Source organism: Pseudacidovorax intermedius, assembly GCF_003350475.1.
GTDB lineage: Bacteria > Pseudomonadota > Gammaproteobacteria > Burkholderiales > Burkholderiaceae_C > Xenophilus > Xenophilus intermedius.
Genome location: NZ_QQAV01000005.1, coordinates 1 through 111454 on the forward strand (window position 1 = coordinate 1; position 111454 = coordinate 111454).

The window sequence follows — 111454 nt, forward strand, 5'->3', positions numbered from 1 at the left end:
TCATGACCTCAAGCGCTCGAACCGCCCGGTGCGGACCCGCATGCCGGGTGGTGTGGGAGGGGCTCCGTCGACAATGACGGACCCCTATCCCGATTGCGTCCCCGCCAAGCCCGACTGCAACGCTCATGCCTCTTCGCATGCCGGGCCACGAAGAGCGCATCCATCTCCCAGCGACTGCCGCATTTCTCCTCCCCCGCTCGCAGGGAGAGGCCTGGGAGAGCGCGAATGCACCCCACCAGTGCAGTCCGTGCTTGCCCTGAGTGCATCGGCATTGCTTGAGGACTAAATTAACTGGGCTGCAGCGGCGCCCATGCGGTGGCGCCGAACTTGCTATCGATCAAGCCATCGCTGCATCGATCGCAGCGCGTCGAAACCCGCCGGCCACCGGCAACGCGCGACACGAGGCCCGCCATGAACCCCACTGCCAGTGCCTTCTTCACCCGCCCGCCGTCGGCACCCCTGCCGGCGACGCGGCCGCTGCGGCCCTTCTTCGCCTCGGCCGATCTCGAAGAGACGCGGCTGCGCGTGGGCAGCGTGATGAAGCCGCACCGGCTGGACGTGGCCGGCCGCGCCCAGCGCCTGGACGCGCGCATGCACCACGCCAGCTTCGGCGACGTCTCGCTGAGTTTGTTGGCTTACGGCGCCGAGGTGGAGATCCAGCCCGGTCCGCTGGAAGACTTCTTCCTGGTACAGATGCCGCTGGCCGGCCGTGCACAGGTCGACAGCGGTGGCCAGCACAGCGACTCCGGCCCGCACGAGGCCACGGTGCTCAGCCCCAGCGAGGACACGGTGATGCGCTGGTCGGCCGACAACCAGCAACTGATGGTGCGCGTATCGCGCGCGCTGGTGGAGCGCACGCTGGCGCTGCAACTGGGCCGTGCGCTCGACGCGCCGGTGCGCTTCCAGCTGGGCTTCGGCTGGCGCGACAACGCCATGTGGATGCACCTGCTGGGCTACCTGCAGGAGATGATGGCGCAGGACATCGACGTGTCGCAGCACCGACTGGTGAGCCAGCAGGTCGGGCAACTGGTGGCGGCCACGCTGCTGGCGGTGCAGCCGCACAACCACAGCCATGCGGCGCCTGCACGTTGCAATACCGTGCTGCCGCGCCATGTGCGCCGCGTACAGGACCACATCCAGGCCCATGCGCACGAGCCCCTGTGTGCGGAGCAGCTGGCCGAGGTGGCCGGTGTGAGCGTGCGCAGCCTATATGCCGGCTTCAAGGAATTCCTGGGCGTGAGCCCCATGCAGTACCTCAAGGACCTGCGGCTGGAGCGGGCCCGCGCCGAACTGCTGGGCGGCAGCACCCATGTGGCCGGCGTCGCGCTGCGCTGGGGCTTCGGCCACCTGGGACGCTTCAGCGCCGACTACCGCGCGCGCTTCGGCGAGTACCCCAGCGAGACGGTGCGGCGGCATTGAATCTTGGCGCTCACTGCATCGTCTGCAAATCGTGGCGGGGCTGCGCAGACACCTGCGCGGGCGCCTTCGGGAACATCAGTCCTCAGGCGGTGACCGGTTCCGCCGGGCCGATCAGGGACTGTGCAGGAATGCCCAGGTTCATCAGGCGCCGGATCATCGGCATCGTCAACGGGCGCTTGCGATTGAGCACCTCGTAAACCCGGTGGCGAGGGCCGATGTAGGGCACCAGATCTGCCACCGTGAGGCCGGCCTGCTCCATGCGGAACTTGATGGCATCCACCGGGTCGGGCGGGTCCATCGGGAAATGCTTGCGTTCGTACGCTTCGATCAGCGTGATCAGCGCCTCGAAATAAGCGCCTTCCGGACTGTCGGGCCGAGGCTCCTCCGGCACGTCGAAGAAGGCTTCCGCCGCCTTCAACGCCGAGTGGTAATCCGCCTCGCTGCGGATGGGGTGCAGTTGCAGGTTCATCATTCAGGCTCCACGTTGTGCACGTCGTTGAGGTCGTACTCCGCATGTGTGCCAACAAACTTGATGTAGACGGCGCCGAAGGCATAGGCTACGGCCACCACCAGCCGGTGGTCGTTGCCCTTGATGTTGAACACCACCCGCCGGCCGGGCAGGATGCTTGCGTTACGGAAACTTGCCTTCACGTCAGCCGGCGTGCGCCATTGCGCGGCCTGTACCTCTTCGACCCACGCCAGCAGTGGCCTCTTGGCATCGGGATGCGATGACCAGTAGTCCCGCAGGGCGCTGACGGCGATGATCCGCATCGCGCAAGTTTAGTCCCAAATTGGGACTGTCGGCCATCGCATCGGTCGGCTCAAGCCGCCAACCCGGTGAACCGCCCCCCATGGAACACCAGCGGCGCCGTCTCGCTGCGCGCCACGCGAAGCACGCGGCCCACGAGCAGATGATGGTCGCCCGTCTCGCGGTGATGATCGCTGGCGCACACCAGCGTGGCGGCCGCGCCGGCGATGGCGGGCACGCCCTCGGGGGCTTCCGCGATGGCGATGCCCTCGAACTTGTCGGGGACCGCCGGATTGGCGAAGTGCCGCGCCAGGGCTTCCTGTTCGCAGCCCAGCACGCTGATCGTGAAGTGCGTGCAGTCCCGGAAGGCCTGCAGGCTGGGCGAACGGTTCACCAGGCTCCACAGCACCAGAGGAGGTTCCAGCGACAGCGAGGCGAAGGAATTGATGGTGAGGCCCACCGGCCGGCCGTCGGCCGTGCGAGTGGCCACGATGGCCACGCCGGTGGGGTAGCAGCCGAGCACGGTGCGCAGCAGGCGCGGGTGCAGGACCTCGTCGATCCAGGGCGCCAGCGTGGAGGCGCCGGGCTCCGCATCGTTGGCTGCCATGGGGGTGGCATGGACGACCGCGCTCATTCGGCCAGCCTCGGAATGGCCGGCACGGCCTGTTCGGGGCCCATGGCCGAATAGCCGCCGTCCACCGCGTAGTCGGCGCCGGTGACGAAGCTGGCACCTTCCGACAGCAGAAAGGCCACCACGTTGCCGATTTCCGCCGGGTCGCCCACGCGGCCAAGCAGGTGGTAGGCCGCCGCCACACGGTCGGTCTTGGCGCGGTCGCCCTGGGTCAGCTCGTCCATCACGCGCGACCAGGTCCAGCCCGGCGATACGGAATTGACACGGATCCGGTCGGCCGCAAAGTCCATCGCCATGTTGCGCGTGACCTGCACCAGCGCAGCCTTCGACACCGGATACAGCCAGCGCCCCGTCTGCGCCACCTTGGCCGAGATGCTGGTGAAGTTGACGATGGCCCCGCCGCCGGCCTGGAGCAGGTGCGGGCGCACCGCGCGGGCCGCCATGACGGCGCTGACCACGTTCACGTCCAGGGCGGTGAGCCAATCCTGCCGGCCCGATTCGGCGCCTGCATCCAGGTAGGTGCAGGCCAGGTTGACCAGTCCGTCGATGCGGCCGAAATGCGTGGCGACCTCGGCCACGGCCTGGGTCAGGGCGTCGTCCCGGGTCACGTCCACCGGCCAGAAGCGGGCGCGGTCCTCCTGGCCGGCCACGGCGCGCGCGCCGCCGGTCTCATCGATGTCGAACACCGCCACCCGTGCGCCGGCCTGCAGGAGCACGTGGGCCACGCCCGCGCCGATGAGGGTGGCGCCGCCGGTCAGTACGATGACCTTTCCGTCCAAGCGATGCATGTGAGTTGCCTTTCATCCGTGATGTCGTCGCCGCAGGTCGGGCTCTGCGAGCCCGGCCCGGCGCGTGGATGAATGGTGCGGCGCCCGTTCTCGCGGGCCTAGCCGCGCACGGCGCCGGCTATCCGCGGAGTGCGGACACTTGGTTGGGGCTTGGACATTCCGGCCTTCGAAGGGCATGGAGCCAGCCGGCTGCCGGGTGACTGGCCAAACCGCCGCTCAAACGCAGAAAGCCGGCATGCTTTCGCATACCGGCTTTCGAAGGTGCCCGAAGGCAAGTGCCGCGCGCCCGCCCGCTGACAACGGGCGCCGCGCTCGGCGGCAGCGGTCTGATTACAGGCCGGCCTTGCGGTAGACCGACAGGCTGCCCTGGGTGTACTGCGTGGGGATCGTGCTGTTCACGAAGGCCTTGGAATCCAGGTTGGCGGTCGGGTTGTGGGCGGCAGCCACGGCTTCGGCCTGCACGGCGGCGCGGCTGCGGGGAGCGGCCGGGGCCACTGCGACCTGCTGGCCGACGTATTCCAGGTTCTGCTCGGCGCGAGCGGCCTGCACGCCCTGGGCGTTCACTTCGGCGCGGCTGAAGGCCGACACGGGGGCGACGACGCCCTGGTATTCCTCGGCGCTGGCGCCGGCAACGGCGGCGAACGACAGGGCGGCGAGGGCGATGATCTTCGAGGTCTTGGTCATGATTTTTCTCCTGTAGGCAGGCATTGCGTTGAACAGAGCTGGCAAGGCACCTGCCTCACCGGCTTCGGGTCTGCGTTCAATCGCTGGCCCGTGGGATGAATTGTGGACCTCTCATCTAGGGAAAACCCTTGTCTTTGACGAACGTCACGTTCACGCCAGCGAAACAATCGCGGCGTGATGACCTACGTCGTTGCATCCGTGGAACTCTGCGCCGCGCTCTGGGAGCCGCGGTCTGTGGCGCTGTGGCGCTGTGGCGCTGTGGCGCGTCGTCTCAGACGTGGGCGAGCGCGAGCCCGCCGATCACGAGCCCCAGCCCAGCGACCCCGAACATGCCCCACTCCAGCCAGCGCTTGCGGGTGAGCAGCGCGATCGCCGCCAGGGCGATGGAAACCTGTAGCGCGGTGGTCGCCTGGGCCCAGCGATGGTGTTCGTGCAGGGCGGCGTCGGAGCGGTGGTCCCAGTCGTCGGCCTCCTTGTCCAGCTTCTGGGCGGCCAGCTGGATTTCGGCCTTCTCCTTGTCGTAGCGGGCCGCCTTTTCCTGCATGGCCGGCTTGCGGTCGTCGGGTGACAGGTCGCGTGCGAACTCGGCCAGCGCCTGCTTGGTGCTCTTGGCCTGGTAGTAATTCCACTGGTTGGCGGCTTCGGTGCGTTTCATGCCGGCGTTGTTCTTGTAGAGGCCGGCATTGGCCTGCGTCAGCCCGCCCATGTAGGCAAAGATGGCACCGACCGTGGCGATCACGGCGGTGAAGACGGCCACCTCGTTGGTGATGCTGCGCTGTTTTTTGGCGGCGGCGGCATGCTCGGCCTCGTGTTCGGCGGCATGCTGGAGTTCGTGGTCGTGCGGACCGTGGACGTGGAAACCGGAAGAGGACATGGCGGAAGGCGTGCGTTCTTGGAGGTGTTGGACGCCGCCGGATGGCAGCGGCCGGGATGATCCCAGCCTTCGATGAACGCACGCCGTACGGCCGGCGCCGACCCCGCCTAGAGCGGGATGCGGAAAGCCTGGGCCGCCCCGAGGTCGGGCTGCACGCCCAGGCCCGGTTTCATCCCCAGGTGCACGGCGCCTTCTTCCAGCGCGAACACCGGTGTGGCCAGCAGGTCGCGAAGCGGGTTGGAGTTGGCATCCACCTCCACATAGCCCGGCCCGCCCACAGCCGCCTTGAGGTGGAAGGAGGCCGTGAGGCCGATGCCGGCCCCCAGCCAGTGCGGACAGAAGCGTTTGCCTTGCGCCAGCGTGCGCCGTCCCACGGCCAGGCAGCCGCTGAAGCCGCCCCATTTGCCCAGGTCCGGCTGGATGATCGACAGGCCCTCGGCGCCGATGTGGGCGTCGAAGGCGGCCAGGCCGGCCAGGTTCTCGCCACCGGCCAGCGGCAGTGGCTGCTCGCGCGCCAGCCGGGCCCAGTCGGCCAGCGGCGTGTCGGCGCGCACGGGCTCCTCCAGCCAGCCGAGGTCGTGGCGGGCCATACGGCGGCCGGCGGCGATGGCCTCGTCCAGGTCCCAGGCCTGGTTGGCGTCGACCATCAGCGGCGCCGCGGGGCCGATCACCTCGCGCAGGGCGGCCAGGTTGGCCTCGTCGCGCTCGGCGCCGAAGCCGACCTTGAGCTTGAAGGCGCGGTAGCCCTCCGCGCGCTTGGCCGCTGCCAGCTTCTCGGGCGCGGTCGGGTTGAGGCCCGAGGCATAGAGCGGCACCGGCGCGGGCGCGGCCAGATCAGGCGCGAGCAGCTTCCACACTGGCAGGCCGTGGCGGCGGCCCAGCAGGTCCCACAGCGCGATGTCCAGGCCGGCCACGATCTGTGCCAGGGGGCCGGGCTCGCCGCACTGGATGGCCAGCACGGCCAGCTTCTCCGTCAACGCCTCGAAGCAGACCTGGGGGCTCGCCCACTGCGGCCCGCAGGCCAGCGGCGGCAGGTAGGTCAGCGCCATGCGGGCGCGGTGCTCCGCACCCACGGTCGGGAAGTTGCACCAGACCTCACCCCAGCCTTCGGCACCATCGTCGGCGATGGCACGCAGCAGCAGGGCCGGCCGGTCGCGCATGATGCCGAAGGAGGTCTGCACCGGCGGGTCCGCCGGCGCGCGGAAGACGAAGACCTCGATACGTTCGAGGCGCAGGTCGGTCGCCGCTGCCGTCATCACGCGTAGGCCAGGCAGAACTCGCCCTCGGCCTTGAGCGTGTCGAAGGCGCTGTAGTCGGCCTGCCAGGCGTTGCCGGCGCGCTCGGTGAGGGCGGCCAGTTCGGCCAGCGTGGCGGTGCCTTCGCGGCGCAGCTGGGCCTCGAAGCCGGCCAGGTCGGGGAACTGTTGCAGTGCTTCCCACCACACGGCGCGGCCGGCCAGGAAGCCATGGGCGCCCGCCGCGTAGGCGTACTCCATCACGCGCAGGAACTGCTGGGGCGTGACACCGGCCGACAGCATCACCCACGGGATGCCGGCATCGCGGCAGATGCCGCCCATCTGGTCGAACAGGGCCTGGGCCTGGCGCGACTCGGCGCTGTCGCCATGCGCGGGCAGGCTGGCGCCGGGCAGCGGGCTTTCGAGCTTGAACAGGTCCACGCCGTAATGCGGCTTGGCGAACTCGCGCACGCTGTCGAGCACCAGCTCGGGCAGCTTCTCGGGCGACTCCACATAGTCGGTCGTGTGCCGCTCGCTCTTGGGGAAGGGATAGACCAGCAGTTCCAGCACCAGCGGGATGTCGTGGACGCGGCACTGCTCGCCGATCTCGGCCACGTAGCGCTGCTGGTGGGCCACGATGTCGGCGTCGGCATCGGGCCGGTACCAGGCCAGCACCTTGACGCCGTCGCCGCCGGCACGCTTGATCTTCTCGACGCTCCAGTCCTTGATCGAATGCGACAGGCGGCCGCCGGGCTGGTCGCGGAAGCGGTGGTCCTCCAGCGTCACCACCAGGCCGGTGTGGGCCGGCAGCTTCTTCAGGCCCGCCGGGAAGGCGTAGTTGGGATCGAACAGCATGGCGCTGGCATGCGGGCCCAGCACGTCGACCAGCACGCGCTTGACGGCGACCATGTCGGCGAAGGCCACGTCGGCCGGGGCGATGCCCTGCTTCCTGGCGATGAGGCTGGCGATGGGCGGGCGCTGGTCGAGCGCCACCATCGTGAAGTGCCCGGCGGGCGTGGCCATGCGACGCAGGCCCCATTGCTTGCCCAGACGGAGGTTGTTCGCCATGTTCAGTGCTCCTGGATCTCTTGAAGGAAGGTGAGTGCATCGCCCAGCCGGGGCGCGCCCGAGCGGCCCCCGGCCTGCCGGCACTTGAGTGCCGCGGCTGCGGCGGACAGACGGAAGGCCTGCGCCGGCGCCAGTCCGGCACCGAGGGCGAAGGCGAGGGCTCCGTGGAAAACATCGCCGGCCCCGGTGGTGTCCACCGCGTCGACGGCAAAGGCGGGCAGGGTCTGCAGGGCGCCGGCGTCGTCCAGCCAGGCGACGCCGCGCTCGCCCAGCGTGACGGCGGCCAGCCGGCAGCCGCGTGCGCGGGCCACGCCCAGCTGCACCTGCAGGGCGCCGCCGCCGCTGTAGGCGGCCAGTGCGGGCTCCGAGAAGGCGGCGACGTCGGTATGTGGCAGCAACTGGTCGAAGACCCAGGGCTCGGCCATGTCGCCGTCGAGCACCGAGGGCACGCCATGCCGGCGCGCGGCCTGGAAGAGGGCGAGCGCGCCCTCGGGCCAGCGCGGATCGGCCAGCACCGCCTGTGCGTCGGCCACGGCGTCGAGCGGCAGCCAGGCGGGATCGGCCGGCAGGCCGTCGCCGCGGAAGTTGACGATCATGCGTTCGCCGCGGCCGTCGACCACGATGCCCGAGACCGAGGACCGTGCCCCTTCGAAGAGCCGGAACTGCGCCACGTCCACGCCGGCCTGGGCCAGCTCGTCGCGCATGGCGCGGCCGGCGCTGTCGTCGCCGGCACGGCCCCAGAAGCGCGCGTCGGCGCCCAGCCGGGCGGCGGCCACGGCGGCATTGGCGGCCATGCCGCCGCCGCCTTCGCGGAAGTCGGCGGCGCGGGTCTTGCCGCCGCCCGCGGGCAGGGCGTCCACGCCCCAGGTCAGGTCGAAGGCCGACAGCCCCAGGCAGATCACCACGGGCCGCGCCTCGCGCAGCGAATCGGGCAAAAGGGGCAGCGCGTTCACCGCAGCACGTCCCCGGATCCGGCATCGAACAGGTGTACCTTGGCCGCATCGAAGCCCAGCGCGATGGACGCGCCCGCGTTCACCGCCAACTCGGGCGCGACACGCGCCACGTGGCGCTTGCCGTCGAAGTCGAAGTACACCAGCGTGTCCGAGCCCAGCGGTTCGACCACGCTCACGGTGGTGCGCAGCGGGCCGTCGGCCTGCGCCAGCAGGTGCTCGGGCCGGATGCCCAGCACGGCCCTGGCGCGGCCGGCCGCGGTCAGCGGGTGCAGGCGGTCGGCCGGCATCGCGAGCAGGGTGCCATCGGCCAGGCGCAGGCCGCCGGCTTCTACGCCCACGTCGAAGAAGTTCATGGTGGGCGAGCCGATGAAGCCGGCCACGAACTGGTTGGCCGGCTGGCGGTACACCTCGTCGGGCGTGCCGAACTGCTGCACCACGCCGGCCTTGAGCACCACGATGCGGTCGGCCATGGTCATGGCCTCCACCTGGTCGTGGGTGACGAAGATCATGGTGGTCTTGAGCTGCTGCGACAGCGCCTTGATCTCGGTGCGCACCTCGCCGCGCAGCTTGGCGTCCAGGTTGGACAGCGGCTCGTCGAAGAGGAAGACCTTGGGGTTGCGCACCATCGCACGGCCCATGGCCACGCGCTGGCGCTGCCCGCCCGACAGCGCCTTGGGCTTGCGCTGCAGGAAGGGCTCGATGTGCAGCAGGCCGGCCGCGCGCTGCACGCGCCGGTCGATCTCGGCCTTGTCCATGCCGCGCATCTCCAGGCCGAAGGCCATGTTCTGGTAGACGCTCATGTGCGGATAGAGCGCATAGTCCTGGAAAACCATGGCGATGTCGCGCTGCGCCGGCGGCACGTCGTTGACGCAGGTGTCGCCGATGTAGAGCTCGCCGCCGTCGATGGGCTCCAGCCCCGCGATCACGCGCAGCAGGGTGGACTTGCCGCAGCCCGAGGGGCCGACGAAGACGACGAATTCCTGGTCCCGGATCTCCAGGTCGATGGCGGGCACCACGGTGATGTCGCCGTAGCGCTTGGTGAGGCCCCGCAGATGGATCGCTGCCATGCGCGCCGCCTCAGGAAAAAGCCAGCAGCGGCTTGACCAGCTCGCCTGCCACGAAGCGGCCGAACATCTCGGGCAGCTGCTCGATGCCGAACTGCGCGTCCACCAGCTGGCGGTAGCGCGCCTTCTCCTTGCGCAGCAGCTCCACGTTGAGCGCGAAGTCCGACTTGGGGAAGTAGAAGGTGCGCACCATGTAGAAGTCCTTGCGGCGGATGGCCGGCGTTTCCTGCACGGGCCAGGGCGCGTCGCTCTCGCCGATGAGGATCAGCACGCCGCGCGGCAGCACGATGTTCATGCCCAGCGAGCGCGCCGCATGCGAGCCGCTGCACTCGACGATGAGCTTGAAGCGCCTGGTGTTGTCGCCCACCGGATGCCGGCGCGCGCCGAAGGATTCGGCCAGCTGCAGCCGCTCCTCCTTCAGGTCGGACACGTAGACCTCGGTGTAGCCCAGGTTGAGCAGTGCCACGATGGCGCCCATGCCCACCGGGCCTGCGCCCGTGACCAGCACCGGGCCGGCGCCCTGCGGCGGCACCAGGTTCTGCACGAAGCGGATGCCGTGCGCGGCGGTGCCGATGGTGTCCAGCAGCAGCGGCGCGAGTTCGTCCTCGATGTCGTCGGGCACGGGCAGCAGGCACTGCTCCGGCACCGCGAGGTACTCGGCATAGCCACCGGGGCGGTTCCAGCCCACCAGCACCGATTCGTTCAGGCACATCTGCGTGTCGCCGCGGCGGCAGCTTTCGCAGTGGCCGCAATGCACCGGGATGTAGACCAGGCAGCGGCGGCCGTCGAGCGCATGGCCCGGCTGCTCGACCACGCCGAAGATCTCGTGGCCGGGCGTGAAGGTGGCGCCCTTGATCCAGAGCTTGGTGTCGGACCCGCACAGCGCCGTGCGGCGCACGCGCAGGAGCACCTCGCCGGCGGCGGGCACGGGACGTTCGATGTCGGCGACCGTGATGGTCTTGTCGCCATGGAAGACAGCGGCTTGCATGAGATTGGCTCCTAGCCCTTGACGGCGCCGAGCGCGAGGCCCGACACCAGACGGCGTTGCACGAAGAAGGCGAGCACCAGCGGCGGCAGCGCGATGAGCGTGGCCGCGGCCATGAGGGCGCCCCAGTTGGAGGCCCCCTCGCCGATGAAGTTGAACGAGGCGGCGATCAGCGTCTTGGTGTCGCCGTTGGACAGCACCAGCGCGAAGAGGAAGTAGTTCCAGGAGAAGACGAAGGCCAGGATGGCTGACACCACCAGCCCCGGCATCACCAGCGGCAGGGCGATGCGCCACAGGATGCGCGGCACGCTGCAGCCGTCCACCTGCGCGCTTTCCAACACGCTGCGCGGGATGTTGTCGAAAAAGGGCAGCAGCACCCAGATGACGATGGGCATGGTGATGACGGCGTGCGTGACCACCAGCGCCGTGTAGGTGCCGATCAGGTTCAGCTCGCGAAACATCACATACCACGGCAGCAGGAAGAGCGTGCCCGGCGCCATGCGCGCCAGCAGCGTGACCGTGGCCGGCCAGGTGATGCGCGTCCACGAGACCGCGAAGGCCGCCGGCACGCCCAGCACGATGCCGATCACGGTCGAGCCGATGGTGATGACCAGGCTGTTCCAGGTGTAGTGCCCGAAGGGCGTGGTGCCGAAGAGCTGGCGGTAGTTGTCCAGCGTGGGCGTGAAGAACAGCTTGGGCGGGTAGGCTGTGACCTCGGCGGAGGGCTTGAAGGAGGCCAGCACCATCCAGGCGATGGGCGCCAGGATGATCAGGCCCACCATCGCGATCTGCAGCGCGTTCAGGCGGCGGATGAGGGCGTCGTCGTGCATGCGTGTCTCCTCACCAGGCCACGCGCTTGCGCGCCTGGGTCAGCACCACCACGGCGCCCAGCACCAGCGTCGAGAGCGTGATCATCAGCGCGCTCGCATAGCCGATCTCGAAGAACTCGAAGCCCTTGCGGAAGCCGTAGATGTTGAGCGTGTTCGAGGCATTGCCCGGCCCGCCCTGGGTGGTGATGTAGATGATGTCGAAGAAGCGCAGCAGGTCGACGCTGCGCAGGATGGCGGCCGTGACGATGGTGGGCATCAGCAGCGGCAGCGTGATGCGCCAGAAGGTCTTCCACCGCGAGGCGCCGTCGATCTGCGCCGCCTCGTACACGTTGGGCGGCAGCGACTGCAGGCCGCCCAGCACGATCAGCGCCACGTAGGGCGTCCATTGCCAGGTGTCGATGAAGGCGACGGTGGGGATCACCCACTGGGGCGAGGCCAGCCAGTCCGAGCGCGGCAGGCCCACGCTCTCCAGCAGCCAGTTGGCCGCGCCGATGGACGGGTCCAGCACCACCAGCCACATCATGCCCACCACCACCGGCGGCAGCACGAAGGGCGAGATCATGAGCGTGCGCACGATGCCCGAGAGCTTCTTGGACGAATGCAGCAGCAGCGCGACGTAGGTGCCCAGCACCAGTTGCAGCACCAGCGACAGCACGTACAGCACCAGCGTGATCTTCAGGCCGTTCCAGAACTCGCCGTCCTGCAGCATGAGCAGGTAGTTCCGGCCGTAGTTGAGCGTGGCGCTGCCGCCGAAGCTGAACTCGTGCAGGCTCAGCCAGATCGTGTAGGCGAAGGGAAAGGCGATCAGCGCCAGCGTGAAGATCACGGCCGGCGTGGACAGCATGTTCAGCTGCCGGCGGGTTCCGATGGATTGGCTCATGCGGGGCTCCTCATCCGGCCAGGAAGCCGCCGTCCACCGCCAGCACGGTGCCGGTCATGTAATGGGCGGCCGGCGAGGCCAGGAAGAGCGCGCTGCCCGCGATGTCGGTGGGCTGGGCCCAGCGGCCCTGCGGGATGCGCGCGCGGATGCGTTCGTAGTGGGCTGCGTCCTGGCGGCCTTCGGCGTTGATCGGCGTCTCGACGTAGCCGGGCGCCACCGCGTTGACGCGGATGCCCTCGGCGGCCCAGGCCAGCGCCAGCGACTTGGTGAGCATCACCACGCCGCCCTTGCTGGCGCAGTAGGCCGGAATCCACGGCAGCGCCGCGAAGGCGTTCATCGAGGCGATGTTGACGATGCTGCCGCCGCCGGCATCGCCATGCGCCGCGAGCATCGGCTTGCACGCCGTGCACAGGCGGAAGGTGCCGGTGAGGTTGACGTCCAGCACGCGCTGGAAGGTGGCGACCTCGAACTCCTTGAAGCGCGCCAGGATGCCGGCGCAGTTGACCAGCGTGTGCAGGCCGTCCAGTTCGCCCACCAACCGCGCCACGTCGTCGTCGCGGGTCACGTCCAGCGTGGCCAGGCGCAGGTGCGCGGCCGGCTTCAACGCGGAGGCTGCCAGGGCGGCTTCGTCCACGCCGGTGGCCACCACCTCGCAGCCCGCGTCGACGAAGGCCTGCGCGATGGCGCTGCCGATGCCGCCCGCGCCGCCCACCACCAGCACGCGGTGGCCCGGGGCGAAGGCGAAGGGGCTCCCGGCCGCCCGCGGGCGGCTGTCTTCGGCGATCACGTCCATCAGTCCTTCGCGATCAGCGCGTCGAGCTGCTTGTCGGCGTCCGCGCAGGCCTGCGCCACCGTCTTCTGGCCCAGCAGCAGTTCGTTGACGGCCTGGCCCACGTACTCGCGCGAGGCCGGGTTGGCCACGATGGGGTAGCCCACCTCGGACGTGCCGGTCTTGCCCAGCTCGCTGACGGTGGCGGCCCATTCGCGGCGCACCGGCTCACCGTCCATCCAGGCCTTGTAGTCGGCGCCGTTGGCCACCGATGCGCGCGGCGGCGCCACGCCGTCCAGCGCCAGCTTCTCCTGCACGGCGCGGCTGGTGGCCCACTGCACGAAGTACCAGGCGGCTTCCTTCTTCTTGCTGTACGCCGAAACGGACATGGTCCAGCCGATCACCGTGGGCCGCGAACCGCCGGGGCCCGCGGGCAGCACGGCGATCGCGGTGTCCTTGAGGCGGGCGCCGCCTTCCATCACGCTGCGCAGCTCGTTGGAGGACTCGAAGGCCATCGCCGCCTTGCCCTCGCGGTACAGGCTGCTGATCTGATAGAAGCTGTAGTTCACCACGCCGGGCGGGCCGTAGTCCTTGAGCAGCTTGGCGTAGAGGCCCAGCGACTCCTGGCCCGGCTTGCTGCACAACTGCGACTTGCCGTCCTTCATGTAGTCGCCGCCGAAGTTGTGCAGGAATACGCTGTAGGTGAAGGGCAGCGCGGGCTTGAGGCCGCGCGAGACGAAGGGCGTCACGCCCGGCTCGCAGCTCTTGAGCTTGGCGGCCACGCCTTCGAGCTCGGGCAGGCTCTTGGGCAGCTGCACGCCGCACTTCTGGAACAGGTCCTTGCGGTAGTACAGCACCGGGCCTTCGATGTTGAGCGGCACGCCCATCACGCGGCCGTTGTAGCTGGCGTCCTTCACCAGGCCGGGGCTGAGGTCGGCGAAGTCGTAGTCGGGCGCGGCGGCGGTCTTGATGAGGTCGGTCAGGTCGGCATACCAGCCGGCCTTGGCGAACTGCAGGCCTTCGCGCGAGGGCAGGGACATGAACAGGTCCACCTCGTCGCTGCGCGAGTTCATCACGGTGACCATGCGCTGGCGCATCTGCTGCTCCTGGTAGCTGTCCACCTTGAGCGTCATGCCGGTCTGCTTCTCGAAGTCCGCCTTGTGCTTGAGCAGCGCCGCCGCCACCGGGTTGTTGTTGGCCAGGAAGGTGAGCGTGGTGCCCTGGTACTTCTTCCAGTTGAACTCCTGGGCACCCGCCGTGAGCGACAGCGTGGCCAGGGCGACCGTGCCGAGCACGGCGATGGGACGGTGGATGGAACGCATGGATGTCTCCTTGTTCTGTCGGCCATGCCGACGGGTCGAAGCGATGTAACCGTTTACAGAATTGTGGGTGATTGACGAGTGGCGATCAACCGCGATGCTGGCGGAATGGGGGTGTTTTTTATTGGGGTTTGCCCTTGAAAACGGTGCTTCAGCCGATGTACCTGTTTTATGTAAACTGTTTCATCGATGAAGAACAAATCCGTCGGCATCCGTGAAGTGGCGCAGCACGCGGGCGTGTCCACCGCCTCGATCTCGCGGGCGCTGAACAGCCCCGAATCGGTGAGCCCAGCCCTGCGCCTGAAGGTGGACGCGGCCATCGCTGCGCTCGGCTACATCCCCGACGCGGCGGCGCGGGCGCTGTCGTCGCGGCGCACGCGCACCATCGGCGCCATCATCCCGACGGTGGACAACGCCATGTTCGCGCGCGGCATCGAGGCGCTGCAGCGCTACCTGTCGCTGCAGGGCTACCTGCTGCTGCTGGCCACCAGCGGCTACGACCCCGAGGTCGAGTTCCGCCAGGCGCAGAACATGGTCAGCCGCGGCGTCGACGGCCTGATCCTGCGCGGCGACATGCACACCGAGGGTCTGCGGCGGCTGCTGGCCACCCAGCGCATGCCCTTCGTGAACGTGGGCGTCTACCACCCCGACAAGCCCTATGCCTCCATCGGCGCCAACAACGAGGACGCCGCCTGGCGCGCCACGCGCTACCTGATCGGGCTCGGCCACACGCGCATCGCCATGGTGGCGGCCATGTCGGCCCACAACGACCGTGCCTCGGCCCGCGTGGCCGGCGTGCGGCGCGCGCTGAAGGAGCAGGGCCTGCCGCTGCCCGCCGACTGGTACTACGAGGTGCACTACCGCCTGGACGATGCCCGCCAGGCCGCGCGGGCGCTCATGGCCTGCCCCGAGCGTCCGACGGCGGTGGTCTGCGGCAACGACGTGCTGGCGTACGGCGTGCTGCTGGAGGTCGAGCGCCACGGCCTGCAGGTGCCCGGCGACATCTCGGTGATGGGCTTCGACGACCTGGAGTGGAGCCGCCACCTGCGGCCCAGCCTCACGACCATGCACCTGCCCACCGACGAGGTGTGGACGCGGGCCGGCGAGCACCTGGTCAAGCAGCTCAGCGGCCAGCCCTGCGTGATGCACCACGAGGTGGATGCGACGCTGGTCGTGCGCGAATCGACCGCGCCGCCGCGCGCCAGTGCCTGAGGGTCGTCGTCGCGCAGGCCGTCTCAGTGGGCGTGCAGCGCCGCAAGTGCGAGCGAACCGCCCGTGGCCACCAGCAGCGCTGCCACGCCCCAGCGCAGCGCCGCGGCCGGCACGTGCGGCTGCAGGCGCAACGCCAGCCGCGTGAGCACCTGCACCAGCGGCAGCGCGATGGCCGACAGCAGCACCGCCCGCAGCGAGAAGCCACCCGTGGGCACGTTCAGCGCGATGCGGGTCAGCGCATTGGCCGCGAACATCAGCAGCAGGCCGCGCCGCACCACGTCCAGCGCCAGCGGCTGGCGGTAGAGGTGGTAGACGATGGGCGGCCCCGAGGTGCCGAAGAGTCCGCCCATCAGCCCCGACACCAGCCCCGCCGCCGCGAACTGCCGCGGCGGCGCCAGCGTGGCACGCACCGCGCCGCGGCGCAGCAGCACCAGCGCGCACAGCACGATCACCACGCCCAGCAACAGCTTGAGCGCCGTGGTGGCCCCGGCGCTCAGCCAGTGCAGCAGCACCAGGCCCCCGCCCACGCCGACGCAGCTCGTGAGGATGGCCGGCTTCATCAGCGGCCAGGGCACTGGCTGTCGGTGGGCGCGGAAATAGGCCCAGGCATTGGCCAGCGTGAGCACCGTCGCCACGTTGGCCGCATCCGCCACCGAGGCCAGGTCGAAGCTGGCCACCAGGCTCAGGAAGACCAGCCCGAAGGCGAAGCCCGAGAGCGTCTGGGCGAAGGTGGCGATGGCGACGCACAGCAGGTACAGGGCCAGCGAGGCGGGCGAACCGAGAAGGGCGGCGAGCGAGGTGAGCGAGGGCGGCATGCGGGAGAGGAGGTCGGCCCGGCGGCCGGCACAGGAGCCTCGACGGCTGAGCCCGCTTCGGCCGACGCCGAAAGGCTCAGGGGCTCAGTCCTTGTCGGCGAGGCCCAGGTCGCGGATGAGTTTTCCGTAGGCCTCGGATTGTTGCGCGGCGAAGGTCGCGAAGCGCTGGCCATCCATGTAGGCGGGCGGCGTCTCCAGGCGTTGGGCCTCGGTCTTGTACGCCTCGCCGGCCAGCGCGGCCTGACAGGCCGACTCCAGCTTGGCCAGTATGGGCGCTGGCAGGCCCTTGGGCGCGATCACGCCGCCCCAGATCGAGGCCGTGATGGGCCAGCCCGCCTCGGCCATGGTCGGCACGTCCGGGTAGCCGGGCAGGCGCTGCTCGGCGAACACGGCCAGCGGCCGCAGGCCGTACTGTTTGGAGACGGTGGGCGTCTCGCTGAACAGCATCACCTGCTTGCCCAGCAGGCCGGTGACCATCTCGCCCGAGCTCTTGTAGGGCACGTGCAGGCCCTTGGCCTGCGCCTTGTCGAGCAGCATCTCCATGGCCAGGTGCAGCAGCGTGCCGCGGCCGGAGGAGCCGTAGGTGAGCGTGCCGGGGTTCTTGCGCGCGAAGGCCAGCACGTCGGCCACGCTCTGGAAGGGCGAGTCCTTGGGCACCATCATCATCAGCGGCACGGCATAGGTGCGACAGACGTGGTCGAAGTTCTGGTGGCTGTAGCCGGTCTTGCGGATGGCGGGCTGCAGCACCTCGGGGCCGATCACCGACAGGCCCACGGTGTAACCGTCGGGCCGGGCCCGCATGAGCTGCAGCATGCCGATGGCGCCGCCCGCGCCGGCCTTGTTGTCCACCACCATGGCCTGGCCGAGCTGCTCGCCCATGTGGCGCTCCAGGATGCGGGCCATGATGTCCGAGGTGCCGCCGGGCCCGAAGGGCACGACCATGGTCACGGGCTTGTCGGGATAGGCGGGCTGAGCCTGTGCGGGCAGGGCGGCGGCACAGGCCAGGGCGGCCCACAGCAGGCCGCGCACGGCGGCCGGTCGGATCTTCATCGTTGTCTCCTTGATTGGTGTCGGTCGCGCGTCAATACACGCTGCTCTCGAAGCCCTTGGCGAGCGACGGACGGATCGCCTCGATGAAGGCCGTGGCCTGGCGCATCATCATTCCCATGTCCGAGGCCACGGCCACGAAGTCGTAGCCGAGCTGCACGAAGCTGCCCACCATCTGCGGCGTGGGCCCCACGATGCCGCAGGGCTTGCCCACCGCGCGGCAGCGCCGGGCCACGTCGGCGATGACGGCCTGCACCTCCGGATGGGCGATGTTGCCGATGTGGCCCATGTTGGCCGACAGGTCGCCGGGGCCGAGGAAGAGCGCATCCACGCCGGGGACGGCGGCGATCTCCTCCAGTGCAGCGACCGCCTGCGGCGTCTCGAGCTGGATGATGGTGAACACCGAATCGTTGGCGCGCTGGCCGTAGTCGCGCGCGGTGCCGTAGCCCGAGGCACGGTGGACGGCCGCGAAGCCGCGCACGCCCTGCGGCGGGTACTTGGCGTACGAGACGGCACGCCGCGCCGCCTCGGCGCTGTCGACGAAGGGCACCATCACTGTCTGCGCGCCGAGGTCCAGCGCGCGCTTGAAGAGCACGGCGTCGTTGGCCGCCAGGCGGGCCACCGCGCAGGCGTCGGTGCCGGCGATGGCCTGGAGCACGGCGAGCGTGTCCTTCTCGTCCATGGGCACATGTTCCAGGTCCACCAGCAGCCAGTCGAAGCCGGCGCGGCCCATGGCCTCGGCGGTGCTGGCCGCGCCGGCCATGAGCCAGGTGCCGAGCGGCGCGCCGGGTTGGCCCAGGCGGCGGCGGAAGGGGTTGTCGAGCAGGTCGGAATAGGCAGGCATGCGCGGTGTCAGTAGATGGGGGGTTCGGGGGTGGCGGCGTTGCCGGCGAGCACGTCGAAGTCGCAGCCCAGGTGGGCCTGGGTGACTTCGCGCTGGTAGATGCGGGTGAAGCCGCGCACGTAGGGTTGGGGTGGCGGCGTCCAGTCGCGCCGGCGGGCGGCGAGTTCCTCGTCGGGCACCAGCAACTCCAGGCGGCGCTCGCCGATGTCGATACGGATCAGGTCGCCGGTGCGCACCAGCGCCAGCGGGCCGCCGACGGCGGACTCGGGCGAGATGTGCAGCACGCAGGTGCCGTAATGCGTGCCGCTCATGCGTGAATCGGACAGACGCAGGATGTCGCGCACGCCGCGCTGCAGCAGCTTCTTGGGCACGGGCAGGTTGCCCCACTCGGGCATGCCGGGGCCGCCCACCGGGCCGCCGTTGCGCAGCACCAGCACGCTGTCCTCGGTGACGTCGAGCGCCGGGTCGTTGATGGCGGCCAGCATGTCGGCGTTGGAGTCGAACACCAGCGCCGGCCCGGTGTGGCGCAGCAGGCGCGGGCTGGCGGCCGAGGGCTTGATCACCGCGCCTTCGGGCGCCAGGTTGCCGCGCAGCACGGCCAGGGCCAGTCCGGCCTCGGGGCAGTCGGCAGGGGCGGCCACCACGGGCTGGTCGAGTGGGCGGATCACGGCGTCGTCCAGCGGCACGGCGCCGGCGATGTTCTCGCCCAGCGTGCGACCGGTGCAGGTCTGCGCGTCCAGGTCCAGCGCGCCGGCGATGCGCTGCAGCAGGGCGGGCAGGCCGCCAGCGTAGTAGAAGTCCTCCATCAGCCGGTCGCCGGCCGGGAAGAGGTTGGCCAGCACCGGAACCCGGCATGCCATGGCGTCGAAGTCGTCCAGCCCGAGCGGGATGCCGGTGCGTCCCGCCATGGCCGGCAGGTGCACCGCCGCGTTGGTCGAGCCGCCCAGCGCCATCCATGTCGCCACGCCGTTGAGGAAGGACGCGCGGGTGATGAAGCGCGAGGGCTTGAGGTCGTCCCACACCATCTCGACGATGCGCTGGCCGCAGGCCCAGGCCATGCGGGTGTGGCTGGCGTCCATCGCCGGGATGCTGCTGGCGCCGGGCAGCGCGAGGCCCATGGCCTCGACGATGGCCGTCATGGTGCTGGCCGTGCCCATGGTGTTGCAGGTGCCGGGCGCGCGCGTCATGCGGGCCTCCAGCGCGATCCACTCGGCCTGGTCGATCTCGCCGACGGTGTACTTCTCCCAGTACTTCTTGGTGTGGGTGCCGGCGCCCACGCTCTGGCCCTGGTAGCGGTCGTTGAGCATGGGCCCGGCCGGGCAGAAGAGGGCGGGCACGTCCATCGACAGGGCGCCCATCACCAGTCCGGGCGTGGTCTTGTCGCAGCCGCCCAGCAGCACCACGCCGTCCAGCGGCAGGCTGCGGATCAGCTCCTCGGCCTCCATGGCCAGGAAGTTGCGGTAGAGCATGGTGGTGGGCTTGACCATCACCTCGCCCAGGCTCATGGCGGGCAGCTCCAGCGGATAGCCGCCGGCCTGCAGCACGCCGCGCTTGATGGCCTGCGCGCGCTCGCGCAGGTGGGCATGGCAGGGCGAGAGGTCGCTCCAGGTGTTGAGGATGCCCACGATGGGCCGGCCCATGAATTCCTCGCGCGCCAGGCCCTGCTGTTGCATGCGCTGGCGGTGGGCGAAGCCGCGGATGTCGTTGCTGGCGAACCAGCGCTGGCTTCGCAATTGATCGATGCTGCGTCGCAAGGGTCGTCCTTTCAATCCATCTTCACGCCGGCGTCCTTGACCAGGGCGCGCATGGCGGTGCCGTCCTTGCGGATCAGCGCTTCGAACTCGTCGGGGGTGGAGTTCAGTACCTCGTAGCCCTGGGCCTCCAGCGGCTGGCGGAAGGCCGGCTGCTGCAGCACGGCCACCGATTCGCGGTTCAGCCGCTGCACGATGTCGGCCGGCGTGCCGCGTCGCACCAGGATGCCGTTCCACACCACCGAGACCACGCCCGGCACGCCTGCCTCCGCAAAGGTGGGCACGTCGGGCATCACGGCCGAGCGCTTGGTGTCGGCCACCGCCAGCACCCGCACCTTGCCGGCCTGCCTGTGGCCGGTGACAGCCGGCAGGTTGTTGAACATCATGGGGATCTGCCCGCCCAGCACATCGGTGAGGGCCGGCGGGCCGCCCTTGTAGGGCGCGTGCACCAGCTGCGTGCCGCTGTTCTTCTCGAACAGCACGCCCGCCAGGTGCATGGTGTTGCCATTGCCCGCCGAGCCGAAGACCAGCTTGCCCGGCTGCGCCTTGGCCGCGGCCACCACGTCGGCCACGCTGCGGTAGGGCGTCTGCGCGCCCACCAGCAGCACGTTGGGCATCTGGTGGGTGAGGGTGATGGGCTGCAGGTCCTTCTGCGGCTCGTAGCCCATGCTGGCGTAGATCTGCGGGTTGATGGCCAGCGTGCTGAGCGAGCCGAGCAGCAGCGTGTAGCCGTCCGCCGGCTGGTTGCGCGCCACGTAGGCCGAGCCGATGTTGCCGTTGGCGCCGGCGCGGTTGTCGATGACCACCGGCTCGCCGAGCCGCTCGGACAGCCCCTGCGCGAAGCTGCGCGCGAACTGGTCGGCCACGCCGCCGGCCGGGTAGGGCACCACCAGCGTCAGTGGCCGCGTGGGGTAGGCCGCGGACTCTGCCGCGGCGGCCAGCCCCAGGGCGCAGGCAGCGCAGGCGGCCAGGCCCAGCTGGGCGAACAGGCGGCGGTCGAGCGGCATGGGAGTCTCCTGATTGGGGATGTCAGCGGTAACTGTTACCGCTAACATACTGTTAGTCTAGGCGCCTGGGCCACTTGCCGGCCATCGGTGCTAACCATGAAGCCTGCTTCCTCGTCGTCTTCCTCCTCCGCTTCCCGCGCGCCGCGCCGCAAGGCGGGCACGCACACCATCCACGACGTGGCTGCCCTGGCCGGCGTCTCCGCGATCACCGTGTCGCGCTACTTCAATGCGCCCGAGAAGGTGTCGGCCGCTGCGCGCGAGCGGCTCAAGGAGATCGTGGACCGCCTGGGCTACGTGCCCAGCCAGATGGCCGGCGGACTGGCCTCGGGCCGCGGCCGCGTGGTGTGCGCCGTGATGCAGAACATCGCGAGCAGCACCTTCGCCGATCTCGTCAACGGCATGACGGACGAGCTCAAGGCCTCGGGCCTGCAGCTGCTGCTGGCCAATGCCCAGTACTCGCGCGAGCTGGAGGAGTCGGCCATCCGCACCTTTGCGGGATGGCATCCGAGCGCGCTGATCCTGACGCGCGACGACCACACGCCGGCGGCCGAGGCCATGCTGCAGGCGCTCCACATCCCGGTGGTGGAGGCCTGGGGGCTGGTGGAGGGGCGGCCTTTCCACCAGGTCGGCTTTCCGCATCCCGAGGCGGGCGTGCAGCTGGCCGAGCACTTCCTGGCGCAGGGCGCGACGCGCATCCGCTTCGTGCTGCCGCGGGCGAGCCAGGACTTCCGCGCAGAACAGCGGGCCGCCGGCTACCGCCAGGCCATGCAGGCCGCCGGCCTGCCGCCCGATGTGGCCGTGGCCGAGGTCGACGACGACTACGAGGCGGGTGCGCGCGCGATGGCCGCCCATGCCGCGCAGGCGCCTGCCGCCCGGCCGCAGGCGCTGGTCTTCGCCAACGACAACATGGCGGCCGGCGCCATCCTGGAGGCGCCTTCGCTGGGCCTCGCGCTGCCGCGCCATGCCGCCATCGCCGGCTTTGGCGACGCACCGATCTCGGTGCGGCTGCGGCCTGCGCTGACCACGCTGCGCCCCGCCCGCTACGAGATCGGCCAGCAGGCGGCCCGGCGCGTGCTGGGCCTGCTGGCGGGCGCACGCAACGAGGCGGCGGCGGCCACCCGCACGCTCGTGCCCTGTACGCTGGTCGTGCGCGACAGCAGCCGCGTCGGGCGCTGAGGCGCGGGCCCGGGGCTGCGCTTCACGGTTCGAGCAAGCTAGCTGTCGACCGATGCGGGCTCGCGGGCGCCGTCGGGCGGCTGCGTCAGCGCAGCCACGGGTACCGGCTCGCTGTAGAGATAGCCCTGCAGCTCGTCCACGCCCAGCTGTCGCAGCATGGCCGCCTGCGCCTCGGTCTCCACGCCCTCGGCCACCACGCGCTTGTCCAGGGCGGTGGCCAGGGCCACGATGGCGGAGGCGATGGCATAGGCCGTGGGTTGGCGGCCGAAGGCCTGCACGAAGCTCTTGTCGATCTTGAGCGTGTCCAGCGGCAGGGTGCTCAGGTAGCTCATCGCCGAGTAGCCGACGCCGAAGTCGTCCAGCGCGATGTCGAAGCCCATGGCGCGCAGCCGTCCCAGCTTGTGCACGCAGCCCTCGATGTCGCGGAAGAAGGCGCCTTCGGTGATCTCCAGCTCGATGGCGCCGCGCGCCTGCGGAAACTCTGCGGCCAGGGCCTCCACCTCCGGCAGGAAGTCGCGGTGCGCGAGCTGCAACGGCGAGAGGTTGACCGACAGCCGCGTGAGCGGTGGATTGGCTTGCATGCGCCAGTGGCTGACCTGCTGCATCGCCTCGCGCAGCACCCACAGGCCGATCTCGCCGATCAGGCCGGCCTCTTCGGCGATGGGGATGAAGCGATCGGGCGGGATGCGACCCTTGACCGGGTGCTGCCAGCGCAGCAGCACCTCGGCCGAGGCGACCGCGCCGTCGCTGGCACGCACGCGCGGCTGGAAGAGCAGGAAGAACTGTCCCGCCGCCAGCGCACCGGCCAGGCTGCGGCGCAATTCCAGTCGCTCGGCCGTGGACGCGTTCAGTGTGCTCGTGTAGTCGACCACGCGGTTGCGCCCGCCCGTCTTGGCGGCGTACATGGCGGCGTCGGCGTTCTTCAGCAGCGTCTCGTGGTCGCGGCCGTGGTCGGGGAAGGCGGCCACGCCGATGCTGGCGCCGATCTGCACGTCGAGCGCATCGATGCGGAAGGGCTGCTGCAGGGCCGCCAGCACGCCGTGCAGCAGCGCGGGCAGGGCCTCCGGCGGCTCGTTGCACAGCAGCAGCACGAACTCGTCCCCGCCCATGCGGGCCAGGCGCGCGTCGGCCTTGGCCAGGCTCGTGCGCAGCCGGTAGGCCACCTGCTGCAGCAGCCGGTCGCCCACGCTGTGGCCATAGGCGTCGTTCACGTCCTTGAAGCCGTCCAGGTCGATGAAGGCCAGGGCCAGGCTTTGGTCGCGGCGCGCGGCGCGCTCCATGGCCTGGTCCACGGCGTCGACCAGGCCCAGGCGGTTGAGCAGGCCGGTGAGGCTGTCGACCACGGCCCGTGCCACCAGCTGGCGCTCGCGCTCGTCGGCCTGCACCGCCACGGCGAGCCGGGCGCACAGGGCGTCGAGCTCGTGGCGGGCGCGCGCGGGCCACGGGGCGCCATCGGCGCTGGCCACCTGCAGGGTGAAGGTGCTGTCCGGCCGCTGGGCCACGGGCAGCACCTCGACATGCCACGGCGCGACGGGCGACGACGCCTGCGACGGCGGTGCGCGGCGCAGGCGCCGGTGGCCGGCGTCGAGCACCAGCGCCTCCGGCGGCGCCCCGTCCTTGGGATGGATGCGCAGCATGAACTGCAGCTGCGGCGCCGACTGCGCCAGGTGCTGCAATGCCAGCGCCGCGATGTCGTGCAGCGGCTGGCGCGCGAGGATGGCGGTGTCCATCTGCGCCAGCACCTGCGAGAAGGCCAGGTCGGCACCGATCTCGCCCACCATGCCGTTGAAGGAGTCGGCCAGCTCGCGGAACTCGTCGGTCATGGCCGAGGCATCGACGCGCTGGCCGAAATCGCCGGTGCGCACGGCGCGCGTGGCCTCGATCAGCGTCTCCAGCGGCAGGGTGATGCGCCGGGCGTAGAAGGAGCTGGCGATCAGCGCCAGCAGGAAGGCCAGGCCCGTGGCCTGGGCCAGGGCCGCGCCGGTCCCGAGCGGCAGGAAGCGATAGGCATTGCGCTGCGGCGCGGCGCTGATCAGCCAGTTGGCGCCCTCGAACACGGGCGCGAGGTACAGCGGGCGGGTGTGGGCCAGTGCCAGCATGTCGCCCTGGAGCGGCGTGAGGCAGTGCGGACCGGGCGCCTGCTCGCTCTGGAGGCAGATCGTGTGGCTGCTGCTGGCCAGGTTCTCCAGCAGGTATTCCGGCCGCATGCGGCCTTCGACCACGCCGCCATCGGGTGCCGCCACGCGCATCACGGGGCGCATGCCGATGCCGCCCGGCAGAGGCTGAAGCAACACTTCGCTGCGTTCATGGGCGGGCGCCTCGCGCAGGGACGTGATGCCCTCGAACACCTTCGCGGCCTGCAGCTCCAGCGCCTCGTTGGGGGTGCCCGAGGCCTGGGCCTGCGCCCGGGCCCGCAGCAGCAGCTCGGCCGCGCGCAGGCGGTCGAACAGGTTCAGGCTCGCCGCCTTCGTCGTCTCGGCCATCAGCCGCTGCGTGGCACGGCGCTGCAGTGCGTCGGTCAGCTCGTAGGAGATGAGCGACACCGCCAGCAGCGGCAGCGCGACGATGACGAAGGCGCCCAGGAAGATGCGCCAGCCCCAGCGGCTGCGGAAGACGACGGCAAAGCGCTGCCAGTTCGGGGGCATCGTCGTCAGTAGTCGGAGGCCTTGCCGATGAAGGCGCCGTCGTTCGCCCGGATGATGTCGTCCTGGCTGGCCTGGGCCGTCAATGGCGGCACGCTGCGCCCGTCGGGCCCCATGCTGTAGAGGTCGAAGTCGCTGTTGAGCGGATGCAGCGCCCGGTCCTTGCGCTTCTGGCCCACCGTGGCGTCGGCCATCGACAGGTACTGGTAGGGGTTGCCCCAGGGGTCGGGCTGGGTCCAGCCGATCTGTGCCAGCGAATCCGGAAAGCCCTTGTTGTCCAAGCCGTACATGCTCAGCTTGGCGGCGATCACGCCGATGTCGCGCACCGCGTCGGCCACTTTCATGCGGTCGCGGTAGTCGGCATAGCGCGGCAGGGCGATGCCCAGCAGCACGCCGATCAGGCCGATGACCATCATCAGTTCGAGCAGGGTGAAGCCGAGCAACCACTGTCGACGGGTATTCGCGGCTCGCAGCTGTTCTCTCATTCGCGCAGGCATCCGAAAGTGGTCAGGGGATACCAACAGCATGCTATGAATGTAAACAAATGCAAGCAGGACAGATGCTATTTCCGATGCGGCGCAATGTCTGTGGCCGAAGGCGCTCAGCCCTGTGCTGCAATGCAAATGTTTGCAAACAAGACACGAATTTCATGCCGCGGCGCCCGAAGACCTCCCGACCCGAGCCCGCCGACGTCGCAGCGCAGTTGCTGCTGTGCCACGGGGCTTCGGCCCTGTGTGTGTATGACGCGCAGGACCGCATCACGCGCTGGAACGCGCGCTACCCCGAGTTCTTTCCAGAGGTCGCACCGCTGCTGACGGTCGGCTTGCACTTCGTGGAAACGGTGCGCCCCTTCCTGCGGCTGCAGCATCCCGATGCGAGCGCGCAGGAGATCGAAGAGGGCGTCGCGGCGGCGCTGCGCCGCCATCGTGCCTTGGAAGGGCCGGTCCGCTACCAGCGCGCGGACGGCGGCCGCTGGCTGGAGCTGCGCATGTTTCCGCAGCCGGACGGCGGCCGCATCAAGATCTGGAACGACGTCACCGCGGAGCAGCAGGCGGGCGCCGCAGCCGGCGACCGCGGCATGCTGGAACTGCTCACCGTCGCCCATGTGGGACTCATCGTCCATGACGTGCAGGGCCGGCTGCTCTACAGCAACGCGCGTTATTTCTCAGAGATGTTTCTGCACGTGCTGACCGCGCTGCCGGACGTGCGCACGCGCGGCACCCACGCCGCGTTCTGGCGGCAGTTTGCCGAGATATTCGGAGGCGACCCGGCCTACGAGGCCCTGTGCGGGCTGCCGGGGGGCGGCCGGCTGCCCCGGCCGGTGACGCTGCAGGCCCGCACCGGGCACTGGTTCCGCATCGCCGAGGAGGACTGGCGCGGCGGCGTCGCCTCGGTCTGGACCGACGTGACCGACCTCATGCAGCGTGGCCAGGCCCTGCAGGCGGCCTACGGCGAGGTGATGGCGCTCAATGCCCAGCTGCGCGACCGGGCCGAGACCGACAGCCTGACCGGGCTGCCCAACCGGCGGCACTTCGAGTCGGTCCTGTCGCGCGCGCAGCGGGCCGTCGACGAGGGCGCGCGGCATGCGGTGGCCGTGGTGGACATCGACCGCTTCAAGTCGATCAACGACCGCTTCGGCCACGACGTGGGCGACCGCGTGCTCACCGAGGTGGGGCGCTGCATGCGAACGGCGCTGCTGCCCGGCGACGTGCTGGCCCGCCCGGGCGGCGATGAATTCGCCATCGTGCTCCAGGATGCCGGCCTGGACGAGGCGGCTGCGCGCGCCCGGACCTTGTGCGCCGAGGTGGAGCGTCTGTCCCTGCCGGGAACGGCCGACCAGGCGATCCGCACCAGCGTCTCGGTCGGCGTGGCCGCGCTGCGCGCCCTGGGCGACCCGGCCGAGACGATGCGTGAGGCGGACCTGGCCATGTTCGAGGCGAAGAAGGCCGGGCGGAACCGAGTGGGCGTAGCGGGATGAGGGCTGGACGGGGCGGCGCCCGTGGGGCGCTGCCGGGTGCAGACGGGGCTGTCGGTACTGTCTTGAATCACTCAATGTGTATTATGTCTAATTTAAGACTCGCATCGAATCGCGGCTGCCCTGCCGCCGCGCAGCCCGCCGGCAGCTTGTGCCCCTCGGCAAGGACAACGCCGTGGACCTCGCGAGCCCACGGGCGCCGAACGCCGAACGCCGAAGCCGCGGCGGTCCGGCGGTTCACGCCTTGGCCCGCGGCTTCATGCGGAAACTCACGCCCATGCGGTTGATGGCGCTCATGGTGGCGATCGTGAGCGTCAGGTCGACGAGATCCTTCTCGCCGAATACGGCCAGCGCGGCCGCATAGGCGTCGTCGCTGGCATGCGTCTCGCTCACGCGGGTGACCTCCTCCGACCAGGCCAGCGCGGCACGCTCCTGCTCGGTGAACAGGTACTGTGCCTCCTGCCATACCGGAACGAGCACGAGCTTATCGACCGACATGCCTTCGGCGAGCAGGTCCCGTGTGTGGATGTCGATGCAGTGCGCACAGCCGTTGATCTGCGACACACGCAGGAAGACCAGATGCGTCAGCAGGCTCGGAAGGCCGGTGCCCTTGCTGACGAAGTGGTGCAGCGCTCCGAGCGCCTTGGCGCCCTCGGGCGATGCTTGGAACCAAACAGCGCGATCCATGAATCAGTTTCCTCCGGTCTGGGTGATAGACGGGGGCCCGGCGGGGCCTCCCATCCACCAGACGTTCGACCCGAAGGCGCTGTGACAGGCGCCTGACCCGTTCCGACGCTTCGACCTGCGGGCGCAGATCGCATCAACGCCCGGCCTGCTGCACCTCGTACCGCAACTCCGCCATGCCCGGGCCCATCCGGTCAGCGGAAAGCAGGCGCAGGCCTGAACCGACCACGCGGCGAGGAAACAGCGGCTTTCCCTTGCCAAGGGTGGCAGACCCGATCTGGACGATGAGTTCATCCAGCAAACCCGCGTCGTGGAACTGGCCCGCCAGGTCGCCGCCACCCACGATCCAGATGTTCAGGTCGCCCGCGGCGGCCTGCATCTCCTGGTGCACGGCTCGCACGTCGCCGTTGACGAACCGGATGTCCGCGCCGTCGATGGCCGGGAGCGTGCGGCTCGTGAACACCCAGGCCGGCTGGGCATAGGGCCACGGCGAACCCATTTCGGCGGCCACCTTCTCGGCGTTGCGAACCATCCACTCGTAAGTCGAAGAGCCCATGGCCAGAGCGCCGACTTGGGCGATGAATGCGGAATAGCTGGACTCGTTCACGCTCCCCAGTTCAAAAAGCCAGTCGAGCGAGTCGTCCTCGGTGGCAAGAAATCCATCCAGGCTCGTGGCCGTGTAGTACTGGGTCTTCATCGTTCTTGTCGCTGCAATGTCTGGCGTGTCGTCCGTGACCAACCGCGTTGGCCGGCCGTGGTCCTGGCGCAAGCATAGCCATGAGCGCGTCTGCGATCGCCCATGTCCGCACGCCCGGCGGCGCATCGCGCGCCTGCCGCCCCATCGAGCGCTCAGCTCCGAGCCACCGCCCGCGCCTGCTGCTGCGGCACGAACACCTCCTCCACCCACCGCGTCCACACCCCCTGCCCCGCGAAGTCCGGATGCGCCAGCAGATCGCGGTGGAAACCGGCCGTGGTCGCCACGCCCTCGACCACCAGTTCCGCCAGGGCCTGCCGCATGCGCGCGATGGCCTCGCCGCGGGTCGGGGCGTGCACCACCAGCTTGGCCAGCAGCGAGTCGTAGTACGGCGTGACGACCAGCCCGTCGTGCGCATGGCTGTCGCAGCGCAGGCCCTCCCCCGTCGGCGCGACGAAACGCGTCACGGTGCCGGGCCGCGGCAGGAAGTTCTTGGCCGGGTCCTCGGCGTTGATGCGACATTCGAGGGCGTGGCCGCGCAGGCGCACGTCCTGCTGCGTGAACGACAGCGGCAGGCCCGCGGCCACGCGCAGCTGCTCGGCCACCAGGTCCAGGCCGCTGACCATCTCGGTGATCGGATGCTCGACCTGGATGCGCGTATTCATCTCCAGGAAGTAGAAGTGCCCGGTGGTTTCGTCCAGCACGAACTCGACCGTGCCGGCGCCGTGGTAGCGCACCGCCCGCGCGAGCGCGAGCGCCGCCTGGGCCATGGCCTCGCGCGTGGCCGCGACAAGGTGGGGCGACGGGCTTTCCTCGATCAGCTTCTGGTGCCGGCGCTGGGTGGAGCAGTCGCGTTCTCCCAGGTGCACGAGCGCCCCATGGCGGTCGCCCATCAGCTGGATCTCCACATGGCGGGCACGCTCGATCAGCTTTTCGACATAGAGCGTGGCATCGCCGAAGGCCGCGCCCGCCTCGGCGCTTGCGCTGGCAAAGGCCGCGGCCAGCTGCGCAGACTCGCGCACGATGCGCATGCCCCGGCCGCCGCCGCCGGCGCTGGCCTTGAGCAGCACCGGATAGCCGATGCGCGCCGCTTCCGCCTCGGCCGCCGCCAGATCGGGCAGCGCGCCCGAACCCGGCACGCGCGGCACGCCGGCGGCCAGGGCCATGCGGGTGGCGGCGATCTTGTCGCCCATCGCCTCGATGGCCTCGGGCGAGGGGCCGACGAAGACCAGGCCGGCCTGGGCGCAGGCTCGGGCAAAGCCGGCCCGCTCGGACAGGAAGCCGTAGCCGGGGTGCACGGCCTGGCAGCCGCTTTCCACGGCCGCAGCCACCAGCCGCTCGATGTCCAGGTAGCTCTGGGCGGCCGGCGCGGGCCCGATGCGCACCTCGGCGCCGGCCAGGCGCGAGGCGAGCCCGCCCACGTCGGCGTCGGACACGGCGACGACGGCCTCCAGGCCCAGCGCGTGGCAGGCGTGCACGATGCGCACGGCGATCTCGCCGCGGTTGGCCACCAGCACCCGGCGCAGCGCGCCGAGCGCGCCGCCCTTCTCTGTAACCGGGCCGCTCATGGCTGCTTCTTCAACAAGTGCAGCTCGCCCAGCAGCGCACGCGCGCCCTCGGCCTCGCTGTCCAGGTACTTGACGGCCTCGGCGGCGCCCATGAAGCGCGGGCGCCAGTAGTTGCGCGCGAGGAAGGCGTTCCACTCCGGCGTGGCGGAGATGCGGCGCAGCACGCCTTCCCAGAAGGCGATCTGCGCCGGCGTCATGCCCTTGGGCCCCTGCAGCCCCTGCGAGGAGGCATAGACCGCGTCCACGCCCTGCTCGCGCCAGGTGGGCACGCCGGCCAAGTCGCCGCCCAGCCGCTCGGCCGCGGCCACCGCGAGCACGCGGATCTTGCCGGCCTTGAGCTGCGGCACCACGTTGATGGCCGAGGCCGAGACCACGTCCAGGTGACCGCCCAGCAGGTTGGTCATGGACTCGGCCGAGGACTTGTACGGCACCACCGTCAGCTTGGCGATGTCCACCCCGGCCACCTGCAGCGGCTTGGCGATGGCCGCATGGATGTGATTGCCAATGGAGGTGGCCACGCCGATGGACAGCGCCGCCGGGTTCTTGCGCAGCGTCTCGACCAGGTCGCGGCCGCTCCTGATGGGCGAGTCGGCGCGCACGGCGACGGTGATGGTTTCGTCGAACAGGATGGCCAGCGGCGTGAAGTCCTCGTAGCCCAGCGACACCTCGCCCACCAGCTTGTTGTTGATCGACGAATGCGTCAGCGTGGCCAGCAGGTGACCATCGCCCGGCTTGGCGGCCAGCGCACCCATGGCCACCATGCCGGCGCCGCCCGGCTTGTTGACCACCAGCATGGGCACGGGCAGCAGCTTGTCGCGGTCGATGAGGGTCTTGATCTCGCGCGCCGCGGTGTCCAGCGCCGCGCCGGCACCGGCGGGCACGATGTATTCGACGGTGCGCTCGGGCTTCCAGTCCTGCGCCGCGGCCAGCAGGGGCAGCGCGAGCAGCAGGCCGGCGACGCTGCGCCGGAGGCGGGAAAGGGCCATGGGTTGTCTCCTTGCTTGTTCTCGGAATGGCGCGTCAGGCGCGGGCGCCGCGCGTGTTTTCCAGCACCGCCCGCGCGTCGGCCATCCAGTCGCACAGCAGCGCCCGCGTCTCGCGCGGGTCGATGATGTCCAGGATGCCGAAGTGCTCGGCGGTGCGGAACGGCGAGCCGATGCGGTGGTAGCGCGCCTCCAGCGCGGCGCGGGCGGCGGCCGGGTCGGCCGCGGCCTCGATCTCGGCCTTGTGGGCCGCGTCCACGCCGCCCTCGATCGGGATCGAGCCCCAGCGCGCCGACGGCCAGGCGAAGCGGTGGTTCAGCGCCGGGAAGTACTTGGGCGCATGCATGCCGCCGGCCATGCCGAAGGCCCGCCGCAGGATGACGCTCAGCCAGGGAATGCGCACGTCCTCGATGGTCTGCACCACGCGCACCGCGCCCAGCAGCGTGCCGGCCAGTTCGGCCTCGGGGCCGGTGGCGTTGCCGGGCTGGTCCACCAGGTTGACCATGGGCAGGCCGAAGGTGTCGCACAGCTTGGCATGGCGCTCGGTCTTGTAGGCCGCGGCCAGGGTCATGGCGCCGCCGGCCACCTTGGGGTCGCTGCACAGCACGCCCACCGGCCAGCCGTCCAGACGCGCCAGCGCCGTGATGATGGAGCCGCCCTGCCAGCGCCCGATCTCGAACACCGAGTCGCGGTCGAACAGCGAAGCCATGATGCGGCGCGGGTCGTAGATCTTGCGCCGGTCATGCGGGATGGCGTTCTTGAGCCAGTCGTCCGCACGGGCCGGGTCGTCGGTGGGTGTGGTGCGTGCCGGCAGCCGATGGGTGCTGGCCGGCAGGTAGCTCAGGAACTGCCGCACCTGACGCAGCGCGTCGGCCTCGTTTTCGGCTTCGTTGTGCACCAGCGCGCTCTTGCGGTGGACCTTGTAGCCGCCGAGGTCGTTCTTGTCGACGTCGATGCCGTAGGCCTGCTTGACCACCGGCGGGCCGGCCGCGAAGACCTGCGCCTGGTCGCGCACCATCACCGAGAAGTGCGACAGCAGCACCTTCACCGCCCCCAGGCCGGCGCAAGCGCCCAGTGCGACGCCCACCACCGGCACCGTCTTGAGCAGTTCCACGCCGGGCCAGTTGCCATAGCCGGGAATCTTGGCGGCGGCCTGCTGCATCAGCAGCTTGACGCTGCCGCCCGCGGTGTCCACCAGGCGCACCAGCGGCATGTGCTGGGCCAGCGCCAGGCGCTCGGCATAGATCCACTTGTCGGAGAGCGTGCCCTCGGACGAGCCGGCGCGGATGGTGTAGTCGTCGGCCGAGACCACGATGCGGCGGCCTTCCATGCGGCCCGTGCCGATAATGGCGTTGACGGGCTGCAGGTCCAGCAGCCGCCCTTCCTCGTCGTAGCGGCCGCGGCCGGTGATGCGGCCCAGCTCGCGAAAGCTGCCGGCGTCCAGCAGCGTGTCGATGCGCTCGCGCGCCGTCTGCCGTCGGCGGGCCTTGTGGCGGGCGACGGCTTCCTCGCCACCCATGCGGGCGGCCATCTGCCGGCGTTGTTGCAGTTCGGCCAGTTCGTCGGCCCATTCGCCGCTGGCGTCCAGTTCGAGGGCGTTGGTCGTCGTGGTCATGAAGCCTCCTGGACGGAAACGGTGCGAAGGGCGGGCGCCAGCTCGTCGCGCACGGCCTGTGTGTGGGCGCCGAGTTCGGGACCCGTGTGGCGGATGCGCCCCGGTGTGGCCGACAGGCGCGGCACCACGCCGGCCTGGGTGGTGTGGCCCAGCGCCGGATGGGGCACCTGCTGCAGCATGGCGCGCGCCGCGAACTGCGGGTCCTGGAAGATGTCGGCGATGGTGTAGATGCGCGAAGCCGGCACCTCGGCCTCCTGCAGCATGGCTTCCAGCTCGGCACCGTCGAACGAGGCCGTCCATTGGGCGATGAGGGCGTCCAGCGCCTGCATGTGGGGCTTTTCGCCGCGGCTGCGGATGGTGCTGAAGCGCGGGTCGTCCAGCAGCCCGGGCTGGCCCATCAGGCGCACCAGCCGCTCGAAGGTGCGGTTGCTGTTGGCGGCGATGAGCACATAGCCGCCGCCTTGCACCGGGTACAGGCTGTTGGGCGCCATCGACGGCAGGTTGGGCCCTTCGCGGGTGGGCACCACGCCGAGCTTCTCGTAGGCGGGCACCAGCGGTTCGAGCTGGGTGAACGCGGCCTCGTAGAGCGCGACGTCCACCACCTGGCCGCGGCCCGAGCGGCTGCGCTCGTGCACGGCCGCCAGCGCGCCGAAGGCGGCATAGGTCGCGCTGAGGTAGTCGGTGCTGGCCACGGCCACGCGGGCCGGCGGCCGGTCCGGATCGCCGGTGAGGTGACGCACGCCGCCCAGCGCCTCGCAGATGGCGCCATAGCCGGGGCGCTGGGCATAGGGCCCATCCTGGCCGTAGCCGCTGATGCGCACCATGATCAGCCCGGGGTTCTGCGCCGAGAGCGCCTCGTAGCCCAGGCCCAGCCGCTCCATCACGCCGGGGCGGAAGTTCTCGACCAGGATGTCGGCCTGCAGGATCAGCGCCCGGGCGAGCGCGCGGTCCTCCGGGTCTTTCAGGTCCAGCGCCACGCTGCGCTTGTTGCGCAGGATGGAGGCGGCGTACAGCGACACGTCGCCCTGCTCGCTGGGCACATGGCGGCCCATCTGCCGTACCGGGTCGCCCTCGGGCGGCTCGATCTTGATCACGTCGGCGCCGAAGTCGCCCAGCAGCCGCGCGCAGGCCGGGCCGGCAATGGTGCTGGCGATCTCGATCACCTTCAGGCCCTGCAGCGCGCTGCCGCGGGCGGGGTTGCGATCCGACGTGGTGCTGGCGGCGGCGCCGCCGCGGCTGGATGGATCTTGGTCGTCCGGATTCGGGGTCATGGTGCCCTTTCGTAGGTTGTCTCCGGGCGGCATTGAAGCATCCGACATTCATATTGTCAACAATCTCATTGGTGACTACGATTCAGGCTTTGACACGGCCATCAAGGAGACGCCATGAACACCACGCTGCAATCCGAAGTCACCGGCACCGTCTGGAAGATCGAGGTCCGGGAGGGCGACACCGTCGGGCCCGACCAGTCCCTCATGGTGCTGGAGAGCATGAAGATGGAGATTCCCGTCTGCGCACCGGCCGCCGGCGTGGTGCGGCAGCTGCTCGTGAAAGAGGGAGAGCCGGTGGCGGAGGGCCAGCCGGTGGTGGTGCTGGGCTAGGAACGCCCAGGTTCGGGCGCGCCGGCCCGGTTACGCGCCGCCGGCCAGTTCTTCGAGGCGGCGCGCTGCCTCTTCGGCCGAGGCCTCGCTGCGCGCCCGGGCCAGTTGCATCATGCGGGTGGTGTCGCCCTGCTCCAGCGCGTCGCGGGCCTCGATCCACAACTGCACCGACTGCTGTCGCCGCTCCACCGAGGCCAGGCCCAGCTTGCTGTAGCGCAGGGTCTGCAGCGACAGCGCCGCGATCATCCGGCGCAGCCGCTCATTGCCGGCAAAGCGGGCCGTCAGCTGCAGCAGGCGGTGCACCGTCTCCGCGTAGGCGTCGCCGCCCTCGGGCGAGGTCGAGAGCGCCTCCAGCCGCGCCACGCCGGCACGCATGAGGGCCAGCAGCTCTGGTGGCCGCTGCGACGCCACCTTGCGCACCACGACGTCGAACAGGCCGGCGCGGATCTCGAACAGCTCGCGCAACTCCTGCGCCGTCAGCACCGCCACGATGGCGCCGCGGCGCGGCAGCACCTGGATCAGGCCCTCGCGCTCCAGGATGCGGATCGCCTCGCGCACGGGGCCGCGGCTGATGGCGAATTCGTCGGCCACCTCCTGCTCGCCGACCCGGGCGCCCGGCGCCAGCTCGCCCGAGAGGATCCGGTCACCGAGCCGGGCCGCCACCTGCTCGGGCACCGTCAACGTGAGGCCGGAGGCGTCGGCAAAGAGCCGGAACGCCACCTCTTTCTCCCAGCGGGAAAAGTCAGGATCGGCGAGGAGGTCGGAAGGATGAGGCACAGGATGAGGATCAATTCAGGCGGTCAACCTGCGCATTGTCAACAAAGTCTGACCCTCCCACCAGCCATGCCTGGCGCAGGCGCTGACCTGTTTCTGACCGGCTTCATTTACGTTTGTTAACTACGCTACAGAAACACTTGTGTTTCGGCTGCGGGCCGGGAACCCGCTGCCTACGATCCGCCCCATCAAGGTCAAGGAGTCGGTTCATGGGCAGTCGCGGCATTGGGCATGGAGGCGCGTGTGCAGAGCACGACGCTCCGCCCGTGGCGCTGACGCAGGGCCCGCTGCCCGCCGGCGCTGTCGCGGCTCATCCTGAAAGCGGTTTCTGCGCCGCGGCCCGGAGCGCGCCGCCGCTGCGCGCGGCCTTTCTTTCGATCACCAACGCGGCTGCCATCGCCGAGGCCTACGGCGCGGTGGCGGCATCCAGCCTCAGTGCCCAGTTGCTCCATGGCCTGCGCGAGTGGCTCGGCCATCCGCTGCGTGCCGAACGCGTGGCCGACGATTGCCTGGTGCTGTGGGTCGATGGCGATGCAACCGCGCTGGAGCGCCTGCTGGCCCGCGCCGGGCGCGAGTCCTTCCCGGTGGATGGCCAGGCCTGCCTGCCCGCCCTGCATGCCGACTGGCTTGACATCGAAGGCGACCAGGCGCGGATGCTGACGCCGGAAGAGTCCGCCTACGCCCATTTCGTCGCCACGCCCAGCCCGAGTGCGGCCGGTGGCTGGCAGGCGGCCGCCGACCGCTTCCGCGCCGACATGTCGGCCGCCAGCGAACTGGCCGGCGCGCTGGGCGCCAGCCGTGTGGCGCTGGACTGGCAGGAGGTGGCCAACGCCCAGTCGCCCGGCGACAGCCTGTGCCTGCGGGGCACACCCTGCCTGGTGCCGATCGCCGAAGGCATGCAGGCGCTGTCCAGCGACATCTTCGTGCCGGCCCTGGAGCGGCTCAACCTCACGCGCCACCTCGACCGGACGATGGTGCTGCTCACCCTCGCCCGCCTGGACCGGATGACCCGCCTGCACCTGTCCTGCCGCATCTCGCCGCTGAGTGCGCTGGACGACGCCTACTGGACGAGCGTGTTCGATGCCCTGGCACAGCGGCCGGCCATGGCACGCCGCTTCACGCTCGAGATCGGCGGCCGGGCCGCGCTGCCGGCGCTGGAATCCACCCGTGCCTTCTGCCAGAAGCTGCGCGAGCGCGGCGTGCGCATCGCCGTCTCGCGCTTCGGCAGCGGCAGCGACAGCATCGGCCTCGAAGGCCTGCAGGCCTGCCGGCCCGACATGCTGGTGCTGGACGAACTCTGCATCCTGCGTGCCCGCCATTCGGAGGCCGGCCGGCAGGAGCTGCGCGACATGGTGCGCACCTGTGGAGCGCTGGTGCCGCACACCGTCGTCGCCGGTGTCGACGGCGAACAGGATCTGGCGCATGCCCGGGCTGCCGGCGCGCAGTGGGTCTGCGGCCGCGGGGTGCCCCGCAGCCCGGTCCGGCGCGAGGCAGCGGCCGTGGGCCGCCCCATCGTGAGGCGCGTGGCGCCGCTGGCGGTCGCCGCGGCGGCGCCCGAGGTGGCCCGGCCCCACATCGATTTTTGGCATTGAGGAGATTCGCATGAGCAGCTTCGCCGGCCTTCGGGCGCGACCCGAGACGCGCCCTCCGTTGATGACCCCCGTCCGCGCGCCCACGCCGCTGCCGGGGACGGTCTCTCCCTGGGCCGGCCTGCGCGAGCGCGGCCCGAAGGAGGCGCCCGCCGCCCGCAGCGCCTGCACCTGCGGTGCTGCGGCCGACGGCGCCTGCCACGAGGGCGAAAGCCTGGATCTCATGCTCCAGCACCAGTACCGGATGCTGGAGCAGGCCATCGCCGAGCAGGCGAGCCGCCACTCCCGTGTCGTCGCCGCCTCGGCGGAGCCCGCCCTGGCGCCGCTGCTGGAGCAACTCGAATCCCCCGGCGCATCCGCGGCTGGCCTGAACTTCGCCGACCACCGGCTGGTCGACGAGGGCTGGACGCTGGTGCTGCCCGGCGCCGGCCTGCGCATGCCGCTCAACAGCGAAGAGCGGCTGCTGATGATGTCGCTGGCCCTCACGCGGGGCCACCGCCTCGGCCGCGGGGCGATGCAGGCCATCTTTGCGGCCTACCAGCTCGCCGACGACGTCGCCGCCATCGACCAGGTGGTGCGCAGCCTGCGGGGCCGCGCGCGCATTGCCGGCGGCCATCTGCCACTGCGCGCCGTGGGCGGCGGCTACCAGTTCGGTGGCGTGGGCACCCGGCCGCCGGGCCGCCCGCCAGGCAGCGGCCGCTGGCTGCGTTCGGCGGCCCCGTCGCTCTGAAGATCCGTGCGCCAATGGGGCGCACCGCGCCCGTGCGGCCTGAAAGGTGCTTGCGTGGCCGGCAGCAGCGACGCTGGGTGCCTGCCGGGCACCTCTTCCCCGAAATCCGGTTTGACGTGAAGCTGCTGCGCGGGCCGTGGCCTCGTGCAGGAGACGACTGATGTACATCCACCCTCTGCTTTCGTCGGTACCGCCCCGTGCGCGCGAGGCGCTGGTGCGGCTGATCGAGCTGCGCAACTTCCGCCGCAACGAGGTCGTCCTGAACGTGGGCGACGACATCGACGCCCTGTACTGCGTGGGCTCGGGCCTGCTGCGCGTGGTGGTGCCCGGCCCCAACGACGCGACCGTCACCACCAACTTCCTCAGCCCCGACGACCTGCACCTGGGCGCGCCCCTGGACGGACCGAAGCAGCCGTCCGACCTGAGCCTGATCGCCGCCCTGCCCTCCTCGGTCTACGTGATGCCGCTGTGGACCCTGCGGCGCCTGTGCGAGAGCTACCCCAGCGTGCCGCTGGTGCTGATGCAGATGCAGTGCAGGCAGATGCTGGCGCTGCGCAAGCAGATCCGCCGCCGCACCACCATGTCGGCCGAGCACCTGGTCGGCCGCGTGCTGCAGGAGCTCACGCAGCTGGCGCCCGAGGGCGACCATGCCTTCGACCGCCGCATCTCGCAGGGCGTGATCGCCTCCTACGCCGGGCTGTCGCGGCCCATGGTCAACAAGGTGCTCAAGGAGCTGGAGGAGCGCGGCGTGGTCCAGCGCGACGGCGACGCCGTGCATGTGCGCGACGACCTGGCCTTCAACACCGACTTCCATGCGCCGCTGGGCCCGGACGAGCTGGCGCCGCCGTCGCGCGCGCCGGACCATCCGGACAAGGATTTCCCGATCGACTTCGGGTCGCGTTTTTGATCTCATGCCCGACGCCTTCCGCCATGGTCTGCAGTCCGGTCGCCGCCGGCAGGTCCGGCCCGTGGGCGGATGGCAGGCAGATCTGGCCCAGGCGCTGCAGCGCGAGGAGCTGGAGGTGCACTACCAGCCCAAGCTGCATGCCTGCGACGGCCGGCTCAGTGGCGTGGAGGCCCTGGTGCGCTGGCACCACCCCCGCGTGGGCTGGGTGCCGCCGGAGGACCTGATCGCCTTCTGCGAGCGCCACCGGCTGATCGTGCAGCTGGGCCGCTGGGTGGTGCGTGCCGTGTGCCGCCAGCTGGCCGACTGGCAGCGAACGGAAGGGCTGCGGATCGCTGCCTCCATCAACCTGTCGCCGCTGCAACTGGACAGTCCCTCGCTGGCCGACTACTTCGACGAGCAGATGCGCGAGCACGGACTGCAGCCCGACCAGCTGAGCTTCGAGATCACCGAAAGCTGGTCGCTGGCCGCCAGTGGCGCGGCCGACGACTTCTTCCGCGTGCTGCGCCAGCGCGGCTTCGGCCTGTCGATCGACGACTTCGGCTCGGGCTACTCCTCGCTCAGCCGGCTGTGGCGCGTGCCGGCGAACGAGCTGAAGATCGACGCCTACTTCGTGCAGAACGTGGCGGCCGACCCTGCCGTGCAGATCGTGGTCAAGGCCGCGGTCGACCTGGCCCATGCGCTGGGCATGCGGCTGGTGGCCGAGGGCGTCGAGACCCAGGCCCAGTGCGAGGCGCTGGTGCGCCTGGGCTGCGACGAGCTGCAGGGCTACGTGTTCAGCCCCGCGCTGCCCCCGGCCCAGCTCTCGCTGTGGGTGCGAGGGCGCATGCGGGCGGCGGACGCGCCGGCGCCGCACGGGGCCGCGCCTTCGGCGCTCATCGGCTGAACGCCATCACGCCGCGGGGCGGGCGGCGGGCCTGCCCGCGCTGTCGGCTGCGGGCGTCAGCCGCACGGGCAGCCAGCGGGTGCACAGTCCGGCGCCCAGCACGGCCAGCCCGGCGATCAGGAAGACGGACCGCAGCCCATGCCCGTGGGCGCCGGTCAGCGCCTGCGCCACAGCCGGCGATGCGAGCCCGACGGGCGCGGCCGCTGCCACTGCCGTGACCGTGGCCATCTCCGCCTCCACCATGTGCACCAGCAGCGCCGCCAGCAGGGCCACGCCGCCCGCGCCGCCCAGGCTGCGCAGCATCACGGGCACGGCCGTCGCAATGCCGAGGTGCTGCGCGGGCGAGGTCCGCTGCGACACCACCGTCACCACCGGAAAGACCAGCCCCAGGCCGATGCCCAGCGGCAGCAGGCCGAGCGACAGCGCCAGCGCTTGCGTCGGCCACCACTGCAGGGCACCCGCCAGCAGCACGAAGCCCAGCACCATCGACGCGCAGGCCGCGCGGGCCACGGTGACCGGCGAGCGGCGGGCACGCAGAAGGCGTCCGCTGCCGATGGCGGCGAAGGTGACGCCGGCCATCAGCGGCAGCAGGTGCCAGGCCGATCCGATGGGCGACAGGTGCAGGCGGTCCTGCAGGTACGGCGGCAGCAGGGCCACCGCGGCGTACAGCGCCACCCCCGAGGCCATGGCCATCAGGCTCGTGGCCCGGTAGGCCGCAGGCGCAAAGAGCGACAGCGGCAGGAGCGGATGCGCGGCCCGTTGCTGCCGCCACAGGAAGAGCGCGGCCAACGCCAGCCCGCCCGCCAGCAACGGGCCCAGCCCCAGCGCCGGCGGCAGGCCCAGCCGCCCGCGCTGCGTGGCCAGCAACAGCAGCACCAGCGCTCCGGCCAGCAGCGCACCGCCCGGCCAGTCGATGCGGGCGTCGGCCGCGCCATGCCGACGCCCGGCCGGCAGCGTCATGGCCAGCAGGCCCGCGGCCAGCAAGGCCAGCGGCACGTTGAGCCAGAAGGCCCAGTGCCAGGTCAGGTGCTCCACCAGCGTGCCGCCCAGCAGCGGACCGAACAGCGTCGCGATGCCGTAGGCCGCCCCGAGCAGCGACTGGAAGCGGGGCCGCTGCTCCAGCGGAAAGAGGCTCGCCACGCTGAGCATGGCCAGCGTCATCAGGCCCCCACCGCCTGCACCCTGGACGGCGCGCGCCAGCACGAGCTGGGCCACGCTGCGGCTGGCGCCGCACGCCAGCGAACCGAGCAGGAACAGCCCCAGCGCCCACAGCAGCACGCGCCGGGTGCCCAGCAGGTCCGCCAGGCGCCCGTAGAGCGTGATGACCACCGTGGCGGCCAGCAGGTACGAGGAGAAGGCCCAGGCGAGCGGCCATCTCCCGGGCAACTCGCGCGCCATCACCGGCAGCGCGGTGGACAGGATGGTCTGGTCCAGCGCCGCCATGGCCAGGGTGAGCATGAGCATCGCGAAGGCGATGCGCTGCTGGCGGGCGGGCGGGAAGTCGGACGAGGGCGACGGCACGGCAACGGGCGGCGGCATGGCGGGAGAAGCTCCGGGGATGGGCGATGCGCCGCAGTGTCCGGATGCTCGTCGATTCCGTACAGTGCAATGTCCGAAATCGATGGTTTCGCCCGATGAAACAGTACGACCTCAACCTGCTGGCCGCCCTTGACGCCCTGCTGGCCACGGGCAGCGTCACGGCCGCCGCGACGCGCATGCACCTGAGCACGCCCGCCATGAGCCACACCCTGGCGCGCATCCGCGAGGTGTTCGAGGACCCGATCCTCGTGCGTGCGGGCCGCCGGCTGGTGCCTACCCCGCGCGCCCTGGCGCTGGCGGAGCCGGTGCGCCAGCTGCTGGTCCAGGCCCAGGCGCTGCGCGCCACGGCAGGACAGGACTGGCAGGCCCAGCCGCGCCGCTTCGTCGTGCGTGCGCCCGAGGGCTGGGCCGTGGCCTATGGCGTCGTGATCGCCCAGGCGCTGGCCGAGCGCATGCCGCACGCCAGCCTGCAGTGGCTGCCCGAAGCACCCCACGACCCTGGCGCCCTGCGCGAGGGCCGCATCGACCTGGAGATCGGCGCCGTGCGCCGGGCCGACACCCGTGCCCAGGCCGTGCTGCTGGCTGCGCAGCCGCTGGTGGGTGCGGCACGCGCCGGTCATCCGCTGCTCAAGGGCCGCATGACGCTGGCGCGCTACGCCGGCGCCCGCCACGTCGACACCTCGCCCCGCGCGGGCGAGCCCGCCTCCGTGGATCGCGCATTGGCCGAGGCGGGGTTGGCGCGCGACGTGGCCCTGCTGGTGCCCAGCACCTTCACGGCCCTGATCGCCGCCTCGCGCTCCGACCTGGTGGCCACCGCCTCCGCCCGCACCGCCCGCAAGATGGCCGAGCCGCTGGGCCTCGCCTTGTTCAAGCTGCCGGTGGCAGTGCAGACCGAGCCCACGCGCATGGCCTGGCATCCCCGCCACGAGGGTGACGAGGCGCACCAGTGGCTGCGTACCTGCGTGACGCGCGTGTTCCACGACGGGCGCAGCACGGTGCCGCCGCCCGCGACGCCGGCTACTCGAACTTGATGCCGCTGGACCGCAGCGTCTCGCCGAAGGCGTCGTACTGCACCCGGAAGAAGCGGGCGAACTGCTCGGGCGACATGCCATGCCCGTCGAAGGCCTGTTCCGCCAGCTGGGCGCGTACCCCCGGCTGGGCCAGCGTGCGCTGCAGTGCTTCGGACAGGCGCTGCGTGAGCGCAGGCGGCAGCCCCGGCGGCCCGAAGAAGCCCGCCCAGGGCGTGATGGTGAGCTTGCCCAGGCCCAGCTCGGTGGCGGTGGGCACCTGGGGCAGCAGCTCGCTGCGCTTGGGCAGCAGGGTGACCAGCGCGCGGATGCGGCCCTCCTTGACGAAGCCGGGCGCCAGGGTGCCGGTGGTGAACATCATCTGAACCTGGCCGCCCAGCAGGTCGGTCATGGCCTGCGAGTCGCCCTTGTAGCGGGCATTGACCACCGGCCGCTTGCCCAGCAGCTGCAGCATGGCCAGCTCCGACGCACTGTTGCTGGAGGCCGAGTTGTAGGGCGCGCCCTTGCCGCTGTCGATCCAGGCCAGCAACTCGTCCACGCTGCGCACGGGCAGGCTCGCCGGCACCACCAGGAACATCGAGAACTGCCCGGCCGAGCTGATGGGCGTGAAGGCCTTGAAGGGGTCGTAGGGCGGCTTGGGCCGCACCGTGGGGGCCGCCACCATCGCGGTATTGGTGCCCATGAGCAGCGTGTAGCCGTCCGGCGCCGCGGCCGAGACGGCCTGCGCGGCGATCACGCCGTCGGCGCCGGGGCGGTTGTCCACCACCACCTGCTGGCCCAGTTCGCGGCCCAGGCCTTCGGCGATCACGCGGGTGAGCGAGTCCGCACCCCCGCCCGGCGAGAAGCCGACCAGCAGCCGCAGCGGGCGGTTGGGATAGCCGTCGGTGGCGGCCTGGGTGGCGGTGGTGCCCACGGACAGGGCGGCCAGCGCGCCGCTGGCGCCCAGCAAGGTTCTGCGTCGCATCGTCGATTCCTTTCGTTGTCAAAAGGCGCGCACGGGCGCCCCGGCCACCATCGACCGGCGGCCTGAAACAGGGAAGACAGAGAAGAAGGGCGCCGGCCTTCAGCGGCCAGGCGCGATGGGCGCTTCGCTGCGCACCATCACCGCGCCCTGCGGCAGCGGGCCCACCATGCGGCGGTACTGCTGCAGCCAGCCGCGGTCATGCTGCGGCGGCGGTGGTTGCCAGGTGTCGCGCCGCTGCTGGAGTTCAGCGTCGGTGAGGTCCACGGCCAGCCGCCGCTCGTCCAGGTCGATGGTGACGAGGTCGCCGTCGCGCACCAGGCCCAGGGGACCGCCGAGGGCTGCCTCGGGCGCCACCTCGGCCACGACCAGGCCCTTGCACACCAGGCCCGAGAGATGCCCGTCGGTCAGCAGCGCCACCTGGTCGCCCAGGCCCGCGCCGTCGATGGCGAAGACCACGCGCGAAGCGCCCCCGCCCATGGCCGGCCCGCCGCGCACGCCGGCGCCGCGCATTACCACCACCTGGCCCGGCTGGATGCGGCCGTCCTTCAGCGCGGCGATGGCCTCGTCGCTGCTCCAGAAGCACAGCGCGGGGCCCGTGAAGCGCCGCACCTTGCGCTCGCCGATGCCGGCCTTGATGAGGCCCGACTCCGGCGCCAGGTTGCCGCGCAGCAGCACGATGGCGGGATGGGCGCTGACCGGCCGGTCGATGGGGCGGATCACATCGGTCTCGGCCACCTCGGCATGGCGCAGGTTGTCGGCCACCGTCGCACCGGTGACGGTGAGTGCGCCCAGGTCCAGCAGCGGTGCCAGCTGCTTCATCAGCGCGCGACAGCCGCCGGCGGCCTCGAAGGCCTCGATGGTCTGCTCGCCCACGGGGCGCACGCCGGCCAGCACCGGCGTCTTCGGGCCGAGCTGGTCGAACAGGCCGTACACATCCACGCCGCAGTCGCCTTCGGTCGCCACCGCCTGCAGATGCTTGGCGCAGTTGAGCGAGCCACCGACCGCCAGCACGGCGCGCACCGCGTTGGCGAAGGCGCCGGGCACCAGGATGTCGCGCGGCTTGAGGTCGTCCCACACCATGTGGACGATGCGGGTGCCGGCGGCGCGCACGTCCGCCATCATCTTGTCGCCCAGCGCCGCCACGGGTGCGCTGCCCGGCAGGGCCATGCCCAGCGCCTCGCAGACGATGTGCATGGAGTTGGCCGTGCCCATGCCCGAGCACACGCCCGGGCCGCGGATGGCCTCGCGGCTCATGCCCACCAGGTCGTCGACGGGCAGGTTGCCGGTCACCGCATGCATGGCGCCGATGAACACGTCCTCGATGTCGACATGCCGGCCCTGCCATTCGCCGCTGGGCTGGTAGCCGCAGGGCACCATCAGCGTCGGGATGTTGAGCCGCGCGGCGGCCATCAGCTGGCCGGGCACCGTCTTGTCGCAGGAGGTCAGGCACACCATGCCGTCGAGCTGCGCGCCTTCGACGGCCACCTCGATGTCGTTGGTCACCAGGTCGCGCGCCGCCAGCATGTAGGCGCCGCGGGCACCGGCGCCGGTGATGAAGTCGCTGGGCGCCGCGGTGCGGATCTCGAAGGGCACGCCGCCGGCGGCGCGGATCGCGTCCTTCAGCACCTGGGCCACGCGGTCCAGGTGGCTGAAGCAGGCGGCCAGCTCGGAGGAACTGTTGACCACCGCGATCTTGGGCTTCTCGCAATCGGCCTCGGGAATGCCCAGGGCGCGCCAGTGCGCATTGCGCACCGACCAGAGGTAGGAGCCGCGCGGAAAGTTGCTGCGCAGCGGGCGTCGTCGTTCGGTCATGCAGGCGGGTCTCCATCGTGGGCGGCGGGGGGCCGCTTGAACACTTCCACCGTGCCGCGCTCGGCATCGACGCGGACGCGGTCGCCCGTCTCGATGCAGGCCAGCGGATCGCGGTCGAAGTCGGTGAGCGCGGGGGCGTGGCTGACCACCGCGCCCAGCGCCATCTTCGTGGTCATCTCGTTGAACAGGAAGGCCGCGGGCGCCGCCTTGAGCAGCCGCGCCGTGTGGAACATGGCCGACCAGCCCGAGGAGCCCTTGGCGCCCGGGAACACCAGCACCTTGCCGGCGAAGCTCTGGCCACGCAGTGCATGGCCGATCTCGATGACGGTGCCGGTGCGCGGATCGATGCCGCCCCAGCCCGAGATGCGCTCGTGCGTGACCAGCGCCTCGGCCTCGACCACGCCGCCGACCACCTTGCGGCCGTGCAGCACCAAGTCGGGCGCCGGGTTCGGTGCCGTGTCGTGACGGTCGCTCATGATCGAGTGGCCGCGGAGCAGGCCAAGCCAGGGCACCCCAGGAACTGGCTTTGCCAGGCCTGCGGGTGCGCCCCCCTCCAAGCCGAGGGCGCGAGAGAGGGGGGAGCCGCGAAGCGGCATGGGGGGTGTTTCACTTCAGACCGCCTTGCCAGCGGCCGGTGCAGGCGGCCTCGATGCACTCGGCTGTGCTGCCGAACCACGCCTGCACGCCCAGGATGGCCGGCAGGTAGTGCGCCTGCTTGGCCGAGTCCAGCGCCACGGCGCGGGTGCCCGGCGGCACGGCGCGGCTCATGGCCGAGCAGCTGTCGGTCATCAGCACGCCGCCCGCCTCTTCGATGATGCGGGTGTGGCCGCTGCGGTCGGCCAGCGCCTTGATGGCGCGCGGCGTGAAGATCCACAGCTGCACGTCGGCATGCAGGCGCCGGCCTTCCAGCAGTTGGGCGGCTTCCCAGATCTGCTCGATGGTGTAGTGCGGGCAGCCCAGCATCACGTACTGGATCTCGGCCTCGCGCGCGGTGGTGTTGAGCCGCTCGTAGGCGGCGCGACGTTCGGCCGGGCCATAGCGCAGGACCTCCATGGGCTTCTTGCCGCCCAGCGCATGTTCCAGCGTCGGCGCCTCGGGCGTGATGCCGACCAGGTGGAACAGCTCCACGCCGCCGGAGGACGCAGCCGCCGCGCCGAAGTGCTTGAGCCGCGGCAGGTTGGGCGCGCGGCCGATGTCGCCCCCGCGCCGGTGCACCACGGGCACGCCGCTTTGCACCTGCTCGCCGATGAAGTAGCCGAGCAGGCCCCAGTCCTGCACCGATTCGACCTCCACGTCCAGCTCGACGAGGTGGGTGGCATGGCGGTTCTCGTCGCGGTGGTAGCCCCAGTCGGGGATGCGCGCGGTGAGCATGGCCGCGCCGCAGCTCTCGCGGCCTTCGGTGTTGGTGCGGGCACCCAGCACCGAGTTGCAGTAGACGACCGCCGACGACTCCATCCAGGCGCAGTGCTCGCCGCGGGTGGGCACGTTGCCCACCTGGTAGGGCGTGCAGGTGTTCATGATCTGCGCACCCAGGCCGGCGGCATGGCGCTCGCTGCGCTCGTAGAACTGCAGGGTCTGCGTGTCGATGCCCATGCGCTCGGGCTGGCCGGGGTCGAAGCCCAGCTGCAGGTGGCTGGTGAAGACCTTGAACTTCGGGATCGGCACCACCTCCGGACTGTCCAGGCTGAATTCGGAGAACACCGCGTCCATGCCGCCGCGGGTCTGCGCGAAATCGCGCTGGAAGGGCGTGGTGGAGGTGATGGTGGCGCAGACGTTGCGCGTCTCCACCAGGCGCTCGGCCCCCAACGCTTCGCCGTACCGCACCAGCAGGTCCATGGCCTTCTGCACGGCCGGGCCATCGCGGCCGTCGTACATGGCTTTCTCTTCGTCGCTCAGGTGCATGGGGCGGGTCCTTGTCTCGGGTCTTTTGTTGTTGTGCAGTCGTGGGGCGTGCAGGCCCTCAGGGCGGCGATGCAGCGTCCGCCTCCAGCGGCAGCCGCCCACCGATCTCGCGGGCGATCTGCCGGGCCAGCTCGCGCAGGCGCGGACCGACCTCTTCGCGCAGCCGCTCTTCGGTGAACACGAAGGCGGCGCCGCCGGCGTTGAGCGCCATCACCTCGTCGCCCGGTCCGATGAGCGGCACCGACACCGAGTTGATCTCGCGGTGGAACTCGCCCAGCGACAGCGTCCAGCCGGTGCGCGAGGCCTGCGCCAGGGCCCGCTGCAGCGGCTGGGCGATGGCGTCCCACTCCGGGCCGCGCAGCAGCCGCATGGAGTCGATGAGCTGCTCGCGCGCGGCGGGCGTCAGTGCCGCCAGGTAGGCACGGCCCAGCGCCGAGTTGGGCAGCGGCGCGCGCGAGCCCACGTCCAGCCGCGGCGAGAGCATGGACGAGCGCGGCCGGCAGGCCTCGATCAGCACCATCTCCATGCCGTCGCGCACGGCCAGGTACACCGAGGCCCCGCCCTCCTCCGCCAGCGCCTGCATGTGCGGCCGGGCCACGGCGCGCACGTCCAGGCTGCCGAGGAAGACGCGCGCCAGCGACACCACGCCCGGGCCCAGCATGAAGCGGTCGGCCACGGCAGCCGGCTTGAGCATGCCGTTGGCCAGCAGCGTGGCCACGAGCCGGTTGACGGTTGGCCGGGGAATGCCGGTCATGCGCGCCATCTCGGCATGGCCCAGCACGGGCCGGTCTTCGCTGAAGCAGCGCAGCAGCGACAGGCCGCGCTCCAGCGCGCTGACGGTGTCGCCGCGTTCGGCGCGCAGGTCGGAGGAATCGGGCACGGCGGCCTTGTCGGAGGGCGTCATGGGCAGGAATGCGGATGCGGCTGAGGAGGACCGGCCACTGTAGATCGTCATGCGCGCGCCACGCCGGTGTTCAGTCCGTGGTGGCGGTCTCGCCAGCCTTGGCCGCCGCACGGGCGGGCGCGCCAGGCCGCAGGTAGACGCCCTGCGCGATCAGGGCCGACTGCAGGGCGCCGATGTCCACGTCGCGCGGCGCGATGCCGCCGCGCGAGGCCAGCGCCGCCGCCACGCCCGCAGCCTGGCCGGTGATCCAGCACTGCGGGATCTCGCGCATGAAGCCGTGCGAGTTGCGGTCGCAGGAGATGTGGCGCCCGCAGGCCAGCAGCCCGTCCAGCGACTGGGGCACCAGCGCGCCATAGGGAATGGAGATGTTGGGGAACTTGGGCGACACCGCGGGCGAGACGCCGATCTCGTCCGCCAGCGGAACGCCGTCCGGCCACTGGCTGCGCAGCACGGCGCCCGTGCCCACCAGCCGGCGCGCATGGCGCACGCCGATCTGCGGCGCGCTCAGCATCAGGAAGGCGTTCTCGAAGCCGGGCGCATGGGCGCGGAAGAAGTCCAGGTGCGCGGCCATGGTGCGGTGCGAGCGCACCTCCACGGCGGTCAGGTCGTCCACGTCCAGCGCCGAGTAGCCGGTCTGCCGCGGACCCATGAAGAGCGCGATGTCGTCGCGCCAGGAGACGAAGGGCCGCTCGAACAGGCCGATGGCCTCGCGCCCCTGCGCCATGAACTGCGAGAAGGCCTCGGGCTGGCCGGCCTTGAAGTCGATCCAGCGCTTCATGTCCACGCCCCCGAAGAGCCAGGACGTGTTCATGCAGTGGTGCACGTCGGCCTCTTCGATGTCGTTGACGAAGGCGGCACCCGCCCGTGCGAAGAGGTCGCCGTCGCCAGTGGCGTCCACCACCACGTCGGCCATGATGGCCATGCGGCCTTCCTTGCTCTCGAACACCACGCCGCGCACCCGGCCGTCCTGCACGATGGGCACCGCTGCCCAGGAGTGGTAGATGAGCTTGACCTGGCGTTCGAGCACGATCTCCTGGCTCAGCAGCTTGAGCCGCTCCGGGTCCACCGTGGGCGACCAGGTGACGACACCGTGGTAGGCCGCGGTGCGCTGCGACCAGTGGGCCGCCTTGGCCGGGTCCTGCGAGCCCCAATCCTCGCGCGCCGGACCGGCCACGGCATCGGCCGGCAGGCGGTCGAACAGCTCCTCGGCAAAGCCGCGGATCACCGGCTGGCCTTCCCAGTCGGTCATGCGGTCGATCCAGATCACCAGCCCACCGGTCGACAGGCCGCCCAGGTGGTTGTAGCGCTCCAGCAGGGCCACGTCGGCACCGGCCCGTGCTGCTGCTGCGGCCGCCGCCGTGCCCGACGGGCCGCCGCCCACCACCAGCACGCCGCAGCGGTGGTAGATGGGCACCCGGCGGCCGGGCTCGTCCCAGAAGCCATGGTCGGGCCGGACCACGCGGGCATCGCGGTCGAAGATGTCGGAGCTGAGGATGCGCTCGTCGGAGCGGACGATGGTTTTCATGGCGGCGTCGGTCAAAGTGGGTTCATTTTTTGGACATGAGGTCCATAAAGTCAATCAAATGACGCTGAATCGAGGGTTAACACGGTCATTAAAAGCCGGTTATCGGAAAGATAGTCTGTGCAAAACGGAAATCCGGAGACTTCATGCGACCTCGTCCCTCGCTTCCTCATGCCATGCGCCGCCGCGCGCTCGCGCGCCTGCTGGCGTTCGCGGCTGCCGTGCCGGCCCTGGCATGCCTGACGCCTTCCGCACTGGCGGCCGGCCCTGCCTTCCCGGTCGACGGCAAGCCAATCCGCATCGTGGTCGGCTTCACCGCGGGCGGCGGCACCGACGCGCAGGCGCGCATCGTGGCCAAGCACCTGGGCGAGGTGCTCGGCACGCCGGTGCTGGTGGACAACCGCCCCGGCGCCAGCACCATGCTGGCCGCCAGCGAGGTGGCGCGCGCCCTGCCCGATGGGCACACGCTGCTGTATGCGCCCTCTTCCACCATGGCGCAGAACCCCCACACCTTCGCCAAGGTGCCCTACGACCCGTTCAAGGACTTCACGCCCATCTCGCTGGGCGGTCGCGGTCCGCTGGTGCTGTCGATCAGCAGCGGCGTGCCGGCGGCCAACGTGGCCGAGCTGGTCGCCTATGTGAAGGCGCGGCCGGGCCAGACGAGCTACGCCTCCTTCGGCGCGGGTACCTCCTCGCACATCTACGGCGAGGCCTTCGTGCGCAAGGCGGGCATCGACTCGGTGCATGTGCCCTACAAGGGCGGCTCCGACGCGGCCAAGGACCTGATGGCCGGCCGCGTGCCCTTCATGTTCGACTCGGCCTCGTCGGCCGTCATCGCGGCCAGCAGCGGCAAGGTGCGCATCCTGGCCGTGGCGGCCGAGCAGCGCATCCCGGCCCTGCCGGATGTGCCCACGCTGTCGGAGCAGGGCTTTACCGGGCTGGACCTGCCGAGCTGGCTGGGCTTCTACGGCCCGGCGGGCATGGCGGCGCCCACCGTGCAGCGGCTCAATGCCGCGCTGGCCCAGGTGCTGGCGCTGCCGGAGGTGCGCAAGTTCTACCGCGACGGCGGGTACGAGGCGGGCGCCAACAGCCCCGAGGCCTTTGCGCAGCTGACCCGTCGCACTTACGAGCAATGGGGCGCGATGGTGCGCCAGGTCGGCCTGCAGGCGGCCCAGTGAGCGCACGCACGCCCCTGTACGCCCGACGCGATTTCCGAGGACCTTCCGTGAGCACGATCCCCACCCCTTCCTTCTCTCGCCGCCGCGCCCTGACAGGTCTGGCCACCGCGCTGGCGCTCTCGCCCTGGCCGGTGGTGCGGGCCGCGCCGGCGTCCTTTCCCCAGCCGGGACGCACCCTGCGCATCGTGCTGGGCCTGGCTGCCGGTGGCGCGTCGGACGCGCAGGCCCGCTTCGTCGCCAACCGGCTGCCCGATGTGCTGGGCATCCCGGTCATCGTCGAGAACCGGCCCGGCGCCAGCTTCATCCTCGCGACCGAGGAGGTGATCCGCGCCGCGCCCGACGGCTACACGCTGATGTACGCGCCCTCTTCGGTGGTGGCGCAGAACCCGCAGACGCTGGCGCAGGTGCGCTACGACCCCTTCAAGGACCTGACGCCCATCTCCCTGGGCGCGCGCGGCCCGCTGGTGCTGACGGCCCACAGCAGCCTGCCGGTGCACACTGTGCAGGAGCTGGTGGCCTATGTGCGGGCCCATCCGGGCACGGTGAGCTATGCCTCCTTCGGCGCCGGCACCTCGTCGCACATCTATGGCGAGGCCTTCTGCCGCCAGGCCGGGCTGGACGCCGTGCATGTGCCCTACAAGGGCGGTGCCGATGCGGCGCGCGACGTGCTCGCGGGCCGGGTGCAGTTCTATTTCGACGCAGCACCCAACGCCATCCAGAACAGCGCCACCGGCAAGGTGCGCATGCTGGCGGTGGCTGCGCCCAAGCGCAGTCCGCTGCTGCCCGATGTGCCCACCATGGGCGAGCAGGGCATCACCGGCGTCGACATGCCGAGCTGGCTGGGTTTTTACGGCCCGGCCGGCATGCCGCCCGCGGTGGTCGACACCTTGAGCGCTGCGCTCGCCAAGGTGCTGTCGCAGCCGGAGACGCGCGCCTTCTTCCGCCAGGGCGCCTACGAGGCCGAGGCCTCCAGCCCGCGCGAACTGGCGGCGCTCACGCGCTCCACCTACGACGCCTGGGGCGGGATCATTCGGCAGCTGGGGTTGGCGGTGCAGCGCTAACTCGGCAGAAGAAGCCGCTCAGGCCGCCGCAGGCGCCGCCGTCGACGCCCGCACCACCAGCTCGGGCCGCAGCACCACCGTGGAGGCCAGCAGCGCCTGGCCCTCGATGGCCTGGAACAGCATCTCCGCCGCCTGCCAGCCCAGCTCGCGGTGCGGCAGGCGGATGGTGGTGAGCGGCGGATCGACCATGTCCACCAGCGGCATGTCGTTGTGGCCGGTGATGGAGATGTCCCGCGGAATGCGCAGGCCCGCCGCCCGCAGCACGTCGTAGGCGCCCAGCGCCACCAGGTCGTTGCAGCAGACCACGGCTTCGGGCCGTTTGCCGCTGCTTTCCAGCAGCACGCGCATGGCTTGCTGGCCGGCCTCGCGGCTGTAGCTGTCGCATTCGACGATGCGCGGCGCGGGCAGGCGGTGGTCGCGCAGCGCCTGCTCCACGCCCTGGCGGCGGCCCACGCCGGTGGGCACGGTCTGCGGGCCGGCCAGGTGCGCGATGCGGCGATGGCCCAGGGCCACGAGGTGGTCGACGGCCAGCTTCATGGCCAGGCGGTCGTCGCTCACCGCGGCGGGCAGCCGTCCGCTCTCGTCGGCGCGGTTGACCATCACCGCATGCATGCCGCTGTCGCGCACGAAGTCGATCAGCGGGTCTTCGCGCAGCGCAATGGCCATCACCAGGCCGTCGATCTGCTGGGCCTTCATGCGCGCCAGGATGGGCTGCGCGAGCTGCGGGTCGCCCACGTTGGCCACGAAGACGAAGTAGCCGCGCGCTGCCGCCGCGGCCTCGATGCCCTGCAGGATGGGCGGGAACACCGGGTTGGTGATGTCGGGCAGCAGCACGCCGATGGTGTGGGTGCGCCCGGTGCGCAGCGCCGAGGCCGCGCGGTTGGGCTGGTAGCCCAGGCGGCGCGCCGTCTCTTCCACCAGCGCCAGCACCTCCTTGCTGATGCGCTGGCGCCGCGCCGGATCGAGGGCGCGCGAGACGGTCGACACATGCACGCCGCTGGCGGTGGCGACATCGCGGATGGTGACTTTGGGCGGCTTGGCGGCTTTCATTCGTGCAAACGTTTGCCGTACGGCGGTCGTGCTGTCAAGAGGATCAATGCTGCGATTGTGCCCTTTGCTTTGCGCCAGGTCAGAACCAATAATGTGCAAACGTTTGCACACGGAGCCCCCGGTCATGAACATCGTGACGACCCCCGACTCGGTCCTGCCCATCGCCCTGGACGCGATGGCCCGTACCCCCAACCCCCGGCTGCGCGAGGTGATCGCCTCGCTCACCCGCCACCTGCATGCCTTCGTGCAGGAGGTGAAGCTCAGCGAAGAGGAGTTCGAGCAGGCGCTGGACTTCATCGTCGCCATCGGCCAGGCCACCGGCGAGAAGAAGAACGAGGTGGTGCTGGCCGCCGACATCCTGGGCATCTCGACCCTGGTGGCGCTGCAGAACAACCAGGATCCGCAGGGCGAGTCGCCCTCTGCCCTGCTCGGCCCCTTCTGGCGCGCCAATGCGCCGGACTGCGCCTGCGGCGATTCCATCGCGCGCTCGGGCACGCCGGGCGTGCCGCTGTTCGTCTCGGGCGTGGTGCGTGACGGCCAGGGCCGACCGCTGGCCGATGCCATGGTGGACGTGTGGCAGGCCTCGCCCGTCGGCCTGTACGAGAACCAGGACCCGACGCAGGAGAACATGAACCTGCGCGGGCGCTTCCGCACCGATGCCGAGGGCCGCTACCACTTCCGCAGCGTGCGGCCCGCCGGCTACCCCGTGCCGGTGGACGGGCCCTGCGGCGTGCTGCTGAAGGCCCAGCGCCGCCACCCCAACCGGCCGGCGCACCTGCACTTCATGGTGAGCAAGCCCGGCTTCAAGGTGCTGGTCAGCCAGGTCTATGCCGACGACGACGAGAACCTCGAAAGCGACCCGACCTTCGGCGTCACGCGCCGGCTGATCGGCCGCTATGCGCTGCAGCCCGATGGGCAGAGCGCCACGCTGGCCTACGACTTCCAGCTGGAGCCGGGCGAGACCAAGTTCCCGCGTCCGCCGATTCCCTGACCCCTCTTCCTCTTTCAACCCTCTTCTTCATGACTGCAAGACCATGAGCTTCACCCCTGTTTCACGCCTGGACGGCAAGGTGGCCGTCATCACCGGCGGGCTGGGCGCCATCGGCTATGCCAGCGCGCAGCGCCTGGCCGCCCTGGGCGCCACCTGCGTGCTGCTGCACCGCAAGGCCGAGGACGCCGACGCCCGCGCCGCGGCCCTGCCCTCGGCCGAGGGCCAGCGCCACAGCGCGCTGCGCGCCGACATCGTCGACAGCGCCAGCCTGCAGGCCGCCGCCGCGCAGGTGAAGGCCGATCACGGCCGCTGCGACATCCTGGTCAACAGCGCCGGCCATACACGGCCGGTGCCGGCGGCCGACCTCGACGGCCTGACCGACGAACTGATCGACGAGCTGCTGCAGGCCAACTTCCGCGGCGTGTTCGCCACCATCCGCGCCTTCGTGCCGCTGCTCAAGGCCAGCGGCGACGGGCTGATCGTGAACGTCTCCTCCATCGCCGGCTTCACCGGCGTGGGCAGCAACTTGGCCTATGTGGCCGCCAAGGCCGGCCTGGACGTGGTGGGCGACGCGCTGGCCAAGGCGCTGGCGCCGGCCGTGCGCGTGGTGTCGGTCTCGCCCGGCGCGGTGGAGTCGGCCTTCGTGCCCGGCCGCGGCGAGGACTTCAAGGCCAAGATGGCCACCACCACGCCGCTGGGCCGCATCGGCCTGCCCGACGACGTGGCCGCCACCGTCGAGGCGCTGGCCACCACCCTGCGCTTCGTGACCGGCACGCGCATCGTGGTGGACGGAGGACGGCACCTGTGAACAAGACACTCATTACCTGTGCCGTGACGGGCAACCTGGTGAAGCCCGAGCAGACCCCGCATCTGCCCATCACCCCCACGCAGATCGCCGACGAATGCCTGGCCGCGGCCGAGGCGGGCGCGGGCCAGGTGCACATCCATGTGCGCGACCCCGGCACCGGCAAGCCGTCGATGGAGGTGGCGCTCTACCGCGAGGTGGTCGAGCGCATCCGCCGCCACGACCGCGAACTCGTCATCAACCTCACCACGGGCCCCGGCGGGCGCTTCGTGCCGAGCGAGGACGACCCCAAGGTCTACGCCCCCGGTACCTCGCTGCTGCCGCCCGAGCGACGCGTCGAGCACATCGCGCTGATCAAGCCCGACGTCTGCTCGCTGGACCTCAACACCATGAACAGCGGCCCCGACGTGGTGATCAACACGCCGAAGAACGTGCGCCGCATGGCCAAGGTGATCCGCGAGGCGGGCGTCAAGCCCGAGCTGGAGATCTTCGACTCCGGCGACATCAACCTGGCGCTGGACCTGATCGCCGACGGCACGCTCGACGGGCCCGGCATGTGGACCTTCGTGCTGGGCGTGAAGTACGGCTTCGCGCCCACGCCCGAGACGCTGCTCTACGCCCGCAACATGCTGCCGCGCGGCGCCTTCTGGAGCGCCTTCGGCATCGGCCGCATGGAGTTCCCCATCGTGGCCCAGGCCTGGCTCATGGGTGGCCATGTGCGCGTGGGCATGGAAGACAACATCTACCTGTCGCACGGTGTGCTGGCAGAAAGCAATGCCCAGCTGGTGGCCAAGGCACGCGACATCATCCGCAGTCTGGGCGGCCAGGTGGCCAGCGCCGCCGAGGCGCGCCAGATGCTCGGCCTGCCGGCCGCAGGAGCCGCACGATGAACGCCGTTTCGAACCCCAAAGTCAACGGCCCCGCGCGCGCCCTGCGCGTGGAGCAGAAGGCCGCCGACCTCGCGTCGCTGCAGCTCGCCATCGTCGACCAGCCGCCGCCCACGCCTGCCGCCGGCATGGCGGTGGTGCAGGTCGGTGCCGCCGCCGTCAACCCCAGCGACGTGAAGGCCACGCTGGGCCTGATGCCCAAGGCCGTGTGGCCGCGCACGCCGGGCCGCGACTTCGCCGGCACCGTGATCGCCGGACCCAGCGCCTGGATCGGCCGCGAGGTCTACGGCTCCGGCGGCGACGTGGGCATCACCCGAGACGGCTCGCATGCGCGCTACCTGCTGCTGCCCGAGGCGGCGCTGCGCGAGCGTCCGCGCAACATCTCGATGGACGAGGCCGGCGCCGTGGGCGTGCCCTTCGTGACGGCCTACGAGGGCTTCCGCCGCAGCGGCATGCCGCAGGCGGGCCAGGTGGTGCTGGTGCTGGGCGCCAACGGCAAGGTGGGCCAGGCGGCGGCGCAGCTTGCGGCGCAGGCCGGGGCGAAGGTGATCGCCGTGCAGCGCCGGCCCGGGCCTTTCGAGGGCTTTGCCTGTGCGCCGGTCGACGTCATCGACGCCAGCCAGGAAGACGTGGCCGCCCGCGTGCTCGAACTCACCGGCGGGCGCGGGGCCGACGTGGTCTACAACACCGTGGGCAGCGCCTACTTCGAGGCCGCCAACAAGTCCATGGCCAAGGGAGCGACACAGATCTTCATCGCCACCCACGACCGGGCGGTGCCCTTCGACATCTTTGCCTTCTACCGGGGCATGCACACCTATGTGGGCATCGACTCGCTGGCCATGGACTGCGTGGCCTCCACCGCGCAGCTGGACGCGATGCGCGAGGGCTTCGAGCGCGGCACGCTCAAGCCCTTCCCGGTGGCGCGCAGCTTCGGGCTGGACGAGGCGCTGCAGGCCTACCAGCAGGTGCTCTCGGGCAGCACCGACCGCGTGGTGCTGCGGCCCTGAGCGCGAGCAACGGAGACGACCGCCATGCACGTCACCCGCTTCGACCAGGCGCCCGCCTATGAGGCGCCCCGCCATTTCGACATGCGCTGCCTGCGCCTGCAGGGCAAGGAGGCCGGGCCTTCCGAGCAGATGTGGATGGGCATGAGCCAGATCCTGCCCGGTGGCCACACCGGCCTGGACGGCTCGCCCATGGAAAAGCTCTACCTCGTGCTCGAAGGCCGGCTCACGGTCATCGGCGAACTGGATGGGCAGACCGAGGAGCAGGAGCTCGGCCCCTACGACTCCTGCCGCTTCGCGCCGGGCGAGAAGCGGCAGCTGGTCAACCGCAGCAACCGGCCGGCGCTGGTGGCGCTGGTGATGCCGCACGAGCCGCCAGTGCCGAAGTGACCCATCGCCGTTCGCGCTGAGCCTGTCGAAGCGCGGTACCGGGCTTCGATAGGCTCGGCCCGAACGGTTCGAGGCCCAAGTTCAGCCCGAACGGCGGACGGCCCCATTCACCCACAGAAGACAAGACGGAGACAAGACATGACCTTCCCCTCGACTCGCGGCCTCGGCCGCCGCCTCTTAATCGCTGCCGCCATCACCGCCACTGCGCTCGCCAGCGCCCAGGCCCAGGCCCAGGGCGACTGGCCGCGCGGCCAGACCATCCGCCTCATCGTGCCCTTCACCGCCGGCAGCGGCACCGACATCGTGGCTCGACTGGTGGCCGAGCGCCTGGGGCCCGCGCTGGGCACCTCGGTGGTGGTCGAGAACAAGCCCGGCGCCGGCGGCACGCTGGGTGCCGTGCAGGTGGCGCGTGCCCCGGCCGACGGCTACACGCTGCTGGTGCATTCGGCCGGGCACCTGGTCAACCCGTCGATCTATCCCAACCTGAGCTACGACACGCTCAAGGACTTCGCCGGCATCACGCCCATGGCCAGCCTGCCCAATGTGCTGGTCACCTCGCCCGGCAAGTTCGCCGACGTGAAGGACCTGGTCGCGCAGGTGAAGGCCAAGCCGGGGGGCTTCAACTACGCCTCGGCCGGCAACGGCTCGGCCACGCACATGAATGCCGAGGTGTTCCGCCTGGCGGCGGGCATCCAGGCGCAGCATGTGCCCTTCCGCGGCACGCCCGAGGCCATGACCGAGGTGATGGGCGGGCGCGTGGACTGGTTCTTCGCGCCCATGGTGTCGGCGCTGCCGCTGATCAAGGACGGCAAGCTCAAGGCACTGGCCGTGGGCACGGGCAAGCGCTCGTCGGTGCAGCCCGACCTGCCCACCACGGTGGAGGCCGGCGTGCCCGGCTCGGAGTACCTGTTCTGGGTCGGCCTGTTCGCGCCGGCCAAGACGCCTCGGCCGGTGATCGACCGCCTGCAGACCGAGGTCGCGAAGATCATGGCCGCGCCCGACCTCAAGGACCGCCTCGACAAGCTGGGCGCCGAGCCCTTCACCATGCCCTCGGCCCAGTTCGACGCCTTCCTGGCGGACGAGACGGCCAAGAGCGCGCGCATTGTCAAGGCCTCCGGCATCAAGGTCGACTGAACCCGGAGCCGCCTCGCCATGAAGCGCTTCAGCCTGGGCGGCCCTGCTGCCGCCGCTACGACGAATCCGGACACGCCGCGCTACCGCCACTGGTGCGACCCCGCCTGTGTCCACGAGGCCGAACCCGAGCCCCCGCGCCGACAGTTCCTGCGCAGCTCGCTGGGCCTGGCCACGGCCGGCGGCATCGCGGGTCTGGGCCTGGGCGGTGCGCTGGCCGGCTGTGCCAGCACCGCGCCCGCTGGCCCGGCCGACCTGGTGCTGCTCAACGCCCGCATCGCCACCGTGGACGCCAAGCGCCCCCGCGCCCAGGCGCTGGCCATCGTGGGCGAGCAGTTCGCCGCCGTGGGCAGCGATGCCGACATGCAGCGCTGGATCGGCCCGCGCACCCGCGTCATCGACGCGCAGGGCCGCACGGTGGTGCCGGGGCTCATCGACTCGCATGCGCACTTCATCCGCGGCGGGCTCACCTACACGCAGGAGTTGCGCTGGGACGGCGTGCCCTCGCTGGCCGATGCGCTGGTCATGCTGCGCGACCAGGCGCGGCGCACGCAGCCGCCGCACTGGGTGCAGGTGGTGGGTGGCTTCTCGCCCTACCAGTTCCGCGAGAAGCGGCTGCCCACGCTGCAGGAGATCAACGCCGCGACCGGCGACGTGCCCTGCTTCGTCATGAACCTGTACGACCGCGCCTTTCTGAACCGCGCGGCCCTGCGGGTGCTGGGCTTCGACCGCAACACGCCCAACCCCATCGGCAGCGTGCTGGAGAAGGACGCCGCCGGCAACCCGACCGGCCTGGTGGTCAACACCACCAGCCTGGGCGGGCTGGTGGCGCTGTTCGCGCGTGTGCCCAAGCTGTCCGACGGCGACCAGGCGCTGTCGACCCAGCTCTACATGCGCGAGATGAACCGCCTGGGCCTGACCAGCGTGGTCGACGCTGGCGGCGGCGGCCAGAACTACCCCGAGCACTACAGCGGCATCGCCCAACTCGCGGCCGAGCGCAGGATGACGCTGCGCATCTCGTACAACCTGTTCGCGCAGCGCCCGGGCCAGGAGCTGGCCGATTACCAGGCCTGGTCGCAGCGCGTCGCGCCCGGCCAGGGCGACGACTGGCTGCGCATGGTGGGCGCCGGTGAATACATCCTGTGGGCCGCCACCGACCCGGCCAACTTCGGCAAGAGCGTGACGCCCGCGCCGGCCATCATGGAAAGCAAGCTCACCGAGGTGGCGACCTACCTGGTGGGCAAGGGCTGGCCCATCCGCATGCATGCCAGTTACGACAGCACCGCCACGCGCATCCTCGACGTGCTGGAGAAGGTCAACCGCGAGGTGCCGATGAAGAACGTGCGCTGGGCGCTGGACCACTGCGAGACGCTGTCGCCACGCTCCATGGAGCGCGTGGCCGCCATGGGCGGACGCATCGCCATCCAGAACCGCATGTCGCTGGACGGCGAAGTCTTCGCGCAGACCTGGGGCCGCGAGGCCGCGGCGGACGCGCCCGCCATCGGCCGCATGCGGGCGATGGGCCTGCCCGTGGCCTGCGGCACCGATTCGAGCCGCGCCACCAGCTACAACCCGTGGGTCTCGCTGCACTGGCTGGTGACCGGCAAGACGATGGGCGACACACGCCTGAATGCCGACCGCAACCTGGTCAGCCGCGACGAGGCGCTGCGCATGTGGACGCTGGAGGGCGCGGCCCTCACCGGCGACGAGCCCCGCAAGGGCAGCATCCAGCCCGGCAAGCTGGCCGACTTCGCCTTGCTGTCGGACGACTACTTTGCCGTGCCCGAGGACGACATCCGCGACATCACCGCCGTGCTGACGGTGGTGGGCGGCACGGTGGTGCATGGCAGCGGCAGCTTCGCCGCGCAGGCACCGGCCGTGGTCAAGCCCATGCCCGACTGGCTGCCGGTGAACGTGTACGGCGGCTACCAGCAGCGGCGCAAGAGCGGCATGGCGCAGGCGCCCGGTGGGGCGGCGATGCATGGCGCCGGCTGCTGCGCCGGGCCCGCGTCGGCGCCGATCATCGTGGGCGACCGGGGGAACTGGCGCATGAGCTGCGGCTGCGCGGTGATCTAGCCGATAGTGGCGGGATGAACATCCTCATCACCGGCGGCGCCGGCTTCCTCGGCACCCTGCTGGCGCGCCGCCTGCTGCAGCGCGGCACCCTGTGCGGCCAGCCCATCGACACGCTCACCCTGACCGACCTGCATCCGGTCGCCGATCCGGGCCTGCTGGCGGATCCGCGGGTCAGGCGCGATGCAGGCGATCTGCTGCAGCGGCTGGACAGCCTGATGGCGGGCGATCATGACGCCGTCTTCCACCTCGCCTCGGCCGTCTCCGGCGAATGCGAGGCCGACTTCGCGCTGGGCCTGCGCAGCAACCTGGAAGCCACGCGGCGCCTGCTGGAGGCCCTGCGCGCTCAGCAGGCGCGCACCGGCCAGGCGCCGCTGTTCTTCTTTGCCAGCTCGGTCGCCGTCTATGGCGGCGACGAGGCCGTGCCGCTGCCGCCCGTGGTGCGCGACGACACCCTGCCCACGCCCCAGTCCAGCTACGGCATCCAGAAATTCATCTGCGAACAGCTGGTGGCCGACTACACCCGCAAGGGCTACATCGATGGCCGCGCCGCGCGACTGATGACCGTGTCGGTGCGGCCGGGCCGGCCCAATGGGGCGGCCTCGGGCTTCCTCTCGGGCATCGTGCGCGAGCCGCTGGCCGGCATCGATGCCATCTGCCCGGTGGACCCCTCCACCGCGGTCGCCCTGTCCTCGCCCGACACCACCATCGCCGGCATCCTGCGCGTGGCCGAGGCCAGCCGCGCCGAGTTCGGCGGGCGCACCGCGTTGAACCTGCCCGCCCTCAGCGTGACCGTGGCGGAGATGCTGCAGGCGCTGGAACGCAGCGCCGGCCAAGCGGTGGCCGCCCGCGTCACCGTCCAGCCCGACGCGGCCATCGCGCGCATCGTGGGTGGCTGGCCCTCGCGGTTCGAGAGCGAGCGTGCCCGGCGGCTGGGGCTGCCGGCGGATGCGAGCTTCGACGCCGTCATTACGCAGTTCCGGGCGCTGGCGCGCTGAGCGCCGCCTGCCCATTCCGGGCACGATGGCGCCATGAGCTTCACTCCCCTGCGCCTGCCGCCCGGCGCCGACCTGCGGCGCACGCTGGAACAGCATGCTTTCGACCATGCCGATGGCCCGGCCCTCTTCGTCGTCGCCGGCATCGGCAGCCTGGACGGCGCCGTGCTGCGCCTGGCCGCCGCCAATCAGGAAACCCGCTGGACCGGGCCCTTCGAAATCCTCAGCCTGTCGGGCTCGCTGTCACCCCAGGGCGCCCATCTGCACATGAGCGTGGCCGACGCGCAGGGGCGCGTGTGGGGCGGGCATGTGGGGTATGGGAATGCGGTGAGGACGACGGTGGAGTTGGTGGTGGCGGAGATGGCGGGGTGGCGGTTGGGGCGGGAGGTGGATGCGGGGACCGGGTATTTGGAGTTGACGATCAGAGCGGAGAACGTTGTTCAATAGCGCGTAAGCCGACGAAAAATTTCAGACTGGGTGCGGTACTTCGAACTGCTGAAAAATTAGGATCCGTCCATACGAGGTTGCGGACAGCGTTGCGTCTAGGCAAGGTATGCAAAACCACTGAAACCAAACTCGAAAGCTTCGCAAGTCTTGTTAGAGCGAAGTTTCGGGAATCAGGGTTTCGCAGAGCATCCCTAGCGGTACATGAAAACCTCCCAGCCCCTATTGCCCCGCGCTCCTGCACGCCCTGAGTTTCTAGCGACAAGCTTTCGCAACTCCAGCCGGCCTCAGGTAATCAGCGTCGGTAATGATCAAAATCTCTTAACCACGGGTTGCTTGCCATCATGCAGGTATTGTTGGTACTTTTTCGATGATTTCGACATGTAGATGCGCCCCTCGACCACGAACCCGTCCAGTTGATGCGCCAAGGTGTAGGCCGAAAGATCGGACGTTGTGTTGATAAAGCCCTTGGTCTTGAAATTCAGCGATGTATTGCACAGCACCCCATAGCCGGTGAGCGTTTTAAACGCTGAGAGCAACTCAAACAACGCACGATTGCTCAGCGCAGATACCGTTTGAATCCGCGCGGTCATGTTCACGTGGGTCACCGCAGCCAGCGCGTCTGTGCAAGCGCGATGGGTGTACAGCATGTATGGGCTTGGGTGGTCACACCCAAACCATTTTGCTGCATCCTCCTCCAAACACACGGGAGCAATTGGGCGGAACTGCTCTCGCTGCTTAATGACGTTTAGCCGCTCTCGCGTGCTGGCTTCAAATGGAGCAGCCAAGATGGATCGGTTGCCAAGGGCGCGGGGTCCGATTTCGTACCGCCCGTTCGCCCATCCCAAAATTAAGCCAGCAGCCAACATCATAGCGACGCTTAAAAAGCTTGGCTCCAACTCATCGAAGTGAGCGGGATCGACCGCCTCGTCCAACACAAAATCAAGCCCCGAATAGACATTCCACGCGAGCTTGGGATTCCCGGTGAAATGGAGCTGCGCGTCGACGGCGGTGCCAATCGCTGAACCCGAATCATTAGCGACAGGAGGAACAAAAACGTCGCTAAAGAACCCTGTCTGCGTCCACTTCGTGTTCCAGTCGCAGTTGAGTCCGCACCCCCCAGCGATCAACAGCGGCATGCCCCGTCTCAGCCTCTCGGTAGCAAACCGATAAAACCGCTCGAATAGGCGGTCACTAAAGATTCCGGCGAAGTCTCTGAATTGCGGATCGTCCAGACCCACGTTGTAGTGGCGAAGCTCCTTTAAGACTTCACACTGCTGGGGCTTCAGGTGTTGGCAATCTTGCAAGAGGAAATTCGTGATTTTTTCCTCCTCGTGCGTGGCTTGACTTCTTCTGGAGAAGGAAGCTAGAGCCATCAGTTTTCCGGCGTCGGAAAGTCGAGAGAATTCGGCCGTGCTTTTGTCGAAGGTCGGGTCTGCCAGTGCATAGAGCATGGCGTAGCGATGGCCGGGCTCAGGCATCACATCACCAATCTTTGTGATATTAAAATTTGCATCGATCTCGTAAAACGCCCCGATGACGCCTTCCCAAAGCAGCGCGTAGCACGGCGCTCCCTTTGGCAGCTCAGACATTGCGAACGCGCACAGAAGGTGGGAGCGTTCGTGCGATGACGAAAAGAAGTGCACGCTCTTTCCCAACAACTGCCGCTGAGTCACAACCACTTGGTCATGGTGACTGCCGCGGTAGCCGGCCACAACGTCCTGCTCTCGTGACGAGTCACCCGGCCACCAGCCCCCTTTGCATAGCACGTCGGGAACGCCCTGGAGTTCGGACAGGACGTCAAAGACGTCCGGGACGGACAGCGGTGAATGCCTGTACTTTGAGCCCTTCTCGGCCTCGATGGAAAACACTAAACGGCCGTTCTCGACATATGCAAATGCTCCGTCGTGGCCAGGGTTATAGGAAAGTATTTTCATGCAGGGCCTCAGTTTGCCTCTGAAATGGTCAGGATGGGGCCGAGCGCAACGCGAGTGTCGTGCGAGGATGGGTCGTGCTGCTTCGCGCGAATCGACTGCACATGGGTGATGGCGGGAAGCCAACGGGTACGAAGTCGCCCCGCGAGTTCAGTGGATCGTGTCGGCCAGGTGTTGACATGTAGCTTCATGGGCAAATGGGGAATTGGGGTGGGATTCCAAAGCACACGTCGATGGACAAGCCGGTCATCCACCCACCACTGGATCTCGCGCGGGGTCCATTCGATGGCATAGCGATGCATTCCGCTCGATGCATCGAAACCAAGATCAATATGGCTTGGGGCACCGCGGTAGCCGTAGTCGAAAGGAGCACCTTCTCCTCCCGGGTTGTAGAACACGTTGACAAGGAGACGGCTTGGCATGTTGCCGGCAATCTCGATGTCGATCTCCTGATGCGGGGAGTTGCGGTGAAGAAAAAATCCAGTAATCACCCCTGGTACGTTGGAAGTCTGGAAGGTTGACTCGAATCTCCCGTAAAGGTAGTTGGCGCTGCTACTGAGTGCGCCTGCGCTGTACTGTCGTACCCCCAACTCTTCCCGTCGCACGGACAATATCGCGCCGTTTACACCGTCGAATTCGACGTTGAGTGGACGGAACAACGCCAGATTGCCAGTGAAGGTGTCGGACCTTGCAAACCATCGCGGCGTGTTCAGACGCTGCAAGCCATCCTCGACATCAACCCATTGGCCTTCGCTCGGATGGCTGGTTGATGCGAGTTGAATGCCTGACCAGCAGCGGTTCTCAGATTCAATGACCCACGGCGACCGATCTCGCTGAGGGTTTGTGCGTTGGCGAGCAAGCTCAGGCTGGACGTGTGCATCGAGGATGGACCGTTGCCCCAAGTCCTTCAGCTTTGGGAACGAACACGAAGGAGGTGCGCACTTTAGGTATTCGCAAAGCGTCCGCCAAGCGTCGGGGTCCTCTGAATCAAGCACGACAACATCTGCGCCGTTAAGGCCGGATGGAGTATTCCAAGCAGCTTGGAGTGCGGCTTGCGCTTGAGGAACTGTCAAGACGAACTTTGCTTGTGGATAAGCACGTCGCAGGTCCCCGACTGCTGATTCCAGACATCCGATATTGACGTACGCGTTAAAAATGCGTTGATCACTGCCTTGGGAAAGCCTCGACATCTCCAGCAGTGGCAGTTCCTGCAGATCGCTGCAGCATCGGTATCCAAGCATTGAAAGCGCCATCGCCAAGGACGTCTGGCCTGAGTTCGGCGGACCAAACGCAAAGATAGGCACCTGAGTCGGACGAATGTTGAATAGGGCTGCGCCCTCGCTGTTGATCGCCCCAATCTTAGAGAGGCTGGGCAGGATCGAGTATGAATTTGTGGAGGTCGCGTCTGTTCTTTGGCGGACAAGTGAGCGCCTGGTGGCTCGTACGTTCAGAACGTTAAACTGGTGATTGATCCAGAGATCGACTGGGCCGCGGCAAGGTAGTAGAGCAAGAAGTTTTTCTGCGCCTTTTCGGGAAAGGATGTAGCCTGACAAAAACCACAGCCCACGCACCGGCCGGAACACATTGCTCGATATAAACGTCTTCGGCGCGCCGTGCGTCGCTTCCATAAACGAAACGTAGAGGATATCAAATCCTTCGTGCTTTTCGCTTTCGCTCGCGACGTCTTTCCAAGCCTGGTCCAGGTGACGGGAAAAATTGGGATGAAACCATACGTCATCCTCAAGGATGAGAGCATGCCTCTGGGTACCCTGTGCAACTCGCCTCCAAACCTCAATGTGTGACCTGGCTACCGCCACTTCCGCCCTGCTCATTCGGATCGGTGCTTTGAGCTCGTAGTGAGTCGGAAGTGTCCGAGGTTGAGGTTCAACAAAAAGTTGATCTGCCAAGGTGTAGTAGGGATCGATTTCAGCGTCTTTGGAAGGATCCTTAGAGAACCCTTTTGCATCAACAGCGGCATGCCGTTCCGCGAGGCTGAGAAGATCGTTCCCGTGTCTATCCCGTATGCGTTGAAGCTCCTGCTTGATGCGCGTCCAACGCGTTGGCTGGCGTTCGAGGTTGATGACGTAGATCTTTTCAATGCTCTGCCCGTGTGACGCGCGATGAGTGCCAAAGGCACGCGAGGTCTGAATCGGAAGCATTTTGCGAAGGCCATGTCCCAGACGAAACGCCAGGCGAAGTGCGGCCATTGGGGCACGTGCCGGATTCACAGCGTGTCCGGAAGAGATGCACGGTACGCCTGCTGATTGGAGAGTCTCCAGTTCCGCGAGTCGTTTCTGTAGCTGAGGGGCCACTGGCTGGTGGATGTCAGTTCCCAATCGTGCACAACCATCAGCGCGTCAGGCGAGCATCCTTCGTTCAGAACTTCGAACACCGAGCGAGTGAGATTTCCAGGACCGGTAGTCGCTTGGACCTCGGGCAACCCACTCGCGAGGTTCGCCTCAAGAGATTGAGTCGCGTTGAGCAATGCTCTTTCAACGATGGGGTGATTGGGCGACGCGATCAGGGGCGTCGTGTTGAAGTAGAAGATCCAACCCGGCTGGTTGGCGCCTGGTTCAGTGAATAGGGGAGGTTCAACCATCCGAGACGTTGAAATGTCGTAGCAGAATGGCTGGAGCTTCAGCCGCCCGTCCGCGAAAAATTGCTCGATAGGTGTGCCGTGGTACACGTCGTCGGCATCGATGTAGAAGCCTCCTTCCACGAGCACGTACGAGTATCGAAAGTAGTCCGACATCATCGAAGGGTGGTAGCACTTGTCGAAAGCGCTCTCATGGCGCGCCCCCAAGCGGTTTCGGATGAACGTTCTCGCTGCGCCCTCGTCAAACACCTCTATTTCGAATCCGATCTGTTCGAGTTGCTTCCATGAGTCCATGCAGGCTTTGACGTCTTCGGGCAATCGGTCCAGGTTGTTCCAGAACTGGACAATTCGCCTGGGGATCGGGGTGGACCACGCCGTTAAGGCCAGTGTTGAGTCATGACGTCGCTGCACCATATCCCGCACGAAGTTGGATCGCGCGCGTTCGGCAGACCCGAGTGGATCGACTTGAGCGGTGTCGTTGGAGACGTTTACTTTGAGCATCTTTGCGTTAGCCCTTTGGATTATGAAAATTTTCGATATTGCAGCATAGGTTTAGGGAAGGTTTGCAAAACTCGACTTGCTGTGCACGCCATTGCTTGCACTGGACGAGGTACTTCTTCCGCTTTTTTGCGCAGCACGAGATCCGCGCGGCCGTCGGTCTGGACCGTCGGCTACCGCTGCAAAGCAGCCGGCGAAGACGGAAATAGTGGTCGCCGACTCCTGTATCCCGCCCGAGTACTAGGCACGGTCTTCGACCGCTTCTTTCGTGTGCCAGGCGGCAACACGGACGGCAGCGGGCTGGGCCTGGCGATTGCGCAGGCCGCCGCCTCTCGCTGCGGCATGACGCTCAGCCTGCGGAATCGCGAAGACCGCAGCGGCCTGGTGGCGCGGCTTGAGCAGTAAGCGACTGCTGGCGCCATGCTCGGCGAGCTCAAGAGCCGCCGCGCCGGCGTACCTGCCCAGCCGGGTATTTGACAGAGCGCAAATCGCATTCCTGAAGGACGCGCACGATAGCGACATCCCTTCTTCGTCGATGGGATGCGTCCGTTCCGCCTTGTGCGCCGACGCGGCGAGACGCTCGTGCCGTCGGCGCATGCGAGAGGCGCAACCATGTCGACCCTAGCCCGATCCATCCTCGTCCACCTCGACAGCTCGCCGCACGGCGCCGCGCGGCTGAGACTCGCGGCGGAGCTCGCGCAGGCCTTCGATGCGCACTGCCATGCGCTCCCGTGCATCCTCAGCGCGTACGAGCGCTACCCCTATGCCATGGATTTCACCGGTGCGGCGCTGTCGTCGCTCCAGACCCTGGATCGGGAGGCGCTCGACCGGGCGCGGACGACCTTCGACATCGTGGCCGCCGACTCGGACCGCATCAGCTGGCTGTCGCCGCGCGGCAGCACGCCCTGGGCCTTCGCGCAGTGCGCGCTGTTCCACGACCTGGTGGTGCTGGGTCAGCGCGATCCGTCCGATCCGCAGGTGGACGAGGTTTCCGCCGGCTTTGCCAGCGCCGTGATGATCGCGAGCGGCAAGCCCACGCTGATGGTGCCGTGGGCGGGCCGCTTCGACATCCTGGGCCGGCGCGTGCTGGTGGCCTGGCGGCCGACGCGGGAGTGCGCCAGGGCCGTCTCAGCGGCCATCCCTTGGATGCGGCTTGCGCGGGGCGTCGACCTGGTGTCGTATTCGGACGCGGCCCTGCAGGAACTGGCGCCGTTGAAGGAGTACCTGCAACAGCACGGCATCGACGCCGTTGTGCATGACGGCGGGCGCGAGCACGGCGACGCGCCCGAGCGCCTGCTGTCGCTCGCCGCCGATCTGGGCTCCGGGCTGCTGGTCATGGGTTGCTGGGGCCACAGTCGCGTCCACGAATGGGCGACGGGCGGGATGACACGCAGCGTGCTGGCGTCGATGACCCTGCCGGTGTTGATGGTGCACTGACCGGCGGCTTGCACCGGGCGCTGGCGCCGCGCGGCCCGCCCTATCCGCCTGGCAGTGCACGTCTCGCGCGACCACAAGCACAAGATCCACAGCCTGTTGGTCAAGGAGCTCGGCACAGAGGTGAACCTGCCCAACCTGGAGCGGGAGGGGCTCTACATCACCGAGCCGGGCCGTTCGCATACTCATGGGCCTACCGGCTCGCGGGTTCGGCCCGGCCGATTGAGGCGGCGGCCGGGGGCCGGAGGGATGCCCGGATGGCGCCGAGCACGTCGCGCCCGGATACTGCCGCCATGAGACTCACCCTGCGCCAGCTGCGCTATTTCGTCGCCATCGCGCAAGGCCGCAGCTTCTCGCGGGCGGCGGCACAGCTGGCCATCGCCCAGCCGGCACTGAGCCAGAACATCGCCACGCTCGAAGCGCTGATGGGCGCCCGGCTGTTCGAGCGGCATGCCCGGGGCGTGGACCTGTCGCCGGCGGGCGAGCGCTTGCTGGTCGAGGCCATGGACCTGCTGGCGCGGCTGGACACCCTGCCGGCCCAGGTCGCGGGCACCGAGGCACGCATCCAGGGCGTGGTGCGCCTGGCGATGGCCGGCTCGCTGGCGGCCGTGGTCGTGGCGCCACTGCTGCGGCAGGTGCAGGAGCGCCATCCCGGCGTGTCATTGGACGTGAGCGAGGGCCTGTCGTCCGAAGTCCGCATGCGACTCGAATCAGGGCGCGTGCACCTGGCGGTAATGCCGGGCGCGTCGGAGCTTCAGGGCATCGCTTCCATGCCGCTCTACGAGGAGCGATTCATGCTCTACGGCGCCGTCGGGGCGATGCAGGCACTGCCGGCCACGCCCTCTTTCGCGCGGGTGGCAGGCCTGCCGCTGGCCGAGCCCGACGGCGCGCATGACCTGCGAAAGATCATCGAGCGCGCCGCCACGCAGCAGGGTCTGCGACTGGATGTGCGCTACGAGCTGAACAGCCCGCCGATGCTGATGGCGGTGGTCCGCGAGGGCCTGGCTTTCGCCATCATGCCGCCCAGTGCCTGCGTGGATGCGGTGGCGTTGGGTGATGTGGCGGGCCGTGCGATTCGCGGCGGTGACCTCGCACGGGTGCAGGCCGTGGCCTGGCCCGAAAGTCCCGTTCCGGGTCCGGCAGAGATCGCGGTCCGCGACCTCGTCGTCCAGGTGGTGCATGGCCTTATCGCGCAGGGGCGGCTGCCGGGCCGGCGTCTGCGGCCGTCTTCGACGACCAGCACCGCGCCATAAGAAAAAACGAAGGCTGCTGCGTCGCAGACGGTATTGGACGCCGCTGCCGCCAGGTTGCAAAGTGCCGACATCGTGCCCTTCCAGCGGCATGCATTCCACGGAGACAACCGCCATGAGCCGACGCAACCTTGTCGTCATCATGTCCGACGAGCACGACCCGCGCATCATGGGCTGCTCCGGGCATCCTTTCGTCCAGACGCCCCATCTCGACGCCCTGGCGGCGCGGGGTCAGCATTTCACTAACGCGTACACGCCCAGCCCCATCTGCGTGCCGGCGCGGGCGGCCTTCGCCACCGGTCTGCGCGTGCACCAGCTGCGCCTTTGGGACAACGCCATGCCTTACACGGGTCGTCAGCGCGGCTGGGGGCATGTGCTGCAGGACCATGGCGTGCGCGTCGAGAGCATCGGCAAGCTGCACTACCGGAGCGAGGAAGACCCGGCCGGCTTCGATGCCGAGCACCTGCCCATGCACGTGGTGGGCGGCCACGGCATGGTGTGGGCCTCGATCCGCAATCCCTACCGCCCGCGCCCCGATGGTCCGCGCATGCTGGGCGAGCGCATCGGCCCGGGCGAGTCCTCTTACACGCAGTACGACCGCTCGGTGACGGCGCGCACAGTGGAGTGGCTGCGCGACGCAGGCAGCCGACCCGAAGAGCCCTTCGTGCTGTACGTGGGCCTGGTCGCGCCGCACTTTCCGCTGGTCGTGCCGCAGGCCTTCTACGATCTCTATCCGCTGGACGGGCTCGGGGAGCCCAAGCTGCACCCCGGGACGGGCTATGCGCGGCATCCATGGGTGCAGGAATACTGCGACTTCATGGGCTCGGAAGAGAAGTTCAAGGACGCCGACGAGCGCCGCCGCGCCTTCGCGGCCTACTATGGCCTCGTCTCCTGGCTCGACCACAACGTGGGGCAGATCCTCGGCGCGCTCGACGACAGCGGCCTGGGCGCCAACACCCAGGTCGTCTACACATCGGACCATGGCGACAACCTGGGCGCCCGAGGTGTCTGGGGCAAGAGCACGCTCTATGAGGAGAGCGTGAAGGTGCCCATGCTGCTGGCGGGCCCCGACGTGGAGCCGGGCGTGTGCCGCACGCCGGTCGACCTGCTCGACTTGTTCCCGACCATCCTGGAGTCGGCCGGCATCGACCCGGCGCCGGAGATGGGCGAGCGGCCCGGCCGCTCGCTCTTCGACATCGCCCGTTCGCCCGAGGAGCCTGAACGGCCGGTGCTCTCGGAATACCACGCCGCCGGCAGCAACTCGGCGGGCTTCATGCTGCGTCGGGGCCGCTGGAAGTACCACCACTACGTTGGCTTCGCGCCCGAGCTCTTCGACCTGGCCACCGACCCCGAGGAACTGCATGACCTGGCCGGCGATTCGGCGCATGCCGGCACACTGGCGGACATGCGCGCCGCGCTGGGCCGGATCTGCGACCCCGACGCGGTGGATGCCCTGGCCAAGGCCGATCAGGCGGCCTTGATCGAGGGCTACGGTGGCATCGAAAAGGCGCACACGCTGGGCTCGTCGACATCGACCCCCGTGCCCGCAGGTGCGACGTCATGAGCAGCACTGTGCTTGAGGTCGACATCGACCCGCGCTTCCTGGCCGACTGGAGCGGCCTGCAAGGCGGCCGTCCGCGCGAGGTGCTGCGACCGGTGTCCACGGCCGAGGTGTCCGCCATCCTGCGGCGCTGCCATGCCGAGGGCCAGCGCGTGACCATCCAGGGCGGCATGACCGGCGTGGCCGGCGGCGCGGTGCCCGACGCCGGCGATGTGGTGATCAACCTGGAGCGCATGAACCGCATCGAATCGCTCGATGACATCGAAGGCTTGATGCAGGTGCAGGCAGGCGCCACGCTGCAGAGCGTGCAGGAGGCGGCTGCCGCCGCGGGCTGGCAGTTCGCGGTCGATCTTGGCGCGCGCGGCAGTTGCCAGGTGGGCGGCAATGCCGCGACCAACGCCGGTGGCATCCGGGTGCTGCGCTACGGGACCATGCGCGACCAGGTCCTGGGCGTGGAGGCCGTGCTGGCGGACGGCACCGTCGTCGAGTCGCTGGGGCGGCTCATCAAGAACAGCACGGGGCTGGAGGCGCGCCAGCTCTTCGTCGGCACCGAGGGCACGCTGGGCGTCATCACGCGGCTGACGCTGAGGCTGCATCCACCGATGGGCGAACCGCAGGCGGCGTGGGTGTCGGCCTCGCGCTTCGAGCATCTGCCCGCGTTGCTGCGCCGGTTGCGGCAGAGGCTGGGTGCATCGCTGTGCGCATTCGAGTTCATGTCGGGCGACTTCGTCGCGCTGGCCTCGCAGCTCAGCGGCACGACGCCGCCGCTGGCCGATGCGCCATGGCACGTGCTGGTGGAGGTGGCCGGCGAAGCGCATGCGAGCCCGAGCCATCTGGCGGAAGCCCTGCAGGCCGGTCTGGCCGATGCCGTGGAGGCCGGTGAGATCGACGACGCCGCCCTAGCAGCGTCGCTGGCCCAGCGCGAGGCTTTCTGGCGGTTGCGTGAAGCCATCCCCGAAGTGCTCACGCATCTGAAGCCCGCCGGCGCCTACGACGTGGGACTGCCTTGGCGCGAGACCGGTCCGTATGTGCAGCAGGTGGATGCGGCGCTGCGCGCCGCCTTGCCAGAGGCCCGTCACCTGTTCCTGGGCCACCTGGGCGACAACAACCTGCACCTCATCTGCGGCCCGCTCGACGACGCCACCCAACATGCCGTGTGCGACCGCATCGTCTACGAGGGTCTGCGCGGGCGCAGCGGCACGGTGAGCGCCGAGCATGGCGTGGGCCGGCTCAAGAAGGAGGTCCTCGCCATCACCCGAGGGGGGAGCGAGTTGGCGCTGGCCCGGCGCATCAAGGCGGCGCTGGACCCGACTGGCATCCTGAACGTGGGGCGCGTCATGGACTGAGATCCGCGCGCCCCCGATTTCGAAGACGACAAGAAGCACGGAGACAAGCGATGAAAAGACGAGACATCCTGACGGCACTGGGCGCCGCACCGGCCGCCCTGACGCTGCCCCGCCTGGCAAGCGCGCAGGCCTGGCCCAACCAGCCGATCCGCATGGTCGTGCCGTATGCGGCCGGCGGCGGCATCGACGCCGTGGCGCGCCTCATCGCCAAGGCGATGGGCGAGGACCTGGGCCAAAGCCTGGTGGTGGACAACCGGGGCGGCGCGGGCGGCATGCTGGGCGCCGAGATCGTGGCCCGCGCCGCGCCGGACGGCTACACCGTGCTGTTCGCCGGCAACCCGGAGCTCACCATCACGCCCTGGTTGCAGAAGGCGAGCTACCAGCCGCTGGTCGACTTCAAGCCGGTGGAACTGGTGTCGCAGTCGCCGAGTGTGATCGCCTGTCTGCCGACCCTGGGTGCGGCCACACTGCGCGACGCCCTGGCCGCGGCGAAGAAGCGGCCGGGTGGCATCACCATCGGCACGCCAGGCAATGGCTCGCCGATGCACGTGGCAGTGGAACTGCTGCGCGCGCAGAGCGGGCTGGACATCGTGCATGTGCCCTACAAGGGCGCAGGCCCGGCCACCGTGGCGCTGCTGGGCGGCGAGATCGCCTTCGCCCTGGTGGGTGCGCCACCGCTGCTGCCGCACATCAACGCCGGCAAGATCCAGGCGCTTGCCGTGACGCAGCCGCAGCGCTCGCCGCTGCTGGCGCAGGTGCCCACGATCGGCGAAGCCATGGGCTTCATGAAGGATGTCGATTTCGTGGCCTGGTACGGGCTGCTGGTACCGGCCAAGGCCCCGGCAGAGGTGGTGGACCGCCTCCAGAAGTCTGCGGCATCCGCACTGGCTCAGCCTGCAGTGCGTGAGCGACTGCAAGCGCTGGGCACGGATCCGGTTGCCATGCCGGCTGTACCTTTTGCAGAGCGCATGAAGACCGAGTCGGCGCAGTACCAGCAGATCATTCAGCGCTTCCAGATCAAGGCGAACTGAGCGCGTGCGTGCAAAGGGGCGGTGCCGAAGAGTCTGCTAGCCGGCGAGCCGCGTTGCCAACCCCTTGGCCTGTCGCGCCGTGGCGCCCTTGCCCGTGATCGCCACGGCCGGCGCATGCGCGAGCATGCCCTCGAACACGGCGCGCACTTCATGGGCACCGATGTCCTCGATCAGTGCCAGCGCCTCGTCCATGGGCATCACCGTGCCGGTGGCCAGCAGCTCTTCCACCGCCTGCTCCATCGTCCCGTAAGTGCGTTCGGCGGTGCGCACGCGCGACACGGTCAGCTGGTTGCGAGCGCGCTCCAGGTGCACGGGGTCGATGGCCGCCGCATGCGCGCGCAGCAGATCGCCAGTGGCCGCGACCAGCGCGTCCAGCTTGTCCGGCGTGGTCACGGCACTGACCACGAAGTTGGCCCAGATGTCGCCCTTGTCGATGCTGGCGTCCACGGTGTAGGCGAGGCCCAGTTTCTCGCGGATGGTGTCCGACAGGGGCGACGACATGCCGCTGCCCAGCAGGTTGGCGGCCAGCTGGGCCGTGAGGCGCCAGCGTGTCTGCGCCACGGCCTGCGGGTCCGAGGGCGCGATGGGATAGGCGATGTTCACGAACACCTGAGACACCTGGGTGAAGCGCCGCGCCAGCGCCTGGCCGACGTAGGCGGCAGGCACAGGCGCCTGGGTCGCTGGTGCAGCAGGTGACGCCGGCATGGCCCCGAAGAGTTCTTCCGCCAGCGCCATCCAGCCTTCGACGTCGAAGTGGCCGGCCGCCGCCACGATGGTCTTGTCGGCCACGTAGTGCGCCTGCACATGGCGCACGAGATCGTCGCGGCGGAAGCCTTCGATGTTCTCCAGCGTGCCGATCACCGGCATGCCCATCGACGCATCGCCCCAGATGGCGCGGTCGAGCAGGTCGTCGGCGCTGTCCTGCGGGTCCTCGTCGTACTCGATGGCCTCCTGCCGGATCACCTCCAGCTCGCGCTGCAGTTCGTCTTCGGGAAAGGTGCTGTTGAGCACGATGTCCGCCGTCATGCTCAGCAGGTGGTTGGCATGCCGGCCCAGGCCGGTCATGAAGTAGGCGGTGCTGTCCTTGCCGGTGAAGGCGTTGACGTCGGCGCCCAGGCGCTCGGCGTCGAGGTTGATGGCCTGCACCGAGCGCGTGGCCGTGCCCTTGAAGGCCATGTGCTCCAGCACATGGCTGATGCCGTTGGTGGCCGGCGTCTCGTCGCGCGAGCCAACGCGCAGGAAGACGCCGACGCTGGCGCTCTGCACCTGCGGCATGGGCACGGCGAGCAGGCGCACGCCGTTGGGCAAGGTGCGAAGGACGGTGGCCGCGGGCGAGCCGGAGATCGACGCCATCGTTCAGCGGTCCTGCGGTGGCTGCGGCTGCACGCCGATGCCGTACAGCGCCAGCAGGCCGACCATGTGGCCGACGGAGACGCCCGGCTCGCCGGATTCGATGCGGCCGATGGTCTGCACGTGCACGCCCAGGCGCGCAGCCGCGGCGGCCTGGCCTTCGCCGGCGGCCAGCCGGGCCGCCTTGGCCGCGGCGCCGAGGGTCTGGATGGTGTGGAGGGCGTCGTCGCCGATGTCGGTGGAAATGCGCTTGCCTTGGGCCATCGGGGCATTCTCGCCGGCCCTCTGGGTCCGAGATGTTCCGGGGCGGCTGGCCCCGGGTCGGGTGCTTAAACTGATCGCGGCCCCATGACGCACAGAACCTTCGACCTCCAAGCCCACCTGCCCTACCTGCTGCGGCGCGCCCACTTCGCGGCCGACGCCATCTTCAGCCAGGTCTATGGCACGGACTTCACGTCCCGGCAGCTGGCGCTGCTGGTGGCGATCGCCCAGCGGCCCGGCATCTCGCAGATCCAGGCGGCCCAGGAGATCGGCCTCGATGCCAACACCTGCAGCGACCTGGTCATGCGCGCCATCGGCAAGGACCTGCTTCGGCGCGAAAAGTCGCCAATCGATGCCCGGCAGTTCTGCCTCTATCTCACACCCGCAGGTGAAGATGTGCTGGACCATGGCCTGGCTCTTGCCCGCGAATACCAGGCCGAGGTGTCGCGCCGGTTGAGCGAGGCCGAGCGCGAGCAACTGGCCGCCCTGCTGCGCAAGATGCTCGATTTCGGCGGCTGAGCGCCTCAAGCCACGCTGCAGACGCGACTTGCCGGCCTCTTCGTCCGTCCATATGATACGAATACGTACTAAATAGAGAAGGCGCCGACATGCCGGATGCTTCGTGGTGGGATGCCCAGTACCAGGCCCTGGCCGGCGTGGACCCCAAGGCGCTGTTCGGCGCCTGGGCCCAGCGCTCCGAGCAGGCCCGCGAGGTCCTGGGCGGTCGGCTCGATGTGCCCTATGGTCCGACGCCGGCGGAGACGCTCGATGTGTTCATGCCCGCGCCCGGCACCCCGGTGCGGGACGTGCTGGTGTTCTTCCACGGCGGCTTCTGGCGCGGCTCCGACAAGGCGCTGCACCGCTTCATCGCGCCGGCGTTCACGGCGGCCGGCGCCGCGGTCGTGCTGCCCAACTACGCGCTGTGCCCGGCCGTGACCATCGGCACCATCCTTGAGCAGGCCGCGGCGGCCCTGCGCTGGGTCGAGGCGCAGGCGGCGGCATGGGGCAACCCAGGGCCGGTGCGCATCACCGTGGCCGGCCATTCGGCGGGCGGTCACCTGGCGGCCATGCTCGGCGTGCAGCAGGCGGCCAGGGTGTTCAGCCTGTCGGGCCTGCACGACCTGCAGCCGCTGATGCAGGTGCCCTTCCTGCATGACGATCTGCGGCTGTCGACGGAGACGGCGCGGGCCTGGAGCCCCGCTTTGCACCGGCCCGCCGCAGGGACGGTGGTCCATGCCATGGTCGGCGGCGCGGAAAGCGCGGAGTTCCATCGCCAGACGCAATTGCTGCGCGAGGCCTGGGGCGAGCCGGCGGTGCCTGTCGTGGGCATCTGCCCGGACGCGGGCCACTTCGCCGTGGTCGAGGCCCTGGCCGATCCGGACCACGAGGTCCACCGGGCGTGCCGCGTTCTCATGGCCCGCGCCTTGGCATCCGTCCCTGCTTCTTCGAACCCCTGACACGCCCATCGCGATGACCATGCCTTCCACCATTTCCGTCCCTCAAGGCGGCTTCCGCTACCTGCCGGGCGGCTTCCAGTACTCGGCAGCGGTCGTTGCGGAGCCGGGCTTCGTGATCGAGCGCGCGGTCTTCGACGCCGCCCTGCCGCTCGAAGAGGGCTTCGCACGCATCGAGGCCCATCTGCGCGCCCTCGGCCGCCCGATGGCGGCGCTGTGCGCCTGCGAACTGCGTTCGCCCGCACCGCTGACCGAAGCGGATTTCGTGTCCTTCAACCGGCGCTATGTGCAGCCGCTGGAGCAATGGGGCATCTACCTGGATGGCGCCAACCCGGTGGCCCGATGCAATCTGGTGCCGGCCGACCGGCCGCCGAAGACCGTCGTGTTCCACGCCTTCAGCTACACGCGCCCCACCGCGGTGGCGCAGCAGCGGCCCGACTTCGTCACCTCGGGCGCGGCCGAATGCCCCGACCGCCCGGGTTACCGCGACGCGATCGTGCGCCTGGGCGAGACCTCGCCGGATGCGCTGTGCGAGAAGCTGGCGTTCGCCCTCGGCGACCTCGAGTCGCGCTTCGCGCCACTGGGCGTGGGTTGGGCCGACGTGAAGGAACTCAACCTCTACAGCGTCCACGACCTGCATCGGCCGTTGCTGCAAGGCCTGTCGTCGCGTGCAGGCGCCGACTGCGCCGTCACCTGTCATGCGGTGCGGCCGCCGGTCGTCGATCTGGAGATCGAACTCGATGCACGTCGTCACGGCAGCGCGCTGCTGCTGCCGCGCACGCCCGGTTGATTGGCTCTGATGAAAGGACTCCCGATGCCCCGCTTTCGATCGCACACCGTCCGGCGCTGGCTCCGCGCCGCCGCCACCTTCTGCGTGGCCGGCCTGGTCGGGACGGCCGCCATGGCCCAGGCCGACGCCATGGGCGGGCCGATCCGCATCCTGGTTGGCTTTCCGGCGGGCGGCACCATCGACGTGGTGACCCGGCAGGTGACCGAAGAGATGAGCAGGACGCTGGGCGTGCCCATGGTGGTGGAGGTGGCGGCCGGCGCTGGCGGCCAGCTCGCGGCCCAGCAGCTCAAGCGCGCGGCACCCGACGGCCGAACGCTGATGGTCGCGCCCGATCACACGGCGGTGATCCTTCCCCTGACCTTGGCCAACCCCGGCTTCGACATGGCGACCGACTTCCAGCCCGTCGGCATGGTGGCCCATTACGCAGGCGCATTGGCGGTGAGCCAGGCGAGCGGCATCCAGGACATGGCAGGCCTGATGGCCCGTGTGAAGGCCGACCCGCCGGCGGGCAACGTCGGTGTGTCCGCGCCCGGCAGCAAGCCGCAGTTCCTGCTGTCGATGCTGGCGAAGCAGCAGGGACTGGCGCTGACCGCCGTGCCCTATCGCGGCTCCGTGCCCATGGTGCAGGACCTGGCCGGCGGCCATCTCACGGCCGGCATCACGGCGCTTGGCGACTTCCTGGAGTTTCACAAGGCCGGCAAGCTCAGGGTGATCGCCGTGACTGGCGAGCAGCATGTGCCTCAGCTGCCGATGGTGCCCACGGCAACGGAGGCCGGCTATGCCTTGAAGATGAACTTCTGGATCGGCATGTTCGCCCCTGCAGCCGTGCCGCGTCCGATGGTGGACCGCCTCAACCAGGCCCTGCAGAAGGCCCTGGGCACGCCGGCCGTGCAGGAGCGCATGGCGGCCCTGGTGTTCGAACCCAGTCCCTCGACGCCGGATCAGCTGAAGGCCCGCATGGCGGCGGAGACCCGCGAGTGGGCGCCTGTGATCAGCGCCTCGGGCTGGATGCGGCAATAGGGCCGGGTCGCCGGGCAGTCGGCAGGCTGCCATCGCGGGGCAGCCGCCTGTGATTGGAAGGTTTCGCCAACGCCCCCGACCGATCCAGCCATTGGGTGCAGCGCCGGCGCTGCCTACGCTCGGGCCGTCTGAACGAACCCGCCCCGAGCGTCCGCACCGTGTACCTCACCCAAGGCCTGCATCGCGCCCTGCAGAGACATCCCGAGAAGATTGCCCTCACCCACGTCGGTGACGGCTTCGTGCGGCAGCACCGCTTTGCGCAACTGCTGGAGGACGTCGCGCGCCATGCCGCGGCCTTGCGCGGGCGCGGCGTGGCGGCCGGCGATCGCGTGGCACTGCTGGCGCCCAACGACGACCTGCTGGTGCGCGCGCTCTATGCCTGCTGGTGGCTGGGGGCCGTGGCCTGTCCGCTGAACGTGCGCTGGTCGGCGGCCGAGGTGGCCCATGCGGTGGCCGACAGCGGCGCGCGGCTGCTGCTGATGGGCGACGGCCTGGGGTCGGCCCTGCCGAACGGCCTCGACGTGCCGGTGCTGCGCCTGGCGGCGCTGGCGGACGAGGCCGCCACCTGCCCGCCGGTGCCCGACACCCGCACCGGCGGCGATGCGGTGGCCTGCCTGCTCTACACCGGCGGCACCACCGGGCGCGCCAAGGGCGTGGTGCTCAGCCATGCGAACTTCTGGACGGCGTCGATGACGCGCGGCGCCGAGCTCAACAACGCGCCCGAGTCGGTGTCCTTGCTGGTGGCGCCGCTCTTCCACGTGGCGGGCCTGGGCCGGCTGGTGGGCCAGACGCTGGTCAGCGGCAGCGCCATCACCATGGCCCAGTTCCGGCCGGCCGATGTGCTCGCGGCCATCGAGCGCCACGGCATCACCGACGTGATCCTGGTGCCGACCATGCTGCAGGCCCTGCTGGACGAGCCGGGCTTCGCGCCCCGGCGCGTGCGCAGCCTGGACCGCATCGCCTTCGGTGCGGCGCCTATGCCGCCCGACCTGCTCGACCGGGCCCTGCAGGCCTGGCCGCATGCCGAGTTCTTCCAGGCCTACGGCCTCACCGAGACGGCCGGCGCGGTGTGCATCAACCTGCCCGTCAACCACCGCTCGGCCGAGGCGCGTGCCGCAGGCCGCCTGCAATCGGTGGGCCGGGCCGGCCTGGGGGCCGAGATCGAGATCGTCGACGAAGACGGCCACGCGGTGCCCCGTGGCACGGCGGGCGAGATCGTGGTGCGCGGGCCCATGGTCACGCGCGGCTACTGGCGCAACGACGAGGCCACCGCGGCAGCCTTCCGTGACGGCTGGTTCCGCACGGGCGATGCGGGCTGCATGGACGCCGAGGGTTACCTGCGCATCGTCGACCGCATCAAGGACATGATCATCACGGGCGGCGAGAACGTGTATTGCGCCGAGGTCGAAGGCGCGCTGCGCAGCCATCCGTCCGTGGCCCAGGCGGCCGTGATCGGACTGCCCGATGCCCATTGGGGCGAGCGGGTGCATGCGGTGGTGGTGGCCCGGCCGGGCACGCAAGCGCCGACGCTCGATGCACTGCGCGACTGGTGCCGCGAGCGGCTGGCCGGCTACAAGTGCCCGCGCAGCCTGGCCGTGCTGCCGCAGCTGCCGCTGTCGGCCGCCGGCAAGGTGCTCAAGAACGTGCTGCGCGAGCAGGCGCGCACCGAGGCATGACCGGCGCGCCGCAGGCCCCCGTCGCCGGTCCGCGCCCGGTGACGGGCGACGATCCACGCCAGCTCTTCGCCAGGGTGCCTTTCTGCACGCTGCTGCAGATGCGGCGCGAGCACTCGGCGGGCGGCCGCGCGCGCATGAGCCTGGATGCCCGCGAAGAGCTGGGCAATGTCATCGGTGCCGTGCATGGCGGCGTAGTGTCCACGCTGCTGGACGTGGCCATGGCCAGCGCGGCCGTCTCGCAGGTGGACTTCGCGCGCACCGCCGTCACGCTCAACCTGAGCACCAGCTTCCTGGAGCCGGGCCACGGCACGCTCACCGCCGATGCGCAGGTGGTGGCCACCGATGGCCAGGTGGTCTGGTGCCGCGCCGTCGCCACCGATGCCGAGGGCCGCACGGTGGCCCGGGCGCAGGGCAGCTTCCGCTACCTGCCGCTTCCACGCTGACCGCGCACTGCCTGCCGACCCCACCACAACGAAGGAGACACGACCCATGACCACCGTCATCGCCTCGCCGCGCCGCCGGCGCCTCGTCGCCGGCCTGGCCGCACTGAGTGCCGTCCCGATGGCCTTCACGGCCCGGGCCAATGCGCCCTACCCCAGCCGGCCCATCCAACTGGTGCTGCCCTTCCCGCCCGGCGGCTCCTTCGACCCGGTGATCCGCGCGCTGGCCGAGGCCGCCTCGCGCGAGCTGGGCCAGCCCGTGGTGCTCATGCACCACCCCGGCGCCGGTGGCGTGACGGGCACGGCCAACGTGGCCCTGATGAACGAGGCCGACGGCTACACCATCGCGGTGATCCACAACTCCGTGATCCGCGCCCCGCTGGTGCAGCGCGTGAACTGGGATCCGCTCAAGGACTTCAGCTACCTTGGCAACCTGTTCGGCCTGACCACCGGCGTGTGCGTGGCCGCCGATGCACCCTGGAAGCGCTTCGACGATCTCATGGCCGACGCCAAGGCCCGGCCCGGCAAGATCAGCTGGGGCAACGTGGGCGCCATCAGCATCAACCGCATCACGGCCGAGCGCCTGGCCCGCTCGGCGGGCACGTCCTTCAACATGGTGCCCTACAAGGGCGGTGGCGAAGCCTTCCAGGCGCTGATCGGACGCCACCTGGACGTGTATTCCGACCCCGGCTTCGGTGCCCAGGTGCAGGGCGGGCGCGTGCGCCTGCTGGCCACCTTCACCGCGCAGCGGCTGCCCAACCATCCGGACGTGCCCACGCTGCGAGAGCTGGGCTACGACTTCGTGATCGAGTCGCCCGTGGGCCTGGTCGCACCCAAGCGGCTGCCCGCGCCCATGGTGCAGCGCCTGCACGAGGCCTTCCGCGCCGCTTCCGCCTCGCCGGCCTACCTGCGCCAGCTCGACCTGTACGACATGGTGCCGCAGCCGAGTTCGCCCGAGGCCCATGCCGCCTTCGCCCGCGAGCAGTTCGCGCGCGACCAGAAGATGCTGGCCGAGATCGGCTTCAAGCCCGAGTAGCGCAGGCCCCGCTGCCCACGCCTTTCCACAGGACCTTTGCCATGACTACATCCCCCGCCGCTCCCATGTTCGATTTCTCCGGCCGCCATGTCTTCGTGGCCGGGGGCTCCTCCGGCATCAACTTCGGCATCGCGAAGGGCTTTGCGCGGGCCGGCGCGCGCATCGCGCTCATCAGCCGCTCGGCCGACAAGGTGGCCACGGCCGTGTCGCAGCTCGAAGCCGAAGGCGCCGAGGCCTTCGGCCAGGCGGCCGACGTGCGCCAGCCCGAGGCCGTGCAGGCCGCGCTGGAGGCGGCAGCCGCCCGCTTCGGGCCCATCGACGTGCTGGTCTCCGGCGCAGCCGGCAACTTCCTGGCCAGCGTGCTGGACATGTCGCCCAATGCCTTCCGCACGGTGGTGGACATCGACCTGCTCGGCAGCTTCCACGTGGCCCGGCTGGCCCATGCGCACCTGCGCCAGCCGGGGGCGTGCGTGATCCAGATCTCCGCCAGCCAGGCCTTCACGCCCACGCCCTTCCAGGCGCATGTGTGCGCGGCCAAGGCCGGCGTGGACATGCTGACGCAGGTGCTGGCCATGGAATGGGGCCCGCAGGGCATCCGCGTCAATTCCATCGTGCCCGGGCCCATCGCCGACACCGAGGGCCTGCGCCGCCTGGCGCCCACCGACGACACGCTGGCCGCCATGGCCCGGCGCGTGCCGCTGAGCCGGCTGGGGCAGACGCAGGACATCGCCCGCATGGCCATGCTGCTGGCCAGCGACTGGGGCAGCTATGTGACCGGCGCCATCATCCCGGTGGACGGAGGGCTGGCGCTGACCGGACCGCGCGACTTCAGCGCCGCCGCGGCGGCCAGCCGCCGATGAGCGCCGGCGTCGGCAGCGACGTGGAGGCTTGCGCGGCAGGCAACGACGCCCTGCGCAGCACCGCGCTGCTGCATGCCGCCCTGGCCCGCGCGGCTCGCGTGCGGCTGAGCGATGTCCGCCGCCCGCTGGCGGCCGTCGACATGCAGCTGATGTTCAGCGGCGTGCCCGGCGATGCGCCGCGGGCCCAGGCCGAAGCCACCGGCGGTGGACGTTCGGTGTGCTTCTGCGAGGCCGAGCTGCAGGATGCGCAGGGCCGCACCGTCGCGCGGGGCATGGCGACCTTCCGCTATGCGGAGGTGGGGGCGCCTGGAAAGGTGGACAGCGAGGGCGGTGTTTGAACGAACGGGGGCGATGGATGTGCCCCCTTCTCCCCAACCCCTCTTCCGCGAGGGGAGAGAAGCTCTGGCTGCGGCGCGATGCGGCCCGCCTTGAGCTGTCTACCGCAGTCGGGGCTTCTTCAGTTCAACCGGATCTGCGCGTCCCGGATGATGGCCGCATAGGCCGCCGCATCGCTGCGCAGCACGGCGGCGAACTCGGCCGGCGTGTCGCCGGCGGGCACCAGGCCCAGCGCCTCGATCTTCTCGCGCACATCGGGCAGCGCCAGGATGCGCAGCGACTCGGCCGAGAACTTCTGCACCACCGGCTGCGGCGTGCCCGCCGGCATCAGCATGCCGAACCAGCCCAGCGGCTCGAAGCCGGTGAGGCCCTGTTCCTTGAAGGTGGGGACATCGGGCAGCCAGCTCACGCGCTGCGTGCCGGTGATGCCCAGCAGCTTGAACTTGGGCAGATGCGGCCGTGACGAGCCCGCATCCACGAAGGCGGCCGACAGCTGCCCGCCCATCATCGCGTTGACCAGCGGGGCGCCGCCCTGGTAGGGCACGTGCACCATGTCCAGGCCGCCCTGCAGGTTCAGCAGCGAGCCCTGGATGTGCGACGAACTGCCCGCCCCGTAGGAGCCATAGCTGTACTTGCCCGGCTGCGCCTTCACCAGCTCCACGAACTCGCGCACGTTCGAGGCCGGCGTGCTGCGCGGCACGGCCAGGATGCTGGGGCTCAGCGCCACGCGCGTCACCGGCACGAAGTCCTTGAGCGGGTCGTAGGGCAGGTTCATGAGCGGGATCTGCTGCACCAGCGCCACGATGCTGAAGAGCACGGTGTGGCCGTCGGGCGCGGCGCGCGCCACCAGCTGCGTGCCGAGGGTGCCGCTGGCGCCGGGGCGGTTGTCGACCACCACCGGCACCTTCCAGGCCTCGCCCAGCTTCTGCGCCACCAGGCGCGCGAGCACGTCGGTGGCGCCGCCGGCCGGATAGGGCACGACCATGCGGATGGGCCGGTTGGGATCGGGATAGGCGGGCGAGGCCTCGGCCGCGGCCGGCAGCGAGCCGGCGAGGCCCAGCGCTCCCGTGGTGCCGGCGAGGGCCAGCCCGAGCAGCGAACGGCGTGCAATGCGCATCATGGTGTGTCTCCTGGGTTCTTCGTGGTGGATGCGGGAAGCGGCTCAGCGCGCGGCCTGGCGCACCATGTTGCGCGCGATGACCATCTGCTGGATCTGCGTGGTGCCCTCGTAGATGCGGAACAGGCGCACGTCGCGGTAGAAGCGTTCGATGCCGTACTCGGCCATGTAGCCGGCGCCACCGAAGATCTGCACCGCCCGGTCGGCCACGCGGCCGCACATCTCGGAGGCGAACATCTTGGCGCAGGAGGCCTCGACGGCGACGGGCCGGCCGTCGTCGCGACGGCGGGCGGCGTCCAGCACCATGCAGCGGGCGGCATACACCTCGGCCTGCGAGTCGGCCAGCATGGCCTGCACCAGCTGGAAGTCGGCGATGGGCTGGCCGAACTGGCGCCGGTCCATCGCATAGGCCAGGGCGTCGCGCAGCATGCGCTCGGCCACGCCCACGCAGATGGCGGCGATGTGGATGCGGCCCTTCTCCAGCACCTTCATGGCCGTCTTGAAGCCCTGCCCTTCCCGCCCGCCGATGAGCTGGCCGGCGGGCACGCGGCAGTTGTCGAAGATCACGTCGGCGGTGTGCGCGCCCCGGTGGCCCATCTTGCGGTCGGGCTTGCCGATGGTGATGCCGGGCGTGCCGCGCTCCACGATGAAGGCCGACACGCCGCCCGCGCCCTTGTCGGCGGGATCGGTGCGCGCCATCAGCGTGAACAGCCCCGCGTGCGGCGCGTTGGTGATGTAGCGCTTGGTGCCGTTGACGACGTAATGGTCGCCGTCGCGGATGGCGGTGGTGCGCAGCGAGGCGGCGTCCGAGCCGGCCTCGGGCTCGGTCAGGGCGAAGGAGGCGATCAGCTCGCCAGTGGCCAGGCTGGGCAGGTAGCGGGCCTTCTGCTCGGCCGTGCCGTCGAACACGATGCCCTGCGAGCCGATGCCCACGGTGGTGCCGAACAGCGAGCGAAAGCACGGCGAGGTCTGGCCCATGGCCAGCATCACCTCGGTCTCCTCCTCCATGGTCAGGCCCAGGCCGCCGTATTCCTCCGGCACGGTCAGGCCGAACAGGCCCAGGGCCTTCATCTCCTGCACCAGGGCAGGCGGGATCTCGTCGGTCTCGGCCACCTCGGCCTCGGCCGGCACCAGCCGCTCGCGCACGAAGCGGTTCACGCTGTCCAGCAGCTGTGCCAGGGTGTCGGGGTCTCGGATCATGCAGTCGTTCCTCGTTCAAGAAGGCAGGGGTGCCGCCGCCCCGCTGCAGTGGCGCGCGGCGCAGCGCGGCGTGCGCGGTGTCAGGCCGCCGACGGCCAGCTGAAGGGCAGCGGGCGCTTGTCCAGGAAGGCGGCCACGGCTTCGCGGTGGGCCGGCGTGCCGGCCGCCACGGTCTGGGCATTGGCCTCGGCGTCGAGCGCCTGGGCCAGCGAGGGCGCGCCGTCGGCCAGTGCGCGCTTGATCAGGCTCACGGCCGTGGGCGATGCGCCGGTGAAGCTGCGCGCAATGGCCCAGGCGCGCGGCAGCAGCGCCTCCGGCGCATGCAGCTCGGTCACGATGCCCAGGCGCAGGGCCTCGTCGGCGCGCACGTCCCGGCCCGACAGCATGAGCTCGCGCGCCCGCTGCACGCCCACCACGCGCGGCAGCGTGTAGAAGGCGCCCACGTCCGGCACCAGCCCGACCTTGATGAAGGACATGGCGAACCAGGCGCGCGGCGTGGCGATCACGAAGTCCGCCGCCAGCGCCAGGCTGAAGCCCGCCCCCGCCGCGGCCCCGTCGACCGCGGCGACCACCGGACGGTCGAGCGTGAGCAGGTCACGCAGCCATTCGTGCACGTTGCCCAGGCGCTCGCGCCACTGGCCGCTGTCGATCTGCAGGCTGCCGATGTTGCGCAGGTCGCCGCCGGCGCAGAAGTGGCCGCCCGCGCCGGTGAGCACCACGGCGCGGATGTCGCGGTCGCGCCGCACCGTGCGCACGGCTTCGGCCAGCTGGTCGCGCAGCACCAGGTCGAAGGCATTGCGCTTCTCGGGGCAGTCGAGGGTGAGGGTGGCGACCTGTTCGCGCACCTCCAGGCGCACCATGCGCCGGGCTTCTGGCGATGCCGTCATGCGGCCTCCTGGGTGGGGATGAGGGCCGCGCGGGCTTCGGCCTCCTGCAGGGCGCGCCAGGCGACCTTGCCGGTTGCCGAGCGCGGCAGCGCGGACAGAAAGCGCACGCTGCGCGGCACCTTGTAGGCCGACATGCGCGTGCGGCACCAGTCGAGCAGGCCGGCCTCGGTGAGCGGGCGGCCGGGCCGCGCGACGACGAGCGCCCGCACCGTCTCGCCGCGGCGGGGGTCGGGCACGCCGACCACGCAGGCTTCGAGCACGGCCTCGTGCTCGTACAGCATGGCCTCGACCTCGGCGGGCCAGACCTTGAAGCCGCTGGCATTGATCATGCGCTTGAGGCGGTCGCGCATGAAGAAGTAGCCCTCCTCGTCCACCTGCGCGAGGTCGCCGGTGCGCAGGTAGCGCTGGCCGTCGATGGTGACGAAGGCCTGGGCATCGGCCTCGGGCTGGCGCCAGTAGCCGAGCATGAGCTGCGGGCCGCGCGTGACCAGCTCGCCCACCTCGCCGGGCGGCAGCGGCGCCAGCGACTCCGGATCGACCACCAGCGAATGCACACCCTGCGTGGGCAGGCCCAGGCACTGGCGCTTGCCGCGGTCCACGGGGTTGGCATGCAGGAAGGCCGCCGTCTCGGTCAGGCCGTAGGCCTCGTTGTAGGCCAGGCCGAAGCGCGCCTGCAGCATGGCGGCCACCGCCTCGGGCATCGCGGCGCCGCCGCCGGAGAGCATCGACAGGCTGCTCAGGTCCGCCGTGGCCGCTTCGGGCTGGGCAAAGAAATCCATCACCATGGCCGGGGGGGCGGCCCAGACGCTCACGCGGTGGCGGGCCACCAGGGCCACCGCCTGGGCCGCGTTCCAGCGGGGCATCATGACCACGGTGGCACCCAGGGTGATGGGCAGGTTCATGCCGTTCTGCATGCCCAGCATGTGGAACAGCGGCGCCACGCACAGGAAGACCGATTCCGAATGCAGCCCGCGCCACACCTGCGAAGCCAGGTTGGAGGCCAGCAGCGTGGCATGCGAATGCCGGCAGCCCTTGGGCGCGCCGGTGGTGCCCGAGGTGTAGGGCAGCGCGGCCAGCGCATGGACATCGGCATGCGAAGGCGGCGGTGCCAGGCCTTCGGCAATGGCCGCCTCGAAGCCGTGGTAGGGCCCGTCGGGCAGCGGGCGCCGTGCCTCGGCCAGCGCCGGCACGCCCTGCACGGCTTCGGTCTGCGTCGAGACGCCATCGGCGGTGAGCGCATCGGCATAGGCCAGCACGAGCACCGCATCGAGCAGGCCGTCGGCCACCGCCTGCTGTACCGGCCCGAGCAGCTCCTGCGCGCAGATGGCGACCCGTGCGCCGCTGTCGTGGGCATAGTGGGCCAGCTCGGGCGCGGTGCTCATCGGGTTGACCGGCACCACCGCCGCGCCGGCGCGCTGGATGCCGAAGGTGGCGACCACGAACTGCGGGCAGTTCTGGGCCACGAGCAGCACGCGGTCGCCCGGCCGCACGCCCAGGCGTTGCGCCAGATGACCGGCCAGCGCGCAGCTGCGCTGCCAGAGGCCGGCGTAGTCCAGCGTGCTGCCGGCGAACACGATGGCCGGCTTGTCGGGCCAGCGCTCGGCGGCGGTCTGCAGGTAATGCGTGAGCGGCACCTGGGGCACCCGCACGTCGGCGGGCACGCCACGGGGCCAGAAGGGACGATTGGGCGAGGGCATCGGCGTTGTCTCCGGTCATGCGCGCCGCCCTGCACCGGGGCGGCGGGTGGGATCACGGGGCGGTCACAGGTTGCGGGCGATGAGCTCCTTCATCACCTCGCTCGTGCCGCCGTAGATGCGCATCACGCGCGAGTCGACGAAGGCCCGGCAGATGGGGTAGTCCATCATGTAGCCGTAGCCGCCGTACAGCTGCAGCATCTCGTCGAGCGCGCGGCCCAGCTCCTCGGTGGCGAAGAGCTTGGCCATGGCGGCTTCGTCCAGCGTCAGCCGGCGGCGCAGGTGTTCCGCCAGGTACTGGTCGACCATCATGCGCACCGCCGTCGCGCGGGTGCGGATGCCGGCCAGCGCGAAGCGGGTGTTCTGCATGTCCAGCAGCGGCTTGCCGAAGACGATGCGCTCGCGGGTGTAGCGCACCGTCTCCTCGTACATGGCCTCCAGCTTGGCCGCCGCGCCGAGCGCGATGACGAAGCGCTCCTGGGCCAGCTCCTGCATCAGGTAGCCGAGCCCCTTGTTCTCCTCGCCCAGCAGATTGCCGGCGGGCACGCGCACCCCCTCGAAGAAGAGCTCGGCCGTGTCGGCGGCCTCCTGGCCCATCTTGTCGAGCTTGCGCCCGCGGCGGAAGCCCGGCCGGTCGGCCTCCACCAGCAGCAGCGAGACGCCCTTGCCGCCCAGGTCCGGCGCGGTCTTGGCGACCACGACCACCAGGTCGCAGTTCAGGCCGTTGGAGATGAAGGTCTTGCTGCCGTCGATGACGTAGTCGTCGCCCTCGCGCCGGGCCGTGGTGCGGATGGCGCGCAGGTCGCTGCCGGCGCCGGGCTCGCTCATGGCGATGGCCAGGATGGTCTCGCCGCTCACGCAGCCGGGCAGCCAGCGCGCCTTCTGCGCCTCGGTGCCCAGCCGCGCGATGTACGGCGCGACCACATCGGAATGCAGGCCGAAGCCCAGGCCCGAGATGCCCGAGCGGCCGATCTCCTCGACGATCACGGCCGCATGGCCGAAGTCGCCACCGCCGCCGCCCCAGGCGCTGTCGAGCGTGGGGCACAGCAGGCCCTCGCGGCCGGCCTTGAGCCAGGTCTCGCGGTCCACGCGACCTTCGCGGTCCCACTCGGCCTGGCGGGGGCGGCATTCGCGGTCCAGGAAGCGGCGCACGGTCTGGCGCAGCAGCTCATGGTCGTCGCGGAAGACCTGGCGGGGATAGGTGAGGATGCTTTCCATGGTCGCCCTCGCTCACGCTTTCTCAGGGCTTGCCGCCGCCGCAGACCAGCACCTGGCCGCTGACGAAGTCGGACTCGGGAATGCACAGCAGGTAGACGGCGCCCGCGGCTTCTTCGGGCGTGCCGCCGCGGCCCAGCGGAATGGTCTGCTCGATGGACTTGAGGATCTGCGGATTCACGCCCACGCGGATCTGACGGCCGGCGATGTCGATGCTCGCGTCGCTGCCGGCGGGCGCTTCGGTCAGGCGCGTCATGATGAGCCCGAAGGCCACGCTGTTGACGTTGACGCGGTAGCGGCCCCACTCCTTGGCCAGCGCCTTGGTCAGGCCGTTGATGCCGGCCTTGGCAGCGGCGTAGTTGGCCTGGCCGGCATTGCCGTAGACGCCCGACACCGACGAGATGTTGACCACCTTGCGGTGCACCGGCCGGCCTTCGTCGGCCTCGCGGCGGGCGGCGTCGCGGATGAACGCCGACGCCGCGCGCAGCACGCGGAAGGGTGCCGTCAGGTGCACGGCCAGCATGGCCTCCCACTGCTCGTCGCTCATCTTCTGCACCACGTTGTCCCAGGTGTAGCCGGCGTTGTTGACGATGATGTCGAGCCCGCCGAAGGTGTCGATGGCGGTGGCGACGAAGCGCTCGGCGAAGCCGGCTTCGGTGACGCTGCCGATGCAGGCCACGGCCTGGCCGTCGCGGGCCTGGATGTCGCGCACGGTCTGCTCGGCCGGGCCGGCGTCCAGGTCGTTGATGACCACGCGGGCGCCTTCGCCCGCGAGCTTGAGGGCGATCTCGCGGCCGATGCCGCGGCCGGAGCCCGAGACGATGGCGACCTTGCCTTCGAGTTTTCTTGACATGGATTTCTTTCGGGAGGGAATGGGGGAGCGGATGCGGGGCCGCCGGTCAGCCGATCGCGACGACGGCCTCGCCCTGCAGCTTGATCTGGCCGGCCTCGTTGGTCGTCTGCAGCAGCAGCCGCGCACGGCGCTCGCCCTGCTCGACGACGATGTCGGCCACTTCTCCGGTGCAGCGGATGGCCTCGCCGACATGGGTGATGGCGGCAAAGCGCACCTCGAAGCGGCGCAGGGCCTGCTGCGGCACCCAGTCGGTGAGCAGCCGGCCCAGCCAGGCCATGGACAGCATGCCGTGCGCGAAGACGTCGGCCTGGCCGGCGCCGCGGGCGAAGTCGCTGTCCACATGGATGGGGTTGTGGTCGCCCGAGGCGCCGCAGTACAGCGCCAGGGTGAGGCGGCTCACCGGTGGCAGTTGCAGCGGCGGCAGCCGGTCGCCCACGCGCAGTGCGGCGAGCTGTGCGGGCGCGAGCCGGGTGGCGGCGGGCGCGGTGTCGGCCAGGACCTCAGCCATGGCGCATCACCGTCACGCTGCGCAGGTCGGCCACGTGCTCGCCGCGCTGGTTGCTCACCCGGGTCTGGCGCACGACGAACTCCAGCGCGCCGCCCTTCTTGTCGTAGATGTCCTCGATGCGCTGCGCAAAGCGCAGGCGGTCGCAGGCATGGGCGAGCCGGTGGTAGGCGAAGCCCTGCTCGCCATGTAGCAGGCGGCGGTAGTCCAGCCCGAGCAGGTTGCGGATGGCGGCCGGGTCGGGCGACTCCATCTCCAGGCAGAACAGGAAGGTGGGCGGCACCGGCAGGCCTGGATGACCCGCGGCGCGCGCCGCCGCCTCGTCGGCATACACGGGGTCGGTCTGGCCCGTGGCCTTGGCGAAGAAGCGCAGCCGGCCCGGCTCCACGTCCACCTCGAAGGGCGGCATGGCATGGCCGATGTACTGGCGGTCGATCATGCGCCGACCTTCTCGTAGAGCGTGACCACGCAGGCGCCGCCCAGTCCCAGGTTGTGCTGCAGCGCCAGCCGCGCGCCTTCCACCTGCCGCTGCTCGGCCTGGCCGCGCAGTTGCCAGACCAGCTCGGCGCACTGGGCCAGGCCCGTCGCGCCCAGCGGATGGCCCTTGGACAGCAGGCCGCCCGACGGATTGGTCACCACCCGGCCGCCATAGGTGTTGTCGCCGTCGAGGATGAAGCGCTCGGCCGTGCCCTCGGGCGTGAGGCCCAGCGCCTCGTAGGTGATGAGTTCGTTGGCCGTGAAGCAGTCATGCAGTTCGACCACGTCCAGGTCTTCCGGACCCAGGCCGGCGGCTTCGTAGACCTGGTTGGCGGCGGCCACGCTCATGTCGTAGCCGACCACGCGGCGCATGTCGCCGCTGTCGAAGGTGCTGGGGCGGTCGGTGGTCATGGCCTGGGCGCGGATCGCCACGCTGGCATCCAGGCCGTGCTTGCGGGCGAACTCCGCCGAGCACACCACGGCGGCCGCCGCACCGCAGGTGGGCGGGCAGCACTGGTAGCGCGTGAGCGGATCGAACACCGTGGGCGCCGCCATCACCTCTTCGAGCGTGAGCGTCTGCCTGAACACGGCCAGCGGATTGCGGGCCGCATGCTGGCGCGCCTTGACCGAGATGCGGCCGAAGGTGTCGGGCCGGATGCCATGCGCGCGGATGTAGTCGCGCCCCGCACCGCCGAAGAACTGCGCCGCGCGCGGTGCGGCCGCGTCGAAGCCCTGGTGCTCGGTCATGACCTCGGCGAAGCGGGCCATGGGCGACGGGCGGTCGTCCCAGGCACCCTTGAGCGCACCGGGCTGCATCTGCTCGAAGCCGAGGGCAATGGCGCATTCGACCATGCCGCTTTCCACCGCCTGGCGCGCCAGGAAGAGCGCACTGGAGCCCGTGGAGCAGTTGTTGTTGACGTTGAACACCGGAATGCCGGTGAGGCCCACGCCGTAGATCGCGGCCTGCCCGGCGGTGGAGTCGCCGTAGACATAGCCCACATAGGCCTGCTGCACCTCGCCGTAATCGACGCCCGCGTCCCGCAGGGCGGCCTGGGCGGCGCGCATGCCCATGACGGTGTAGGGCTCGCTGGCGCCGGGCTTGGTGAAGGGGATCATGCCCACGCCCACGACGTGGACGGTTCGGCCGGTTCGGGTCATCGGTGGTTCCTCTGGCGTTGCTCCATGGCAGCCAGTGTGGCCAGCGCACCCCTTGGGGCCAATCGCGGATCGGCGCAAAAGGATTGGCAGAAAACATCGCCGGCCCGGGGGCCGGCCCGCGCCGTCAGTGCGCCAGCTGCGGCTCGGCGGACGGTGCCGCTGCGTCCTGCGCCCGCGCCAGGTAGCGCTCGCGGTAGGCGCCGGGCGCGAGCCCCGTCCAGGCCTTGAAGGCGCGGTGGAAGGTGCTGGCCTCCGAATAGCCCAGGCGCTCGGCGATCTCGATCAGCGTGAGGTCGGGCCGCGACAGGTATTCCACCGCCACGTCGCGGCGCAGGCTGTCCTTGATGGCCTGGAAGCCCTGCCCTTCGCGCTGCAGCCGCCGGCGCAGGGTCTGCGGCGTCACGGCGAGCGACGCGCTCACCTGCTCCAGCGAAGGCAGCTCCTCGTGCAGGTGGCGGCGCAGCACGCGGCGGATGCGTTCGGTCAGGCTGGTGTGGTCGCGGTAGCGCACCAGCAGGTCGCCCGGCACGCTGCGCAGGAAGCCCTCCACGCTCTCGGTGCTCTGCACCACCGGCAGGTCGAGCCAGCGCGACTCGAAGCGCAGGCCCATCCAGTCGCGGCCCGCACTGACCGGCGCCTGGAAGAGGCGCGAGGCTTCGGAGCGCTGCACATTGACCGCGCGGTCGTAGACCACCTCCTGCAGCGGAATGCGCCGCGCCACCAGCCAGCAGGCCAGGCCGAAGGCGAAGAACATGAAGGAGCGCTGGGCGTATTCGAGCGGTGCCGACGGTGGTTGCCGCGTGTCGATGCGCAGCGTGACCAGGCCGCCGTGGCGCTGCACATGCACGCCGATGTCCGGCAGCACCTGGTGCGCATAGCGGGCGCCCTGGCGCAGCGCCTCGCCCAGCGTCTCGCAGCGCACCAGCATGCGGCAGCCGGTGGCGAAGGTGCCCAGCGGCACCGGCCGGCCGGCCAGGCCCCAGAGCTCGTCGCGCATGCGCCGCGTGAGCTGCACGACCAGCGTGGCGTACTGCGCCTGCGTGACACGCGCGAGGTGCGAGCCCAGCAGCGTGGGCGCGATGCCCGCGCGGCGCAGCAGCGCATCGCAATCCAGCCCGCGGGCGCGGGCGCCCTGCAGGATCTGGTCGACCTGTGCGATGGCGATGGTGTGCTGGACGGTGCGGGCGAAGCTGGGAGGCATGGCAAGGGACGCGGGCCGCGGCGGGCCGGCGCCGACCGTACCCGAAAGGCACCCGTGGCTCAATGGGGCCTCAGCCGATGGCGGCCACGGCCCGAAGCTGCTCCCGCTCCTCTTCGCTCCAGCCCAGTTCGGCCAGCACCTCGTCGGTGTGCTGGCCCGGCGCGGGCGCATCGTGCCGGACGGCGAAGTCATGCCCGCTGATGCGCACCGGCGGGCCGAGCTGCCGGTCGCCCGCGGGGGCCGTGACCGCCATGCCCCGGGCCTGCATCTGCGGATGGGCCAGGGCCTCGTCCAGCCGCAGCACAGGCGTGACGCAGCAGTCCTCCTGCGCGAACAGCGCGGCCCAATGGGCCTGGCTGTGCTGGCGCAGCGCGGCGGCGACCTCGGCCTTGACGGCATGGCGGTCGGGCGCCTCGGCGTCGGGCAGGTGGTCCGCCAGATCGGGCCGGCCGATGCAGGCGCAGAAGCGGCGCCAGAACTTCGGCTCCAGGGCGCCCACCGCCATCCAGCGGCCATCGGCGGTGGCGTAATGGTCGTAGCAGGCCAGCGCGCCGGTGAGCTTGTCGGCGCCCAGGGGCCGCGCGCGGCCGCCGCGCGTCACGGCCATGTGGGGAATGACGGCATGGGCCAGCAGGCCGTCGGCGATGGCGACATCCACATGCCGCCCGCGGCCGGTGCGACATGCATCGAAGAGCGCGGCCAGGATGCCCATCACTGCCGGCATGGTGCCGCCCAGCAGATCGGCCACAGGGATGCTGGACAGCGCGGGCGGCGCGCCCGCGCGGCCCATCTGGTCGGCCACGCCCGTCAGCGCGGCGTAGTTCATGTCGTGGCCCGCGGCATCGCGCATCGGCCCGGTCTGGCCGTAGCCGGTGATGCTGCAGTAGACCAGCCGAGGGTTGCGCGCCTGGGCGGCGGCCACGCCCACGCCCAGCCTGTCCATGACGCCGGGGCGAAAGGACTCGACCAGCACGTCGGCCCGCTCGCACAGCCGCAGCAGCGTCTGTACGCCCCCGGGCTGCTTGAGGTCGAGGCGGATGCCGCGCTTGTTGCGGTTGACCTGCCGGCGCACGCCGTCGACGGCATAGTCGCCGGCACCCAGGTCCTCGATCTTGATCACGTCCGCGCCCAGGTCGGCGAGGTGCAAGGTGCACATGGGGCCCGGCAGCAGCCGGGTCAGGTCCAGAACGCGCACGCCCGCCAGCGGCGCGCCCTGGGCGCTCGCGGCGGGCGAGGTTGGATGTCGGTCTTGGGTGTCGTTCCACATGCGGGCCACTCTAGGCAGCGCGGGGCTGCGGGGGAATGGCCCAAAGCCTCATCCGGCTTCGCAGGAACGATCAGGCGCGAGTGCAGCGGTCAGGTGCCCGCCTTGTCGATCTGGTCGTCGTTGGTCGAGGCCCGCGTCCCCTTGAGGTGCATCTCGACGTCAGGCGCTTTGTCGCCCACGGCGGACACGGCTTCCTTCAGTTGTGCAGCGGTGACGTTGAGCTTGCGCTCCCATCGCTGAAGGGATTCGGCGGAGTCGATGTCGATGCGCTCGATGCCGTCGCCGCGAGAGGGTTCGGTGGATGGGGTCATGGGTGAGGTCTCCAGGTGACAGGGATGACTGGCCATGTTGCGGTGCGAGCCGTGGCCCTCCTGTAGGCTGTCGCCGCCCGGCATCGCGGGTGATTCAAGCGTGCCGAACGTTCAGCCACGCAGCAGCGTCGTCCGACAACCGAGGGCGCATGCAGCCCGCGGACCGCACCCGTGCCGCTGGCACACTGCGCGAATTTCAAGGAGCTCCCGTGCCTTCTTCCGCCTCACCCCAGACCGCCATCCTGAACGTGAGCACCCGCCCCTTCTCGATCAGCGCCAAGGTCGAGGTGACCCCTGGCGGCATGTTGGCCATCGCGGCATTGGTGACGGGGATTCTGCTGTCCACCGCGGTGATCGTGCGCGTGGCCAAAAGCTGAAGGGCGGCCCGCGCCCCTGCCCCCCCGCCCTCCGCGACCGAGTGAGGCGTGCCCGGGAAGTGGGCTCCCGTCAGCCAACCGTCCATCCGGGCGCTCAGACGCTGTCTCCCTCGTCCGACGTCGAGTCCAAGGCGGCGATGCCCCAATCGCATGGCGCCGGCAGTACGGTGCCCCAGCCCACGAATCTCCGGGCTGTGTCGACCAGGGAAACGCATGGACCTCCATCTCGAACAAAAGCGCGTGCTTGTGACCGGCGGCAGCTCCGGCCTGGGTGCGGCCATCGTCAAGGCCTTTGCCGACGCCGGTGCCCGCGTGGCCATCAACTACCGCTCCAAACCCGAAGCCGCGGCAGCGCTGGCCGATGCCTGCCGTCACACGGCGGCGGGCCGGCCGATCACGGTGCACGCGGACATCGCCGACGCGCAGGCCGTGGACGGCATGTTCGAGGCGCTCGACCAAGCCTGGGGCGGTATCGATGTGCTGGTCAACAACGCCGGCATCGACGGCGAGCATGCCCTGGCCTGGGAAGCCGACGCGCAGGCCTGGGGCCGCGTGATCGACGTGAACCTCAAGGGGGCCTTCCTGTGCGCGCACCATGCGCTGCGTCGCATGGTGCCGCAGAGGTCGGGCGTGATCCTCAACACGACCAGCGTGCACGAGACCATCGCCTGGAGCGGCTACAGCGCCTACTGCGCGAGCAAGGCCGGCCTCACCATGATGGGCCGCACCTTGGCGCAGGAAGCCGCGCCCCATGGTGTGCGCGTGCTCAGCCTGGCGCCCGGCGCCATCCGTACGCCCATCAACCGCGACGTCTGGGAAGACCCGGAAGGCCATGCCGACCTGATGCGAAAGATTCCCCTGGGTCGCATGGGCGAACCCGAGGACATCGCCGACATGGCGGTGGTGCTTGCATCGCATGCGGCGCGGTACATGACCGGCACCACCGTGTTTGTCGATGGCGGCATGACCGACTACCCCGACTTCGCACACGGCGGATGAACGCGCCGCGTCCAACCCCTGTCCCTCGCACTGCGGTGGCCGAGGGTGAAGGTGCCGTGCCCGCCGCCCCTCCGCGCCGGATCGAGGACTATGCGCTCATCGGCAACATGCTGTCGGCCGCGCTGGTCGGGCGAGACGGCTCCATGGACTGGCTGTGCCTGCCGCGTTTCGACTCGCCCGCCTGCTTCGCCGCCCTGTTGGGCGATGAGCGCCATGGCCGCTGGCGAGTGGCACCTGCGGCCATCGAGGTCCAGGTGAGCCGGCGCTATCTGGCCGATTCGGCGGTGCTGGAGACACGCTTCCAGACCGCCACCGGCGTGGTCACGCTCACCGACTTCATGCCGCGCAATGACGAGGACCCGGCGCATGTCGATGTGGTGCGCATCGTGGCGGGTGTCGAGGGCGAGGTGGAGATGCAGTTCGATCTCACGGTCCGCTTCGCCCACGGCTGCACGGTGCCATGGGTGCAGCGCAAGGACTACGGCCTCGGCATGGTGGCTGGGCCCGACGCCATCGAGCTGCATGCCGACCTGCCCCTGGAAGGCCGCGGCATGAGCACACGCGCGCGCTTCACGGTGCGCGCTGGCGATCGCGTCCCGATGACGCTGGCCTACCACCCCTCGAACCGCCGGCCGCATTTCGTGGACGACCGCGAAGAGTCGCTGGAGCGCACGGTGCTCTGGTGGCACGACTGGGTGAGCCGCGCCACCCTGCCGCCGATGCCGCCGGCCTGGCGCGGCGCGGTGGTGCGCTCGCTCATCACGCTCAAGCTGCTGACCTACGCGCCCACCGGCGCCATCGTTGCGGCGCCGACCACCTCCTTGCCCGAAGCCATCGGCGGCCCGCGAAACTGGGACTACCGCTACTGCTGGGTGCGCGATTCCGCCCTCACCCTGTACGCATTGCTCAATGCCGGCTACCGCGAGGAGGCGCAGCATTGGCGTCAGTGGCTGATGCGCGCCGTGGCCGGCTCGCCGAACCAGCTGCAGATCATGTACGGCATCGGCGGAGAACGCTGGTTGCCCGAATACGAGCTGCCCTGGCTGCCCGGCTTCGAGGGCAGCCGACCGGTGCGCGTGGGCAACGGCGCCGCGGGCCAGATGCAGATCGACGTCTACGGCGAGCTCATGGACACGTTGCACGCCGCGCGCTGCGCCGAACTGCAGCCCAATGCCGAAGGCTGGTCCATGCAGAAGTCGCTGCTCGCGCATCTGGAGACGGTCTGGCGCGAGCCGGACCAGGGCATCTGGGAGACCCGCGGTCCGGCCCGCGCGTATACCCATTCCCGCCTGATGGCCTGGGTGGCGTTCGACCGCGCGGTGGCCGCGGTGGAACACCATGGCCGGGACGGCCCGGTCGAGCACTGGCGGGAGGTGCGCGATGCCATCCATGCCGACATCTGCGCGCACGGCTTCGACCCGACGCTTGGCACCTTCGTGCAGTACTACGGCGGGCAGAGCCTGGATGCGGGCCTGCTGCTGATGCCCCAGGTGGGCTTCCTGCCAGCCACGGACCCGCGCGTGGCCGGCACCATCGCCGCCATCGAGCGCGGGCTGATGCAGAACGGGCTGGTCCAGCGCTACTCCACTGGCGCCACCGACGATGGCGTGGGCGGTCAGGAAGGCGCCTTCCTGGCGTGCAGCTTCTGGCTGGCCGATGCCTATGTGCTGGCGGGGCGGCACCGCGATGCGGTGGCCCTCTTCGAGCGGCTGCTGGGACTGTGCAACGACGTCGGTCTTCTCTCGGAGGAATACGACATGCAGGCCGGTCGGCAGCTGGGCAACTTTCCGCAGGCCTTCTCGCACATCGGGCTGATCAACACGGCGCACAACCTGGCGACCGCGCAGGGGCCGGCGCGGCAGCGCGCCGCGCGGTCGGCGCCGGGAGGCCGTGCTCAGAAGGTGTGAGTGAATCCGGCGTGGCCGAGCGGGCTGCGAAAACGCGGCCAATCAAGGCGCAAAGCGCAGCCATAGCTCGGGCTATGGCGAGCATTTGCAACGCCGAGTGGGCGTGTTTTGGCAGGACGAGCGGACATGGCGGGTTCGCTCGCACCTTCTCAGCAGATGCCGTCGAAGTCCTCGCGCCCGCGCCGGTAGTTGACGTTGGTCAGCGCCGTGTCGCGGTTGACGAGCACGCGGTTGTACAGAGGGTGACGGGTGCTGCGCACCTCGTGCTCGACCTGGAAGAGGCGACGGCCATCCCGTGGATCGCAGATCCATTCGAAGCGCCATTCGTGAGGCGCGTCGTCCCGCGTGAGCAGGCCGTGCTCGCGCAGCCAGGCATGCGGGCGGGCGAAGTCCGCCAGGTAGATCAGGAAGTGGTGGCCGTCGTAGTCCCGCAGTGGCGCGTCGCACTCGGTGAAGCGCAGGGTCTGGAACAGGCCGGCGCACACGGTGGCCCGGCGGCCGTCCACCTGCGAGGGGGTTCCGATCACCTGGTCGTAGAAGCGGGCGATGCCCTCCACGGTGCCCGGCGGCACGTCGAAGTCGATGTAGACCAGGCCGAGCTGCACGCCATCGAAGGCGTCGGAGGGGGCATGGCACCGAACCCGGGTGCCCCAGGGGCAGTGCAGGTCGATGCAGTCGCGCCCGTCCGTGGCGTCGAATTGCAGGGCGCGGCCGGGCGCCACACGCTGCATCTCTGCCTCGGCGAAGTCGAGGCGTGCCCGCATCGCGTCCAGGTCCGGTACCACGAAGCCCAGCGTGCCTCGCAGCAACTGCGACCGGGGCGCCGCGCCGCGGCTGGGCAGGTGCACCTGCGTGCGGCCGAAGTTGACCCACATGTTGTCCAGGCCCGTGAACAGGTAGGGGTCGCGCGTGCCGCCCAACGCGGTCACGTAGAAGAGCGTGGCCAGGCGCTGGTCGTCCACGGTGGCGTTGTAGTGCTCCAGCAGCACGATGTTGCCGATGCTGTCGGCGGCGCGGTCGGGGGCGGTCATCGTCGTGTTCTCAGTGGCCGTCTGCCGGGTGGGCGAAGCGGTGTTCGGGCAGGCCGGGCACGCCCACATCGATGGCCAGCACCGAGCCGGCCAACGGTTCACGCAGCAGCTGCGCGCGATCCAGGAACTTGCGGGCGGTGGTGACGAACAGGGTGCGCCGCTCGGGGCCGCCCAGGCAGACGCAGGTGGGGTTGGTGACCGGCAGCTCGATCACGCGGTCGACCTGGCCGTCGGGCGTGAAGCGGATGACCTTGCCGGCCGCGAAGATGGCGTTCCAGACATGCCCCTGCGCGTCGACACAGGCGCCGTCGGGTCGCCAGCGTTGCGCGCCATGGTCCACGAAGACGCGCCGGTTCGTGGCCGTGCCGGCGGCCGCGTCGAAGTCGAACTGCCAGGTCGTGAATCGGCGTGTGTCGGAGAAGTACAGCCGCCGCTGGTCGGGCGAGAAGGCCACGGTGTTCGACACGATCACGTCGCCGAACTGCCGGTGCACGGTGCCGTCGGCGTCGACGCGGTAGAACGCACCGTGCGGTCGGTGCAGCTGGTTGTCCATGGTGCCCACCCAGAAGCGGCCCTGCGCATCGCAGCGGCCGTCGTTGAGCCGGTTGTCCAGGGCGGCGTCTTCCACCTGGCAGAGCGGCTGCAGTTCTCCGCGGCCCATGTGGAACAGGTACAGCCCCAGGTCGATGCCCAGCAGCACCACGGACGGATCGCGCGTCAGCGCGAGCGAGCCGACGAAGCGCTGCGTGAAGGCGTGGCTGTCGCGGCGACCGCTCTCCGGATGAAAGCGCTGCAGCCTCCCGCCATCGATGTCGAGCCACAGCAGGGATTGCGTCGCTTCGCACCACAGGGGCGACTCGCCCAGGAGGTCGTGGGCAGGAACGATGCAGCGGATGTCGGTGCTCATGCAGGGCTCCATCTCAGGGGGTTCATCGTGCGGCGCGCACGGTCTTGCGCGCTGGCGGCGGCGGCTTGTCGCCCACATTGCCCCAGGTGCCCAGGTTGGCCGACTTGAGCAGGGGGGAGGCCGCGCCCGTCGCGGCGAGCTCGTTCGCCGCGGCCAGCAGGGCCGGGCCGAAGCGGTTCATCTTGGCCGTGCTCAGCCGCAGCGACGGGCCGGCGATCACCAGCACGCCGGTGGCCGCTTCGCCCTGCCGCTGGATGGGCGCCGCCATCGAGCTCATGCCGGGCGCATACACGTCCTGGATGATGCTGAAGCCGCGCTTGCGATGCTCGTCGAGCATCTTGAGCAGGGCCCGCACCGAGGTGGGTGCATTGGGACCGAAGTTGCGCGGCGTGCCCAGGCCCTGGCGGCTCACATGGCCGATGGCCAGGTCCTCCGGCAGCGTCATCAGCCAGGCATGGCCGGCCGCGCTGCAGGACAGCCGCAGGTCGATGCCCATGTCGGGGTCATAGAGCAGGCCCGAGCGCGCGCCCTGCGCCTTGGCGATGAGCGTCAGGCGCTCGCCGTCCACGATGGCGAGGCGGACCAGCTCCTCGGTGCTGCGGGCCAGCCGGTCGATCACCGGCTGGGCGATGTCCACCACGCCGGACTTGCCGATGAAGTTCAGTCCCATGGCCGGCAGCCGCGTGGTGAGGGCGTAGTCGCCGCGGGGCGTCTGCCGCACATAGCCGAAGCGCACCAGCTCCTGCAGCGTGCGATGGCAGCCACTGCGCAGCTGGTTGAGCTCGGTGGCGATCTGGCCGAGGCTGACGCCGTCGGGATGGTCGACGAGGTATTCGAGGATGGCCAATGATTTTTCGAGGGCGCCGCTCATGCCGCTCCTTTCGTGGAAGCCATTCAAATTTTGAATCTTATCGCCAAGTTGAATGGCATTCACAACTCTGGCAGCATCCGGCCCAATTTCAAGAACACGGGTTGGAGACGAGTCATGAAGCAAGCGATGGTTGGGGCGGCTGCAGGGCGGCTGCGACGGTGCGGCCCGGGCCCGCAGGTCTGCTGAGGGCGCGGCAATGGCAATGCTCGGCAATGCGGCCCTGGCCATGTGGTGGGACATGGCCCCGGCGATGCGACAGGACTTCGAGGACTGGCACGCGCACGAACATTTTCCGGAGCGCCTGGGCATACCGGGCTTCCGACGGGCCAGCCGCTGGTCCTGCGCGGAAGGGGGCGAAGGCGTGTTCGTGCTCTACGAGCTCGAGGACTTCTCGGTGCTCTCGTCGCCGGGCTATGCGGCACGCCTGAATGCGCCCACGCCGTGGTCCACACGCATGATGCCGCACCACCGCCACATGGTGCGCAGCCAGTGTCGCGTGCTGGGCAGCGAGGGCGCGGTCACGGCGCGCCAGGCGCTCACGGTGCGGCTCTCGCCCGCGCCAGGTCAGGAGGCCGCGCTGCGTGACGCGTTGGGCCGCCTCGGTCGGGGGCTTCGCCTGCGTCCGGGCCTGGTCGGCCTGCACCTGATCCGTCATGAGGCGCCGCCGCTGGCGCCCACCGAGGAGCAGCGCATGCGTGGCCTGGCCGACCGCTTTGCCGACTGGGTCCTGATCGCCTGCGGCTACGACGCGCAGGCCGTGCAGGCGCTGGCACAGGCCGAGTTGTGCGCAGACGCGCTGCAGGCGCTGGGCGCGCAGGAAGGTGCGGTGCACCAGCGCTTCGCCCTGGCCTATTCGGCCACGCCTGGAGACGTGCGATGAGCGTCGCACAGTGCGCCCCGCCTTCGCGCACGGGGGTGCGTCGCCACATCGTGCAGGCCTCGATGAGCTGTCGGCACCATGGCCTGGGACGCTGAATTCGACTTCGTCGTGGTCGGCGCCGGCAGCGCCGGTTGCGTGCTGGCCGACCGCCTTACCGAGGATGGCCGGCACCGGGTTCTTCTGATCGAGGCGGGTCCGCCCGACCGCAGCCCCTTCATCCATGTGCCCGCGGGCTTCCTGCGCCTCATCGACCACCCGCAGCTGAGCTGGCGCTACCGGATGGCCGCCGACCCCGAACTCGGTGGCCGCGAGATCCCGCTGCCGCAGGGCCGCATGCTGGGCGGCACCGGCTCGATGAACGGCATGCTGTACGTGCGCACCTCGCCCGAGGAGCATCGCCGTTGGCTGGCGATGGGTTGCACCGGCTGGAGCCATGAAGAAGCCCTGGCCTGCTACGCGCGTATCGAGGCGACGCTGCCCGACACGGCCGGGCCTCCGCTGCCCGTGAGCGAGTTCATGGAGACGCATGCGCTCAGTGCTGCATTTCTTGCGGCCTGCGGCGAGGCCGGTATGCGGGTGCAGCCGAGCGTGAATGGCCCGGAGCGAGAAGGCGCGGCGCCCTTTCAGCAGAACCGCCATGGCCGCTTCCGCCGAGGTCCGGCCCAGACCTATCTGCGCCGTGCGCGGCGCCGGCCCAACCTGCGCGTCATGACCGGAGCGCTGGCGCAGCAGCTGTTGTTCGAGGGCACACGCGCCGTCGGCGTGCAGGTGCGGCACCAGGGTCGCGTCCAGCAGGTGCGGGCGCGGCGCGAGGTGATCGTGGCCTGCGGCGCGATCCGCTCGCCGCACCTGCTGCAGCTGTCGGGCATCGGCCCGGCCGATCTTTTGCGCACGCTGGGCGTGCCGGTCGTGGCCGACCGGCCTGCCGTTGGCGAGAACCTGCGCGATCACTACTCGGTCCGGCTGACCCAGCGCGTGCGCGGCATCCGCACGCTGAACGAGCGCACCCACGGCCTGGCGATGCTGGGAGAACTGGCGCGCTACGTCGTGCAGGGCCGGGGCCTGCTCACGCTGGGCGCCAGCACCTGCGCCGCCTTTGCGCGCAGCGATGCCGCGCAGCCTTTCCCCGATCTGCAGCTGAGCTTCGCGCCGGCCAGCTTCGAGCCGGGCACCTACCGGCTCGAACAGGCGCCGGGCATGACCATCAATGTCTACCAGTCCCTGCCCGAAAGCCGCGGCACCGTCCGGGCACGCTCACGCGACGCGGCCCAGCCGCCGCACATCGCGGCGCGGTATCTGAGCCACGAGGCCGACCGCGCCGCCGTCGTGGCCGGCCTGCGGCTGGGCCGCCGTCTGTTCGGCATGCCGGCGCTGCAGCAATGGGGCATCCAGGAGACGCTGCCGGGCCCCGCCGTGGACGACGACGCGGCCCTGCTGCGCTATGCCCTCGACCGCGGCGTCTCGGGCTACCACCTCGTCGGCACCTGCCGCATGGGCGGCGACGAGGACTCGGTCGTCGACCCGCAGCTGCGGGTGCGCGGCGCCCAGGGCCTGCGGGTCGTCGATGCCTCGGTCATGCCCACCTGCACCTCGGGCAATTCCAACGCGCCGACGCTGATGGTGGCCGAACGCGGCGCAGCGATGGTGCTGGCCGCGCACCGGGCCTGACCCTGCGCTTTCCTTCCCTTCCCAACCAGAACAGGAGACCTCCGTGAAGCTCATTCAACTGATCCGTGCGGCCGCGATCACGCTGGCCTGTGCCGCCACGGCCCATGCCCAGTCACCGGCGCCGATCACGCTGCGCTTCGGCCATGTGGTGCAGCCGGGCCATCCGATCTCGCTGGGCGCGCAGAAGCTCGCCGAGATCCTCAACACACGCAGCAACGGCCGCATCAAGCTGATGGAACTGGGCGGGGGCTCCATCGGCGGCGAGGCGCAGCAGCTCAGCGCCGTGCAGGGCGGCGTGCAGGACATCACCCTGCCCTCCGCCACCATCATGGGCGGGGTGATCAAGGAGTTCACGCTGCTGGACATTCCCTTCTCCTTCAACAGCGCGCAGCAGGTCGATGCGCTGCTGCAGGGCCCCTTCGGCCAGCTGCTGATGAGCCGCCTGCCCGACAAGGGCATGGTTGGCCTGGACTTCTGGGAGACGGGCTTTCGCAACTTCACCAACAGCCGCAAGCCCATCGTCAATGTCGAGGACCTCAAGGGCCTGAAGCTGCGGGTCATTCCCAACCCGCTGTTCCTCGACAGCTTCTCGGCCCTGGGCACCAACCCGGCGCCCATGCCCTTCCCCGAGCTGTATGGCGCGCTGGAGTCCCGCGCCATGGACGCGCAGGAAAACCCCTTCTCGGTGGTGCTGACGAGCAAGTTCTACGAGGTGCAGAAATACCTGAGTGTGACCAACCATGTGTATACCGCCAACCCGGTGGTGATCAGCCGCAAGACCTGGGAGAAGCTCTCGCCCGCCGACCAGCAGCTCGTCAAGACGGCCGTGCAGGAAGCGGGCGCCTTCCAGCGCCAGACCAGCCGGGAGGCCTCCACCGTGGCCCGCAAGGAGCTGGAGTCGAAGATGCAGGTCAACGACGTGCCGCCTGCCACGCTGGCGCGCATGCGCGAGCTGACCAAGCCCGTGGGCGAGAAGTTCGCGGCCTCCTACGACCCAAGCGTCGTCAAGGTCTACCGCGCGGAGCTCGAGAAGGTCCACGCCAGCGTCAAGTGAGTGCGCCATACATGGCCGCAACGGCACTGTGCATTCCGGACCTGCGGGGCCAGGTGGCGCTGGTGACCGGCGCCAGCCTGGGCATCGGCGCGGCCGTGGCGCGCGCCTGCGGCGCCCAGGGCATGCGGGTGGCGGTGCACTTCCACAGCTCGCGCGGTCCCGCCGAGGCGGTGGCCGCCGACATCGAGGCCGCCGGCGGACAGGCGCTGCTGGTGCGGGGCGATGTGCGCGACCCTGCGGCGATCGCGCGCTGCGTCGCCGAGGTGGAGGCCGCCTTCGGCGACATCGCGGTGCTGGTCAACAACGCGGGCAGCATGGTGGCGCGGGTGCCGCTGGCGGACCAGTCGGACGCCTTCTTCGACGAGGTCATGCACACCAACGGCCGTTCGGTGGTGGCCTTCACGCGCGCGGTGCTGCCCGGCATGCGGCGACGCGGCGGTGGCAGCGTGGTGAGCACGACCTCGGTGTCGGCGCGCAGCGGCGGCACGGCCGGTGCGTCGCTCTATGCGGCGTCGAAGGGCTTCGTGAGCACGCTCACGCGCTCACTGGCCCGTGAGCTGGCCGCCGACCGCATCCGCGTGAATGCAGTGGCGCCGGGCGTGATCCAGACGCCGCTGCAGGACAAGTTCTCGACGCCGGAGATGCTTCGGGGCTTCGCGGCCGGCATCCCGCTCGGCCGCATCGGCACGCCGGAGGATTGCGTGGGCGCCTACCTGTACCTGGCCTCGGAGGCGCTGTCGGGCTATATGACCGGGCAGGTGCTCGAAGTGAACGGCGGGCAGCTGATGCCCTGAGCAGCGATCAGCCCATCGTCATCAGGCTGGCATTGCCCCCCGCGGCGGCCGTGTTGACGCTCAGCGAACGCTCGCTGAGCAACGCCGCGAGCACCGTGTCGGCATCGGCCGGCGGCCAGGGGTCCAGCGCGACGATGGGCCCCTGGCGCTCGGCCAGCTGTCGGGCCACGACCAGCCGCTGTGCGGCGTCACCCTCGTGGATCACCCGTTCGAGCGCTGGGCCGCCCCCGCCCAATGGATCGGCGACGAGCGTCACATGGGACTGCACGCTCGAGGGCAGCCGGGCAAGCAGTGAGGCCGTCGGTGGGCTTTCGGGCCACACGGCGCGGCTTCCGGCGGCCAGCACGGCTGCGAGTTGTGCCAGGCGCGAGGGGTCGTCCTGCGCCAGGCACAGCACCTGGGTACGCGGATGCAGGGCGTAGCGGTTGCGTTCGCCCGTCGGGCCGTCGAGCAGCCAGGCCGTGGTGCGCGGCATGGCTTCGTGCAAGTGCGCGCACTGCTCGGCGAGCTGCGCGTCGCCTGTGCTGCGGGCCCAGTCCTGCAGGGCGCGCAGCGGCGCGCGGTCCGCCGCGGTCATTTCGTCGGCCTTGGCGGTTGGCAGCGCGGAAGCGATGGCGCTGGCCAGGAAGCCGCGCGGTCGCCGCGCCAGCAGCCGGTACAGGTACAGCGGCCCGCCGGCCTTGGGTCCGGTGCCCGACAGGCCTTCGCCGCCGAAGGGCTGCACGCCCACCACGGCGCCGACCATGTTGCGGTTGACATAGACATTGCCCACCGGCGCGGCCTGCACCACACGCTCGATGGTCTCGTCGATGCGGGTGTGCAGACCCAGGGTGAGGCCGTAGCCTGTCGCGGCGATCTGCGCGAGCAGGTCATCCAGCGCATCTCGCCGCCAGCGCAGCACATGCAGTACCGGGCCGAAGACCTCGCGCTGCAGTTCCTCCAGGCTGTCGATCTCGATCAGCGTCGGTGGCACGAAGGTGCCGCGTTCCGTGGCGCCAGGGCGCGCACGGCCGCTGCGGTGCACGCGGCGTCCGCGCGCCTGCATGGCCTGCACGTGGGCTTCGATGCCGGCCTGTGCTTCGGCGTCGATCACGGGCCCGATGTCCGTGTGCAGCAGCGCAGGATCGCCCAGGTTCAGCTCGGCCATGGCGCCACGCAGCATGTGCAGTAGCGCGTCGGCCGACTCTTCCTGCACGCACAGCACGCGCAGGGCCGAGCAGCGCTGGCCGGCGCTGTCGAAGGCCGAGGCGAGCACGTCGGCCACCACCTGCTCGGTGAGCGCGGAGGAGTCCACGATCATGGCGTTCTGCCCGCCCGTCTCGGCGATGAGCGGCACGGGCGCGCCATGGGCGCCCAGCCGTTGCGCCAGGCTGCGCTGCAGCAGCCTCGCCACCTCGGTGGAACCGGTGAACATCACGCCCTGTACGCGCGGGTCGGCCACCAGGGCGGCGCCCACGGTTGCCCCATCGCCGGGCAGCAACTGCAACGCCGCGCGGGGGATGCCGCCCTCGTACAACAAGCGCACGGCCTCGGCCGCGATCAGCGGTGTTTGCTCGGCGGGCTTGGCGAGCACCGGGTTGCCGGCCGCGAGTGCCGCGGCGATCTGGCCGGTGAAGATGGCCAGCGGGAAGTTCCAGGGGCTGATGCACACCACGGGGCCCAGCGGCGCGTGATCGGTGCCTTGCAGGGCGCGGCGCGCCTGGCCGGCATAGAAGCGCAGGAAGTCGATGGCCTCGCGCACTTCGGCGATGCCGTTGGCGAAGGTCTTGCCCGCCTCGCGGGAGAGCAGTGCGACCAGTTGCGGCATGCGGGCCTGCATGCAGTCGGCCGTGCGTTCGAGCGAAGTGGCGCGTTCTGCGGCCGGCGAGTCGGCCCAAGGGCCGGCGAAGTCGTGCGCTGCGGCCAGCGCGGCTGCCACGTCGTCGGGCGTGGCGGGACGCACGGTGCCGACGATGTCGTCATGCCGGGTAGGGTTGCGCACGGGCACGGGCGCGGAGATCGCGTTGGTCATCGTCGCCAAAGGATCAGCGGTCGAAGGATCTGCCATTGGCGCTCCCGCCGTCTGCGGCCCGGCTGCGACCATCGGCGCGGCCTGCCATTCGACGCGCCTGCTCTCTGCGACGGCGGCGTCCAGCACGGCCAGTTGCGCGTCGTCCGCCAGGTCCATGCCCTGCGAATTGGCGCGCGCCTCGCCGTACAGCCGCATCGGATGGGCGATGGCCGGGTGCGGGGTGCCGGCCCGGCCCTCCTCGGTCGCCAGTCGGTCCACGGTGGCGACGGGGTCTTCCACGAGTGCATCGATGGGCAGCGTTCGGTCGGCGATCCGGTGCACGAAGGAAGTGTTGGCACCGTTCTCCAGCAGGCGACGCACCAGGTAGGCCAGAAGCGTCTCGTGCGTGCCCACGGGCGCGTAGATGCGGCAGGGCCGGCCCAGCCGGCCGTCTTCGCTGCGGCCCACCACCTGTTCGTACAGCGGCTCGCCCATGCCGTGCAGGCACTGGAATTCGTACTGGCCCGGCTGCCAGCGGGACGGATCGGCCAGGGTGTGAATGGCTGCCAGGGTGTGGGCGTTGTGGGTGGCGAACTGCGGGTACACCTGCGCCGGCGCGGCCAGCAGTTTGCGCGCGCAGGCCAGGTAGGCCACGTCGGTGTGGACCTTGCGGGTGTAGACCGGAAAGCCGTCCTGCCCGTCCACTTGTGCGCGCTTGATCTCGCTGTCCCAGTAGGCGCCCTTGACCAGGCGCACCATCAGCCGCCGGCCGCTGCGCGCAGCCAGGTCGATGAGGAAGTCGATGACGAAGGGGCAGCGCTTCTGGTAGGCCTGCACCACGAAGCCCAGGCCGTTCCATCCGGCCAGGGCCGGCTCGAAGCACAGGCGCTCCAGCAGGTCGAGCGACAGCTCCAGACGGTCGGCCTCTTCGGCGTCGATGTTGAGGCCGATGTCGTGCTGCCGGGCCAGGGCGGTCAGGTCGCGCAGCACCGGGTACAGCTCGTTCATCACCCGCGACTTCTGCGCCCGGCTGTAGCGCGGATGCAGGGCCGAGAGCTTGATCGAGATGCCCGGCCCGTCGATGGGACCGCGGCCCACGGAAGCCCGGCCGATGGCATGGATCGCCTCCTCGTAGGCACGGCGGTAGCGTGCGGCGTCCTCGGCGGTCATGGCGGCTTCGCCCAGCATGTCGTAGGAATGGCGAAAGCCCTGCGCCTCCAGCGGGCGTGCCTTCGTCAGCGCCTCGCCGATGGTCTGACCGGTGACGAACTGCTCGCCCATCATGCGCATGGCCAGGTCCACGCCCTTGCGGATCAGCGGCTCGCCGCCCTTGGCCACCAGCCGGCCGAGCTGGGCCGAGAGACCTGTTTCGCTGTGCGTGGCCACCAGCCGGCCCGTGAGCAGCAGGCCCCAGCTGGCGGCGTTGACGAACAGCGAGGGGCTGCGGCCGAGGTGGGCCTGCCATTCGCCATGGGCGATCTTGTCGCGGATGAGGGCATCGCGGGTGGCCGCATCGGGAATGCGCAGCAGCGCTTCGGCCAGGCACATCAGGGCGACGCCTTCCTGCGAAGACAGGGTGTATTCCTGCAGCAGGCCCTGCACCAGGCCGCTGCGGCCGGCGCCCGCGCCGCGCTCGCGCAGGTGCTGGGCCAGGCGGCAGGCGAGTTCGTGGGTGGCGCGGGCCTGGGCGGGCGACAGGCGCGCCTCGCCGAGCAATGCCTGGACCGCCGTGGCCTCGTCCTGCCGGCAGGCCCCGGCAACGGCATTACCCAGCCGCGGTGCCATGGTGGCGGCATCAATGGTGCCGGTGCCGGCATGGTGTGCAGAGGGGTCGGCGACGGTCGGTCGAGGCGTGGCGAAGGCAGTCATGGCAGTCCCGCAGATGGGCGCTGGGTTAGCGGATGCCTGAATAATCCCGCAGACTTCGCCGAATATTCGTTCGAATCCCTCTCATCATGCCGAACAAACCACTGAATGCAGCGCCGGATCTGGACCGCCTGGACCTGCGCATCCTGGCCACGCTGCAGGCCGATGGCCGCATCACCAACGTCAAGCTGGCCGAGACCATCGGTCTCTCGCCCACGGCGGTGCTGGCGCGGGTGCAGCGGCTCACCGACGAGGGCTACATCCTCGGCTACGAGGCGCGGCTGAACCCGCTCAAGCTGGGCGCGGGCATGCTGGTCTTCGTGGAGGTGCTGCTGGACCGCACCACACCCAACGTGTTCGACGCTTTCAAGGCCGCGGTGCAGGTGCACCCCGAGATCATGGAATGCCACATGGTGGCCGGCGGCTTCGACTACCTGCTCAAGACCCGCAGCGCCGACATGGCCGACTACCGGCGCTTTGCGGGTGCGGTGCTGTGGCAGTTGCCGGGCGTGCGCGAGACGCGCACCTATGCGGTGATGGAAGAGGTCAAGGACTCGGCCCGGCTGCACCTGCCGGGAGGCTGATTCCTGCGGCGGCGGTGGTCCATTGCCGCGGCCCGCAGGCTCAGGGCCCGTCCTCGCGCACGAGCCGGATGCCCACCAGCGTGTAGCGCGTGTCCGGCGCATTCCAGTTGCGGTAGCTGGCGCGGGCATAGAAGGGCCAGGTGTGCCACGAGCCGCCGCGCCGCACCCGCACCGAACCGTCGGCAGGGCCCTGCGGGTCGTCGACGGGCGAGCGGGCGTAGTAGTCCTCGCCGTACCAGTCGGCCACCCATTCCCAGGCGTTGCCGTGCATGTCGTACAGGCCCCAGGCATTGGGGGCGCCGCTGCCCACCGGCGCGGTGAAGGCGAAGCCGTCGTCGGCCGGAAGGGCCATCGCCTTCCACCGTGGCCAGTAGGCCGCGGTGCTCTGGTCGAAGACGTTGGCGCTGCCGCGCAGCGAGGCGGGATCGTTGCCCGTGCTGTAGCGGGTGCGGCTGCCGGCCCGGCAGGCGTATTCCCATTCGGCCTCGGTCGGCAGGCGGTAGCGGCGGCCCTCGGTGCGGCTGAGCCACGCGGCCAGGGCCTGGGCATCGTTCCAGGTCACGTTGACCACCGGGTGGTCGTCGCCCTGCGCAAAGCCGGGGTTGTTCCAGGCATAGCGCGGGTCGCGGCCTTCGAAGGCATCGCCGCGCGCGGTCTTGGCGGGGTCGTAGTCGACGCGCCAGCCATAGCCGCCGGTGCCATCGGCGATGGATTCCGGCACATAGCCCGAGCGCTCGAGGAAGCGGCGGAACTGGCCCACCGTAACCTCGTGCTGTCCCATCCACAAGGCATGCGTGATGCGCACCTTGTGCACCGGGCCTTCGTCGCCCAACAGAGCAAAGCGCTCGGGCGGCAGCTGCGGAAAGTCACGGGCCAGGGTGGCGGCCGGCTCATCGCTGCCCATCAGGAATTCGCCCGCGGGGATACGGACGAAGCGCATGCCCAGGCTGTTCGTCTGCACGGCGGGCGCCCCGGCCGACGGCGGTGGCGCGGCGAGGGGAACCGCGCATCCGGCAACGGCCAGAGCGGCAGAGACGATCCAGAAGCGGCGGCGGAAGTCCATCGGTCCATGCTAGCCAGGGCCTGGGCTGGCGCCAACTGGGCGAACGGCCGAGCCCTGCCGCTATTCTTCGGACGTCTTCTCTCTGCCGGAGCCCTGCCATGCCTTCCCTCATCCGCCCGTTGGCCCTTGCCGCCGCCCTCCTGGTCGTCGCCTCTGCCCATGCCCAGGTCACCGTCAAGGACGCCTGGGTGCGCGCCACCGTGCCGCAGCAGAAGGCCACGGGCGCCTTCATGCAGTTGCAGTCGGCGCAGGATGCGCGGCTGGTGTCGGTGAGCACGCCGCTCACCGCCAGCGCCGAGGTCCACGAGATGGCGCTGCAGGACAACGTGATGCGGATGCGGCCGATGCCTGCGCTGGACTTGCCCGCTGGCAAGACGGTGGAACTCAGGCCCGGCGGCTACCACGTGATGCTGATGGACCTGAAGCAGCAGGTGAAGGAAGGCGAGACGGTGCCGCTCACGCTGGTCTTCGAAGGCAAGGACGGCAAGCGCCAGACGGTGCAGGTGCAGGCTCCCGTGCGGCCGCTGCGGCCCGAGGCCATGCCGATGCAGCACGGCGAGCACAAGCACTGAGGCTGTCAGCGCCAGTGGCCGGAGTCGAACACCACCAGCCGCTCCGTCTGACCGGCCATGAAGGCCTTCATCTCCTGGTGCACGGCACTGATCTGGTAGCGCTCGTGGGCGGCCTCGTCGGCGAAGCAGGCCACCACCGCATGGCTGAAGCCTTGCGCGCGGCTGGCCTCGTTGGGCGCGTAGAGGTAGCTCACCAGGCCGGGTGAGCCCGCGCGGATCTGCGCCGCGTAGTCCTCCACGCGCTGGTGGAAGGCCTCGTCGGTGCCGGGCTTGAAGGCCATCAGGACGGCATGGATGAACATGGCTCAGCCTCCCTTGCCCGCGCCGGCCGGGTTGCGCCCGCCCAGGCGGTTCCAGCCCTGCACCGCCAGGCCCACCAGCCCTTCGCGGAACAGCAGCACGCAGGCGATGAAGATGACGCCCTGCACGATCAGCACCCACGAGCCGAGCGGCGCCAGGTAGTTCTGCAGGGTGACGAAGGTCAGCGCGCCGACGATGGGGCCCAGCAGGGTGCCGATGCCGCCAAGCAGGCTCATCAGCACCACCTCGCCCGAGGCGTGCCAGTGCACGTCGGTGAGCGAGGCCACGCCGAACACCAGCACCTTCATCGAGCCCGCCAGCCCCGCCAGCCCCGCCGACAGGGCGAAGGCCTGGAGCTTGTAGCGCGACGTGCCGTAGCCCAGCGAGCGGGCGCGCTGCTCGTTGTCGCGCACCGCGCGGATCACCTCACCGAAGGGCGACTGCAGGATGCGCACCACGAACAGGTAGGCCGCCAGGAAGACGGCGAGCACCACGTAGTACATGACCATCGAGTTGCCCAGGTCGAACAGGCCGAAGAGCCTGCCGCGGGGCACGTTCTGCAGGCCGTCCTCGCCCCCCGTGAAGCCGGCCTGCACGGCCACGAAGTACACCACCTGCGACAGCGCCAGGGTGATCATGGAGAAGTAGATGCCCTGCCGGCGGATGGCCAACGCGCCGAACACCAGCCCCAACAGCACGCCGGTGGCCGTGCCGGCCAGCAGGCCGAGCTCGGGCGTGAGCGCCCAGGCCTTCATGGCCATGCCGGTCGAATAGGCCGCCGCGCCAAAGAACGCCGCATGGCCGAAGGACAGCAGGCCGACGTAGCCCAGCAGCAGGTTGAAGGCCGCCGCGAAGAGCGCGAAGCACAGCACCTTCATCAGGAAGGTGGGGTAGAGCACCAGCGGCGCCACCAGCGCCAGGGCCAGCAGCAGCCACCAGCCCAGCACCTGGTACCGGCGCGCCAGGCGCAAGCTGACGCGGGTGGCCTCGGCCGCCACGGTGTTCTGCACCTGCAGCGGCCGGCCGAACAGGCCCGAAGGCTTGACCAGCAGCACGATGGCCATGATCACGAAGATCACGAAGTTCGACGCCTCGGGATAGACGACCTTGGTGAGCCCCTCGATCACGCCGAGCCCGAGGCCGCTCACGATGGCGCCGCCGATCGAACCCATGCCGCCGATGACCACCACCGCGAACACCACGACCACCAGGTTGGAGCCCATGAGCGGGCTGACCTGGTAGATGGGCGCGGCCACCACGCCGGCGATGGCCGCCAGCGCGACGCCCAGGGCATAGGTCAGCGTGATGTAGCGAGGAACATTGATGCCGAAGGACTTGACGGTCGCGGGGTTCTCGGTGGCGGCGCGCAGCACCGCGCCCAGCCGCGTGCGCTCCATCAGCAGCCAGACG

At 70.1% G+C, this 111454-nt stretch carries 105 protein-coding genes (1 of these 105 cut by a window edge); 44 read left to right on the top strand and 61 right to left on the bottom strand.

What is annotated here, in order from left to right; all coding sequences use genetic code 11:
- Positions 1 to 411 precede the first annotated feature (411 nt).
- A complete protein-coding gene (locus DFR41_RS13910; RefSeq protein ID WP_114803127.1) occupies positions 412 to 1419 on the top strand; it encodes an AraC family transcriptional regulator in 1008 nt (335 codons plus the stop codon).
- A gap of 82 nt (positions 1420 to 1501) precedes the next feature.
- Here the strand turns inward: DFR41_RS13910 and DFR41_RS13915 are convergent, their stop codons facing one another.
- The 15 genes from DFR41_RS13915 to DFR41_RS13985 all read right to left on the bottom strand — a co-directional run bounded on the left by DFR41_RS13915 (position 1502) and on the right by DFR41_RS13985 (position 14249).
- Positions 1502 to 1888, bottom strand: a complete 387-nt coding sequence (locus tag DFR41_RS13915; protein WP_211322593.1) for a helix-turn-helix domain-containing protein — start codon at positions 1886 to 1888, stop codon at positions 1502 to 1504.
- Positions 1888 to 2190 (bottom strand): type II toxin-antitoxin system HigB family toxin, encoded by a 303-nt coding sequence (locus DFR41_RS13920; protein ID WP_017762154.1) that lies wholly within the window; start codon positions 2188 to 2190, stop codon positions 1888 to 1890. Before DFR41_RS13920 ends, DFR41_RS13915 begins: the two co-directional genes overlap by 1 nt.
- Before the next feature lie 50 nt (positions 2191 to 2240).
- A complete protein-coding gene (locus tag DFR41_RS13925) occupies positions 2241 to 2774 on the bottom strand; it encodes a flavin reductase family protein (protein WP_114803128.1) in 534 nt (177 codons plus the stop codon).
- Between the two features lie 23 nt (positions 2775 to 2797).
- Complete coding sequence (locus tag DFR41_RS13930) at positions 2798 to 3586, bottom strand: SDR family oxidoreductase (RefSeq protein WP_114803129.1); 789 nt, start codon at positions 3584 to 3586, stop codon at positions 2798 to 2800.
- A 330-nt stretch (positions 3587 to 3916) separates the two neighbouring features.
- Positions 3917 to 4270, bottom strand: a complete 354-nt coding sequence (locus DFR41_RS13935; protein ID WP_114803130.1) for an alpha/beta hydrolase — start codon at positions 4268 to 4270, stop codon at positions 3917 to 3919.
- A gap of 271 nt (positions 4271 to 4541) precedes the next feature.
- Positions 4542 to 5144: a DUF4337 domain-containing protein gene (locus DFR41_RS13940; protein ID WP_114803131.1), complete on the bottom strand. Its 603-nt coding sequence runs from the start codon at positions 5142 to 5144 to the stop codon at positions 4542 to 4544.
- Positions 5145 to 5251: 107 nt separating this feature from the next.
- Positions 5252 to 6400 (bottom strand): mandelate racemase/muconate lactonizing enzyme family protein, encoded by a 1149-nt coding sequence (locus DFR41_RS13945; RefSeq protein WP_114803132.1) that lies wholly within the window; start codon positions 6398 to 6400, stop codon positions 5252 to 5254.
- Entirely contained in the window at positions 6400 to 7446 is a 1047-nt protein-coding gene (locus DFR41_RS13950; RefSeq protein ID WP_114803133.1) for a tagatose 1,6-diphosphate aldolase, read from the bottom strand. Before DFR41_RS13950 ends, DFR41_RS13945 begins: the two co-directional genes overlap by 1 nt.
- A gap of 2 nt (positions 7447 to 7448) precedes the next feature.
- Entirely contained in the window at positions 7449 to 8399 is a 951-nt protein-coding gene (locus tag DFR41_RS13955) for a PfkB family carbohydrate kinase (RefSeq protein ID WP_244917751.1), read from the bottom strand.
- Positions 8396 to 9466: an ABC transporter ATP-binding protein gene (locus DFR41_RS13960; protein ID WP_114803134.1), complete on the bottom strand. Its 1071-nt coding sequence runs from the start codon at positions 9464 to 9466 to the stop codon at positions 8396 to 8398. The genes DFR41_RS13955 and DFR41_RS13960 overlap by 4 nt, the downstream gene beginning before the upstream one ends.
- A 10-nt stretch (positions 9467 to 9476) precedes the next feature.
- Entirely contained in the window at positions 9477 to 10451 is a 975-nt protein-coding gene (locus DFR41_RS13965; RefSeq protein WP_114803135.1) for an alcohol dehydrogenase catalytic domain-containing protein, read from the bottom strand.
- An 11-nt stretch (positions 10452 to 10462) separates the two neighbouring features.
- A complete protein-coding gene (locus DFR41_RS13970; protein ID WP_114803136.1) occupies positions 10463 to 11278 on the bottom strand; it encodes a carbohydrate ABC transporter permease in 816 nt (271 codons plus the stop codon).
- A 10-nt stretch (positions 11279 to 11288) separates the two neighbouring features.
- A complete protein-coding gene (locus DFR41_RS13975) occupies positions 11289 to 12158 on the bottom strand; it encodes a carbohydrate ABC transporter permease (protein WP_114803137.1) in 870 nt (289 codons plus the stop codon).
- A 10-nt stretch (positions 12159 to 12168) separates the two neighbouring features.
- Positions 12169 to 12951, bottom strand: coding sequence for an SDR family NAD(P)-dependent oxidoreductase (locus DFR41_RS13980; protein WP_114803138.1), 783 nt, complete (start codon positions 12949 to 12951; stop codon positions 12169 to 12171).
- Positions 12951 to 14249 carry an ABC transporter substrate-binding protein gene (locus DFR41_RS13985; protein WP_017759031.1) on the bottom strand — a complete coding sequence of 433 codons (1299 nt, stop codon included), beginning with the start codon at positions 14247 to 14249 and terminating at the stop codon, positions 12951 to 12953. Before DFR41_RS13985 ends, DFR41_RS13980 begins: the two co-directional genes overlap by 1 nt.
- A 186-nt stretch (positions 14250 to 14435) precedes the next feature.
- On the opposite strand from DFR41_RS13985, the gene DFR41_RS13990 reads away from it, so the two are divergent.
- The gene (locus DFR41_RS13990; RefSeq protein ID WP_017759030.1) at positions 14436 to 15458 is read left to right on the top strand and encodes a LacI family DNA-binding transcriptional regulator; all 1023 of its coding nucleotides are present in this window, start codon (positions 14436 to 14438) and stop codon (positions 15456 to 15458) included.
- 23 nt (positions 15459 to 15481) lie between these two features.
- Here the strand turns inward: DFR41_RS13990 and DFR41_RS13995 are convergent, their stop codons facing one another.
- From DFR41_RS13995 to DFR41_RS14015, 5 genes are all read right to left on the bottom strand, one after another.
- Complete coding sequence (locus DFR41_RS13995; RefSeq protein ID WP_114803139.1) at positions 15482 to 16273, bottom strand: sulfite exporter TauE/SafE family protein; 792 nt, start codon at positions 16271 to 16273, stop codon at positions 15482 to 15484.
- Positions 16274 to 16357: 84 nt separating this feature from the next.
- Positions 16358 to 17323: a tripartite tricarboxylate transporter substrate binding protein gene (locus DFR41_RS14000; protein WP_114803140.1), complete on the bottom strand. Its 966-nt coding sequence runs from the start codon at positions 17321 to 17323 to the stop codon at positions 16358 to 16360.
- Positions 17324 to 17354: 31 nt separating this feature from the next.
- Positions 17355 to 18164, bottom strand: coding sequence for an HpcH/HpaI aldolase family protein (locus DFR41_RS14005; RefSeq protein WP_114803141.1), 810 nt, complete (start codon positions 18162 to 18164; stop codon positions 17355 to 17357).
- A gap of 8 nt (positions 18165 to 18172) precedes the next feature.
- Positions 18173 to 19918 carry an L-arabinonate dehydratase gene (gene araD / locus DFR41_RS14010; RefSeq protein ID WP_114803142.1) on the bottom strand — a complete coding sequence of 582 codons (1746 nt, stop codon included), beginning with the start codon at positions 19916 to 19918 and terminating at the stop codon, positions 18173 to 18175.
- A gap of 11 nt (positions 19919 to 19929) precedes the next feature.
- Complete coding sequence (locus tag DFR41_RS14015) at positions 19930 to 20922, bottom strand: Bug family tripartite tricarboxylate transporter substrate binding protein (RefSeq protein WP_114803143.1); 993 nt, start codon at positions 20920 to 20922, stop codon at positions 19930 to 19932.
- A 96-nt stretch (positions 20923 to 21018) separates the two neighbouring features.
- On the opposite strand from DFR41_RS14015, the gene DFR41_RS14020 reads away from it, so the two are divergent.
- A complete protein-coding gene (locus DFR41_RS14020) occupies positions 21019 to 22098 on the top strand; it encodes a LacI family DNA-binding transcriptional regulator (protein WP_114803144.1) in 1080 nt (359 codons plus the stop codon).
- A gap of 38 nt (positions 22099 to 22136) precedes the next feature.
- Here DFR41_RS14020 and DFR41_RS14025 read toward each other — a convergent pair whose 3' ends face one another.
- Positions 22137 to 24743 (bottom strand): putative bifunctional diguanylate cyclase/phosphodiesterase, encoded by a 2607-nt coding sequence (locus DFR41_RS14025; RefSeq protein ID WP_114803145.1) that lies wholly within the window; start codon positions 24741 to 24743, stop codon positions 22137 to 22139.
- 5 nt (positions 24744 to 24748) lie between these two features.
- A complete protein-coding gene (locus DFR41_RS14030; RefSeq protein ID WP_114803146.1) occupies positions 24749 to 25225 on the bottom strand; it encodes a prepilin-type N-terminal cleavage/methylation domain-containing protein in 477 nt (158 codons plus the stop codon).
- 164 nt (positions 25226 to 25389) lie between these two features.
- Between DFR41_RS14030 and DFR41_RS14035 the strand changes: the two genes are divergently transcribed.
- Complete coding sequence (locus tag DFR41_RS14035) at positions 25390 to 26718, top strand: sensor domain-containing diguanylate cyclase (RefSeq protein ID WP_170159372.1); 1329 nt, start codon at positions 25390 to 25392, stop codon at positions 26716 to 26718.
- 234 nt (positions 26719 to 26952) lie between these two features.
- Here the strand turns inward: DFR41_RS14035 and DFR41_RS14040 are convergent, their stop codons facing one another.
- The 6 genes from DFR41_RS14040 to DFR41_RS14065 form a co-directional block, all read right to left on the bottom strand.
- Positions 26953 to 27402 (bottom strand): carboxymuconolactone decarboxylase family protein, encoded by a 450-nt coding sequence (locus tag DFR41_RS14040; RefSeq protein ID WP_114803148.1) that lies wholly within the window; start codon positions 27400 to 27402, stop codon positions 26953 to 26955.
- Between the two features lie 133 nt (positions 27403 to 27535).
- Positions 27536 to 28096 (bottom strand): dihydrofolate reductase family protein, encoded by a 561-nt coding sequence (locus tag DFR41_RS14045; protein WP_114803149.1) that lies wholly within the window; start codon positions 28094 to 28096, stop codon positions 27536 to 27538.
- A 152-nt stretch (positions 28097 to 28248) separates the two neighbouring features.
- Complete coding sequence (locus DFR41_RS14050; RefSeq protein WP_114803150.1) at positions 28249 to 29661, bottom strand: acetyl-CoA carboxylase biotin carboxylase subunit; 1413 nt, start codon at positions 29659 to 29661, stop codon at positions 28249 to 28251.
- Positions 29658 to 30647 carry a tripartite tricarboxylate transporter substrate binding protein gene (locus tag DFR41_RS14055; RefSeq protein WP_114803151.1) on the bottom strand — a complete coding sequence of 330 codons (990 nt, stop codon included), beginning with the start codon at positions 30645 to 30647 and terminating at the stop codon, positions 29658 to 29660. The genes DFR41_RS14050 and DFR41_RS14055 overlap by 4 nt, the downstream gene beginning before the upstream one ends.
- A 34-nt stretch (positions 30648 to 30681) precedes the next feature.
- Positions 30682 to 32259: an acyl-CoA carboxylase subunit beta gene (locus tag DFR41_RS14060; RefSeq protein ID WP_170159373.1), complete on the bottom strand. Its 1578-nt coding sequence runs from the start codon at positions 32257 to 32259 to the stop codon at positions 30682 to 30684.
- Entirely contained in the window at positions 32256 to 33530 is a 1275-nt protein-coding gene (locus DFR41_RS14065) for a CaiB/BaiF CoA transferase family protein (protein WP_114803152.1), read from the bottom strand. Before DFR41_RS14065 ends, DFR41_RS14060 begins: the two co-directional genes overlap by 4 nt.
- Before the next feature lie 114 nt (positions 33531 to 33644).
- Between DFR41_RS14065 and DFR41_RS14070 the strand changes: the two genes are divergently transcribed.
- Positions 33645 to 33860: an acyl-CoA carboxylase biotin carboxyl carrier protein subunit gene (locus DFR41_RS14070; RefSeq protein WP_017758208.1), complete on the top strand. Its 216-nt coding sequence runs from the start codon at positions 33645 to 33647 to the stop codon at positions 33858 to 33860.
- Positions 33861 to 33890: 30 nt separating this feature from the next.
- On the opposite strand, the gene DFR41_RS14075 is transcribed toward DFR41_RS14070, so the two are convergent.
- Positions 33891 to 34580: a GntR family transcriptional regulator gene (locus tag DFR41_RS14075; protein WP_017758209.1), complete on the bottom strand. Its 690-nt coding sequence runs from the start codon at positions 34578 to 34580 to the stop codon at positions 33891 to 33893.
- A gap of 320 nt (positions 34581 to 34900) precedes the next feature.
- Between DFR41_RS14075 and DFR41_RS14080 the strand changes: the two genes are divergently transcribed.
- The 4 genes from DFR41_RS14080 (at position 34901) to DFR41_RS14095 (ending at position 38743) form a co-directional block, all read left to right on the top strand.
- Complete coding sequence (locus tag DFR41_RS14080; protein WP_114803154.1) at positions 34901 to 36226, top strand: EAL domain-containing protein; 1326 nt, start codon at positions 34901 to 34903, stop codon at positions 36224 to 36226.
- A 10-nt stretch (positions 36227 to 36236) separates the two neighbouring features.
- Positions 36237 to 36953: a hypothetical protein gene (locus DFR41_RS14085; protein ID WP_114803155.1), complete on the top strand. Its 717-nt coding sequence runs from the start codon at positions 36237 to 36239 to the stop codon at positions 36951 to 36953.
- 160 nt (positions 36954 to 37113) lie between these two features.
- Positions 37114 to 37860, top strand: coding sequence for a Crp/Fnr family transcriptional regulator (locus DFR41_RS14090; RefSeq protein WP_017760111.1), 747 nt, complete (start codon positions 37114 to 37116; stop codon positions 37858 to 37860).
- Between the two features lie 4 nt (positions 37861 to 37864).
- Positions 37865 to 38743 (top strand): EAL domain-containing protein, encoded by an 879-nt coding sequence (locus DFR41_RS14095; protein ID WP_017760110.1) that lies wholly within the window; start codon positions 37865 to 37867, stop codon positions 38741 to 38743.
- A 6-nt stretch (positions 38744 to 38749) separates the two neighbouring features.
- Here DFR41_RS14095 and DFR41_RS14100 read toward each other — a convergent pair whose 3' ends face one another.
- A complete protein-coding gene (locus DFR41_RS14100; RefSeq protein WP_114803156.1) occupies positions 38750 to 40282 on the bottom strand; it encodes an MFS transporter in 1533 nt (510 codons plus the stop codon).
- A gap of 95 nt (positions 40283 to 40377) precedes the next feature.
- On the opposite strand from DFR41_RS14100, the gene DFR41_RS14105 reads away from it, so the two are divergent.
- Positions 40378 to 41313, top strand: a complete 936-nt coding sequence (locus DFR41_RS14105) for a LysR family transcriptional regulator (protein ID WP_114803157.1) — start codon at positions 40378 to 40380, stop codon at positions 41311 to 41313.
- On the opposite strand, the gene DFR41_RS14110 is transcribed toward DFR41_RS14105, so the two are convergent.
- The 6 genes from DFR41_RS14110 to DFR41_RS14135 form a co-directional block, all read right to left on the bottom strand.
- Entirely contained in the window at positions 41300 to 42274 is a 975-nt protein-coding gene (locus DFR41_RS14110; RefSeq protein WP_114803158.1) for a Bug family tripartite tricarboxylate transporter substrate binding protein, read from the bottom strand. The two genes, DFR41_RS14105 and DFR41_RS14110, sit on opposite strands and share 14 nt — an antisense overlap.
- Positions 42275 to 42373: 99 nt before the next feature.
- The gene (ilvD, locus tag DFR41_RS14115; RefSeq protein WP_114803159.1) at positions 42374 to 44086 is read right to left on the bottom strand and encodes a dihydroxy-acid dehydratase; all 1713 of its coding nucleotides are present in this window, start codon (positions 44084 to 44086) and stop codon (positions 42374 to 42376) included.
- A complete protein-coding gene (locus DFR41_RS14120) occupies positions 44083 to 44562 on the bottom strand; it encodes an aconitase X swivel domain-containing protein (RefSeq protein WP_114803364.1) in 480 nt (159 codons plus the stop codon). Before DFR41_RS14120 ends, ilvD begins: the two co-directional genes overlap by 4 nt.
- A 130-nt stretch (positions 44563 to 44692) precedes the next feature.
- The gene (locus DFR41_RS14125; protein WP_114803160.1) at positions 44693 to 45988 is read right to left on the bottom strand and encodes an aconitase X; all 1296 of its coding nucleotides are present in this window, start codon (positions 45986 to 45988) and stop codon (positions 44693 to 44695) included.
- A 58-nt stretch (positions 45989 to 46046) separates the two neighbouring features.
- Positions 46047 to 46892: an IclR family transcriptional regulator gene (locus tag DFR41_RS14130; protein ID WP_114803161.1), complete on the bottom strand. Its 846-nt coding sequence runs from the start codon at positions 46890 to 46892 to the stop codon at positions 46047 to 46049.
- A gap of 70 nt (positions 46893 to 46962) precedes the next feature.
- Positions 46963 to 48417 (bottom strand): FAD-dependent oxidoreductase, encoded by a 1455-nt coding sequence (locus DFR41_RS14135; RefSeq protein ID WP_043112431.1) that lies wholly within the window; start codon positions 48415 to 48417, stop codon positions 46963 to 46965.
- Between the two features lie 143 nt (positions 48418 to 48560).
- Between DFR41_RS14135 and DFR41_RS14140 the strand changes: the two genes are divergently transcribed.
- Positions 48561 to 49592: a Bug family tripartite tricarboxylate transporter substrate binding protein gene (locus DFR41_RS14140; protein WP_052383515.1), complete on the top strand. Its 1032-nt coding sequence runs from the start codon at positions 48561 to 48563 to the stop codon at positions 49590 to 49592.
- A gap of 56 nt (positions 49593 to 49648) precedes the next feature.
- A complete protein-coding gene (locus DFR41_RS14145; RefSeq protein WP_425326705.1) occupies positions 49649 to 50653 on the top strand; it encodes a Bug family tripartite tricarboxylate transporter substrate binding protein in 1005 nt (334 codons plus the stop codon).
- Between the two features lie 18 nt (positions 50654 to 50671).
- Here DFR41_RS14145 and DFR41_RS14150 read toward each other — a convergent pair whose 3' ends face one another.
- Entirely contained in the window at positions 50672 to 51703 is a 1032-nt protein-coding gene (locus DFR41_RS14150; RefSeq protein WP_114803163.1) for a LacI family DNA-binding transcriptional regulator, read from the bottom strand.
- Positions 51704 to 51827: 124 nt separating this feature from the next.
- Between DFR41_RS14150 and DFR41_RS14155 the strand changes: the two genes are divergently transcribed.
- The 9 genes from DFR41_RS14155 to DFR41_RS14195 all read left to right on the top strand — a co-directional run bounded on the left by DFR41_RS14155 (position 51828) and on the right by DFR41_RS14195 (position 60426).
- Positions 51828 to 52694, top strand: coding sequence for a dioxygenase family protein (locus DFR41_RS14155; protein WP_114803164.1), 867 nt, complete (start codon positions 51828 to 51830; stop codon positions 52692 to 52694).
- 43 nt (positions 52695 to 52737) lie between these two features.
- Positions 52738 to 53502, top strand: a complete 765-nt coding sequence (locus tag DFR41_RS14160) for an SDR family NAD(P)-dependent oxidoreductase (RefSeq protein WP_114803165.1) — start codon at positions 52738 to 52740, stop codon at positions 53500 to 53502.
- A complete protein-coding gene (locus DFR41_RS14165) occupies positions 53499 to 54389 on the top strand; it encodes a beta-keto acid cleavage family enzyme (RefSeq protein WP_114803166.1) in 891 nt (296 codons plus the stop codon). Before DFR41_RS14160 ends, DFR41_RS14165 begins: the two co-directional genes overlap by 4 nt.
- A complete protein-coding gene (locus tag DFR41_RS14170; RefSeq protein WP_114803167.1) occupies positions 54386 to 55393 on the top strand; it encodes a quinone oxidoreductase family protein in 1008 nt (335 codons plus the stop codon). The genes DFR41_RS14165 and DFR41_RS14170 overlap by 4 nt, the downstream gene beginning before the upstream one ends.
- Positions 55394 to 55417: 24 nt before the next feature.
- On the top strand, positions 55418 to 55780 hold the full coding sequence (locus DFR41_RS14175) for a cupin domain-containing protein (protein WP_114803168.1): 363 nt from the start codon (positions 55418 to 55420) through the stop codon (positions 55778 to 55780).
- A gap of 138 nt (positions 55781 to 55918) precedes the next feature.
- Positions 55919 to 56914 (top strand): tripartite tricarboxylate transporter substrate binding protein, encoded by a 996-nt coding sequence (locus DFR41_RS14180; protein WP_114803169.1) that lies wholly within the window; start codon positions 55919 to 55921, stop codon positions 56912 to 56914.
- Positions 56915 to 56932: 18 nt separating this feature from the next.
- Positions 56933 to 58987, top strand: a complete 2055-nt coding sequence (locus tag DFR41_RS14185) for an amidohydrolase (RefSeq protein ID WP_114803170.1) — start codon at positions 56933 to 56935, stop codon at positions 58985 to 58987.
- Positions 58988 to 59001: 14 nt separating this feature from the next.
- The gene (gene denD, locus DFR41_RS14190; RefSeq protein WP_114803171.1) at positions 59002 to 59982 is read left to right on the top strand and encodes a D-erythronate dehydrogenase; all 981 of its coding nucleotides are present in this window, start codon (positions 59002 to 59004) and stop codon (positions 59980 to 59982) included.
- A 33-nt stretch (positions 59983 to 60015) separates the two neighbouring features.
- Positions 60016 to 60426, top strand: a complete 411-nt coding sequence (locus DFR41_RS14195; RefSeq protein WP_114803172.1) for a PPC domain-containing DNA-binding protein — start codon at positions 60016 to 60018, stop codon at positions 60424 to 60426.
- A 308-nt stretch (positions 60427 to 60734) separates the two neighbouring features.
- On the opposite strand, the gene DFR41_RS14200 is transcribed toward DFR41_RS14195, so the two are convergent.
- The 3 genes from DFR41_RS14200 to DFR41_RS14210 all read right to left on the bottom strand — a co-directional run bounded on the left by DFR41_RS14200 (position 60735) and on the right by DFR41_RS14210 (position 65454).
- Positions 60735 to 62360, bottom strand: coding sequence for a carbamoyltransferase C-terminal domain-containing protein (locus DFR41_RS14200; protein WP_114803173.1), 1626 nt, complete (start codon positions 62358 to 62360; stop codon positions 60735 to 60737).
- 8 nt (positions 62361 to 62368) lie between these two features.
- Positions 62369 to 64516, bottom strand: coding sequence for a family 16 glycosylhydrolase (locus tag DFR41_RS14205; RefSeq protein ID WP_170159374.1), 2148 nt, complete (start codon positions 64514 to 64516; stop codon positions 62369 to 62371).
- Positions 64517 to 64581: 65 nt separating this feature from the next.
- Positions 64582 to 65454 (bottom strand): glycosyltransferase family 32 protein, encoded by an 873-nt coding sequence (locus tag DFR41_RS14210; protein WP_114803175.1) that lies wholly within the window; start codon positions 65452 to 65454, stop codon positions 64582 to 64584.
- 537 nt (positions 65455 to 65991) lie between these two features.
- On the opposite strand from DFR41_RS14210, the gene DFR41_RS14215 reads away from it, so the two are divergent.
- The 5 genes from DFR41_RS14215 (at position 65992) to DFR41_RS14235 (ending at position 72073) form a co-directional block, all read left to right on the top strand.
- The gene (locus tag DFR41_RS14215; RefSeq protein ID WP_114803176.1) at positions 65992 to 66888 is read left to right on the top strand and encodes a universal stress protein; all 897 of its coding nucleotides are present in this window, start codon (positions 65992 to 65994) and stop codon (positions 66886 to 66888) included.
- 290 nt (positions 66889 to 67178) lie between these two features.
- The gene (locus DFR41_RS14220; RefSeq protein ID WP_114803177.1) at positions 67179 to 68138 is read left to right on the top strand and encodes a LysR family transcriptional regulator; all 960 of its coding nucleotides are present in this window, start codon (positions 67179 to 67181) and stop codon (positions 68136 to 68138) included.
- 112 nt (positions 68139 to 68250) lie between these two features.
- Positions 68251 to 69699: a sulfatase family protein gene (locus DFR41_RS14225; RefSeq protein ID WP_114803178.1), complete on the top strand. Its 1449-nt coding sequence runs from the start codon at positions 68251 to 68253 to the stop codon at positions 69697 to 69699.
- Positions 69696 to 71042, top strand: a complete 1347-nt coding sequence (locus DFR41_RS14230; protein WP_114803179.1) for an FAD-binding oxidoreductase — start codon at positions 69696 to 69698, stop codon at positions 71040 to 71042. The genes DFR41_RS14225 and DFR41_RS14230 overlap by 4 nt, the downstream gene beginning before the upstream one ends.
- Before the next feature lie 50 nt (positions 71043 to 71092).
- The gene (locus tag DFR41_RS14235; RefSeq protein WP_114803180.1) at positions 71093 to 72073 is read left to right on the top strand and encodes a Bug family tripartite tricarboxylate transporter substrate binding protein; all 981 of its coding nucleotides are present in this window, start codon (positions 71093 to 71095) and stop codon (positions 72071 to 72073) included.
- 36 nt (positions 72074 to 72109) lie between these two features.
- Here the strand turns inward: DFR41_RS14235 and DFR41_RS14240 are convergent, their stop codons facing one another.
- Positions 72110 to 73426 (bottom strand): M16 family metallopeptidase, encoded by a 1317-nt coding sequence (locus DFR41_RS14240; RefSeq protein WP_114803181.1) that lies wholly within the window; start codon positions 73424 to 73426, stop codon positions 72110 to 72112.
- A 3-nt stretch (positions 73427 to 73429) separates the two neighbouring features.
- Positions 73430 to 73687 (bottom strand): helix-turn-helix domain-containing protein, encoded by a 258-nt coding sequence (locus tag DFR41_RS14245; RefSeq protein ID WP_114803182.1) that lies wholly within the window; start codon positions 73685 to 73687, stop codon positions 73430 to 73432.
- An 84-nt stretch (positions 73688 to 73771) separates the two neighbouring features.
- Between DFR41_RS14245 and DFR41_RS14250 the strand changes: the two genes are divergently transcribed.
- The 9 genes from DFR41_RS14250 to DFR41_RS14290 all read left to right on the top strand — a co-directional run bounded on the left by DFR41_RS14250 (position 73772) and on the right by DFR41_RS14290 (position 81298).
- Complete coding sequence (locus DFR41_RS14250) at positions 73772 to 74203, top strand: MarR family winged helix-turn-helix transcriptional regulator (protein WP_114803183.1); 432 nt, start codon at positions 73772 to 73774, stop codon at positions 74201 to 74203.
- 89 nt (positions 74204 to 74292) lie between these two features.
- The gene (locus tag DFR41_RS14255) at positions 74293 to 75141 is read left to right on the top strand and encodes an alpha/beta hydrolase (RefSeq protein ID WP_114803184.1); all 849 of its coding nucleotides are present in this window, start codon (positions 74293 to 74295) and stop codon (positions 75139 to 75141) included.
- A gap of 13 nt (positions 75142 to 75154) precedes the next feature.
- Complete coding sequence (gene cnbZ, locus DFR41_RS14260; RefSeq protein ID WP_114803185.1) at positions 75155 to 75928, top strand: 2-amino-5-chloromuconate deaminase CnbZ; 774 nt, start codon at positions 75155 to 75157, stop codon at positions 75926 to 75928.
- A gap of 24 nt (positions 75929 to 75952) precedes the next feature.
- A complete protein-coding gene (locus tag DFR41_RS14265) occupies positions 75953 to 76948 on the top strand; it encodes a tripartite tricarboxylate transporter substrate-binding protein (RefSeq protein ID WP_170159375.1) in 996 nt (331 codons plus the stop codon).
- 158 nt (positions 76949 to 77106) lie between these two features.
- Positions 77107 to 78624: a class I adenylate-forming enzyme family protein gene (locus DFR41_RS14270; RefSeq protein WP_114803187.1), complete on the top strand. Its 1518-nt coding sequence runs from the start codon at positions 77107 to 77109 to the stop codon at positions 78622 to 78624.
- The gene (locus tag DFR41_RS14275) at positions 78621 to 79067 is read left to right on the top strand and encodes a PaaI family thioesterase (protein ID WP_017758298.1); all 447 of its coding nucleotides are present in this window, start codon (positions 78621 to 78623) and stop codon (positions 79065 to 79067) included. The genes DFR41_RS14270 and DFR41_RS14275 overlap by 4 nt, the downstream gene beginning before the upstream one ends.
- 46 nt (positions 79068 to 79113) lie before the next feature.
- Positions 79114 to 80100: a tripartite tricarboxylate transporter substrate binding protein gene (locus tag DFR41_RS14280; protein ID WP_211322594.1), complete on the top strand. Its 987-nt coding sequence runs from the start codon at positions 79114 to 79116 to the stop codon at positions 80098 to 80100.
- A 41-nt stretch (positions 80101 to 80141) separates the two neighbouring features.
- Positions 80142 to 80960: an SDR family oxidoreductase gene (locus DFR41_RS14285; RefSeq protein ID WP_244917752.1), complete on the top strand. Its 819-nt coding sequence runs from the start codon at positions 80142 to 80144 to the stop codon at positions 80958 to 80960.
- Positions 80957 to 81298, top strand: a complete 342-nt coding sequence (locus DFR41_RS14290) for a hotdog family protein (protein ID WP_114803189.1) — start codon at positions 80957 to 80959, stop codon at positions 81296 to 81298. Before DFR41_RS14285 ends, DFR41_RS14290 begins: the two co-directional genes overlap by 4 nt.
- Before the next feature lie 119 nt (positions 81299 to 81417).
- Here DFR41_RS14290 and DFR41_RS14295 read toward each other — a convergent pair whose 3' ends face one another.
- The 12 genes from DFR41_RS14295 to DFR41_RS14350 all read right to left on the bottom strand — a co-directional run bounded on the left by DFR41_RS14295 (position 81418) and on the right by DFR41_RS14350 (position 93181).
- A complete protein-coding gene (locus DFR41_RS14295; RefSeq protein ID WP_114803366.1) occupies positions 81418 to 82413 on the bottom strand; it encodes a Bug family tripartite tricarboxylate transporter substrate binding protein in 996 nt (331 codons plus the stop codon).
- Between the two features lie 45 nt (positions 82414 to 82458).
- Complete coding sequence (locus tag DFR41_RS14300) at positions 82459 to 83613, bottom strand: acyl-CoA dehydrogenase family protein (RefSeq protein ID WP_017761871.1); 1155 nt, start codon at positions 83611 to 83613, stop codon at positions 82459 to 82461.
- Positions 83614 to 83693: 80 nt separating this feature from the next.
- A complete protein-coding gene (locus tag DFR41_RS14305; protein ID WP_114803190.1) occupies positions 83694 to 84500 on the bottom strand; it encodes an enoyl-CoA hydratase/isomerase family protein in 807 nt (268 codons plus the stop codon).
- Positions 84497 to 86197, bottom strand: a complete 1701-nt coding sequence (locus tag DFR41_RS14310) for a long-chain-fatty-acid--CoA ligase (RefSeq protein ID WP_114803191.1) — start codon at positions 86195 to 86197, stop codon at positions 84497 to 84499. Before DFR41_RS14310 ends, DFR41_RS14305 begins: the two co-directional genes overlap by 4 nt.
- 63 nt (positions 86198 to 86260) lie before the next feature.
- On the bottom strand, positions 86261 to 87412 hold the full coding sequence (locus DFR41_RS14315) for an acyl-CoA dehydrogenase family protein (protein ID WP_017761217.1): 1152 nt from the start codon (positions 87410 to 87412) through the stop codon (positions 86261 to 86263).
- 22 nt (positions 87413 to 87434) lie between these two features.
- Positions 87435 to 88262, bottom strand: a complete 828-nt coding sequence (locus tag DFR41_RS14320; protein ID WP_017761218.1) for an SDR family NAD(P)-dependent oxidoreductase — start codon at positions 88260 to 88262, stop codon at positions 87435 to 87437.
- Between the two features lie 46 nt (positions 88263 to 88308).
- A complete protein-coding gene (locus tag DFR41_RS14325; RefSeq protein ID WP_017761219.1) occupies positions 88309 to 88770 on the bottom strand; it encodes a MaoC family dehydratase in 462 nt (153 codons plus the stop codon).
- Positions 88763 to 89206, bottom strand: a complete 444-nt coding sequence (locus DFR41_RS14330; RefSeq protein WP_114803192.1) for a MaoC family dehydratase N-terminal domain-containing protein — start codon at positions 89204 to 89206, stop codon at positions 88763 to 88765. The genes DFR41_RS14325 and DFR41_RS14330 overlap by 8 nt, the downstream gene beginning before the upstream one ends.
- Positions 89203 to 90402, bottom strand: a complete 1200-nt coding sequence (locus tag DFR41_RS14335) for a lipid-transfer protein (RefSeq protein ID WP_017761221.1) — start codon at positions 90400 to 90402, stop codon at positions 89203 to 89205. Before DFR41_RS14335 ends, DFR41_RS14330 begins: the two co-directional genes overlap by 4 nt.
- 124 nt (positions 90403 to 90526) lie before the next feature.
- Entirely contained in the window at positions 90527 to 91603 is a 1077-nt protein-coding gene (locus tag DFR41_RS14340) for an AraC family transcriptional regulator (protein ID WP_017761222.1), read from the bottom strand.
- Between the two features lie 70 nt (positions 91604 to 91673).
- Positions 91674 to 92870: a CaiB/BaiF CoA transferase family protein gene (locus DFR41_RS14345; protein WP_114803193.1), complete on the bottom strand. Its 1197-nt coding sequence runs from the start codon at positions 92868 to 92870 to the stop codon at positions 91674 to 91676.
- An 89-nt stretch (positions 92871 to 92959) separates the two neighbouring features.
- Positions 92960 to 93181: a DUF3606 domain-containing protein gene (locus tag DFR41_RS14350; protein WP_052383573.1), complete on the bottom strand. Its 222-nt coding sequence runs from the start codon at positions 93179 to 93181 to the stop codon at positions 92960 to 92962.
- A gap of 209 nt (positions 93182 to 93390) precedes the next feature.
- Between DFR41_RS14350 and DFR41_RS27715 the strand changes: the two genes are divergently transcribed.
- From DFR41_RS27715 to DFR41_RS14360, 3 genes are all read left to right on the top strand, one after another.
- The gene (locus tag DFR41_RS27715; RefSeq protein WP_017760778.1) at positions 93391 to 93558 is read left to right on the top strand and encodes a hypothetical protein; all 168 of its coding nucleotides are present in this window, start codon (positions 93391 to 93393) and stop codon (positions 93556 to 93558) included.
- A gap of 213 nt (positions 93559 to 93771) precedes the next feature.
- Complete coding sequence (gene fabG, locus DFR41_RS14355; protein WP_017760777.1) at positions 93772 to 94557, top strand: 3-oxoacyl-ACP reductase FabG; 786 nt, start codon at positions 93772 to 93774, stop codon at positions 94555 to 94557.
- Positions 94558 to 94613: 56 nt separating this feature from the next.
- A complete protein-coding gene (locus DFR41_RS14360; protein WP_280525158.1) occupies positions 94614 to 96464 on the top strand; it encodes a glycoside hydrolase family 15 protein in 1851 nt (616 codons plus the stop codon).
- 149 nt (positions 96465 to 96613) lie between these two features.
- Here DFR41_RS14360 and DFR41_RS14365 read toward each other — a convergent pair whose 3' ends face one another.
- From DFR41_RS14365 to DFR41_RS14375, 3 genes are read right to left on the bottom strand one after another with little or no spacing between them, the layout of a single operon-like run.
- Positions 96614 to 97495, bottom strand: coding sequence for a VOC family protein (locus tag DFR41_RS14365; RefSeq protein ID WP_114803195.1), 882 nt, complete (start codon positions 97493 to 97495; stop codon positions 96614 to 96616).
- Between the two features lie 10 nt (positions 97496 to 97505).
- Positions 97506 to 98402: an SMP-30/gluconolactonase/LRE family protein gene (locus DFR41_RS14370; protein WP_043113355.1), complete on the bottom strand. Its 897-nt coding sequence runs from the start codon at positions 98400 to 98402 to the stop codon at positions 97506 to 97508.
- Between the two features lie 22 nt (positions 98403 to 98424).
- Positions 98425 to 99273, bottom strand: coding sequence for an IclR family transcriptional regulator (locus DFR41_RS14375; protein ID WP_017759483.1), 849 nt, complete (start codon positions 99271 to 99273; stop codon positions 98425 to 98427).
- Positions 99274 to 99469: 196 nt separating this feature from the next.
- Here DFR41_RS14375 and DFR41_RS14380 point away from each other — a divergent pair, with 196 nt between their 5' ends.
- The 4 genes from DFR41_RS14380 (at position 99470) to DFR41_RS14395 (ending at position 103669) form a co-directional block, all read left to right on the top strand.
- A complete protein-coding gene (locus DFR41_RS14380) occupies positions 99470 to 100153 on the top strand; it encodes a hypothetical protein (protein ID WP_043113356.1) in 684 nt (227 codons plus the stop codon).
- Between the two features lie 78 nt (positions 100154 to 100231).
- A complete protein-coding gene (locus tag DFR41_RS14385; protein ID WP_114803196.1) occupies positions 100232 to 101821 on the top strand; it encodes a GMC family oxidoreductase in 1590 nt (529 codons plus the stop codon).
- 43 nt (positions 101822 to 101864) lie between these two features.
- Positions 101865 to 102875, top strand: coding sequence for a TRAP transporter substrate-binding protein (locus DFR41_RS14390; protein ID WP_017759480.1), 1011 nt, complete (start codon positions 101865 to 101867; stop codon positions 102873 to 102875).
- A gap of 32 nt (positions 102876 to 102907) precedes the next feature.
- Positions 102908 to 103669 carry an SDR family NAD(P)-dependent oxidoreductase gene (locus tag DFR41_RS14395; protein ID WP_114803367.1) on the top strand — a complete coding sequence of 254 codons (762 nt, stop codon included), beginning with the start codon at positions 102908 to 102910 and terminating at the stop codon, positions 103667 to 103669.
- A gap of 7 nt (positions 103670 to 103676) precedes the next feature.
- Here the strand turns inward: DFR41_RS14395 and putA are convergent, their stop codons facing one another.
- Positions 103677 to 107528, bottom strand: coding sequence for a trifunctional transcriptional regulator/proline dehydrogenase/L-glutamate gamma-semialdehyde dehydrogenase (gene putA / locus DFR41_RS14400; protein ID WP_114803197.1), 3852 nt, complete (start codon positions 107526 to 107528; stop codon positions 103677 to 103679).
- An 86-nt stretch (positions 107529 to 107614) separates the two neighbouring features.
- Between putA and DFR41_RS14405 the strand changes: the two genes are divergently transcribed.
- Positions 107615 to 108109: an Lrp/AsnC ligand binding domain-containing protein gene (locus DFR41_RS14405; RefSeq protein WP_017759477.1), complete on the top strand. Its 495-nt coding sequence runs from the start codon at positions 107615 to 107617 to the stop codon at positions 108107 to 108109.
- A 40-nt stretch (positions 108110 to 108149) separates the two neighbouring features.
- On the opposite strand, the gene DFR41_RS14410 is transcribed toward DFR41_RS14405, so the two are convergent.
- Entirely contained in the window at positions 108150 to 109172 is a 1023-nt protein-coding gene (locus DFR41_RS14410) for a formylglycine-generating enzyme family protein (protein WP_114803198.1), read from the bottom strand.
- Between the two features lie 98 nt (positions 109173 to 109270).
- Here DFR41_RS14410 and DFR41_RS14415 point away from each other — a divergent pair, with 98 nt between their 5' ends.
- Positions 109271 to 109744, top strand: coding sequence for a copper chaperone PCu(A)C (locus tag DFR41_RS14415; RefSeq protein ID WP_114803199.1), 474 nt, complete (start codon positions 109271 to 109273; stop codon positions 109742 to 109744).
- Between the two features lie 5 nt (positions 109745 to 109749).
- On the opposite strand, the gene DFR41_RS14420 is transcribed toward DFR41_RS14415, so the two are convergent.
- Together DFR41_RS14420 and DFR41_RS14425 are read right to left on the bottom strand one after the other, a co-directional pair.
- Positions 109750 to 110046, bottom strand: coding sequence for a Dabb family protein (locus DFR41_RS14420; RefSeq protein WP_114803200.1), 297 nt, complete (start codon positions 110044 to 110046; stop codon positions 109750 to 109752).
- Between the two features lie 3 nt (positions 110047 to 110049).
- Positions 110050 to 111454, bottom strand: the 3' portion of a protein-coding gene (locus DFR41_RS14425; RefSeq protein ID WP_114803201.1) for an ABC transporter permease. Its footprint extends 488 nt past the window's final position; the window shows 1405 of its 1893 coding nt (coding positions 489-1893); the start codon falls outside the window, past its right edge; the stop codon is at positions 110050 to 110052.

Coding starts and splice junctions, on each gene's coding strand:
- DFR41_RS14330 (WP_114803192.1), bottom strand. CDS start 89,206: ATGATCGACCGCCAGTACATCGGCCATGCCATGCCGCCCTTCGAGGTG.
- DFR41_RS14180 (WP_114803169.1), top strand. CDS start 55,919: ATGACCTTCCCCTCGACTCGCGGCCTCGGCCGCCGCCTCTTAATCGCT.
- DFR41_RS14125 (WP_114803160.1), bottom strand. CDS start 45,988: ATGCACCTGAGCGACGAAGAGAAAGCCATGTACGACGGCCGCGATGGC.
- DFR41_RS13980 (WP_114803138.1), bottom strand. CDS start 12,951: ATGGACGTGATCGCCGAAGACAGCCGCCCGCGGGCGGCCGGGAGCCCC.
- DFR41_RS14035 (WP_170159372.1), top strand. CDS start 25,390: ATGCCGCGGCGCCCGAAGACCTCCCGACCCGAGCCCGCCGACGTCGCA.
- putA (WP_114803197.1), bottom strand. CDS start 107,528: ATGACTGCCTTCGCCACGCCTCGACCGACCGTCGCCGACCCCTCTGCA.
- DFR41_RS14130 (WP_114803161.1), bottom strand. CDS start 46,892: ATGACGCCCTCCGACAAGGCCGCCGTGCCCGATTCCTCCGACCTGCGC.
- DFR41_RS14110 (WP_114803158.1), bottom strand. CDS start 42,274: ATGCGACGCAGAACCTTGCTGGGCGCCAGCGGCGCGCTGGCCGCCCTG.
- DFR41_RS14405 (WP_017759477.1), top strand. CDS start 107,615: ATGCCGAACAAACCACTGAATGCAGCGCCGGATCTGGACCGCCTGGAC.
- DFR41_RS14265 (WP_170159375.1), top strand. CDS start 75,953: ATGCCCCGCTTTCGATCGCACACCGTCCGGCGCTGGCTCCGCGCCGCC.
- DFR41_RS14300 (WP_017761871.1), bottom strand. CDS start 83,613: ATGATCCGAGACCCCGACACCCTGGCACAGCTGCTGGACAGCGTGAAC.
- DFR41_RS14320 (WP_017761218.1), bottom strand. CDS start 88,262: ATGTCAAGAAAACTCGAAGGCAAGGTCGCCATCGTCTCGGGCTCCGGC.
- DFR41_RS13915 (WP_211322593.1), bottom strand. CDS start 1,888: ATGAACCTGCAACTGCACCCCATCCGCAGCGAGGCGGATTACCACTCG.
- DFR41_RS14235 (WP_114803180.1), top strand. CDS start 71,093: ATGAAAAGACGAGACATCCTGACGGCACTGGGCGCCGCACCGGCCGCC.
- DFR41_RS14045 (WP_114803149.1), bottom strand. CDS start 28,096: ATGAAGACCCAGTACTACACGGCCACGAGCCTGGATGGATTTCTTGCC.
- DFR41_RS14240 (WP_114803181.1), bottom strand. CDS start 73,426: ATGGCGTCGATCTCCGGCTCGCCCGCGGCCACCGTCCTTCGCACCTTG.
- DFR41_RS13940 (WP_114803131.1), bottom strand. CDS start 5,144: ATGTCCTCTTCCGGTTTCCACGTCCACGGTCCGCACGACCACGAACTC.
- DFR41_RS14285 (WP_244917752.1), top strand. CDS start 80,142: ATGACTACATCCCCCGCCGCTCCCATGTTCGATTTCTCCGGCCGCCAT.
- denD (WP_114803171.1), top strand. CDS start 59,002: ATGAACATCCTCATCACCGGCGGCGCCGGCTTCCTCGGCACCCTGCTG.
- DFR41_RS14140 (WP_052383515.1), top strand. CDS start 48,561: ATGCGACCTCGTCCCTCGCTTCCTCATGCCATGCGCCGCCGCGCGCTC.
- DFR41_RS13910 (WP_114803127.1), top strand. CDS start 412: ATGAACCCCACTGCCAGTGCCTTCTTCACCCGCCCGCCGTCGGCACCC.
- DFR41_RS13965 (WP_114803135.1), bottom strand. CDS start 10,451: ATGCAAGCCGCTGTCTTCCATGGCGACAAGACCATCACGGTCGCCGAC.
- fabG (WP_017760777.1), top strand. CDS start 93,772: ATGGACCTCCATCTCGAACAAAAGCGCGTGCTTGTGACCGGCGGCAGC.
- DFR41_RS14090 (WP_017760111.1), top strand. CDS start 37,114: ATGTACATCCACCCTCTGCTTTCGTCGGTACCGCCCCGTGCGCGCGAG.
- DFR41_RS14200 (WP_114803173.1), bottom strand. CDS start 62,360: ATGAAAATACTTTCCTATAACCCTGGCCACGACGGAGCATTTGCATAT.
- DFR41_RS14420 (WP_114803200.1), bottom strand. CDS start 110,046: ATGTTCATCCATGCCGTCCTGATGGCCTTCAAGCCCGGCACCGACGAG.
- DFR41_RS13990 (WP_017759030.1), top strand. CDS start 14,436: ATGAAGAACAAATCCGTCGGCATCCGTGAAGTGGCGCAGCACGCGGGC.
- DFR41_RS14135 (WP_043112431.1), bottom strand. CDS start 48,417: ATGAAAACCATCGTCCGCTCCGACGAGCGCATCCTCAGCTCCGACATC.
- DFR41_RS14225 (WP_114803178.1), top strand. CDS start 68,251: ATGAGCCGACGCAACCTTGTCGTCATCATGTCCGACGAGCACGACCCG.
- DFR41_RS14085 (WP_114803155.1), top strand. CDS start 36,237: ATGAGCAGCTTCGCCGGCCTTCGGGCGCGACCCGAGACGCGCCCTCCG.
- DFR41_RS13935 (WP_114803130.1), bottom strand. CDS start 4,270: ATGACCAAGACCTCGAAGATCATCGCCCTCGCCGCCCTGTCGTTCGCC.
- DFR41_RS14065 (WP_114803152.1), bottom strand. CDS start 33,530: ATGACCCCGAATCCGGACGACCAAGATCCATCCAGCCGCGGCGGCGCC.
- DFR41_RS14415 (WP_114803199.1), top strand. CDS start 109,271: ATGCCTTCCCTCATCCGCCCGTTGGCCCTTGCCGCCGCCCTCCTGGTC.
- DFR41_RS14380 (WP_043113356.1), top strand. CDS start 99,470: ATGGCAATGCTCGGCAATGCGGCCCTGGCCATGTGGTGGGACATGGCC.
- DFR41_RS14290 (WP_114803189.1), top strand. CDS start 80,957: ATGAGCGCCGGCGTCGGCAGCGACGTGGAGGCTTGCGCGGCAGGCAAC.
- DFR41_RS14365 (WP_114803195.1), bottom strand. CDS start 97,495: ATGACCGCCCCCGACCGCGCCGCCGACAGCATCGGCAACATCGTGCTG.
- DFR41_RS14350 (WP_052383573.1), bottom strand. CDS start 93,181: ATGACCCCATCCACCGAACCCTCTCGCGGCGACGGCATCGAGCGCATC.
- DFR41_RS14210 (WP_114803175.1), bottom strand. CDS start 65,454: ATGCTCAAAGTAAACGTCTCCAACGACACCGCTCAAGTCGATCCACTC.
- DFR41_RS13970 (WP_114803136.1), bottom strand. CDS start 11,278: ATGCACGACGACGCCCTCATCCGCCGCCTGAACGCGCTGCAGATCGCG.
- DFR41_RS14100 (WP_114803156.1), bottom strand. CDS start 40,282: ATGCCGCCGCCCGTTGCCGTGCCGTCGCCCTCGTCCGACTTCCCGCCC.
- DFR41_RS14250 (WP_114803183.1), top strand. CDS start 73,772: ATGACGCACAGAACCTTCGACCTCCAAGCCCACCTGCCCTACCTGCTG.
- DFR41_RS14205 (WP_170159374.1), bottom strand. CDS start 64,516: ATGCTTCCGATTCAGACCTCGCGTGCCTTTGGCACTCATCGCGCGTCA.
- DFR41_RS14160 (WP_114803165.1), top strand. CDS start 52,738: ATGAGCTTCACCCCTGTTTCACGCCTGGACGGCAAGGTGGCCGTCATC.
- DFR41_RS14170 (WP_114803167.1), top strand. CDS start 54,386: ATGAACGCCGTTTCGAACCCCAAAGTCAACGGCCCCGCGCGCGCCCTG.
- DFR41_RS14030 (WP_114803146.1), bottom strand. CDS start 25,225: ATGAGAGAACAGCTGCGAGCCGCGAATACCCGTCGACAGTGGTTGCTC.
- DFR41_RS14105 (WP_114803157.1), top strand. CDS start 40,378: ATGAAACAGTACGACCTCAACCTGCTGGCCGCCCTTGACGCCCTGCTG.
- DFR41_RS14195 (WP_114803172.1), top strand. CDS start 60,016: ATGAGCTTCACTCCCCTGCGCCTGCCGCCCGGCGCCGACCTGCGGCGC.
- DFR41_RS14150 (WP_114803163.1), bottom strand. CDS start 51,703: ATGAAAGCCGCCAAGCCGCCCAAAGTCACCATCCGCGATGTCGCCACC.
- DFR41_RS14215 (WP_114803176.1), top strand. CDS start 65,992: ATGCGTCCGTTCCGCCTTGTGCGCCGACGCGGCGAGACGCTCGTGCCG.
- DFR41_RS14310 (WP_114803191.1), bottom strand. CDS start 86,197: ATGCCCTCGCCCAATCGTCCCTTCTGGCCCCGTGGCGTGCCCGCCGAC.
- DFR41_RS14245 (WP_114803182.1), bottom strand. CDS start 73,687: ATGGCCCAAGGCAAGCGCATTTCCACCGACATCGGCGACGACGCCCTC.
- DFR41_RS13930 (WP_114803129.1), bottom strand. CDS start 3,586: ATGCATCGCTTGGACGGAAAGGTCATCGTACTGACCGGCGGCGCCACC.
- DFR41_RS14275 (WP_017758298.1), top strand. CDS start 78,621: ATGACCGGCGCGCCGCAGGCCCCCGTCGCCGGTCCGCGCCCGGTGACG.
- DFR41_RS14070 (WP_017758208.1), top strand. CDS start 33,645: ATGAACACCACGCTGCAATCCGAAGTCACCGGCACCGTCTGGAAGATC.
- DFR41_RS13995 (WP_114803139.1), bottom strand. CDS start 16,273: ATGCCGCCCTCGCTCACCTCGCTCGCCGCCCTTCTCGGTTCGCCCGCC.
- DFR41_RS13950 (WP_114803133.1), bottom strand. CDS start 7,446: ATGGCGAACAACCTCCGTCTGGGCAAGCAATGGGGCCTGCGTCGCATG.
- ilvD (WP_114803159.1), bottom strand. CDS start 44,086: ATGACCGAACGACGACGCCCGCTGCGCAGCAACTTTCCGCGCGGCTCC.
- DFR41_RS14060 (WP_170159373.1), bottom strand. CDS start 32,259: ATGACCACGACGACCAACGCCCTCGAACTGGACGCCAGCGGCGAATGG.
- DFR41_RS14120 (WP_114803364.1), bottom strand. CDS start 44,562: ATGAGCGACCGTCACGACACGGCACCGAACCCGGCGCCCGACTTGGTG.
- DFR41_RS14220 (WP_114803177.1), top strand. CDS start 67,179: ATGAGACTCACCCTGCGCCAGCTGCGCTATTTCGTCGCCATCGCGCAA.
- DFR41_RS13925 (WP_114803128.1), bottom strand. CDS start 2,774: ATGGCAGCCAACGATGCGGAGCCCGGCGCCTCCACGCTGGCGCCCTGG.
- DFR41_RS14025 (WP_114803145.1), bottom strand. CDS start 24,743: ATGCCCCCGAACTGGCAGCGCTTTGCCGTCGTCTTCCGCAGCCGCTGG.
- DFR41_RS13985 (WP_017759031.1), bottom strand. CDS start 14,249: ATGCGTTCCATCCACCGTCCCATCGCCGTGCTCGGCACGGTCGCCCTG.
- DFR41_RS14335 (WP_017761221.1), bottom strand. CDS start 90,402: ATGACCCGAACCGGCCGAACCGTCCACGTCGTGGGCGTGGGCATGATC.
- DFR41_RS14410 (WP_114803198.1), bottom strand. CDS start 109,172: ATGGACTTCCGCCGCCGCTTCTGGATCGTCTCTGCCGCTCTGGCCGTT.
- DFR41_RS14095 (WP_017760110.1), top strand. CDS start 37,865: ATGCCCGACGCCTTCCGCCATGGTCTGCAGTCCGGTCGCCGCCGGCAG.
- DFR41_RS14280 (WP_211322594.1), top strand. CDS start 79,114: ATGACCACCGTCATCGCCTCGCCGCGCCGCCGGCGCCTCGTCGCCGGC.
- DFR41_RS13975 (WP_114803137.1), bottom strand. CDS start 12,158: ATGAGCCAATCCATCGGAACCCGCCGGCAGCTGAACATGCTGTCCACG.
- DFR41_RS13960 (WP_114803134.1), bottom strand. CDS start 9,466: ATGGCAGCGATCCATCTGCGGGGCCTCACCAAGCGCTACGGCGACATC.
- DFR41_RS14385 (WP_114803196.1), top strand. CDS start 100,232: ATGGCCTGGGACGCTGAATTCGACTTCGTCGTGGTCGGCGCCGGCAGC.
- DFR41_RS14370 (WP_043113355.1), bottom strand. CDS start 98,402: ATGAGCACCGACATCCGCTGCATCGTTCCTGCCCACGACCTCCTGGGC.
- DFR41_RS13920 (WP_017762154.1), bottom strand. CDS start 2,190: ATGCGGATCATCGCCGTCAGCGCCCTGCGGGACTACTGGTCATCGCAT.
- DFR41_RS14175 (WP_114803168.1), top strand. CDS start 55,418: ATGCACGTCACCCGCTTCGACCAGGCGCCCGCCTATGAGGCGCCCCGC.
- DFR41_RS14050 (WP_114803150.1), bottom strand. CDS start 29,661: ATGAGCGGCCCGGTTACAGAGAAGGGCGGCGCGCTCGGCGCGCTGCGC.
- DFR41_RS14375 (WP_017759483.1), bottom strand. CDS start 99,273: ATGAGCGGCGCCCTCGAAAAATCATTGGCCATCCTCGAATACCTCGTC.
- DFR41_RS14340 (WP_017761222.1), bottom strand. CDS start 91,603: ATGCCTCCCAGCTTCGCCCGCACCGTCCAGCACACCATCGCCATCGCA.
- DFR41_RS14055 (WP_114803151.1), bottom strand. CDS start 30,647: ATGGCCCTTTCCCGCCTCCGGCGCAGCGTCGCCGGCCTGCTGCTCGCG.
- DFR41_RS14255 (WP_114803184.1), top strand. CDS start 74,293: ATGCCGGATGCTTCGTGGTGGGATGCCCAGTACCAGGCCCTGGCCGGC.
- DFR41_RS14325 (WP_017761219.1), bottom strand. CDS start 88,770: ATGGCTGAGGTCCTGGCCGACACCGCGCCCGCCGCCACCCGGCTCGCG.
- DFR41_RS14040 (WP_114803148.1), bottom strand. CDS start 27,402: ATGGATCGCGCTGTTTGGTTCCAAGCATCGCCCGAGGGCGCCAAGGCG.
- DFR41_RS14005 (WP_114803141.1), bottom strand. CDS start 18,164: ATGCCTGCCTATTCCGACCTGCTCGACAACCCCTTCCGCCGCCGCCTG.
- DFR41_RS14305 (WP_114803190.1), bottom strand. CDS start 84,500: ATGACGGCATCGCCAGAAGCCCGGCGCATGGTGCGCCTGGAGGTGCGC.
- DFR41_RS13945 (WP_114803132.1), bottom strand. CDS start 6,400: ATGACGGCAGCGGCGACCGACCTGCGCCTCGAACGTATCGAGGTCTTC.
- DFR41_RS14295 (WP_114803366.1), bottom strand. CDS start 82,413: ATGCGCATTGCACGCCGTTCGCTGCTCGGGCTGGCCCTCGCCGGCACC.
- DFR41_RS14155 (WP_114803164.1), top strand. CDS start 51,828: ATGAACATCGTGACGACCCCCGACTCGGTCCTGCCCATCGCCCTGGAC.
- DFR41_RS14345 (WP_114803193.1), bottom strand. CDS start 92,870: ATGTGGAACGACACCCAAGACCGACATCCAACCTCGCCCGCCGCGAGC.
- DFR41_RS14185 (WP_114803170.1), top strand. CDS start 56,933: ATGAAGCGCTTCAGCCTGGGCGGCCCTGCTGCCGCCGCTACGACGAAT.
- DFR41_RS14020 (WP_114803144.1), top strand. CDS start 21,019: ATGAAGCCTGCTTCCTCGTCGTCTTCCTCCTCCGCTTCCCGCGCGCCG.
- cnbZ (WP_114803185.1), top strand. CDS start 75,155: ATGACCATGCCTTCCACCATTTCCGTCCCTCAAGGCGGCTTCCGCTAC.
- DFR41_RS14000 (WP_114803140.1), bottom strand. CDS start 17,323: ATGAAGATCCGACCGGCCGCCGTGCGCGGCCTGCTGTGGGCCGCCCTG.
- DFR41_RS14315 (WP_017761217.1), bottom strand. CDS start 87,412: ATGGAAAGCATCCTCACCTATCCCCGCCAGGTCTTCCGCGACGACCAT.
- DFR41_RS14015 (WP_114803143.1), bottom strand. CDS start 20,922: ATGCCGCTCGACCGCCGCCTGTTCGCCCAGCTGGGCCTGGCCGCCTGC.
- DFR41_RS14230 (WP_114803179.1), top strand. CDS start 69,696: ATGAGCAGCACTGTGCTTGAGGTCGACATCGACCCGCGCTTCCTGGCC.